This is a genomic window from Bifidobacterium sp. LH_424, from assembly GCF_056356895.1.
In genome coordinates this window covers 1-114,295 of the sequence record NZ_JBKEVC010000006.1, presented here as the reverse complement: position 1 = coordinate 114,295, position 114,295 = coordinate 1, and the positions used below count along the sequence as shown (strand labels likewise).

Genomic DNA, 114,295 nt, shown 5'->3' with positions numbered 1-114,295 from the left:
TCCATCAGTTTCATGCGCGCCTCATGACTCGGCTCCTTGCTGACGACGATGCGGTACTGCTTGGCGCTCGGCATCCACGGCGCCTCGCGTCCGTCGCGCAGTCCGCGGACGCGATGGATGATGCCGACCTTGCCGAGTTCGCGCAGATGGTAGCTCATCACGCTGGGGCTGACGCCCACCGCGTCGGCGATCTGCGTGGCGGTCAGCGGCTCGTGGCTTTCGAATAGCTCCGACAGCGCCGCGTAGCGGATGGGATTCGTGATGACGCGCAGCACGCGGCGGTCGCTGACCTCGAACACCTCGGGCAGCTCGTCGTAGGCCATCGCCGTCATCTCCTCCCACTCGTCGGTCAAGTCATCCACCATTATCATCCTCCTCGTCCTCAGCCGCGTTTACCCCCTCAGTCGCGCTTCGCGCGACAGCTCCCCCTGAAGGGGGCGCAGGGAGATCGACATGCGTGCAACGCATGACCGTTCTCCGCGCCCCCTTCAGGGGGAGCTGGCCGGCCGCAGGCCGGACTGAGGGGGGTTACAACCCGAAAGCGATCAGACCGTGAACTGCTTGCTCGCGGTCGCACCCGTGGTCGTCAGATCCGAGCCCGCGGCCTTGAGCGACGCAGTCGCCTTCACCTCATGCGAACCCGTGGCGAGCCCGTCACCGAGACGCACCGACCACTTGCCGCCGTCCTTGACGACCGTCGTGTACGACTTGCCGTCCACCGACACCGCGACCTTCGCACCGGTCGCCGCATCGACCGTGCCGGACACGGACTGCGCGTCCGCGGCCGAAATCACCGGTTCGCCGACCTTGATGGTCAGGTTGAAGTTATCGCCGAACATCTTCTCGGCGTTGTGGTCTCCGGCGATGAACGCGAAGCCGCCGGCCACCGCGTCCGGATTGTCGCGGTCGGCGCAGCTGTCCATGTTGCCGTAGGAGTCCATGCCGATCGCGTAGTGGCCGGAGACGATCGCGCCGCCGGAATCACCGGACAGCATGCATGCGTCGAACTGGAAGCCGGAGACCGACTTCATCACGCCTTCCGCGTTGATGCTTTCGCTCACATTCACGCGCTTGATGGTGCCGCAGGTCCAGCCGCTGGTGGAACCGGACTTGCACGCGGGCATACCGACGATCACGTCGGAGCCGTCGTACACGTCGAGCGGCGTGCCGTCGTCCTGCGAGTACAGGCCCTCGCCCTTCGACTGGGAGGCGTCCTTGCCGTCGGCGCCCCAGGTGGAGACCTGCGGCAACGACTGGTAGGTGTTCTCGGACAGGTTGATGACGCCGGCGTCGTTCTCGTCGCCGACGTGGCCCTGCGCGGCGCGGCCGACCACGTTGCGCGCGTCGTCGAGACCCCACTGGCGGTCGAGGTAGATGGTCGGGACCGGGAAGGTCATCGCCTTGATCTGCACGCCGGTGTCGATGCCTTCGACGCAGTGGCCGGCGGTGAGGTTCACGTTCTGGCCGAAGCCGTCGGTGCCGGCGAATCCGGCGGAGCAACGCGCGTTGCCGCCCGACGTGGTCGTCACCATGTAGCCGGTGCCGCCGATGAAGTCGCCCGCGGCGAGACCGCCCGAGGTGAGTTTGAGGGACTTCTTCGCGTAGGACTTCACCGTGCCGTCCGTGTAGTCGGCGTAGTAGGTGCGGGAGGCGTCGGACGCCTGTTTCGCGGCGGCCTCACGTCCCAGCGGATCGGAGGTCGTCGCGTCGGCGCCGGCGGCGGACGCGCGTCGCGCCGTCGCCGCGTCGGACGCGATGACGTGCAGCGTGCCGTCGCCGTCGATCCATGACGCCTTCACGCCGCTCCCCAGCGACTTGACCGTCGCCGCCCCGGCGCGGCCGGCGTCGGCGAGCGCCAGATACTTCGCGCCGCTCATGTCGAGATCATGCGCGATGGCCGCGTTGAGACCGTCGCCGAGCGCGCCGGCCTGCGCCGTGTAGTCCGCGACGTTCGGCGCGCTGTATCGCACGACGCCGCTCATGTCCACCGCCGGGCCGTTCACGGCCATCATCACGCCGGCCGCGGTGGCGAACGCCAGTCCGGCGGCGAGCGCGGCGACGCCCAGTTTCTTCGAACGCGACATCGTCGCGCGCGTTGCGTTCATCTTGTTCTCCTTATCCGAGTGTTCCATCACGCACGCTCCTTACGCGCCTTGGCGAGCATCGCGGCGCCGGCGAGGGTCAGCAGCGCGCCGACCGCCAGCAGGCTCACGGATGCGCCGGTCGAGGCCAGCGGCGAGGTCGCGGCCGCGCCGGTGCCGGCGTTCGCGGCACCCGCGCCCGCGCCGGAACCGGGCTGCGGCGTCGGCTCGCTCTTGGCGACGAGCGCGTCGATCGCGGCGGCGAGGTCGCGGTAGGCGGCGTCGACTTCCGGCTGCGTGGCGTCGGTCTTGGCGAGGACGGCTTTGGCCGCGGCGAGCGGCGAGGCGAGACCGGCCCAGGATTCCGCCGTGTACTTGGAGGAGTCCAGCGTCTCGGCCTTGGCGACGAGATCCTGCAGCTTGGTCTTATCGGCCGTGCTGGGCTTGGCGGCGGCGACGAGCGCGTCGATCGCGGCGTTGAGGTCGCCCCACGCGGTGTTCACTTCGGCCTGGGTGGCGTTCTCCTTGGCGAGGACGGCCTTGGCTGCGGCGAGCGGGGCGGCGAGACCGGCCCAGGATTCCGCCGTGTAGTCGGATTCCTTGAGCGCGGCGGCCTTGTCGACGAGCCGCTTGAGCTCGGTCTTGTCGACGCCGGCCGGCTTGTTGTCGCCGGTGACGGCGAACGTGGCCTCGCCGTGGTGGTAGTCCTTGGTCTTCACCTGGACGGTCCATTCGCCGGACTGCGCGGTGTCGGTGGCGCGCTTGAGCGGGGCGGCGAGCTTGATGTCGCCGTCGGCGTCGGCCTGCAGCGTGGCGGCGATCACGGTGGTGCCGTCGGGCTCGGTGATGCGCACGTCGCCGTACTGGTAGGCGTCGAGGCCGGTGGCGCTCAGGTCGAGGCCGGTCTTGGCGAAGTCGGACTGGGTGAGCGTGTCGGCGGAGAGGGTCACGCCGATCGTGGCTTCGGGCGCGCGGTCGTCGGTCACGGTGAACGTGGCCTCCTGCTTCGGGTGGTCCGCGTCGTTGGTGTAGAAGGCGACCTTGTATTCGCCGGTCTGCGCGGTCTCCGGATCGTTGGCCTTGAACGTGCCCTCGTAGTTGCCGTTGGCGCCGAGCGTCATCGGGCTGGCGATGGCGGGCGTGCCGTTCGGCGTGGTGATGAGCAGGCTGCCGAGCTCGGAGGCGTTGAAGCCGCTGACGTCCAGCTTGAGGCCGTTCTTGTAGAGGTCGTAGGCGCTGATCGTGTTCGCGGAGACGGCGACCTTGCCGCGGGGCGCGGTCTTGGAGTCGTCGGTCACCTTGATGGCGATCTGGCTGTAGATGCGGCTCTTGGCGTAGTGGTCGGCCACGACGAGCGTGTACGTGCCGGGCACGAGCGCGTTGTTGTAGCCGCTGCGGCCGCCGAAGTTGTTCGGGGCCTTCCAGTAGCTGCCGTCGTCCACGTAGGTGCCGGCGTCGCCGGTCAGGCCGCTGACGCCGGGCATCTGGGAGCCGTTCGGGTTGATGATGTAGCTTTCCGTGTAGTCGCCGGGCACGTAGCCGGTGGCCTTGAACGTGATCGCGCCGTCGGCCAGCAGATCGGACTGGGTCATCGTGGCGACGCCGTCCTTGACGTGCTTGGCGAATTCGCCGGTCGGTACGATCTTCGGGTCGATCGTGATGCTGGTGTCGTCGTAGACCTCGTAGCTGCCGGTCACGTAGCCGGACTTGGTGCCGACGACCTTGACCGCGTAGGTGCCGGGCTTGGCGGCAAGCGACGTGTCGTACAGCGGCGAGGAATACTGGCCTTCGACCGGCTTCGGGTAGGTGGTGGGCAGCATCGTGTACGCCTGCTGGAATCCGGTGTCCGGATCGGTGAGGATGAACTCGACCTTCTCGTCCTTCTGCATGCCGTCGACGGTGAACTTCATGCCCTGCAGGCCGAGCGCGTACTGGGAGATGCGCTTCGGGTCGATGGTGAGCTTAACCGTGTCGGCGGCCTTCCTGTCCACCGCGTCGGCGAACGGGTCGTCGTTGGCGACGATGGTGAAGTCGGCCTTCGCGGACCCGGATTCGGTGCCGACCGCGATCAGCTGGAACACGCCGGTCAGGCCGACGGAGGTGCGGGTGACGATGGCGTCGGAGACGGTGCCGTCGGCGGAGGCCTTGTAGTCGTCGATGGCCTGCGCGTCACCGAGGGAGGTCACCACGTAGATCTTCACGTCCTCGCCGGCCTTGAAGCCGGAGGCGGTGAACTTCATGCCGGTGAAGCGCATGTCGTACTGGGTGACCGTGGCGGAGGCGGGCTCGATCTTCGCGGTGCCGGCGGCCAGCTCGGCCGGATCATCGGTGATCGTGTACTTGTCTTCGACGCTCGCGCCGCTCTTCATGCCGGTGAGCTTGACGGTGTAGTCGCCCTTGCGCGCGTAGTCGGCGTTCAGGTAGCTGATCGTGTTGATCCACTTGCCGTTCTTGTCGGCGTAGCCGGCGAAGTACTTGGTCATGTTGTACAGCGGGTCGCCGGGGCCGGCCACCTCGTACGCGATGGCCTCGCCCGCGGCGAAGCCGGACGCGTGGATGGCGATGGCGCGCCGGTCGGACAGCTCCTTGTGCGTGACCGTCTGCGGGAACAGGGTCATCTCGGCCTTGGCGGCGGTTGCGGAGGCCGGGGCCGGGGCACTGTCTGCGGCACCGGTGCCGGTGTCTGCCACGCCGTCCGCGGCGAACGCGTCGGCGTCGGAGGGCTTGGCGCCGGACGTGGACGCGGCCTCGTAGCGGAACATGTCGTTCAGCTTGACCGTGTCCGGCAAGGTCTTCGCGTTCTTCAGATCCGGTGCGCCCTGCTGCGGCGTGGTGGCGGCCTTGAGCGCGTCGTCGCCGTTCGAGGACTGCACGGGGGCGGCCTGTCCGTCCGCGCCGGTGAGCGTGTAGTCGTCCTTGGCGGACTTGGCGGCGGTGCCCGTCGCCGTGGTCTGCGACGTCGCGGCCTGCGTCTGGCCGGGTTGCGCGGTCTGGGCGATGGCCGTCATCGTCCCGGCGCCCAGACTCGTCAGCCCGAGCACGACCGCGCACAGCCCGCCCAGGGCCTTGCGCGTGGTGGTGATGTTCATGATGTTCTCGACTCCCTTCCGAGTGACGCTTCGATCCTTCCCCGCCCGTTGCCGCGACTCCCCTTTCCTTGACTGCCAAGGTGCGCACGTCCAGGTTTCCCGATCAAAGTGGCCCCATGTTATGAAAAATTCTCGAAACGGAAGAACATCATGTTGCGCCGAAGTAAAAACAATCAAAAGACGGGGCTGTGCGGACCGGATGATTCGGTCCTCACAGCCCCATCGTTCCAATGCCGCCAGCGCCGCGGGAATTATGAAAGAAAATTTTTACGATTGCCTCCACGGTATGAAACCGCCGGCCCCCTCAGTCGCGCTTCGCGCGACAGCTCCCCCACATCCGTGGGGGCGCAAGGGAAAAGATCATGCGCTTCGCGCATGTCGATTTTCTTGCGCCCCCTTCAGGGGGAGCTGGCCGGCCAAAGGCCGGACTGAGGGGGTTAGGGAGCTGGCGGCCGCAGGCCGACTGAGGGAGAGACAGCGGCCGCAGGCCACAGAGACACCGCATCAGCCGAAGGCCGATTCCGTTTCCTGCGGCCTACGGCCGCTTTGCTTCTCTCCCTCCGTCATCGCTTCGCGATGACACCTCCCTCGTCAGAGGGAGGCGACAGGGCTCGTGACGGAAAAACGAGAATCGTGTTACAGGCTTGTAAAAACAATGAAAGATTCCGGCTGACGACCGGCATCGAAATCATCGTGCATGCCATGCACGGCAACGGTTCCAAGCGTATGTGAATTATGCAGGATTCATGCAAGAAAATCTTCAGAAACATCCAGAAAAACGTCGTATCGCGGCGATTCGGCACAGCCCGGACAACGATGTGAAGGAAGCCTGAAAACGCTGAAACGGCAACGAAAACGATGCCGGCGGCGGGCCGCGGGCCACGGTATCGCCGCATGGCGGGCACCGTGTCACCAATCGGACGGACGGGCGACGGAAACAATCGCGTCCATACAATGCAGACGTTTATCGCGGGCGGTTCACGCACGCGCACGGGGGACTCGAAGCTGAATCACACGGGAGCGTCTCGACGCATCCGCGTTCCGCCATACCCCCGCGCACGTTCGACGCATCCGGTCGCAGAACACCTGAAAAGGAGAGGTATGAAGCAACCCACATGGATGCGCTGGGCCGCCGCGGCGGCCTGCGCGGCGATGGCCGCGGGGTCGTTCGTGGCCACCGCGTCGGCCGCACCGGCGACCGGCACCCCGCTGCAGTACGCCAACATCTCGTCGCGTCTCGCCGACGCGACCGGCACCAAGCTCGTGTTCATCCAGACCGTCGGCAAGAGCGGTCTGTCCGTCTACAGCAACAACGGCGGTTCGACCCGTGCACGCACGTCGATGAAGGCCGCCGCCAACGCGGCCGCCGAGCAGTCCGCCGCGACCGCCGACGACGTGTTCGCCCAGCTCAAGAAGCTCGACCCGAACGCCAAGCTCGTGTACACCACCTCGTACACCGTTCCGGGCGTCGCCGTCTACGCCGACGCCAACGCGCTGCGCACGCTCGCCGGGAACAATGGCGACGTCGTCAAGATCAGCCCGATCACGCTGAAGACCGCGACCACCGCCAGCACGGCGGACACCACCGCGGCCGGTACCAACGCGAACCCGGCCAACGCGAACAACGACGCGCTCGTGCGCGCCGTGAGCACGTGGACGCAGACCGGCAAGACCGGCAAGGGCGTCAACATCGCGATCATGGACACCGGTCTCGACTACACGCACGCCGACTTCGGCGGCCCCGGCACCACCGCGGCCTACGAGCAGGCGCTCGCTTCCACGACCGTGCCCGCCGGCCTCGCCGACACGAACAAGTTCCTCGGCGGCACCGATCTCGCCGGTTCCGACTACTACCCGAACGACAACGTGCACGTCACCCCGAACCCGGACGAGAACCCGATCGACGGCAAGGGCGGCCACCACGGCACCCACGTCGCCGGCACCGCCGCGGGCTACGGCGTGAAGGCCGACGGCACGAGCGCCAAGGACTCCGACTACACGAAGATCTCCGAAGCCGACGTGCGCGCGATGACCGTCGCCCCCGGCTCCGCGCCGCAGGCGGGCATTTACTCCGTCAAGGTGTTCGGCGACAACGGCGGCTCCACCGGTCTGGTTGGCGCCGGCCTCGACTGGGTCGCCAAGAACCTCGTCAACGCGCCCGAAGGCAAGAAGATCGACATCCTCTCCATGTCCCTCGGCGGCGGCTACGGCACCCCGGACGACCCGGACACCGCCAAGGTGAACGCACTCACCAAGCAGGGCGTGCTCTCCGTGGTCGCGGCCGGCAACGACGGCGACTTCACGGACATCATGGGCAGCCCGGCCACCGCGACCAGCTCCCTCGCCGTGGCCGCCAGCCAGTCCGGCGGCACGCTGCAGGACTCCATCACCGCGACCGCCCCGAGCGACATCGCCGGCACCGCGCTGCCCGGCCAGTACTCGCAGAACTACACGAAGCTCGAGGACTTCTCCGTGACCGGCAAGGTCGTGAAGGTCTCCGACCCGAACAACCTCAACGGCTGCGCCGCCTACTCCGACGCCGACGCGAAGGCCGTCAAGGGCAACATCGCGTGGGTCGAATGGGATGACGCGAACGTGGTCTGCGGCTCCGGCGCACGCTTCAACAACGCCGAGAAGGCCGGCGCGAAGGCCATCATCTTCGCTTCCCAGTCCAAGCTGCCGTCCGCCGGCATCGCCGGCAACGCCGGCATCCCCGGCTTCCAGGTCACCGCTCCGGGCGTGGAGAAGATCCAGTCCGCGCTCGACGCCGGCACGCTCGAGGTCAAGCTCTCCTCCGACCAGCGCATGAGCCTCAAGGTCGACTACTCCGCCGACTTCCAGGACACCGTGGCCGACTTCACCTCCCGCGGCATCCACGGCTCCGCCGACGGCACCGTCAAGCCCGACGTCTCCGCCCCCGGCGTGGGCATCGTCTCCGCGTCCGCCGGCACCGGCACCAAGCCGGAGGTCATGAGCGGCACCTCGATGGCCACCCCGCTCACCTCCGGCGTGGCCGCGCTGACCTTCCAGGCGCATCCGGGCTGGACCCCGGAGCAGGTCAAGGCCGCCGTGATGAACACCGCCGACCATGACGTGACGATCAGCAAGGGCGGCGCCGCGACGAGCCCGATCCGCTCCGGCACCGGCCGCATCGACGCCCTCGACGCGGTGAACAACCCTGTCACCGTCGCCGCCAGCGACGACCCGACAGCCGTCACCGGCCAGTTCGGCATCGTGCAGGTGCCCGCCGACGGCTACACCGCGACGAAGTCCTTCACCGTGACCAACTCCTCCGACAAGGCCGTGACCTACAACGTCGCCTACGTGCCGCGCACCGAGACCCCGGGCGTCACCTACACGGTCGACAAGTCCACGCTCGCCGTGCCCGCCAACGGCTCCGCCACGTTCAACGTGACGCTGAGCATCCCGGACCGCTCCGCGCTGCGCCACACGCGCGACACCACCCAGCCGGCGAAGAACCCGAGCCTCGCCACCCGTGACAGCAACTACGTGACCGATGCCAGCGGCATCGTGCGTCTCGCCCCGGCCGAGGGCTCCGACGCCGCGTTCTCCCCGCTGCGCGTGGCCGTCTCCTCCGCGCCGCGTCCGTCCGTCTCGACCAAGTCCTCGCTCGAATTCGCCAAGGATTCGAAGGAGGGCGCACTGAAGCTCTCCGGCGACGCCGGCTTCGCGCAGGGCGACGGCGAGGAGAACTACACCTCGCAGGTCGCTCCGATGCAGCTGCTCACCGAGGACCCGGCAGGGGACGAGGCCACGAGCGTCGACACCTCCCGTTCCGCGGCCGCCGGCGACATCCGCGCCGTCGGCTTCTCCTCCACCGCCCGCCAGCTGTCCGACCCGTCCGCCGGATACCTGACCATCGGCGTCCAGACCGACAAGACCTGGTCGCGTCTCGGCAACAACTTCATCCCTGAAGTGCTGCTGGATTCCAACGGCGACGGTCAGGTCGACGCCTTCGTCTCCATCAGCACCGCCGAGCCCATCTCCGGCAAGTCCACCGCGACCGACGCCGTGTGGGCCGAAACCTACGAGGTCTACAACAACGGTCAGGGCCTGGCCCTCGGCGATGTGATCGACTCCGAGCCGATTCCGGATTCCACCGTGGCCGACTCCAACATCGTGCTGCTGCCGGTGAAGCTCTCCAAGCTCGGCATCACGAAGGATTCGAAGACCGCATACATGCAGGGCTATGTGCAGATCGAATCCTCCGCCGCCGCCAACGTGTCCACCACCGGCTCCGCCGTGTCCGACAAGAGCGACGTCTTCGCCTTCGACGCGCTGAACCCGTACCTGTGGTTCGGCGACGCCGGCCAGTCCGACTCCGGCACCGCGGTCTTCGCCGACAAGGGCGACACGAGCATCGCCGCCCACATCGGCGCCGGCCCGGAGGCCCCGAAGTCCAAGGCCCTCGTACTGCACCTCAACGGTGTCGAGCCGGTCAAGTCCACCGACGAGACCGACAACATCGACATCGAGACGCCGTCCACTCCGGCCGCCAAGGTCGACAAGACCGAGCTGCAGAAGCTCGTCGACTCGGTGAAGGGCACCCAGAAGGGCGACTACACCGATGACTCCTGGAACGCGTTCCAGAAGGCCCTCAAGGCCGCCGAGGACGTGCTCGCCAAGACCGACGCCACCCAGGACGAGGTCAACGGTGCGCTCAACGATCTGAAGACCGCCTTCGACGGCCTGAAGCACATCGAGGCCACCGTGGACAAGACCAAGCTGCAGGCTCTGGTCGATCAGGTGAAGGACACCAAGCAGGGCGACTACACCGACGACTCCTGGAACGCGTTCCAGAAGGCCCTCAAGGCCGCGCAGGACGTGCTCGCGAACAAGGACGCCACCCAGCCCGAAGTCGAGACCGCCTACAGCGATCTGAAGACCGCCTTCGACGCCCTGACGGAGTCCGAGCAGCCCAAGCCCGAACCCAAGCCGGAGCCGTCCGCGCCCGCCGACAAGTCCGACAAGAAGGACCAGCAGGGCGGTAAGACGGCCGCCAAGGGTGGTCTGTCCTCGACCGGTTCCGCCGTCGCCGCGGTCATGACGCTCGCCGCCATCGCCGCCGCCGCCGGCATCGGCCTGACGGTCTGGCGCAAGCGCCAGGCCTAAGTTCCCCTAGGCCCCCTCTGACGAGGGGGCTCCCGGCGGAGCCGGGTGGGGGAGAGACAGGAGCGGCCGTAGACCGCGGGAGATAAGGCATCGGCCGAAGGCCGATTCGATTTCCCCGCGGCCTACGGCCGCTCTTTTTCTCTCCCTCCGTCATCGCTTCGCGATGACACCTCCCTCGTCAGAGGGAGGCCGGCCAGCGAGAGGCCAGTCAACGAGAGGGGGCCGACAACGGGACTACTTCGCACAAAATATGACAAAAATTAACACAACATCCATGTCGTGCTTCGAAACCGTGGCACAATAGGAACCATGGTAGCAAACAATGCGGGCAAGCCCGCCACCCCAGAAGATCTGATCAACGTCGATGAGGTCATCGGCAAGTACTATGACCTCGTCCCCGACCCGTCCGTTCCGGAACAGCGTGTCATCTTCGGCACCTCCGGCCACCGCGGATCGTCCCTGAAGACCTCGTTCAACGAGGCCCACATCGTCGCCATCTCCCAGGCCATCGCCGAATACCGCAAGAAGGCCGGCGTCACCGGCCCGCTGTACCTCGGCTCCGACACGCACGCGCTGTCCGGCCCGGCCAAGAAGACCGCGATCGAGGTGCTCGTCGCCAACGGCGTGCACGTGCGCATCGACTCCCGCGACGACTTCGTCCCCACCCCGGTCGTCTCCCAGGCGATCCTGACCCACAACCGCGCCGCCGACGGCACCCAGCGCTTCACCGGTGAAGGCCTGGCCGACGGCATCGTCGTCACCCCGTCCCACAACCCGCCGACCGACGGCGGCTTCAAGTACGATCCCGTCACCGGCGGCCCCGCCCCGGCCGACGTGACCAACGCGATCGCCGCCCGCGCCAACGAGCTGCTCGGCGACTACAAGAACGTCAAGCGCGTGCCCTACGAGGAGGCCGTCAAGTCCGAGTACGTCGAGGGCTTCGACTTCCGCGAGCACTACGTGGCCGACCTCGGCAACGTCATCGACTTCGACGTGATCCGCAACTCCGGCGTGCGTCTCGGCATCGACCCGCTCGGCGGCGCGTCCGTCAACTACTGGCCGCTCATCAACGAGAAGTACGGCCTGAACATCGGTGTGGTCCGCCCGGAGGTCGACCCGACCTGGCGCTTCATGACCATCGACCACGACGGCAAGATCCGCATGGACCCGTCCTCGCCGTACGCGATGAAGGGCCTCGTCGACCAGCTCAACGCCGGCGCGTGGGACAAGTACGATCTCGTCGGCGGCACCGACCCGGACGCCGACCGCCACGGCATCGTCTGCCCGAACTGGGGCGTGATGAACCCGAACCACTACATCGCCGTGTGCGTCGAGTACCTGTTCGGCGGCAACCGTCCGGACTGGCCGAAGGGCGCCGCCGTCGGCAAGACGCTCGTCTCCTCCTCCCTGATCGACCGCGTCGCCGCGTCGATCGACGCGAAGGTCATCGAGGTCCCGGTCGGCTTCAAGTGGTTCGTCGACCCGCTGTTCTCCGGCGAGGTCGCGTTCGGCGGCGAGGAGAGCTCCGGCATGAGCTTCCTGCGCCGCGACGGCCGCGTGTGGACCACCGACAAGGATGGTCTCATCCCCGACCTGCTGGCCGCCGAGATCACCGCGAAGACCGGCAAGAACCCGGCCGAGCTCCACAAGGACCAGGTGGCCCGCTTCGGCGAGTCCTGGTACAAGCGCGTCGACACCCCGACCACGCTCGAGCAGAAGCAGAAGTTCGCCTCCCTGTCCGGCGACGACGTGACCGCCACGCAGCTCGCCGGCGAGGACATCACCGCCAAGCTGACCGAGGCGCCGGGCAATCACGCCAAGATCGGCGGCCTCAAGGTCACCACGAAGGACAACTGGTTCGCCGCCCGTCCTTCCGGCACCGAGAACATCTACAAGGTGTACGCCGAGTCCTTCGAGAGCCCCGAAGCCCTCGACAAGGTGCTCGCGGAGGCCTCCGAGGTCGTCGACAAGGCCCTCGGCGAGTGACGTCCTCATTCTCGGCTCCCTCTGATGAGGGAGCTGACGCGGCGTAGCCGCGACTGAGGGAGAGTATGTGGAGCGGCCGTAGGCCGCGGGAGATGCGGTATCGACCGAAGGTCGATTCGATTTCCCCGCGGCCTACGGCCGCTCTTCTTCTCTCCCCCACCCGGCTTCGCCGGGAGCCCGTCCGCAATCAGGGACGGCCTGCGGCCGACCTCATATCAGCTCGCTGTCGCTCGCCTTCGCCGACGGAGAGCCCACCGGGCTCTCCGCTTCACGGCTCAGCCCGTCAGAGGGGGCCACAGTTGTCCTACAGCCCTAATCGCCGGTCCAATTCGGCGGCGGCGTCGAGGCCGAGACGGCGGCGGATGAGCCAGCCGAGCGCCAGCGGCAGGCCGGAGGCGACGGCCACCGAGCCGGAGCCGACGGCGATGGTGCGCGCGTTGTCGGCGACGAGCAGCACGCCCGCGTCACCGGAGTCACCCGAATCCGCGGAATCCGCCGCATCATCACCGGCGACGCCGCCGTCCGCATCGTCGCCCGCGGCAGCCGTATCATCACCGGCATCACCGGAAACCGCACCCGCCGTTCCCGTGCCGTTCGTGCGCGCACCGGAACCAGTCGCACCGGACGCGGCCTTCCCCGTCACACCACTCACGCCGGAACCGCCGGAACCCGAACCACCCGAACCGCGCGCGCTCCCCGACGCCGCTCCCCCGGCGGCGCTCCCGGCGTCCGGACTCCCCTCCCCCGCGTCCACCTGATACGACGCGTCGTACTGCACGCTCACCGGCAGCGCGGGTTTCGCGAAATCGCGCGCGCTGTCGGACGTGTACCAGTACGCGGACTGGCCGGTTTTGAGCTGGAAGTCGACGAACGACTGCGGGAACGAGCCCCAGTAGGCGGCGTTCGCGTCGCTTTTCGCGGCCTGCGAACCGTGGTCGCCGCTCGCGTTCACCGCGATGCCGAGATAGTCGGGCGTCGCCGTGAACCCGTGGTCGTCGAGCGCCTTCGCGACGTCCACCGCGTTGCCGCCGGTGAAGTCGGCGAGGTGAATCTCCTGCGGTTCGAGCGTGAGCCACTTGCTCGCGTCGTTCATGTCGGCGCCGTAGCCGGAGGCGGTGGCGGTGAGCGCGCCGGTGCCGTCCGCGGCGAGCGTGAGCGTCGGATCGGTGACGGACCAGTAGGTCATGCCGCCGTAGTAGGCGACCGTCCACGAGCCTTTCCAGCTGATGGTCGTCGTGCCATCGGCCTTCACCATGCCGGTGCCGCCGCCGAGCACGACCTGCGTTTCGGTGTTGATCGACCGGCCGTCGGCGCGTTTGCCCATCGTCACGTTGTTGCCGTCACGGGTGAGGCATTTCGACGCCCAGGTCGCCTCGGTCCAGGTGCCGTTCGCGTCGGGTTTCTGGATGCTCACCTTCCCGTCGCTCGCCCGGTAGAGGCTTTCATCCCAGGTCTTCGAGCCGCCCGTATTCGCGGCGACTCCCGCGGAGAGGAAGTTGCAGCCGCCGTAGAACGCGGCCGAGTTGGTCTCGTCGTTCACGCCCCAGCGCAGCGTCACGTCGGCGAGTGTCGTGGCGTTCCCGGAGTCGCCGGAATCATCGCCATCACCGGAATCCCCGTTATCACCGGAACCGTCCGCACCGTCCACATTGTCAGCACCGCCCGCACTATCCGCACTGTCGGCGCCCACGGCGAACGCGGGCGCGACGACGGCTACCGAACCAGCGCACACGGTCAGCGCCACGGCGAATGCGCACAGCATCCTCAGCATCATGCGCCACACTCCCATCACGCGCCCTCCTGTGCCGTCACCGCGCCGGCCGCCACCTGACGGGTGAAGAACCCGCGGATGTCGGCCGCGCGACGTGCGACGGCACCCGACGTACCCGCGACCGCAGGCATCACCGTGGTCTCCCCCGTCGGCATCGCAAGCACCTGCGTCTCATCGCCGACGGCACCGATGCCGCCCGGCATCGTGGCGCGCGACGCCGCCATGCCCACGGCGCCACCCGCATCCACGCCCGTGCCCGCATCGGCCAGCAGGCCCTGCGCGGGACCGGCTTTCGCCTGTTCGCGCGCCAGCCGTTCGGCCTGCTTGCGGCGACGGCGCGCCGACTTGAGCTCCTCACGCGCGCGCACGGCCTCGGCGCGACGCTCACGCCGCGCCATCTCCTTCTCCAACGCGGCCGGCGAGACGCCGAGCAGCAGCGACTTCGCGGCGAGATATCCGCCCATGCCCGCCGCGAGCACGATCACGGCGACGCCGAGGATGACGCCCGCAGCAACGATCAGCGTTCCCGCGACGCCGAGCGTCGACGTGGCGATGGTTCCCATATCCGTTCCCTCCACTGCGGCGTCGGCGGCAATCGCGCCCGTGCCCGCATCCGTCTTCGATGTCGTCTTCTTCGATTGTGATCGCGGCGTGGCGGTCGTCGCGGCGGACTGTCCGCCCGAGGCGAAGGCATCGCCTCCCGCGGCACCCGCATCCGCCGACGAATCGGACGCCCCCGTCGCGCCCGCATCCTGCGCGGGCGAGGCGGACGCGCCGAACGTCAACGGCGTGAACGTCTCGTTGTTCGCGTTCGCGACGCCGTGCGCGCCGATCGTGATGATGCCGCACTGGACGGTCGTGCAGTCCACGTCGGACGGGTCGCCGTTGCGGTCGTAGCTCGTGAACCGCGCGCCCGGCACGGTGATCGTCGCGCTCCACGTGCCGTCGGACGAGATCGTGCCGCCATTCGCCGCGCTCGCCGTCGAACTGCCGGGGAACGCGACGAACACGTCGTAGCCGGCCGGATCGTTCTCGTCGTCCGGCACGTACTTGTAGCTTTCGCCGGTGACGCCGCCCTGCGACGGCTTCCACGTACCGCCGGACGGATCGTTCACCCATCCGAACAGCACGTAGATGCCGCCGAATCCGTTCTTCACGGACTGGAATCCGCTGCCAGACAACGCGACCGCCGTGTTCCCGTCCGAATTGAGCGTGCCGCCGTCCACGCTGACGGCGACGCTCGCGCCGGCGGCGTGCGCGGCAGGCACGCCGCCGAGCGTGACCGCCGTCGCGGCCGCGGCGAGCGCGAGCGCGGCGGACAGCGCGCATGCGGCCAGACGCGTCATCGTCCTCTTCACCATCATCGCGTCTCCTCCCCATGACCGGACATCTGACCGGACACATGATCGAACTGCGGCAGGTTCGCGCGTCCCTCGAGCGGGAACGCGCGGCGGCCGTACACGTGACGACTCACGGCCGGACGCTCCGGCAGGATCACGAGGCTCCCGTCGCCGCGGTGCAGCACCTCGATCGGACACTGGTACACGGCGGACAGTCGCGCGGACGTGAACACCTCATCGGGCGCGCCGAGCGCGGCGATCCGGCCGCGCTCCAGCAGCGCCACGCGATCCGACCATGCGGCCGCCGCGTCGAGCGCATGCACGATGACGACCACCGCGCAACCGGCTTCGGCGTAGTCGCGGCCCAGGCGCATCAGCATCTCCTGATGCTTCACGTCCATCGCGGCGGTCGGCTCGTCGAGCAGCAGGATCGGCGCGGCCTGCGCGAGCACGCGAGAGAACGCGGCGCGCCCGCGCTCGCCGCCGGACAGGGACGTGTAGACGCGTTCCGCGAGCGGCGTGGATTCGGTCATCGCCATCGCCGACGCGACGACCATGTCGTCATCCAGCTCGTCGGGCGTGCCCTCCCACGGCGAACGGCCCATGCGCACGATGTCGTCGACGGTGAACGGGAACGTGACGTCCACGTTCTGCGTGAGCACGGCCCGGCGCATCGCGAGCTCGGTCGCGTCCCACGCGGCGATCGGCTCGCCGAACAGGCTGATCGAGCCGGACGTGACCGGCACGTCGCCGGTGATTGCGCCCAGCATCGTGGATTTGCCGGCACCGTTGGGCCCGGCGATGGCGAGCAGTTCGCCGGCGCGGATGTCGAGGTCGATGCCGTCGAGGATTCGCCGGCCGTCGATCTCGACATCGACGCCGTCCAGTTCCAGCACGGTGTCGCCCGGCTGCGGCGGGACCGGCGGGCGATGCGTGCGGTTCGGGCTCAGGACGTTCATGGCCGTTAGTTTCATGCCCAACCTCCCGACTTGGAGCGGCTGCGGCGCAGCAGCCAGAAGAAGAACGGTCCGCCGACGAGCGAGGTGAGCATGCCGATCGGCAGGTCCGCGAACTGGATCGTGGTGCGCGCGGCGAAATCCGCGATGGTGAGCAGCAGCGCGCCGCCCAGCGCGGAGGCGGGCAGCAGCGCGCGATGCCCAGGACCGATGATGATGCGCAGCAGATGCGGCACGACGAGACCGACGAACGCGATGATGCCGCAGAACGCGACGGCCGACGAGACGAGCAGCGCGACGACGAGCATCGAGCAGAAGCGCAGACGCTCCACGTCGACGCCGAGATGGCGGGCCGGCTTCTCGCCGAGCGCGAGCAGGTCGAGACGATGCGCCATGAACTGCACGGCGATGACGCCGACCACGCACATCGGCGCGACGAGCGCGACCTGGTTCCAACGCGAACCGTTGAACGAACCCATCTGCCAAAACACAATCTGGTCACGGGCGGAGGTGGGCGCGGCGAACGTGCAGAACGAGATCAGCGCGCCGGCCACCGCGTTGACGGCCACGCCGGTGAGAATCAGCGTGACGACCTCGGTGCGGCCGTCACGGCGGGCGAGCAGGTAGACGGACAGGGTGGTGAACAGGCCGCACGCGAAGGCGAGCGCGGGCGTGGTGAGCGCGCCGAGGAAATCCCATCCCATGAGGATCGAGCAGCTCGCACCGACGGCCGCGCCGGAGGAGACGCCCACCGTGCCCGGCTCGGCGAGCGGGTTGCCGAACACGCCCTGCATGAGCGCGCCGGCCACGCCGAGCGCCGCGCCGACGACGATCGCCATGACGATGCGCGGGAAGCGCACGTTCCACAACGCTTCCTCGCCGAACGCGCGAGACGGGCCGTCGAGCCAGTGGAGGCCGACTTTGTTGAGCACGGAGCCGAGCACCTGGTCGAAGGGGATGATGAGCTGGCCGAGCGACGCGGAGACGACGGTCATGACGACGAGGCCCGCGGCGAGCACGATGAAGGTGAGGGCGGTCCTGCCGACGCGCGGGGTGCGGGCGGCGAGGCCGAGGTCGGCCGCGTTGGCGCGGATGCGCGAGTCACGTTCGGTCATGACTTGTTCTCCTCCTGCATCTCGTCGAGTCGTTTCTGGATGACTTCCGGCTCGTCGTCCGGCTGGTAGCTGTGTTCGGGCGCGTAGACGGCGGTGGCGAGCGCGGCCAGCACCTGCGCGGTCTGCGGACCGAAGCTCATGATCTCGTAGTCGCTCATGTCGACGATGCGCCGGTGCTGCCCAGCGGGCGTCTCCGCAATGCCGGGCAGGGCGAGCATGCCGTCGACGCCTCCCGCGGATTCGACGCCGAGGGTCATCGCGAGAATCACGTCCGGTTTCGCCTTGATGAGCGCCTCCGAGTTGGTGGGGGCCATGCCGTTGAAACCGACCTCCTCGGCCACGTCGACCGCGCCGATCGACTGGATGAGCGAATCCGCGCCGGAGCCTTCGCCGAACCAGTAGTAGATCGATTTGCCGCGCACGTAGAGGAACACGATGCGGGGGCGCCGCTTCTCGTCCGTGGGGACGAGGTTCTTGCCGATGTTCTGGATGGTCCGGCCGATCTCGCTGTTCGTGCGCTTGACGAGCTGTCTGCCGAGGCCGGACACGCCGAGCGCGTCGGCGACGGCCTGGATCTGCGCGCCCACGCCGGCGACGCCCTTCTCGCTTTCCAACGGCACGAACACGACCGGAATCCCGGATTGGCGCAACTGCAGCTGCACGTCGTACGGGCCAATCGACGTGTCGGTGATGATGACGGTCGGTTCCAGCGCGAGAATCGCCTCCGCGTTCAGGTCCATGCCGTTGACGGTCACCTTGGGCAGCTTGTCCATGCCGGACGAGCCGGTGGCCGTGTCGCGGCCGACCAGGTTGCAGCCGAAGCCGAGCGCGTACACGGCCGCGGCGAGACCGCCGTTCTGGTTGAGCGCGAGGATGCGCGTCGTGTCGGTCACGGTCTGTTCCGGCCCGTCCGCGCTTTCCACGGTGACGGGAAGATGCTGCTCCTCGAACGGCACGTTCGTGATCGGGATGATCTGGTCCGATCGCGTGTACGCGGTCGTAGGGCCGGTGATTTCGCGCGGATCGGTGAGCTGCGCCTGCGTGACGTCGGGCAGTTGCGGCGGATTCGGCTCGGTGGAGGCGGTCGGCACGTCGCAGCTGTCGAGGCTCGCCTCGGAAATCGTGCCGATGTTCGCGCATCCGCCGAACGCCAGCAGGCACACGGCCACGAAGGCCGCAGTCGCGATCGCATGTCCGCTGGGCATCGGTATTCCTTCCGGGAGTGACGGGGAGATGGGTGGTGGAGATGAGGGTGAGGGGCGGGATGCCCCCTCAGTCGGCTTCGCCGCCAGCTCCCCCACATGCGTGGGGGGAGCAAGGATTTATTGGAGGCGGGTATCTCGCGCGTGCCAAGCTCCCCCACATGCGTGGGGGAGCAAAAACGGAATGCGCCTTCGGCACATGCCATCACTCTGCTCCCCCTGTCAGGGGGAGCTGTCGAGATCGACGGTCTTTTCGGGCCGGCCCTTTGCGCCCCCTTTAGGGGGAGCTGGCCGGCCGGAGGTCGGACTGAGGGGGTACTCGCGCCACCTATCAGGCGTTGCGGCGGCGCAGGATGGTCGCAGTGGCCGCGCAGGCGGCGAGGGCGATCATCACGGCGGTGAGCGCGGCGACGGAGGCACCGGTCGAGCTCAGCGTGGCGGAGCCGGCGGCGTTCGTCGTGCCGTTCGTCGTGGTGTTCGAGGTGCCGGTCGTGGTCGAACCGGTCGTGCCGGACTGCGTGGTACCGGTCGTGCCGGAGCCGGTGCCATCGGTGGAGTCGTTGCCGCCGTTGCCGCCGGTCGTGCCGTTACCGTCGGTGGTGCCGTTACCGCCGTTGCCGCCGGTCGTACCGTCGCCATCGGTGGAACCGGAACCGTTACCATCACCATCACCGGAACCATCACCATCACCGTCATCATCAATCGTGACCGGCGCGGAGGCCGGGGACGCGGCGGACGCGCCGATCGCGTTCTTCGCGACGACGGACGCCGTGTAGGCGACGCCCTTGGCGAGGCCGTCAAACGTGACGGACGTGGCGTCGGCGGCGACGTCCTGGGTCTTGACGTCGCCCGTGCCGCTGGCCGGGGTGAGCGTCACCGTGTAGCCGGTGATCGCGGAACCGTTGTCGGCCGGGGCGGTCCAGGTGACGGTGGCGCTGGTGCCGTTCGCGGCGAGCGTGGGCTGGGCCGGGGCCTCGGGAGCCTTCGGCTGGGCCTTGAGCGTGATCGCGGTGGCGGTGTCGAGGCGACGGTCGGTCAGGGACAGGCCGTGCGTGGCGGTCGTGCCGACCACGTAGGTCTTGCCGTATTCGAGCGAGCCGGCGGGCACGGTGACGGTGGCGGTGAACGCGCCGTCCTTGATGTCGGCGGCCTTGACCCACGCGGCCTTGACGAAGTCGTTCGGCGAGGCTGGGTTCTGGCCGGCGTTCCACTTGCTCGTGTCGGCGACGACGGCGTACGCGCCGTAGAAGGCGGCGCCACCGGTGAAACCGGTGCCCTTGACGGTGAACGTGTTCTCCACGGCCGGGTCGATGCCGTCGGTCGGTTCGACGGTGACGGCCGGCGTGGCGGTCGGATCGGCGTTCGGGGTGACCGCGTCGGAGGCCGGGGACGCGACGGACGCGCCTTCCGCGTTCTTCGCGACGACGGACGCCGTGTAGGAGACGTTCTGGGCGGTGAGCTTGCCGAACGTCGCGGTGGTGGCGCTCGCGTCAACGTCCTGGTTGACCGGGTCGCCGGTGGACGGGGTGAGGGTCACCGTGTAGCCGGTGATCGCGGAACCGCCATCGCTCGCCGGGGCAGTCCAATCGACCTTCACGCGGTACGGGTCGGCCATGGTGCCGGCGACGGTCACGGTCGGCTTGGCCGGCGCGTCCGGCACGGTGGCCTGCGGTTCCGGGGTCTTCGCCGTGTAGGCGACCTGGATCTCGGCGGGTGCCTTGCGCTGGTCGGCGGCACCGCCGGAGGCGTACCAGTACGGGCCGGAGCCGGTCTTGGTCACGAAGTCGAGGAACGGCTTCGGCCAGCTCTTGAACATCGTGCCCTGGCCGTCCACGTCGGTCTCGTTGAAGTCGGGGGTGACGACGGTGCCGTCGTCCTTCACGTCGACGTTCGAAAGCGTGGCGATCTCCACGTCCTGCTCCTCGTCGAGCACGGCAAACTTGCTCGTGTCGTTCATGTCGGTGCCCCAGCCGCCGAGCGTGGCGGTGAGCTTGCCGGAACCGTTCGTCACGGTGAGCTTGAGGTCCTTCGCGTACCACTGGTTGAGGCCGGAGTAGTAGACGACGGTGAACGCGCCGTCCCACGAGATCTCGGCGTCGTCGTTCGCGGCATCAATCGTGCCGACGCCCTTGGTGAGCTTGACGCGGTTACCGCTGCCCTCGCCGGTCGCGGAATAGGCGGCGGGCAGGTCCTTGCCGTCCGGCGTGGTCTTGAGACCGGCCCAGGTGGCGGCCTTGTACGTGCCGTCCGCCTGCTTCTTCTCGATGGACACGTTGCCGTCCGTCTGCTTCCACTCGTTCTCCTCGACGGAGTCGTCGGCCGAGGTCTTGTCGACGATGCCGGCGGACAGGAAGTTGAACGTGCCCGGCGCGTAGGCGCGCCAGTTCGATTCCTTGTTGAGGCTCCACGTGAGCGTGGCGTCGCTGGTGGTCTTCTGCGTGCCCTGTGCGGCGTCGGCGGCGTATGCGGCCGGCGCGACGAGTCCGGAGCCGAGCGCGGCGACGGCCGCGAACGCGGCGATTACGGCACGTGCGGCATTCGCGGCGATTGCGCGGTGGGATGATGCGGTCATCCTGGGTTCCTTTCGTTCCTTCGTTCCCTTGCGGAGGTTCGCTTGCGGAGGTTCGCGGATTCCGCCCCTGATTCCCTGGAGTCGCTGGCAGGCGGCCGCGAAAGCATTTCGCAATCTACGAAGGATTCTTTGGGAAGAACAGTCTTGTGTCCACGGGATTCCGCCGCTATTCGCACGCGCGCGATGGCAGATTCCCGCCCCGAAATCAATAGGTGTGATAAACCTCACATTCGCCGGTTCGCCTCGGACTTCCCGCCGGCGGGGAGTCCCGCGAAGCGGGTGGGACGGTCGTTCCCCGTCACGCCCGCGGGTGCCGTTAGGGTGGAGGCATGACTGACACGATTGTGGTATCGACGGATGGCTCCGCGCTCGGCAATCCGAACGGACCGATGGGCTGGGCGTGGGCCGACCACGCGAAGGACGCGGGCGACGGCGGCGAACCGGGGCATGAGCACGACTCACGCGGCTACGATGCGGGCGGCGCCACGAACGGCACCAACCAGATCGGCGAGCTGTGCGCCGTGTTGGAGGCGCTGCGCACGCATCCGGGACCGCAGAAGCTCATCATCGAATCGGATTCGCAATACGCGATCAACTGCTCGACGAAATGGGTCAAAGGCTGGAAACGCAACGGCTGGAAGAACTCGCAGAAGAAGCCGGTCAAGAACCGCGAACTCATTCAGGCGATCGACGAGGCGATCTCGCAACGCCCCGGTCCCGTCGAATTCAAATGGGTGAAGGGGCACGCGGGCAACGCGGGCAACGAACTCGTCGACGAACTCGCGCGCACGTACGCCGGCGACTGCCGGTCGGGCGCGCGCGACGGCTATCTACCGATCGAGGGGTGGCGCTCGCTACTGAACTCGGAATACTCGCGCGGAACCGACGTGCCGCCGGACGTCCAGCTCGTGCTGGACGGCAAGGCGGACGCGGCGAGCCTGCGCAAGCACGCGGCCGGCGACGCGACGGCGACGGGGCGTGGCGGGGCCGGCACGGCCGCCGCGCCGTCGCGCGCACGTCGCGACGCGACGGCCGGCTCTCGGGCGACGACGCGGGCGGAATCACGGAAGAGTCTCGCGGATCTGCTCGCCGAACCGGAAGGCGTGCCGGACGATCTCGGCGGCGCGGGCGGCGACGCGTCTGACGTAGCGCCGGACGCCCCCCGTACGACGCGCGACGCTACGCCGGACGCGACGGAAACGCGCGGCGCGACAGCGGAACGCACCACCGCGCATGCCACCGCGCAACCCGCACAGTCCGCGCAACCCGCACAGTCCGCGCAACCCGCACAGTCCGCGCAACCCGCACAGTCCGCACAGTCCGCACAGTCCGCGCCGCGACTCGCGCCGAGCGGGCTGAAGGTGTCGGGGGCGGTGCGCTTCTCGCCCGCACCGAAGACGAGCCCGTTCTACGACGGCACGGCGATGCACGTGCACGGGTACATCGCAGTGGACGGATTCGTGGACGGCGACGGCAATCTCACGATTGCGAACGCGGATTTCCTGCGCAACTGAACACTTCGCGAACACGAGCGCACACAGCCGCGCACAATCTTCCACCCGCGTTAGGATGGAAACGACTTTTCACATGGAAGGAAAGGATTCACATCATGGATAAGGCACAGCAGGACGCCCTCAAGAAGGCCGCCGGCATCGAGGCCGCCAAGCTCATCGAGAACGGCATGATCGCGGGCCTGGGCACCGGCTCCACCGTCAAGTTCCTCGTCGACGAGCTCGGCCGCCGCGTGCAGGAGGAAGGCCTCCAGTTCACCGGCGTGACCACCTCCCGCCGCACGCAGGCGCAGGCCGAGAGCTACGGCATCAAGATCGTCGACATCGACGACGTGGACCACATCGACGTGACCATCGACGGCGCGGACGAGGTCGACAAGAACTTCAACGGCATCAAGGGCGGCGGCGCGGCCCTCCTGTGGGAGAAGATCGTGGCCACCAACTCCGACAAGATCGTGTGGATCGTCGACGAATCCAAGGTCGTCGACACGATCGGCAAGTTCCCGCTGCCGGTCGAGGTGATCCCGTTCGGTGCCGGCCACGTGATCAAGAAGTTCGAGGCCAAGGGCTACAAGCCGGTCCTGCGTCTCGACGCCGAAGGCAAGGAGGTCCGCACCGACGAGAACAACTACGTCGTGGACCTGCACCTGGAGAAGATCGAGCACCCGTTCGAGCTGGCCGAGGACCTCATCAACACGGTGGGCGTCGTCGAGCACGGCCTGTTCCTCAACATGGTCGACAAGGTGATCGTCGGCGATCCGAACGGCCCGCGCGTCCTCACCAACGGCAACAAGTGAGATAGTTCGACCGACGTCGGACCGAGTCGGCCTCACTTTTCTCGGCTCCCCTTGACAGGGGAGCTGTCGGCGAAGCCGACTGAGGGGTAGACCACAGTTCGCCCTGGCCCGTCACGCTCCCCTCCCGATTCGTCACGGTTCACTCCGGAGCTGTCCACGTTTTCCCGTGGAAAATCCCGGAGTGAACCGTGATATCACCGGAACGACCATTACGTCCTCCCCTCCGACCCCGCAAAACAAACGAAGACCCCCGCGAACCTTCCGGTCCGCGGGGGTCTTCTCATGCCTTGATGCAGGTAAGACTACTTGCGCTGGTGGCGGGTCTTACGCAGCAGTTTGCGGTGCTTCTTCTTGCTCATCCGCTTGCGGCGCTTCTTGATGACGGAACCCATCTGAAGCCTCCAATCCGATTAATCGTAAAAGTTGCAACTCGCACGAGTATACACGTTCTCGCGGACTACGCCACCCGTGCGTCGCAGCGTCGCAACATCACAGCGGGAACTTCTCGTAGAACCGCTGGATCGAAGCCTTCGTGCCGGTGGCCTGGAACACGACCGTGTCGTTGCGCCACAGGGCGGTGGCCTTCTTCGCATCGTCCTTGTCGGTCTTCACCACGTAGTCGCCGGTGGTGTCGCCCTGCACCTTCACCGAGCCCGAGGCGATCGACTTGCCGTCCAGCGCCTTGGCGAGCGCGTCGTACTGGGTCTTCGCCGGGTCGGACGTGCTCCATTGGGCGACGATGAGCGTCACGTCGGCGGCCTTCTTGCCGGTCGAATAGGTGAGCGTGTACTCTTCGAGCGGCGTGGCGGAGTTCCACGTGGTCGAGGCGTCCGCCTTGGTGCGCGCGAAGTTGAGCACGCTGTCCGGCATGGCCTTGAGCAGTTCGGTCGCATTGTCCGGCAGGGCCGTGGCCTTGATGCTCGGCGTGGTCGGTTCCGCGGTCTGCTGCGTGCCGTTCTGTTCGCCGGCGGCGTTCTTGTTGAGAGCCCAGCCGGGCCAGACGAAGGCGGACAGCAGTGCGAGGATGACGACGAGCGCCGCGGCGATGATGACGGCGATCAGTTTGCCGTGGCCGTGTTGCGAGGAACTACGAGTATTCGACATGATTCCGATTGTGGCACAGCCTTGTGACGCTGCGGAAGGCGCGGAACGCCGGGGATGGGAGACGGGATGCCGGCGCGACACACCGGGAGCGGAAGGAAAACGGTACGTATGCACCGATTCGCGGATCGCGTGCGTATCGTCGAGGCATGGCGAAGACGAATGTGCAGTACCTGTGCTCGGAATGTGGCTGGACGGGCACGAAATGGTATGGGAAATGCCCCGAATGTGGCCAGTGGGGCACGGTGGACGAGTTCCACGAGGCCCGGCCGGCGGCCGCGCGGCGCAGCGGCGGCTCGGGTGCGGCCGGCGGTGCCGGCGTGGGTCGCGGCGCGGCGGGCGGCGGGCGCGTCGGGCATACGCAGGCCTCGGTGGTGGCGGAATCGGCGGCGGTGCCGATCACCGAGGTCGGCACGGACGACGTCACGCGCATCCCGACGGGATTCTCCGAGTTCGACCGGGTGCTGGGCGGCGGCATCGTGCCGGGGTCGGTGGTGCTGATCGCCGGCGAGCCGGGCATCGGCAAGTCGACGCTGCTGTTGGAGACGGCGGGTAACATCGCGCGCGCCCATGCGGCGGCGGGCGGCAAGGTGCTGTACATGTCGGGCGAGGAGTCGCAGGGGCAGGTGCGTCTACGCGCGACGCGTATCGACGCGGTGGAGCCGAACCTGCTGCTCGCCGCCACCACCGATCTGGGCACGGTACTGGGTCTGATCGAGCGTGAGCGGCCGACGTTGGCGATCGTCGATTCGGCGCAGACGATCGTCTCGCAGGACGTGGATGGCATTTCGGGCGGTTCCACGCAGGTGCGCGAGGTGGCGAGCGCGCTGATCGACGTGGCGAAGACGCTGGACGTGCCGGTGCTGCTGGTCGGCCATGTCACGAAGGACGGTTCGATCGCTGGTCCGCGCACGTTGGAGCATCTGGTGGATGTGGTGTGCCAGTTCGAGGGCGACAGCGAGACGGCGCTGCGCATGCTGCGCGCGGTGAAGAACCGTTTCGGCCCGACGGACGAGGTGGGCTGCTTCGACATGAGCGGCGAAGGCATCGAGGAGGTGACCGATCCGGCCGGGTTGTTCCTGTCGGGCGGCGGCGATTCGGGCGACGGTACTGACGGAGATGGCGGCGCAGGCGATGACGCCCCTTCCCCAGTGGAGGGCACGTGCGTGACGTTCACGTTGGATGGCCACCGGTCGTTGCCGATCGAGATCCAGTCGCTGGTCACGAATTCGGTGCTGCCGACGCCGCGCCGCGCGGTGAACGGCGTGGATTCGAACCGCATCGCGATGCTCGTGGCCGTGCTGTACCGGCATGGTCACGTGAACCTGCTGCAGAACGACCTGTATATCTCGACGATCGCGGGCGGACTCGCGAAGGAACCGGCGTGCGATTTGGCGATCGTGGCCGCGTTGGCGAGCGCGGCGAAGCATGCGCCAATCCCCCGCACCACGTGTGCGATCGGCGAGATCTCCCTAACCGGTCAGGTGCGTCCGGCGCCGCGATTGGAATACCGCCTGCGCGAGGCGGCTCGTCTGGGCTTCACGACGGCCGTGGTGCCGCGCATGCGCAAACGCGTCGAGATCCCCGGCCTCACCATAGTCCAGGTCGCCACCCTCAAATCCGCCTTGGGGGTCCTGCTATGACCGTCATCAATGCCGAAACCCTCGTCGAGGAGTATGGAGAATGGCTGGCACGTGAATCCTCCTTCCGCATGCTCGGCGATTGGCAGGAAATCACGCTGCCGTTCCTCGACCGTTCTAACGACGACCTGTGTTTCTACGCCAAGACCGATGGCCCTTCCATCAGTTTCACCGATGACGGCTATACGCTCGAGGCGTTCCATCAGAACGGCATCACACTCACCGAAACACGACGAGGGCGTGTGGAACGCATCGCCCGCAAATACGGTGCCCGCATCGAATCGAACGGCAGCGTCACTCTGTCCTCAGACGAGGGGCGCGCCGACGCGTTGAACCGGTATGTTCAGGCCTTGAACGGCATCGGTGCCGTCATGGAGGCGTCCCAGCGTCGTGTCTCCGAGTATTTCGCCGAGGATGTCGCCACTGAACTCACCGATTGCGGGGTGTACTACACGGAGAACGTGCAGGTGCGTGGCATATCCGGTTACGATGTGAATTTCGATTTTCTGTTCCAGCGTAGTGCCAATCACCCCACACGGTTCTGTCAGGCTCCCAACCGATTGGATAAGACCACCATGCAGAGCATCATGTTCGGTTGGAACGACACCGTAGGAGACCCGCAACGGCAGGATTCCAAACTCATCGTCATCGGTGACGACCGGAACGGCGATTTACGGGATGGGGCCGTACAGGCGTTCCGTAACTACGGGGTGAGTGTCATCGCCTATTCGGAGCTACGGAAACGAGCCCCCATCGAGCTGGCGGCATAGGCGTATGCCCTATGCCGCCTGCGCGAACCTGCGAGCGTGTCAGGCGGTGAGGCGCTTGGTCTCTTCGACGTTGCGGGCGAGTTCGGCCTTCAGGGCGTCGACGCCGTCGAACTTGACCTGCGGGCGCAGGAAGCCGGCGAATTCGACGCGCACCTTGTGGCCGTAGAGTTCCAGCCAGTCGTCGGTGATCGCGTACGCTTCGACCACACGCTCGTTGAGGCCGGTCTTCTCGCTGAACGTGGGCTTCGTGCCGATGGAGATGGCGGCGGGCCAGCGCTTGTCGCCATCCACGAGCCAGCCGGCGTACACGCCGTCGACCGGCAGGTAGCCGATCACGTCGTCGCCGAGGTTCGCGGTCGGGAAGCCGATGGTGCGGCCGCGCTCCTCGCCGTGCACGACCTCGCCGACCACGCTGTGCAGGCGGCCGAGGATCGCGTTCGCATCCTTGATGCGGCCGTGGCCGAGCAGGTAGCGCACGTTCGTGGAGCTCCACGCGCGCGCCAGCTTCGCCTGATGCTTCTTGCTCCACGCGCGGCGTTCCGCCTTGGTCGCGTTCGCGAACGGGTCGGCCGGCTCGCCCCATTCGGCGGGCATTTCCGGCTTCCAGTCGCGCGGGATGCGCACGTCGCCGGGGCCGCGGTCGTCGACCACATCGAGTTCGAACACGCCGGCGCCGGCGGCCAGGTTCGAGATGGCCTTCACGTCGCCCTTGCGGCCCGCGCCCATCGCCGCGTCGGAGCCGAGCACGAGCGTACGCATACCGATTTTGCCGACCAGTCGGCCGAGGAAGAAGATGTACGATTTCGCGGCGAACGCGAGCGTGTAGCGCACGACAAGCACGTGTTCGACGCCCGCCTGCTCCAGATAGGCGAGACGGTCGTCCACGCCGCTCAGCGCGTTCGCGTCGATGACGTCCGCACCCGGCTCCTCGCCGTCGTGCGCGGCGGCCCAGCCGTGCACGAACGCGGGACGCGGGTCGAACAGGATGACGATGGAGAACGCGTCATGCTTGCGCGCGAGTTCGACCACGCGGTCGACCACGGCCTGATGCCCCCGGTGCATGCCGTCGAACGCGCCGACCGTGACGACCGATCGCTTGTCGTTGTCGAAGGACGGCCACTCGACGTCGCCGGTCTCGTCAGGGGTCAGATAGGTGATGTCCATTGCGCTCCTCATACTCGTCGCCGCGGTGATGACCGCCGTGATGCCCACGGCGCCGCCCGCGGCGCTATCCGCGACCGATCGCGGCCCGATTTCGCCGCGACCACTCTAGCAAACGCCGACGAAGTGGCCTCACGGCAGGCTCCGCGGCGCCACATGGCGCAGTCGTTCATCCTCCAAACGACTTCGCCCAACCCGCCCTAGATTTGTCCCCCCCCCCGCACGTTTCGATATCATCGGAAACGAAACGAAGCTGCGCGCTTTCGTGTTCGAAGTCAATGACGACGCCGGTGCGGGTCATCATCGGGAGACAATCGCTAAGGGGAATCGATGGACTGGATCGTAAAATCGTCGGCATTGATCATGACGATGCTGTTGCTCTGCACGGGGTGCGGGCAGAGCGGCGCAGCCGGCGACGGGCTGACTGCAGAAGACATTTACGGTCAGAACGGCGGATCGTCGTCACAGTCGCAGTCCGGAGGCAAATCCAGCAGCGAATCCGACGGCGCGAACGACGATGCCAACGACACCGGTACCGGCCAGACCGCCGACCTCAAAACCGGATCGCCGTTCGACCAGTACTTCCTGCAGGGCGACAAGAAGGACACGGTGAATCAGGCCCTTGTGATGATGAACACCGCATGCATGGCGGAACGCGGCTATCGTTACGAAGACACGGGTGGCATGGAGGCCGCGACCGACGATCCCGAGGCGATGTACGCGCCGCAGTGGGGCCCGCTGACCGCCGCATGGGCGCGCAAGTACGGCTACGCCCCGCAATACGACAAGCTCTACAAGTCCACCAAGAACACACAGAAGAACACACAGAAGAACACACAGAAGAACACGAACACGCAACAGTCCCCGAACGGCACCTCCCTCAAAGGCCCTTCCTCCTCCGGCTATGTCAAGGCGCTGGCGAATCCGGACGGCACCGGCTGCGACAATCAGAACACCACCGCCCTGGGATACAACGACGAATGGTTCGCCCAAATCGGCACCTACGACACGGCCCGGCGCAACGCCGATGAGAACGCCCTGCAGGATTCCCGCGTGACCAAGGCGATCGGCGACTGGAAGACGTGCATGGACGGCAAAGGCTACGAATACAACGACCCGCGCGACATCGTCAAGCACTACACGAACGGCGCATCCGGAAACGGTTCGGCAGGCGGCGGCACGCACACCGTCACCGACGAGGAACGGAACATCGCCGTCGCCGATGCCGGCTGCAAGGCATCCAGCGGTCTGATGCGCACTGTGACCGACGTGACCTATGAGTACGAGTCGCAGGCCGTGCGTGACAACCAGGCGACGATGGACACCATCAAGCGCCTGTCGGATGCCATGTTCCTCAAGGCACAGGAGGAACTCGCCAAAGGTGACGGACAGTGAGCGTCACTCCCAAGAGCGGCAAACGCCGCATCGTCGAGCGTCTGCGCCGCCACTGGCTGGTATTGGTCGCCGCGATCTCCGTGGTCGCGGCGATCGTCGGCTTCGTGGCGGGCATGGCCATCAAATCGCCGCAGGATATCGCCGCGCATTCCGCCGCACCCACGCCATCGATCATTTCCGCGAAGGTGGAGCGGAAAGTGGTCAGCGACGTCATCGCCGTCCAAGGCACCGTCGAAGCCGAAAACACGGTTTCCGTCACCGGTTCCGGGCAGGGAGCGGCGACGAACGGAACCGGCGCCGTCGCATCGGGCACCGGCGCAGGCGCGCCCGACACCAATACGAACTCATCCGGCGATACCTCCTCCACCCAGCAGACCCCAAGCGCACCCGCCGCCACCGGTTCCCCGATCGTCACCGCACTGCCGCTCGCCAAAGGCGCGGCGGTCAACGACGGCACGATCGTGGCGGAGGTCTCCGGCCGACCGGTGTTCGCGTTCCGTGGTGCGCTGCCGGCCTGGCGCGATATGAAACCCGGTATGAAAGGCCCCGACGTCATACAGTTGCAGACCGGACTGACCGCGCTGGGACTGTTGGACGGCAGCGGCATCACTGGCTATTACGGTCCACTCACCAAGGCGGCGGTCGCACGGCTGTACGCCGATAACGGCTATGACGCGACGCAGGCCGACGGCGGCACCGGCGCCGACGACGAGTCGCTTCGGCAGGCGCGCGCCGCCGTGCGCGCAGCCGAAGCGGCGGCGTCCGGCGGCGACGCCACGTCACAGCAGGATCTCGCCGATGCCGAGGCCTCGCTGGAGGCGGTAGAGGCGCGTTCCGGCACGACGATGCCGCGCGCCGAAATCGTGTTCGTCCCGAACATGCCGGCGACGGTCGCCGACGTCACGTCACAAGTCGGCGGCGACGCGTCCGGCACGGTGCTGACGCTCGCCTCGTCCGCGCTGGTGGTGCACGCCACGTTGGATTCCGCGCAGACGGACGGACTCGTGCCGGGTACGAGCGCCATCGTGGAGACCGGGACGGGCGATGGATTGCCGTGCAAGGTCGGCGGCATCGTCCACACGGACGCGACGATCGTCACCGTGAACTGCGACCAGCCGCTTGACGCCGCGCTGTCGGGACGACAGGTGACGGTGCGTCTGACACGCGCCACCACGGGTGACGCCGTGCTCGCCGTGCCGATCGGCGCGCTCACCACCGCGACGGATGGCGGCGACGCGGTCATCAAGGTCACGGGCGGCGGGAGCGGCGAGGAGGATAAGCTCGCGCGCGTGCCGGTGAAGGTCGGTGTGCAGGCGAACGGGTACGTGCAGGTCACGCCGACGCATGCGAAGGACCTGCGCGCAGGCGACCGCGTGGCGGTAGGCGGACGATGACGGGAGCAGTGACGCCGATGGATGATACGAGAGTCCTGCCGGAACCGGTCATCGAACTCGAACACGTCGACCGGGAGTATGGCGGCGCGGTGCCCGTCCACGCGCTACGCGACGTGACCCTGACAATCCACGAGGGCGAGTTCGCGGCGATTGTCGGCGAATCGGGATCCGGCAAATCGACGCTGTTGAACATCATCGGCCTGTTGGACGCGCCCACGCGGGGCGTCTACCGGTTCGAGGGGCGTGACGTGAGTGCGATGGACGCCGCGGAATCGGCGTATCTGCGCGCCTCACGCATCGGATTCATCTTCCAGGCGTTCCATCTCATCGCCGCTCGCAGCGTGCTGGACAATGTCGCGATGGCGGGACTGTACGGCGGCGTGCCGCGCGACGTGCGACGCAGTCGCGCGTTGGAATCGTTGGAACGTGTGGGATTGGGGAGCAAGGCGCAGTCGTTGCCCCGCGATCTGTCCGGCGGCGAGCAGCAGCGCGTCGCGATCGCGCGCGCGATCTGCGGCAGACCGCGGCTGATTCTATGCGACGAGCCGACCGGCAATCTCGATTCCAAACGCGCCGAGTCGATCATGCGTCTGTTCGCGCAGCTGCATGACGACGGCATGACGGTGGTGATGGTGACGCACAACGAGCGGCAGACGCGGTTCGCCGACCGTGTGTTCCGTACGGAGGACGGCGTGGTTCGGGAAGAGCGGTGCGCATCATGAGGCCATGGTTCAAGTCGAGTTCCGCGTCGCGGGCGAAATCACGCGCGACATCGCGTATCACGATGTCCGATTTCATCTACGAAGTGGTGTCATCACTGTCCGGACGCCCGTCGCGCACACTGATGACGCTGGTCGGTACCGTGCTGGGTATCGCGGCGTTCATCGGCATCATCGGGCTGACGCAAAGCGCGAATGGCCAGATCAGTGAAGGCTTCGACGAGCTGGAGGCGACCACCGTGCACATCACGGACAAGCCGGGTGCCGGAGACGGTGATAACGCAGCCGGGGATAGCGAGACCGGCGACACAGCCGGCTTGGTGCCGGGCTTGGGATTTCCGCTGGATTCCGGCAAACGCATGGAACGGCTCAATGGCGTCGAATCGGCGACGCTGTTCTGGCGCGTATCGACCGGTTCGGGGGATGACGGCAGTCCGGCGGCGATACGCACATCACCGGCGTCGGCCATGGCGGCGGATGGTTCCAGTGGGCGGTCCTCGTTCCCCGTGTACGCCGCGGATACGGGGATCTTCGGCATCGGGGCCGGCATGAAGTCCGGCGTACCGTTCGACGCGGCGCATGTCCGGCATCGTTCACATGTGATCGTGCTGGGCACGAAGGCCGCACAGGCGCTTGGTATGGACGGCGATCCGACGACGCCGCGGTCCGTCTATATCGGCGACGAACCGTACACGGTGATCGGTGTCATGCGCGCGGTACCGGAGATTCCGCAACTGTCGACCGCAGGCGTCATTCCCGTCAGCACGGCGATCGGCATGTACGGCGCTCCCTCCGCGGATTCTCCGGCGGAGATGATGGTGCACACGCAACTGGGCGCGGCGCAACTCATCTCACGTCAGGCACCGTATGCGTTGCGGCCGGACGCCCCCGACCGATTCGTCGTGGATGCGCCACCGGACTGGTCGAAAGCGACCGGCGGCGTGAAATCATCGATGTCCGGCCTGTTGCTGGGATTGGCGGCGATGGCGCTGCTCATCGGATGCGTGGGCATCGCGAACGCGACGTTGACATCGATCTACGAGCGTATCCCGGAGATCGGATTGCGCCGGGCGTTGGGCGCACGTCCCGCCCATATCGCCGCCCAGGTGCTGGGCGAGACCGCGGTGCTCGGCGGCATCGGCGGTCTGCTCGGCATGAATCTCGGTTTGGCGGCGGTACTCGTCGTATGCGTGGCGCAATCATGGACGGCCGTCATCGACCCGCTGCTGCTCGCATTGGGTCCCGCGCTCGGCATACTGACAGGCGTGCTCGCGGGTCTCTATCCCGCGTGGAAGGCGTCGCGCATCAGCCCGGTCGCCGCGTTGCAGCATCTGTGACGGACGACGTGGCGGACGGCATTCGGCCGCCACGCTGTCCGTCGTCTCCCGCCGCTCACGCCGCCGGGAAGACGACGGCGGGCTTGGCCTGGGTGCGGTTGGCGCGTTCGATGATGGCGGCCACGTCGGCGGGGGCGATGGCACCGGCCGCGTCATCGCGCGTTTCTGCCACGATGGCGGCGTAGTGGACGCCTTTCTCCAGTTCGCGGTCGATGCGGCGGCCGAATCGCAGTTCACGCGCCTCGTCGGCGGTGATGGCGACGACCGGCATCGCGCCGCGCGCCGCGTCGGCCATGCCGACGGCACGCGCGCGCAGCCAGTCGCCGCGCGCGTCGCCGGACAGTCCGGCGGGCGTATCGAGCACGCAACGGTTGCGCGTGACGGTCTCGCCGTCGCGGTTCGTGAACGTCTTCGGCTCGGCGTGCGCGGCGATCACCTGCATCGCAGCGGGCGCGGTTTCGCCGGTTCCGGTCGTATCATCGCCGATTCCGGCGTCCGTGACGGCCGGGAGGACGGTCACCTGCGCGAGACCGGAATGGTCGTCGGACAGCGCGAACCGGCCGACGCGCGTGCGGCGCAGGCGGGTGAGGTACCCGCCGACGCCGAGCGCCTCACCGAGGTCGCGGGCGAGCGCGCGAATGTACGTGCCGGACGAGCAGCTCACACGCACGTCCACGTCGATGACGGGGACGACGGCTTCCGTCTGTTCGACTTCGGAGCCGCCCTCGGGACCACCCTCAGTCGGCTGCGCCGACAGCTCCCGCCAGCGGGAGCGGGACGTGGAGTCAGTTTGCAGCGGGGAAGTGGGGTCGCTTGTGCTTGCGACGCCTTCGCGTGTGGCGAGCACGGCGAACTCGGCGATGTGGACGGGACGCGCCTTCAGGGCGACGTCCTTGCCGGCGCGCGCGAGATCGTAGGCGCGTTGACCGTCGATCTTGATCGCGGAGAACGTGTTCGGAATCTGTTCGATGTCGCCGGTGAACCGTTCGGCGATCGTCGATGCGATGACGGCGCGGAGACGGGCGGCGTTCGTGGCGTCGTCATCCGACGCGTCCGGACGACCACCCTCAGTCGGCTGCGCCGACAGCTCCCGCCAGCGGGAGCGCAGGGAGGCGGTGTCGGGCGGGATGATGTCGCCTTCGGCGTCGTCGGTGGTGGTGGCGAGGCCGAGGCGGATCGTCGCCTCATACGTCTTGTCGTGTTCGACGATGTACTGCAGGAGGCGCGTGGCGCGGCCGAACCCGATGACCAGCATGCCGGTGGCCATCGGGTCGAGCGTGCCGGCGTGCCCGACCTTCTTCGTGTGCAGCGCGGCGCGCACGGCCGCGACCGCGTCGAAGCTGGTCACGCCCTTCGGCTTGTCGACGATCAGCAGGCCGTCGGCGCATGTGGTGGTGGTCATCGGCATTCTGGGCACCTCCGCAGGTCTCGTTCCCTCAAAGAGAGGCGATCGTCGTCATTCGGCGTCGTTCGCGGTGACGTCGAAATCGTCCATGTCGTCGAAATCGTCGTCGGAATCCGCATCGTCGTCGAAGCCATCCGCCTCGGTGTCGGCGTCTTCCGGCTCGTCGTGCTTGTACGGGTCGGCGTCGCCCGCGTACTGGGCGGTGGCGCGCGCCTTGGCGAGCTCCTCGTCGCGCTTGCGCGCGATGGCGAGGATGTCCTCGATCTCGTGGGCCTCGCCCGGCACCTCGTCGAACACGAACTGGAGCTGCGGGGTGAGGCGCAGGCCGGCCTTGTGGCCGACGAGCTTGCGCAGATGGCCCTTCGCCTGGTCGAGGGCCTGCTGGGCGCGCTTGCGTTCGCCCGCCTCCTTGCCCTCGTGGCCGTACTGCGTCCAGTAGACCTTGGCGATCTGCAGATCGTTGGTCACGCGCACGTCGGTGATGGTGATGTTCGTCAGTCGCTTGTCATGCAGCTCGCGTTCGATGGAGGACGCGATGACGCGCTGGATCAGGGCCGCGATGCGCGCGGCGCGGGGATTCGTTCCTGCCATGAAAGTCCTTTCGATGATTCGCTCCCGCATCCGGGGAAGGGGAGCCCCATACAGTTTGCTCCCCCTGTCAGGGGGAGCTGTCGTCGTAGACGACTGAGGGGGTCACGCGGCCTCATCCGGTCGCGCCCTGCAACCCCCTCAGCCTCACTTCGTTCGGCAGCTCCCCCTGACAGGGGGAGCATGAAAACCGCCGCCTCCGCTTCCCGCGGAGGCGACCATTGTGCGCTACTTGCGCTCGACCTCGCGCATCTCGAAGGTCTCGATGATGTCGCCGAGCTCGATGTCGTTGAAGGTGCCAAGGTTGATGCCCGCCTCGTAGCCTTCCTTGACGGACTGCACGTCGTCCTTGAAACGACGCAGCGAGGAGATCTCCAGGTCGTTGACCGTGGCGACGCCGTTGCGCAGGATACGGCACTTCGTACCGCGCTTGACCTCGCCGTCCTGCACCATGACGCCGGCGATGTTGCCGAACTTGGAGGAGCGGAAGATTTCGCGGATCTCGGAGTGGGAGGTGACGACCTCCTCGTATTCCGGCTTGAGCATGCCCTTGAGGGCCGCCTCGATGTCCTCGATGGCGCGGTAGATGACCGAGTAGTACTTGATCTCCACGCCCTCGCGGTCGGCGAGGTCCTGCACCTGACGGTTCGGACGCACGTTGAAGCCGATGATGACGGCCTTGTCGACCGTGGCGAGGTTGACGTCGTTCTGGGTGATCGCGCCGACGCCGCGGTGGATGACCTGGATGCCGACCTCGTCGGACACCTCGATCTTCATCAGGGAGTCCTCGAGCGCCTCGACGGAGCCGGAGGAGTCGCCCTTGATGACGATGTTGAGCATGTCCACCTCGGACTTGGCGAACTGCTCCTTCAGGGACTCGAGGGAGACGATCTTGCGACGCTTCGCGAGCTGCGCGGCACGCTCGGTGGCCTGGCGCTTCTCGGCGATCTGACGCGCGGTGCGGTCGTCCGGGGCGACGAGGAACAGGTCGCCTGCGGTCGGCACGGAGGTCAGGCCCAGCACCTGGACCGGCGTGGACGGGGTGGCCTCCTTCATGTGCTTGCCGTTCTCGTCGAGCATGGCGCGCACGCGGCCGTACGAAGTGCCGGCCACGATCGCGTCGCCGATGTGCAGGGTGCCCTGCTGGACGAGCACGGTCGCCACGGCGCCGCGGCCCTTGTCGAGTCGCGCCTCGATGGTGGCGCCGCGGGCGTCCATATCCGGGTTGGCCCTGAGGTCGAGGTCCGCGTCGGCGGTGAGCAGCACCGCTTCGAGGAGCTTGTCGACGTTGATGTTCTGCTTGGCGGAGATGTCGACGAACATGGTGTCGCCGCCGTACTCCTCCGGCACGAGGCCGAACTCGGTGAGCTGGCCGCGCACCTTGTCCGGGTTCGCGCCCGGCTTGTCGATCTTGTTGACGGCCACGACGATCGGCACGTGGGCGGCCTTCGCGTGGTTGATGGCCTCGACGGTCTGCGGCATGACGCCGTCATCCGCGGCCACGACGATGATCGCCACGTCGGTGATCTCCGCACCGCGGGCACGCATGGCGGTGAACGCCTCGTGGCCCGGGGTGTCGAGGAACGTGATCTTGCGCTTCTCGCCGTCCAGCTCGACCGTCACCTGGTAGGCGCCGATGCGCTGGGTGATGCCGCCGGCCTCGCCCTCGATGACGTTGGTCTTGCGGATCGTGTCGAGCAGTCGGGTCTTACCGTGGTCGACATGGCCCATGACGGTGACGACCGGCGGACGCGGCTTCAGATCCTCGTCCTCCTGCAGCTCCTCCTCGTCCAGGTTGATGTCGAACTGCTGGAGCAGCTCCTTGTCCTCCTCCTCGGCGGAGACGATCTGGATGTTCCAGCCGATCTCCTCGCCCAGAATCTGGAACGTGGACTCGTCGAGCGACTGCGTGGCCGTGGCCATCTCGCCGAGATGGAACATCACGGTGACGAGGGCCGCCGGATTGACGTTGATCTTCTCCGCGAGGTCCGCGAGGGAAGCGCCCTGGCGCAGGCGGATGGTCTGACCGTTGCCGCGCGGGATGCGCACGCCGCCGATGGTCGGCGCTTTGATCTCCTCGTACTCCCTGCGCTTCTGCAGACGGTTCTTACGCGCCTTGGAGCTCTTGCCGCCCTGACGGCCGAACGCGCCGGCCGCGCCGCCGCGACCGCGACCGCCGCCGCGCGCGGGACCGTTGCTCGGACCGCCGTTGTTCTGGAAGCCGCCGGTGCCGGTGCCGGAGCGGAAGCCGCCGCGGGCGCCACCGCCCTGCGCACCGCCCTGACCCGGACGGTTGTGGCCCCACTGGCCCGGACGCGGAGCGCCGCCCTGCCCCGGACGACCGTTGCGGAAGCCGCCGCGGGCGCCGCCGCGACCACGACCGCCGCCGTTGCGGCTGTCGTTCACGGTCGGACGCGCCATCGGGTGCGGACGCGGGATGTCACCGGGCGTGGGCGTGTGCATGCCCTGCTTGCGGCTGAACGGATTGTTGCCCGGACGCGGGCCCGGGGTGTGCGGACGCTGGCCGGCCTGACCCTGCTGGCCGCCGTGCTCCTGGCCGGGACGCGGAGCGCCCTGCTGGCCGCCGCGCGGCTGGTTGTTGCGCGGGCCCGGAGTCGGGGCGCCGGTCGGACGGCCCTGGCCGCCGCGACGCTCGCCGCCCGGACGCGGGGCGCCGGAACGGTTCTGGCCGGGGCGCTCACCGCGGCGCTCGCCACGATGTTCGCCGCGCTCGCCGCGATGCTGACCGCGATCGCCGCGCTCGCCGCGGGAGCCGGCGCCGGCCTGCGCGCCGCCCTGGCCGGGACGATGCTGGCCCGGGTGCGGGGCGGACGGACGCGCGCCCGGAACCGGACGCTGCTCGTGCTCGGCCGCGGCCGAAGCCGGGGTCGGAGCCGCCGGACGCGGGCCCGGAGTCGGCGCGGAGGACGTGTGGGAGGTGTGGGACGCCGCCGGGCCCGGAGTCGGGGCCGGAGACGGATGATGCTGGCCGGGACGCGGCGCGGACGGGGCCGCCGGACGCGCGCCCTTCGCGCCGTGCGAGCCGGCGCCGTTCTGACGGTTGCCGCCCTGGCCACCGTTGCCGCCCTGCTTCGCGAAGGCGGACTTGAGCTTGCGAGCCACCGGGGGCTCGACCGTGGAGGAGGCGGACTTGACGAACTCCCCCATATCCTTCAGCTTCTCCAGCGCGGTCTTGCTGTCGATGCCGAGTTCCTTGGCAATTTCATAAACGCGTGGTTTCGCCACTACTTGTTCTCCTATCCGTGACCACGCGCCTGCGCGGTCAAAACTTGAAGACGACGAGCCTGTTCATCGTGCGACCATGATCGTGTAATCCTCGTTCTTTGGCCGGGCATGCTTACGCCCGGCATACCGCATCAAGCATACTCAAAGCGCTGGATGTGGGCACGCCGGGCGCAAGCCTTCCGGTTACTTCGCTTCCGGGGCCGATTCCGGGGCGGAGGCGGCGTCGCCGGACGCCGCACCGGCAGCCTCGGCGGCCTCAGCGGCCTTCTCCGCGGCGACCTTCTTCGCGTGGGCCTCGGACGACTCGATGCCGATCTTCCAACCGGTGAGCTTGGCGGCCAGACGCGCGTTCTGGCCCTCCTTGCCGATGGCGAGCGACAGCTGGTCGTCGTGGATGAACGCGATCGCGGTCTTGTTCTTCTCGCTGATCACCTGCACGCCGGTCGCGACGGCCGGGGACAGCGCGGAGGCCACGAACTTCGCCGGATCGTCGGAGTAGTCGACGATGTCGATCTTCTCCGGTCCGAGGTTCTCCATGACGGCGCGCACGCGGGCGCCGCCGGGGCCGATCAGCGCACCCTTCGGGTTCACGCCGTCCGTGTTCGCCTTGACGGCAATCTTCGTACGGGCGCCGGCCTCACGCGCGATCGCCATGATCGACACGGCGCCGGAGACGAGCTCCGGGACCTCGCGCTCGAACAGCTTGCGCACGAGCTCCGGGTGGGAACGAGAGACGATGATCTCCGGGCCCTTCACGCCGCGGCCCACGTTCACCACGTACACGCGCAGACGCTGGCCGTGACGGTAGCGCTCGCCCGGCACCTGCTCGCGGCGGGGCAGGATCGCCTCGACATCGCCGACGGCGATGTGCACGTTGGACGGGTCCTTCACGTCCTGCTGGACGATGCCGGTGATGAGCTTGCCCTTCTGACCGGAGAACGCGCCGAACACGCGCTCGTCCTCGGCGCGGCGGAACAGCTGGGTGATGACCTGGCGCGCGGTGGCGGCGGCGAGACGGCCGAAGTCGCGCGGGGTGTCGTCGTATTCCTCGCCGAGCGTCGGCGCCGGGTGCGGATCCTCCTCGGTGGGGGTGCCCGGAATCTCGTCGGCGGCCCACACGGTGAACGTGCCGGCGCGCTCGTCGAGTTCGACGCGCGCGTGCTTGGCCGGGTGCGAGGTCTTCATGTAGGCGAGGCGCAGCGCCTCGGCGAGGGCCGCGTCGAGCGCGGCCGGGTCGATTCCTTGCTCGGATGCGAGCTTGTGCATGCCTTGCAGGTCCAGTTCCATGTCGCAAGACCTCCCTTGAGTTCAGTTATATCGGCTCTTGGCCCATTTGGTCACAGTCGATGTTTACTCTACTGTTTTATGCAGACACTTCGGGATTCAGCCGTGGGCGCGCGGGGCACGGGCCCCGGCGCCGTCATCGCCCGTCTCGCCTCGCGCCGCAGGTCGCGCCCCCTATCGCATCCCACGTCATCGCGTCTCGTCTCGCGTCTCGCCGCATCCGTCGCCGTATGCGCGTTCGTCGCGCCGCTGGCGGGATGCGCCACGCCGCATCTCGAAGCGCGCAACACGGACGCGACGAAACTCGGCGCCTGCGAAAGCGCCTACCTGACCGCGCAGGCCGGCACCGGCGGCGACGCCGGCACGGCCGACGCGCAGCCGACGATGATGCGTTACCTCAACGGCCTCGCGGCGACGGACGCGTGGCTCACCGTCGCCTCCGTCTGCACGTCGCGGTTCGCCGAGGGCGCGTTGCGCTCGGCGCAGGTCGCCTACCGCACCGAGACGCTCGGCGCGGCGCTCGGCGTCGCCTCGCCCACGCCGCCGACCGTCGACTACGGCGACGTCGTGCGGCTCGACGCGGGAGCCGACGCGTTGGCGGCGATGTCGCTGGCGGAGGACCGCGCCGGTTTCGCGCTCGAGGTGCTGGCGGCGCGCGGCGTCGACGACGCCACGCTCGCCGCCTCCGACAACCACAAGACCGCCGCCCAGCGCCTGTTCACGCTGTCCGGTGCGAGCCGGGACCCACGTCAGAAGGTGTACGCCGTCGACGAGCTTCTCGCGCATCCCGACACGATCGAGGATTCCGCGGCCGGCGTGACAGCGCCGACGGTGGCCGTCGTCGAGATGGACTGCGCCCGCGCCTACCTCGACGCGATCGGCGGCGTCGACGATGCGGATTCGTCCGATATCGCCGCCGAATCCGATACGTCCAACAGCACCGCCACCTACGATTCGACGACTGGTTCCACGACGGATGATTCCGGATCGGCCGCCGGCTCCGGCTCCGCGGAATCCGGCTCGGGCACCGCCGATTCGAGCGGCACCGGTTCGTCCGACGCCTCGGGCACGGCCTCGTCCCCGTCGCGCAAGACGCTCGCCTGGCTGGCCCGCATGGCCGCCGCCCGCGCCTGGCGCGCGATGGAACTCGGCTACCCCTCCGCCGACTCCGCCCTCTTCCGCTGAGCAACGGCTCCTCGGCCCCCTCTACGGAACATCGCCTCCCTCTGACGAGGGAGGTGTCATCGCGAAGCGATGACGGAGGGAGAGAAGATGAGCGGCCGTAGGCCGCGGGAACATCGAATCGGCCTGCGGCCGATGCCGTATCTTCCGCGGCCTGCGGCCGCTGTCTCTCCCCCAGTCAGCCTTCGGCTGACAGCCCCCCTCGTCAGAGGGGGCCAGAGAACGGCCGCATACGAAAAGGGCTTCGGGAATCCCGAAGCCCTTGATATCGCGGATAAGGCGAGATTCGAACTCGCGGAGGGGTTCGCCCTCACACGCTTTCGAGGCGTGCTCCTTAGACCGCTCGGACACTTATCCAGTCGTCACGTAAAACGCAACCTGTTCATTATAAGCCTGTTCGTCCGACACGCAAATCACCGCGCGTCGCGACCCGCCGCTACAGCTCCTGCTCGTGGACGGAGGCGTTGACCCACTGGCTCTGCTGGACGTTGTACCCGGAGAAGATGCCGATGTCGAGCATGCAGTCGCGGTAGTCGCGGCCGTGGGCGATCGTGATGTAGTTGTCGTCGACCATGCGGTTGTGGGTCGGGTCGAGGCCGATCCACCGGCCGTTGTGGTAAATCTCCACCCACGCGTGCGTCGCGCCCTCGCCGCCCAGCAGGCCCGCGATGTAGCGCGCGATCAGCCCGCAATGGCGCGCCACCGAGAGCATCACGTGCGCGTAGTCCTGGCACACGCCCTTGCGCTGCTCCAGCGCCTGCTCGGCGGTCGTGCGGATCGTCGTGGATCCGGGCGTGTAGACGAATGCGCGGAACACCTCGTCCATGATCTCGCGCGCCTTGTCGATCGGCGAGGCGCTGTCCGGCAGGGCGGCGAGACGGTTGCGGCAGATCGCCGTCAGCGCCTCGACCGCCGGGCCGGGGATCGTCAGCGCTGAATCGAACCTGTAGAGCGGCTTGTAGATCTCCGGCTTGATGTGCTCGTTGTCGACGAACGCGATGCCGGTCACCTTGTAGTTGAACACGTCGTGCGGCTCGGGGATGTACCCGGTCTTCACGACCGAATCGAACGAGTCGATGGTGGTCTCCAACTCCACATCCGGTTCGATGTCGATCTCCACGTCCACGACCTGCTGGCGCGGGCCGGTGGCGGGGATGCACCGCAACTGGAACCGGTGGTCGGTGACGGGTGAGCTGAAGCTGAGCTTCATCTCATAATCAAACACCAGTTTTTTCATGCTTCAGGCTCCGGGAAAGTGGACGGCATAGGAACGACATACTGTCTTCCAACTTTACCAGTGTGACCCAGGTCACGGCCTGCGCGCGTCCATGTTCATCGAGCTCAGCGAGCTGCCGTCCTTGATGTCGCCGTGGATGGACCGACGGCCGAAGTCGCTGAGGAACTCCTGCAGACGGCCGTTGAGCTCCGGGTAGCCGCGCTGCGGCAGCTGGCCGAGCAGCCAGCTCACGCCCTCGGCGAAGCACTGCGGCAGCGGCATGCCGTCAAGCGCGTGCGCGTAGGTCTCCAGCTTGCGCAGCGGCGCCTCCATCTCCGCCATCGGCATGCCGAAGCGCGTGTACAGGTCGATGCGTTCGATGTACTTGCCGATGAAGATGAACGCCTTGAGCGTCATGTCCGCCGCCGAGTTCTCGATGCCGCCCCAGAAGGCGAGCATGTCGTCGGCCACGTCGCGCTGCGTGTAGATGTCCTCCGCGCTGGCGGAGCGTTCGGCCGCGTCGGTGATGTTCGTCATCGCGAGCTCCACGTACTGCAGCAGGCGCGAGCTCAATTCCGGGCGCAGGATGACCGCGTTGTTGAACGCGGCGACGATGGCGGAGCGCACCGAATCCGGGTTCGTGCCGTCGTAGAGGAACGAGTGGATGAACGTGTCGAAGTCCTCGAAGTCCTCCGGCAGGTCGAGCGCGCGGGCGAACGGGCGGAACGCGTCTGGGTTCTCATCCATCACGCGGTCGTAGAACGGGAAGAACTGGACGAGCGTGGTGAACGCGCGTTCGGTGTAGCGGCCCAGCCAGTACAGGTTGTCGGCCTTCGAGGCGGTGACAAGCTGGAGCGAATGCTTGCGCGCATGAGGCATGAGGCTCACCGATTCGATCTCGGCGCCGCGCGCGAAGTCCTTGCTGCCGTCGGACGGGGCGAGCACCCACGTGTCCTTGAAGCCGCCGCCCTGCGAGGAGTTGACGATCATCTGGCCAGGCACGGACGAGTAGCGGGTCAGGCCGGAATACCACACGTGCGTGTTCTGGCCGGTCACGACGAACGCGCGCAGGTCGCACTTGCGCGGGCTCCGCTCCCCCGTCGCCGGGTCGACCACGTCGATGTCGCGGAACTGGATAATCTCCTGCGCGATGAACCGGCGCGGGTCGGTCTTGATCTTGTCGGCCAGCTCCTCGCGCTTCGCCTTGTCAAGGTCGCGGCCGAAGACCACGCCGTAGCCTCCCGCCTCGGCCACGTCCTTGATGACGAGCTCGCCCATGCGGTCGAGGACCTCCTTGCGGTCCTTCTCGAACATCGGCATGTAGGTGGGCGCGTTGTGCAGGATCGGCTCCTCGTTGAGGTAGTACTTGATCATGCGCGGCACGAAGTAGTAGATGGCCTTGTCGTCGGCGGCACCGTTGCCCGGCGCGTTGACGATCGCCACGTTGCCGGCGCGGTAGGCGGACAGGAGTCCCGGCACGCCGATCACCGAATCCGGGTTGAACGCGAACGGGTCGAGGAAGTCGTCGGCGAGTCGGCGGTAGACGACGCCGACGCGATGGCGGTTGCCCGCGTAGTCGAGGAAGAACAGTTTGTTCTCGACGACTTCGAGGTCCTCGGGGAAGGCGAGCGTCGCGCCGGTCTTCTCCGCCAGATACGCGTGCTCGAAGAACGCGGAGTTGTAGCGTCCCGGCGTAAGCACCACGGCGATGCCCTCGGTGGAGACGAAGTCCATCGACTTGCGCAGCAGGCGCGGGTAGTCGCGGTTGTCGCGCACGTGAATCTCGCGGAACAGTCGCGGATTCGTGCGTCGTTCGATGTCGCGGGCGAACAGCGGGTAGCTGGCGCCGGACGGGATGCGCAGATTGTCCTCGAGCACCCACCAGCGGCCGTCCTCGCCCTGCACGAGATCCTCGCCGGCGATGTGCGCGAACACGCCGCCGGGAGGCGTCACGCCGTTGACCTGCGGGTAGTAGCCGGCGGACGTGTACACGAACTCCTCGGGCACGACGCCGTCGTGGATGATCCGCTTCTCCGAATAGATGTCCCTGAGGTAGGCGTTCAGCGCGTTGACGCGCTGCTTCAGGCCCGCCTCCAGCTCGTCGAACTCGTCGGATTCGATGACGCGCGGAATCGGGTCGTAGGGGAACAGACGGTCCTTGTACACGCCGTCCTTGTACACGCCGAACCGCACGCCGTTGCGGCTCAGTTCGCGGTTGATCTCCTCACGTCGCGCCACCAGTTCCGCCGCAAGCCTGCTCGCCGCCGATTCAATCATCGTGCCACTTTCCTTGTGATGGGTCTTGTCTTTCGTACCCGACTCACCGTAGGAAGACCCGGTTTCGGCAAACGCGCGCCAATGTTACGAACACGTCACCGCCGCATCGTCGCAATCATCACAATCGTCGCATCATCGCGTCACTGCATCGCCGCACCATCACCGCCGCATCGGCGCTGAACCGTATACTCGTTGGCTATGACACGACTGCGCATCGACCTGGCATACGACGGCGGCGGCTTCTACGGATGGGCCACGCAACCGGACATCCGCACCGTGCAGGGCACCATCGAGGCGGCGCTGCACAAGCTGCTGCGCGTGCCCGAACACGACCCGGACGAGCCGCTACGTCTCGTCGTCGCCGGACGCACCGACACGGGCGTCCACGCGAGTCATCAGGTCTGCCATCTCGACATCACGGAATCGACGCTGGAACGCGCCGTCGGGCACATGAAGGTGCCGGCGGTCACCGCGCTCGAGCATCGTCTGCAACGTCTCCTGCCGACGGACATCGCGATTCATCGCGTGTCCGTCGCGCCGGACGGCTTCGACGCGCGGTTCTCGGCGCTGGAACGCACGTACGTGTACCGGATCGCCGACCGCGAGAGCGAGGTGGACCCGCGTCTGCGCGGCTGCGTGCTGCACGTCGACGACACGCTCGATCTGGACACGATGAACCGGGCGGCGGCGATGACGCTCGGATTGCATGATTTCGGTTCGTTCGCGACGCCGAATCCGGGAGGCACGACGATTCGCGAGGTGAAGCGCGCCACGTGGACGCGCGTCCCGTCGCGCCCGCTGGTACCGGCGCGCGACGACGTCGCGACGCACGGTACCGGCGACGCGGCGGACGGCGGCACGGCGGACGGCGGCACGGCGAGTGACGGATACGGCGACGACGCGACGATCGGGTACGTGACGCCGACGCTGGAGTCGGGACTGGTGTGCTTCACGATCGTCGCGGACGCGTTCGCGCGCAACATGGTGCGATCGCTCGTCAACGCATGCGTCGCGGTGGGCATCGGCAAACGCGATCTGGACTGGTTCGCCGGCAAAATGGCCGTGCCGAAGCGCGAGGGATCGACGGGACCGATCGCGCCGCAGGGACTCACGCTGGAACACGTCGCCTACCCGCCCGACGACGAACTCGCCTCCCGCGCCGAAGCGATCCGCGCCGTCCGCACGTTGCCGTAACGCTTCCCCGCGACTCACTTCCCCACTTCCCCACAACCCACCTTTTCACAACCCACCATCCCATCACTCACCTCCCCATAGCGCCATCTCTCCCATGGTGCGGCAACACACTTTCTCCACAACGGCGGAATTCCGCCATTTTCGTCTACCGCACCATGGGTGTTTTACCGCACCATGGGAGGTTGAGTGGGTGATGAGTGGGGTGGATAGGTGGGATAGGTGGGATGGAAGAGGAGGAAGGGGAATTGGGTGGGTATGCGAAAGGGGTCGGGAACCCTGGTGGATTCCCGACCCCTTGTATCGCGAGTCAGCTGACGCTAACGGCTCACTCGGCCTGCTCGGCCGGAGCCTCAACCGGAGCCTCGGCAGCCGGAGCCTCGGTCTCGGCGGACTTGGCGGCGGCTTCGGCTTCCTTCACGACGGCCTGCTTCTTGCTCACCGGCTCGGTGACGAGCTCGATGATGGCGGCGGGCGCGTTGTCGCCCTTGCGCGGGGCGATCTTCACGATGCGGGTGTAGCCACCCTCACGCTGCTCCATCTGCTCGGCGATCTGGGTGAACAGCACGTGCACGACGGACTTGTTGCGGATGACGCGCATCACGCGACGGCGGGAGTGCAGATCACCGCGCTTGGCGAAGGTGATCAGGCGCTCGGCCAGCGGACGAAGGCGCTTGGCCTTCGGCAGCGTGGTGACGATGCGGCCGTTCTGGAACAGGCTGGTGGCCATGTTCGCGAGCATCAGGCGCTCGTGCGCCGGGCTGGAGGCCAGACGCGGGCCCTTCTTGGGTGTGGGCATAGTAACTCCTTATGTCAGGCCGGTTCAGGTGGGCAGTGGCCCGAACATCCGAACCGGTCGGACGGTTGGTCGAATGCGGCTAACGGGTTCTCACTCGTCTTCAGGCGAGAAGAAGGTGCCGCCTTCGAGATTGTTGGCATCGAAGCCACCCAGCGGGGAGGCCTTGAGGGACATGCCCAGAGACTGGAGCTTCTCCTTGACCTCGTCGATGGACTTCATGCCGAAATTGCGGATATCGAGCAGATCCTGCTCAGTGTGGGAGACCAGCTCGCCGATGGTGTGGATACCCTCGCGCTTCAGGCAGTTGTAGCTGCGCTGGGTGAGGTTGAGATCCTCGATCGGCACGGCGAGTTCGGGGTTGGACTCCTCCGCCACCGGGGCGGGGCCGACCTCGACGCCTTCGGCCTGGGTGTTGAGCTCACGGCACAGGCCGAACAGCTCCACCAGGGTGGAACCGGCGGAAGCCACCGCGTCGCGCGGGGAGATGGCCGGCTTGGTCTCCACGTCCAGGATGAGCTTATCGAAGTCCGTGCGCTGTTCCACACGGGTCGCCTCGACCTTGTAGCTCACCTTGAGCACCGGGGAGTAGATGGAATCGACCGGGATGCGACCGATTTCGTCATTGTCCTGCTTGTTCATCGCAGCCGGCACGTAGCCACGGCCACGCTCGACGGTGAACTCGATCTCGAGCTCGCCGTCCTCCGCGAGGGTGGCGATGTGCATGGTCGGGTTCGCGATGGTCACGCCCGCTGGCGGGGTGATGTCACCGGCGGTGACCTCGCCCTTGCCGCTCTTGCGCAGGTACATCACGACGGGCTCGTCATACTCGCTGGTGAGCACGATGCCCTTGATGTTGAGCAGGATCTCAGTCACGTCCTCCTGGACGCCCGGCAGCGTGGTGAACTCATGCAGGGCACCGGAGATACGCACCGAAGTCACAGCGGCTCCCGGAATCGAGCTCAGCAGGGTGCGGCGCAGCGAGTTGCCAAGCGTGTAGCCGAAGCCCGGTTCGAGCGGCTCGATGGTGAAGCGGGAGCGCTGGGGGTTCAGCGATTCCTCGGTAAGAGTCGGACGCTGTGCAATAAGCACTGTGGTATCCTTTCAGCTTTTGGCCGGTGGTGCACTCACCGGGCCAACAGCGGGTTGGATGAATATTGTCTAGTAGTGCTCAGACGCGACGACGCTTCGGAGGACGAACGCCGTTGTGCGCTTGCGGGGTGACGTCGGTGATGGAACCGACCTCGAGACCAGCGGACTGCAGGGAACGGATGGCGGTCTCACGACCGGAACCCGGGCCCTTCACGAACACATCGACCTTCTTGACGCCGTGCTCCATCGCCTTGCGGGCGGCGGACTCGGCGGCCATGCCGGCAGCGTACGGCGTGGACTTACGGGAGCCCTTGAAGCCGACGTCGCCACCGGACGCCCAGGACACAACCGCGCCGGACGGATCGGTGATCGAGATGATCGTGTTGTTGAAAGTGGACTTGATGTGAGCCTGGCCCACCGGGATCGACTTGCGATCGCGGCGACGAGCGGGCTTACGAGCGGCTTGCTTAGGCGCTGCCATTGACCCTCGTTTCCTAGTAACGAACTTGTTTGCTTGGGGTTGCGGCTCGGGCGATGGGTGTCACCCCGTGGCCCGTGCCAATGCCACCTATTACTTGGTGGCCTTCTTCTTTCCGGCGACCGTGCGCTTCGGGCCCTTGCGGGTGCGGGCGTTGGTCTTGGTGCGCTGGCCGCGCACAGGAAGTCCCCTGCGGTGACGCTGGCCCTGGTAGCAGTTGATCTGAATCTTGCGACGGATGTCCGCGTCGATTTCACGGCGCAGATCGCCCTCGATCTTGTAGTTGGCCTCGAGGTAGTCACGCAGCGTGATCAGCTGCTCGTCGGTGAGATCCTTGACGCGGATGTCCGGGTTGATACCGGTCGCGGCAAGCGTTTCCTTCGCACGAGTGCGGCCCACACCGAAGATGTAGGTGAGGGCGATCTCGATGCGCTTCTCATTGGGGATGTCGACTCCGGCAAGACGTGCCATTGCGATTCCTTCTGGTTGACGTAGGTCTTGCACCCACTCGTCCGGCTGTCCGGCACGGGCCTACGTACCCGTGGTTCAGTGTCGTTCCCTTGCGGGAAGCACTGTGAGTGAGCGCCTGATTTTCAATTGTGCCGCTGGAGAATCTGCTCTCAGCCCTGACGCTGCTTGTGGCGGGGGTTGGTGCAGATCACCATGACGCGGCCGTGACGACGGATCACGCGGCAGTTCTCGCAGATCCTCTTCACACTAGGGCTGACCTTCATGGTTATCCTTTGCTTGTACCTTACTTGTAACGGTACGTAATGCGACCGCGGTTGAGATCGTACGGGCTCATCTCGAGCACGACGCGGTCCTGCGGGAGGATGCGGATGTAGTTCTTCCGCATCTTGCCGGAGATGGTGGCCAGCACGATGTGCTTGTTTTCGAGTTCAACGCGGAACATCGCGTTGGGCAGCGCTTCGACCACCCGACCTTCGACTTCAATCACACCGTCTTTTGCCATGAGCTCCCGGCTTCCGTTTCGTTGGTTGCATTACATTGACGTATCCGAAGACACACCAATCTACTAGGATAGCGAAGAGCCGGACGAAATCGACACTCGGCGTGTCATTTCGTCCGGCTCTTCGGTCGTGTGGTATACGTGCGCTATGCCGCTACGCTCAGCGGGCGTCGAGCGCGGCGACGATGTTCTTCTGGATCTCGTCGATCTCGCCGACGCCGTCGATGGCGACCAGCTGGCCACGGGACTTGTAGGTGTCCAGCAGCGGGGCGGTCTCCTTCGCGTAGGTGGCGAGGCGCTTGGCGATGGCCTCCGGGTTGTCGTCAGTGCGGCCCTGCTCCTCGGCGCGCTTGGCGATGCGCTGCATCAGCACGTCGTGGTCGGCGTCGAGCGCGACCACCGCGTCGAGCGGAGTGCCGAGCTCGGCGAGGATGGCGTCGAGCGCCTCGACCTGGGAGGCGTTGCGCGGGTAGCCGTCGAGGATCCAGCCGTTCTTGGCGTCGTCCTGGGCGAGGCGGTCCTTGACGATCGAGTTGGTCAGCTCGTCCGGCACGAGTTCGCCCTTGTCGGTGTACTCGATGACCTTGAGGCCCAGCTCGGTCTTGCCCTTGATGTTGGCGCGGAAGATGTCGCCGGTGGAGATGGCGGGGATGCCGTAGTGCTCGGCGAGCAGCGCGGCCTGGGTGCCCTTGCCGACGCCCTGCGGGCCCATGATGAGAAGACGCATGTCGTTGCTCCTTGTCTTGTTGGCTCAGTTTTCCTTGTGGTCGATGTCCTCGAGCAGGAATCCGGCGTACTGGAACTGCTCGGTCTGGGCCTTGGCCTGGCGCAGGGTGTCGAGGCCGACGCCCGCGATGATCAGGATCGTCGTGCCGCCGAACGGCAGCTGCGTGTTGAGGCCGAGGGCCATGATGAGGACGGTCGGGATGAGCGCGACGAACAGCAGATAGACGGCACCCACCGTGTTGAGTCGGTTCATCACGTAGCTCAGGTAGCGGCTGGTCGCGTTGCCGGCGCGGATGCCGGGGATGAAGCCGCCGTACTGCTTCATGTTGTCGGCGGTCTCGTCCGGGTTGAACGTGATCTCCGTGTAGAAGAAGCAGAAGAACACAATCATCAGCGCGTACAGCGCGATGTACCACACGCTGGTGGTGTTCGCCAGGTTGGCGTTGATCCACTTGACCCAGCTCTGGTCGGTCTTGCCGAACTGCGCGATGAGCGTCGGGATGGCGAGGATCGAGGAGGCGAAGATCGGCGGGATGACGCCGGACATGTTGATCTTGAGCGGCAGGTAGGTGGAGGAGCCGCCGTACATCTTGCGGCCGATCATGCGGCGCGTGTACTGCACGGGGATGCGGCGCTGGCACAGCTCGACGAAGTCGACGAAGATGAGGATGACGACGAGGACGGACACGACGATGCCGAACTTGGTCCAGTCGCCGTCGGTGCCGTTGGTGCCCCAGCCGATCTCCCACAGCTGCGGCAGGAAGCCGGAGCAGATGGACATGAAGATGAGGACAGACATGCCCTGGCCGATGCCCTTGTCGGTGATGAGCTCGGCCATCCACATGATCAGGCCGGTGCCGCCGGTCATGATGAGGACCATCACCACGAGGTTCCACACCGAACCGTCGGGGATGACCTGGGAGCAGGCGTAGTTGAACAGCGCGCCGGAGCGGGCGGTGACGAGGATCGTGGTGGACTGCAGCACGGCCAGACCGATGGTGAGGTATCGGGTGTACTGCGTCAGCTTCGCCTCGCCGGACTGGCCCTCCTTGTGCAGGGCCTCGAAGCGCGGGATGACGACGCGCAGCAGCTGCACGACGATGGACGCGGTGATGTACGGCATGACGCCCAGCGCGAAGATCGACAGCTGCAGCATGGCGCCGCCGGAGAACAGGTTCACCAGTCCGATGAAGTTCTCCTGGCTGCCCTGCAGGGGCGCCACGCACTTCTGCACGACGGTGTAGTCCACGCCCGGGGTCGGGATGAACGAACCGATGCGGTAGATGATGATGATGAACAGGACGAAGAGGATCTTCTTCCTCAGCTCCTTCGTCTTCAGGGCCTGAATTAACGTCCTCACCTGAAATCCTCCCATGCGCCCAAGGCGCTACAGCTATGCTCATGTGTTCGTGTTTTGAACGCTAACGCACGAGCATATCGTATCGTGCCTACTTAGCGCTAACAATGCGTCGGAATCGCGGGGAAAAACACGGGGAAAATCACGGGCCCCGACGCGGGTAGAAGTCGTCGGAAACGACATGACCCCCTCGCTCACGAGGGGCGAGAGGGTCATGTTCGTGAAGTTATCTCACCGAAGTGAGTGATCCGCGAAGGCGAATCAGGCTTCGATGCTGCCGCCGGCGGCCTCGATCTTGGCCTTGGCGGAGGCGGAGGCCTTCACGCCCTTGAGCGTGAACGCGACGGAGACGTCACCGTCGCCCAGGACCTTCACCGGAGCGTTGCCGCGAACGGCGCCCTTGGCGACCAGGTTCTCGACGGACACCTCGCCGCCCTCCGGGAAGAGCTCGACGAGACGCGCGATGTTGACGACCTGGTACTCGACCTTGAACGGGTTCTTGAAGCCACGGAGCTTCGGCAGGCGCATGTACAGCGGGAGCTGGCCACCTTCGAAGCCAGGACGCACGTTGGTGCGCTTGGTCTGGCCCTTGGCGCCACGGCCCGCGGTCTTGCCCTTGGAGCCCTCACCGCGGCCGACGCGGGTCTTCGCCTTGTTGGCGCCCGGAGCCGGCTTCAGGTCGTGCATCTGCAGGATTTCGTTGTCTGCCATAATCAGTCGACCTCCTCGACGGTGACCAGGTGGCGAACGACGTTCACCAGACCGCGGTTGGCCGGGATGTCCGGACGGACAACGGTCTTGCCGATCTTGTTCAGACCCAGGGTCTTCGCGGCGGCGCGCTGCTTCGGCGTGCGGTTCACGAGACCGTGGTGGAGCGTGATCTTCAGGTTAGCCATCTATCACTCACCATCCTTCGCTTCGGCGGCCTTGGCGGCCTGAGCCTCTTCACGGGCCTTGCGGGCCTCGGCGATGCCGGCGGCGCGGGCGCGCAGCAGGGCATCGGGGGCGACCTCGTTCAGGGCGAGACCACGACGGGCGGCGATCTCCTCCGGCTCCTCAAGCTGCTTGAGGGCGGCGACGGTCGCGCGGACCATGTTGATCGCGGTCGGGGAGCCCATGGACTTGGTCAGCACGTCGGTGATGCCGGCGCACTCCATGACGGCGCGCACCGGGCCACCGGCGATAACGCCGGTACCGGGGGCGGCCGGACGCAGCAGGACGGTGCCCGCGGCGTCGTGACCGATCACCGGGTGGGTGACGGTGCCGCGGACGCGCGGCACGGTGAACATGTGCTTCTTGGCGTCCAGCTGGCCCTTGGCGATGGCCGCCGGGACCTCACGGGACTTGCCGTAGCCGACACCCACGGTGCCGTTGCCGTCGCCGACCACCACGAGGGCGGCGAAGCTGAACGTACGGCCACCCTTGTGGGTCTTGGACACGCGGTTGATGGTCACGACGCGATCGAGGAGCTCATCGCCCTTGTTCTCTTCGCGACGGTTGCGACGCTCACCGCGACGGCCTTCGCCGCGACGACCGCCACGGCGGCCGCCACGACGCTCGTCGTTGGCGTTGGCGTTGTTCTCGTCAGCCGGGGCAGCCTGAGTGTTCTGAGTTTCTTCAGCCACTTGGGTTTCCTTCATTTCTTCGCTCACAGTGCCAGACCTCCCTCACGGGCGCCATCGGCGACGGCGGCGACACGGCCGGTGTACTTGTGACCACCACGGTCGAAGACGACGGACTCGATGCCGGCGGCCTTGGCCTTCTCGGCGATGAGCTCGCCGACCTTCTTGGCGGCCTCGACCTTGGTGCCTTCGAAGCCGGCGAAGTCAGCGGTCAGGGTGGAGGCGGAGACCAGGGTGATGCCCTTGGTATCGTCCACGACCTGGGCGACCATGTGGCGGTTGGAACGGGTGACCACCAGGCGCGGACGCTCGGCGGTGCCGGAGATACGCTTGCGGATGCGGGCGTGACGACGCTTGAGCGCGGCCTTCTTGCCCTTGCCGAAAATAGTGACGCTCATATCACTTACCAGCCTTTCCAGCCTTGCGCAGAATATGCTCGCCGGCATACTTGATGCCCTTGCCCTTGTAGGGTTCCGGAGCGCGCAGCTTGCGGATGTTGGCGGCCACCTGACCGACCATCTGCTTGTCGGTGCCCTCGACGACGACGTGCGTCGCGTCGGTCACCTTGAGCGTGATGCCTTCCGGCGGGTTGACGGTGATCGTGTGGGAGTAGCCGAGGAAGAACTCGATGCCCTTGCCCTTGGCGACGGCGCGGTAACCGGTGCCGACGATCTCCAGGGTCTTGGAGTAGCCGTCGTGCACGCCCTTGACCATGCCGGCCATGATGGAGCGGGCCAGACCGTGCTTGGCACGGGTCGGACGCAGGTCGTCGGCCGGGGTGACGATGATCTCGTTGCCCTCGACGGCCGCGGTGATGCCTTCCGGCAGGACGTAGGAGTCGGTGCCCTTCGCGCCCTTGGCCTCGAAGTTCTGACCGTCGATCTTGACCTCAACGCCAGCGGGAATGGCGATGGGGAGCTTACCAATATGCGATGCCATGTGTCAGCTCTCCTTTCTCACCACACGTAGGCGACGATCTCGCCACCGATGCCTCGATCGAGGCATTCCTTCTGGGTCAGCAGTCCCGACGAAGTCGAGATGATCGCGATGCCGAGGCCACCGAGCGGCATCGGCAGGGAGTCGGACTTCGCGTAGCGACGCAGGCCCGGCTTGGAGATGCGCTTGATGCCCTGGATGGAACGCTCGCCGTTCGGACCGTACTTGAGGGTGACCTCAAGGGTCTGACCGACCTTGGCTTCCTTGGCGGTGTAGTCCTTGATGAAGCCTTCGCGCTTCAGGATCTCCGCGATGTTCTTCTTGAACTTGGAGTACGGCATATCCACGGTCTCGTGCTTCGCCGCGCTCGCGTTACGCAGACGCGTGAGCATGTCTGCGATCGGATCTGTCATTGTCATGTGGGCTTATGCCCTTTCTCGCCGTGGTTTCCGCCGCCGGCTCCCCTGGGGCTCCAGGAGAGCTAGGGCCGCGGACCTTCAGCGTCGATGTTTACCAACTGGACTTCGTAACGCCGGGCAGCTCGCCGCGGTGGGCCTTCTCGCGAAGGCAGATGCGGCACAGGCCGAACTTGCGGTACACGGAATGGGGACGACCGCAGACCTGGCAACGCGTGTAGGCGCGCACCTTGAACTTCGGCTTGCCGGCCGCCTTGTTCTTAAGAGCGGTTTTTGCCATATCAGTTCTCCTTGAAGGGGAAGCCGAGGTGCTTGAGCAGCGCGTAGGCTTCCTTGTCGTCCTTGGTGCTGGTCACCACGGTGATGTCCATGCCACGCTGGTGGTCGATGGAATCCGGATCGATCTCGTGGAACATGGACTGCTCGGTGAGACCGAAGTTGTAGTTGCCCTGGCCGTCGAACTGGTGGCCGTTGATGCCACGGAAGTCGCGGATGCGCGGCAGAGCCATCGTCAGCAGACGATCGAGGAACTCCCACATGCGGTCGCCACGCAGGGTGACGTACGCGCCGATGGCCTGGCCCTCACGCAGGTGGAACTGCGCGACGGACTTCTTGGCCTTGGTGATCTTCGGCTTCTGGCCGGTGATCAGGGTGAGGTCCTTGACGGCGCCCTCGATGAGCTTGGAGTCGCGAGCGGCGGCACCGACACCCATGGAGACGACGACCTTCTGGATGCGAGCGACCTGCATCGGGTTGGAGTACTTGAACTCCTTCTCGAGCTCCGGGATGATCTGCTCGTTGTACTGCACCTTCAAGCGCGGGGTGGCCGGCGCTTCGACGGTAGTGGTGTCGGTCATGCCAGCTCCTTTCCGGACTTCTTGGCGACGCGCACGCGCACGGTCTTCACCTTGCCGTCACGCGCCTCTTCCTTCACGATGACGCCCACGCGGGTCGGCTTGCCGGTCTCCGGGTCGATGACCATCACGTTGGAGCGATGGATCGGCGCCTCGACGGAGACGATGCCGGCCTGCTGGCCCTGCTGGGTGGCGCGGACGTGCTTCTTGACGATCTGAACGCCCTCGACGATCAGACGGTCGTTCGGCAGCACGCGAAGGACCTTGCCCTCCTTGCCGCGATCCTTGCCGCGGATGACCTTCACCTGGTCGCCGCTCTTGATCTTGGCTACCATGTCAGATCACCTCCGGGGCGAGGGACACGATGCGCATGAACTTCTTGTCGCGAAGCTCACGGGCGATCGGTCCGAAGATACGAGTGCCCTTCGGTTCACGGCCGGAGCCGAGAATCACCGCGGCGTTCTCGTCGAACTTGATGTAGGAGCCGTCGACACGACGGTGCTCCTTGACGGTACGGACGACGACGGCCTTGACCACGTCACCCTTCTTGACCGATCCGCCAGGGATCGCGTCCTTGACCGAGGCGACGATGACGTCGCCCAGGCCGGCATAGCGTCGCTTCGAGCCACCGAGCACGCGGATGGCAAGGATTTCCTTGGCACCCGTGTTGTCGGCGACATGAAGCCGCGTTTCCTGCTGAATCATTGATTCTCCTTAGCCGAGCTGGTTCTCCCCGCACACCGGGCGCGGCGGATAGACGCACAGAACATCTATCTAACCGCGCCCGGTGGACGGCGAGCCTTGCCGAACTTATTTTTTTACTTGGCGCGCTCGATGATCGACTCGAGACGCCAACGCTTGGTCTTGCTCAGAGGACGAGTCTCCATGATACTCACGAGGTCGCCAATGTGCGCCTCGTTGTGTTCGTCATGGGCCTTGACCTTCTTGGTGGTGCGGACGACCTTGCCGTACAGCGGGTGGGTCTTGCGGTTCTCGAGCTCCACGGTGATCGTCTTGTCCATCTTATCGGACACGACGTAACCGCGGCGAACCTTGCGGAAGTTGCGCTCCTGCTGCTCTTCAGCCATGATCACTGCTCCTTAGCTTCGTCGGCCGGCTCGGAGGTGATGCCAAGCTCGCGTTCGCGCAGCACGGTGTACATGCGGGCGATGTCGTGCTTGACGGCCTTGAGGCGGGCCGTGTTCTCGAGCTGACCGGTGGCGGACTGGAAGCGCAGGTTGAACAGCTCTTCCTTGGACTTCTTCAGGAAGCCCTCGATCTCCGCGTTGGTCTTCTCGTTGAGATTCTTGATGGAGTATTCTTCGGTTCCGACTGCCATATCAGATGTCACCGCCTTCACGAGCAATCACACGGCACTTCATGGGGAGCTTGTCGATGGCACGACGCAGGGCTTCCTTGGCGACGTCCTCGGAGACACCACCGATCTCGAACATCACGCGACCAGGGTGGATGTTGGCGATCCAGAACTCCGGAGTACCCTTACCGGAACCCATTCGGGCGCCGAGCGGGTGCTTGGTCAGCGGACGATCCGGGAAGATCGTGATCCACACGCGGCCACCACGCTTGATGTAGCGGGTCATGGCGATACGCGCGGCCTCGATCTGGCGGTTGGTCACGTAAGCCGGGGCCAGCGCCTGGATGCCGTAATCACCGAAGTTGATCTCGTTGCCGCCCTTGGACATGCCGGAGCGGACGGGACGGTGCTGCTTGCGGTACTTGGTCCTCTTTGGGATAAGCATTCTTGCTCACTCCTTCGTTTCCGTGGCAGCGGGGGCCGCGGCGGCCTCGGCCTTGGGGGCCTCGGCGTTGCGAGCGGCACCGGCGTTGCGGTTGCCACGGCGCGGACGGCGATCGCCGCGACGGCCGGGACGGTTGTTCTGCTGGGCCTGCTGCTCTTCGAACTCACGTTCGGTCATGTCGCCCTTGTAGATCCAGACCTTGACGCCGATGCGGCCGTAGGTCGTCTTGGCCTCGAAGAAGCCGTAGTCGATCAGGGCGCGGAGGGTCTGCAGCGGGACGCGACCCTCGCGGTAGAACTCGGAACGGCTCATTTCGGCACCGCCGAGACGGCCGGAGAGCTTGATGCGGATACCCTTGGCACCGGCGCGCATGGCGTCCTGCTGGGCCTTGCGCATCGCGCGGCGGAAGGTGACGCGGTTGGTCAGCTGCTCCGCGATGCCCTGAGCGACGAGCTGGGCGTCCAGCGCGGCGTTCTTGACCTCGAAGATGTTGAGCTGGACCTGCTTGCCGGTCAGCTTCTCGAGCTTGGCGCGGACCTTCTCGGCCTCGGCGCCGCGGCGGCCGATCACGATGCCCGGACGGGCGGTGTGGATGTCGACGCGGACGCGGTCACGGGTGCGCTCGATGACGATCTTGCTCACGCCGGCGCGCTCGAGGTCCTTGTTCATCTCCTTGCGGATCTTGTCATCCTCAAGGACGAAGTCGCTGTAGCGCTCGCCGGCCTTGTTGGAATCGGAGAACCACTTGGAGCGGTGGTTTTCAGTGACGCCCAGGCGGTAGCCAAAGGGATTGATCTTCTGACCCATCTTTAGCGGTTTCCTTCCTTGTTGGCGACGACGACCGTGATGTGGGAGGTGCGCTTGTTGATACGAGCGGCACGGCCCTGGGCACGAGCGCGGAAACGCTTGAGCGTCACGCCCTCGTCCACGTAGGTCGCCTTGACGACCAGGTCGTTCTCACGGAACGGCTCGCCGGCCTTGTCGGCCTTGACGCGCGCGTTGGCGATGGCGCTCTCGAGGACCTTGCGAACCGGGATGGACGCGTCCTGCGGAGCGAACTTGAGGATGGTGAGGGCTTCGGTCGCCTGCTTGCCTCGGATGAGGTCGACCATGCGGCGAGCCTTGCGCGGCGTCACGCGGACGTGACGGGCGATTGCTTTAGCTTCCATAAGTCATTCTCTCCTTTAGCGGCGGGCCTTCTTGTCGTCCTTCACGTGACCCTTGAAGGTCTTCGTGGGGGCGAACTCACCCAGCTTGTGGCCGACCATGGCCTCGGTGACGAACACCGGGACGTGCTTGCGACCATCGTGGACAGCGAACGTGTGTCCGATGAAATCGGGGGTGATCATCGAACGGCGGGACCACGTCTTGATGACGTTCTTGGTGCCCTTCTCGTTCTGCTCGTCGACCTTCTTCTGCAAGTGGGCGTCGACGAAGGGGCCCTTCTTGATGCTACGAGTCATCGCTTCGAATCTTCCTTACTTGCGGTTCTTGCCGGACGGACGGCGACGGACAATCATCTTGTTCGAAGCCTTCTTCGGACGACGGGTACGAACCTCGCCCTTGCCCCACGGGGAGACCGGCGGCTTGCCGCCGCGGGTACGACCGCCGTGCGGGTGGTCGACCGGGTTCATGGACTCACCACGGGTGATCGGGCGCTTGCCCATCCAACGGGCGCGGCCGGCCTTGCCGAGCTGGACGTTCGCGTGGTCCTCGTTGCCGACCTCGCCGACGGTCGCACGGCAGCGGGCGTCGACGTTGCGGATCTCGCCGGACGGCATACGCAGCTGGGCGTAGGCACCGTCCTTCGCCACGAGCTGGACCGAGGTGCCGGCGGAACGGGCGATCTTGGCGCCGCCGAGCGGCTTGAGCTCGATGGCGTGGATGACCGTACCGGTCGGGATGTTCTTCAGCGGCAGGTTGTTGCCCGGCTTGATGTCGGCCTGGGCGCCGGTCTCGATGACGTCACCCTGCTTGATGCCCTTCGGCGCGATGATGTAGCGCTTCTCGCCGTCGGCGTAGTGCAGGAGGGCGATGCGGGCGGAGCGGTTCGGGTCGTACTCGATGTGAGCGACCTTGGCCGGCACGCCGTCCTTGTCCCAGCGACGGAAGTCGATGAGACGGTACTGGCGCTTGTGGCCGCCGCCACGGTGGCGGGACGTGATACGGCCGTAGGAGTTACGACCGCCGGTCTTGGAGAGCGGACGAACGAGCGACTTCTCAGGCGTGGAACGCGTGATCTCGGAGAAGTCCGAGACGGAGGCGTTGCGGCGGCCGGCGCTCGTCGGCTTGTAAACGCGGATAGCCATAATGTAGTTCTTCCTTTAACTTTTCTCGGCTAACCTTCAGTTACCGAAGATGTCGATGGTCTGGCCCTCGGCGACGGACACGATCGCGCGCTTCTGGGAAACGCGGCGACCGAAGCCGGTGCGGGTGCGAGTGCGCTTGCCCTCACGGTTGAGGGTGTTGACCTTCGTCACCTTGACATTGAAGATCTGTTCGATAGCCTGCTTGATCTGCACCTTGTTCGCGTTCGGGGCCACCACGAAGGTGTACTGGCCACGATCGGAGGCGGCGTAGCTCTTCTCGGACACGACGGGCTTGATGATGATGTCGTGAGCCGGCTTGTGAATAGCGACCATGGAAATCAGGCCTCCTTCTTGGTCTTCGCCGCCACGAAGGCCTCGAGGGCCTCCTTGGTGAAGACGACGTACTGCGCGGTCACCACGTCGTACGTGTTGAGCTGATCGACGAAGATCGGGTGGACATACGGAAGGTTGCGCACGGAGAGCCACTCGTTGACCTGGTCACGGGTCAGCGCGATGGTGGCGAACTTCTCACCGATGACCGGGTTCAGGGCGGCGATGGCGGCCTTGGTGGACGGCTTCTCGGAGACGCCGAAGTCGACGACGGCCACGCGACCGGCGTTGGCGCGGTCGGAGAGCACGTACTTGAGGGCGGCGGCCTTCATCTTCTTGGGGGTGCGCTGGGAGTAGTCACGCGGCTGCGGGCCGAACACGACGCCGCCGTGGTACCACTGCGGGGCGCGGATGGAGCCCTGGCGGGCACGACCGGTGCCCTTCTGCTTCCACGGCTTCTTACCGCCGCCGGAGACGTTGGCGCGGGTCTTGGTCGCGTGGGTGCCGGCACGACGGGCGGCGAGCTGCGCGATGACGACCTGGTGGATCAGCGGGATGCGGGACTGGACCTCTTCGGCGGAGAAGCCGAAGAGCTCGGCCGGGGCCTCGACGGTGCCGGCGGCCTGGCCCTGCGGGTCGGTGACGTTCAGAGTAACGTTAGCCATGGCTTATCAGGCTCCCTTCACGGCGGAGCGAACGAGAACGATGCCGCCCTTCGGGCCCGGGATGGCGCCCTTGATGGCGAGGATGCCGTTCTCGACATCCGCGGAGACGACGGTCAGGTTCTGCACGGTGGAGGTCACATGACCCATGCGGCCAGCCATGCGCTTGCCCTTGAGAATGCGGCTCGGAGTCGCGCACGCGCCGACGGAACCGGGGCGACGCTCGTTCTTGTGGGAGCCGTGGGTACGGCGGTAGGACTTGAAGCCCCAACGCTTGATGGTGCCGGCGAAGCCCTTGCCCTTGGTGGTGCCGGTCACGTCGACCTCAGCGCCCTCGGCGAAGACGTCGGCGTTGAGCTCCTGGCCCACCTCGTACTCGGTGGCGTTGTCCTCGCGCACCTCGACGAGGTGACGGCGCGGGGTCACACCGGCCTTGGCGAAGTGGCCGGCGAGCGGCTTGGTGACCTTCGTCGGGTCGATCTGGCCGTAGCCGAGCTGGACGGCGGTGTAGCCGTCGGTCTCCGGGGTCTTGATGGCGGTGACGACGTTGGTGGAGACGTCCACCAGCGTGACGGGCACGAAGAAGCCGTTCTCGTCCCACACCTGCGACATGCCGAGCTTCTTGCCCAGCAGCGCCTTGCGATCCTTATGTTGCGACATAGCGGTTCCCTCCTCCCTTACAGCTTGATCTCGATGTTGACGTCCGCAGGCAGATCGATGTGCATCAGGGAATCCACGGCCTTCGGGGTCGGGTCCACGATGTCGATGAGGCGCTTGTGCGTGCGCATCTCGAAGTGCTCGCGAGAATCCTTGTACTTATGAGGAGAACGGATAACACAGAAAACGTTCTTCTCGGTCGGCAGCGGAACGGGGCCAACAACAGTTGCGCCCGCGTTCGTCACCGTTTCGACGATCTTCTTCGCCGATTGGTCGATGACCTCGTGGTCATAGGACTTAAGCCTGATGCGGATTTTCTGTCCCGCCATTGCCGTCCGCCCTTTCTAGCGATTCGTGTACTGGTTTCCAGCCTGCTTCTTCAGGGCACCGGCGCGCATGGCCTCCCTTGGACATACGTCCTCTGGCGGTCATCCGACATCAGTGCACGGCACCACGAATCGCACTGCGATCCGCCGGCCCGTGCTCGCTTTGTTATTTCCAATGTGCGAGCCCAAATCAGGCAACTTGAGTATCTAATCACCGGCCTTGGACGAGCGCGCCCCCGCGACACGCCGTCACCGTATAAGGCAGGCTCATGCCGTCGTCACCGCCAGCACGGCGACGAAGATCAGCAGGGTGGAGACCATCTCGACCATGCCGGCGACGACCGGCTTCACCCGTCGGCGCGAACCGATCCATGGCAGCGCGACCGCGCGCGCCAGCAGCCAGACCGCGGCGAGCTGCGCCCACAGAAACCGCGCGTGCATCCACGCGCCGGGTCCGAGTCCTGCCGCCGCGGACCACACCCACCAGGTCACGCCCGCGAACAGTGCCGCATGCCATGCGATCGATGCGACGAGGTACGCGCGGCTCCCCCGCTCGCGGATCATCGTCTTGACGAACAGCACCGAGCCGAACTGCGTCACCGCGAACACGGCCGACATCATCACCGCCGTGGACGGCATCATCGCGTGCAACGGATCATGCGCCCCATACGAGGCGACGACCGTGGCCATCAGCGACGAGGCGAGCACAGCCACCGCGTTGCCCCACAGGCTGCGTTCGCGTCGTAGCCATGCGGCAAGGAACGAGAGCGCGGCCAGCACCATATATAAGGGAGCCCAGCGCAGTATGCCCGGGTTGACGATGATGAATGGAATCCCGAACACGGCCAGCGCCGCCCCATACCCCGCCACGGGCATCCGGTACCGCCGCGCGAACCGGGATTTGAGCCACCGCGCCGCGACGAACTGCACGCAGTAGCACAGCGCCCACAGCACCACCAGCCACACGGAATCCCGGGTCGGACCGCCTGCGACAAGCCCGGCCGCCGCGGGCGCGAGCACCATCACCCACGCTCCCGGCTGGTCGGGAATCCAATCCCGCACGCCCGTGGCGCGGGACTTTGCGGGAGAGCCGACGGGAGATTTCACAGGAGCCTTCACCGGCTTGGGCGCATCACTCATATACCCAGATTAAAGGAACAAACCACAACCTCGGAAGACACGTCACCCTCCACTGGTCTCCTCCTCGCCCTAATCCCCAGCTCAAACCCCCGATTCCATAGATTTACAGCGCCAAATACCCGGAATACACCCCCTGTTTCGGGTGTTTGACGCTGTAAATCCGCGATAACGGGTATATCGGCCCTGTTCTCACGGCGGGGTTCGGTTTGCGGTGCTAACAGCGCTAACAGTGCTAACGGTGCAGGCGGTTCAGGGCGCGGCGGGCCACGTCGTGCGAGGAGCCCGCGCCGTTGCCGCGCACGCCGAAGGCGACGAGCAGCACCATGACGAAGCACAGCGAGGCGGAGATGCGCAGCGCCCACTGGATGCCGGCGATGTTCGCGAGCGTCGCGGACATGCCGCCCGCATGGTACATGGCGGTGAACGTCTCCATCAGGATCACGAGGATCGGCGCGCCCATCGCGCCCGCCACCTGACGGGCCGTGTTCGTCACGGCCGAGCCGGCGGAGATACCGGAGGGCTCGAGGCAGTTGAGCGACCACGTGGTGATCGGCATCAGCAGCGACCCCATGCCGATCTGACGCACGAACTGGCAGATCGACACCCACCAGATCCACGTGTCGGACGAGATGAGGCTCATGCCGATCGTGCCGACGGTGAGCATGATCGCGCCGAACAGGGCGACGGGCCGCGCGCCGAAGCGGTCGAGCGCCTTGCCGCCGAACAGCTGGGAGATGCACTGGCCGATCGCGCCGGGCAGCATGATGAGGCCGCTCATCGTCGCGGAGTAGCCACGGTCGTTCTGGATGTAGAGCGGCATGATCACCAGAATCGAACTGAACGCGAAGAACGCGAGCGACGCGGTGATCGTGCCCACGGTGAACGAACGGTTCCTCAGCACGCCCAGATCAAGCAGCGCCGGCTCGGGCCTCTCCCCGCGCGCGACGCCCTCGCGGTAACGGCGAGAACGGCGCACCTGACGCGCGACGAACCAGATGATGCCGACCACGCCGACGAGCATCGACGCCCACACCATCGGATGCGTGAACGGATAGTTCTCGATGTTCGTGAATCCGAACATCAGTCCGCCGAACCCGAACACGGACAGGGCGACGGAGAAGAAGTCGGCGCGCGCGGTCGCGTCGTTCTCGCCGAAATCATGCAGCCACAGCACGGCGGCGACGAGCGAGAGCGCACCGATCACCGTGAGCGTGAGGAAGATGGAACGCCATCCGTTCGCGTCGGTCTGGAGGCCGCCGAGCGTCGGACCGATGGCGGGGGCGACGCTCATCGCGATGCCCACGGTGCCCATCGCGGCGCCGCGGCGCGACAGCGGGAAGATCGAGAACACGGTGATCTGCAGGACCGGCCACATCACGCCGGTGCCGACGGCCTGCAGCACGCGGCCGGCGAGCAGGACGAGGAACGTGGGCGCGAGCCACGCGCACACGGAACCGAGCGTGAACACGATCATCGACGTGATGACGATCTGGCGCGTGGAGAAGCGGCGCGTGAGGAACGCGGTAAGCGGCACCATCACGCCCATCACGAGCTGGAACACGGACGTGAGCCACTGTCCGGTGGTCACGTTGATGCGGAATTCGTCGACGATCGACGGCAACGCGGCGGACAGCTGGAGCTGCGTGAAGTTGCCGACGAACGTGATGAACGTGAGGATGGCGAGCGAGACGAACGCCGTGTGCGTCAGATGCCCGTCAACGTATGATTCCTCGCGCGTGAGCGTGCGCTTCGATCCCAGCTTCGTCACCATATGCCGCATACTTCTTCCCGTGCGATTCCCGAGGGGATTCGGCCGCCCTCGACCACGATGCGGCTCCCCCAAAGCACGCGAATACGCTATACCCAGCCGTGCCCAATCCACACGCAATCATGCTGTGAGCGAGGTCACGGCGGCGGATGCGGGAATCCGCGACATCTTCCTTGCCTCTCCGGAAGCGGTCATTTATATTACGGAATCGTGAGCGAACTGAAGGGCAAATCGATCGAACCGATCCACGATCACCGCGCGAACGTGCTCTACCAGCACGGCACGCTCGCATTGCTCGTGCCAGGTCTGCTGGAAGGCACCACGACGATGGGCGAACTGCTCACCCACGGCGACACGGGCATCGGCACCGGCGAAGGGCTCGACGGCGAGATCATCGTGCTTGACGGGCGCGCGTGGAAGGTGGGCCGCACCGGCGAGGTGGAGGCCGTGCCCGACGATCTGACGCTGCCGTTCGCGAACATGCACCGGGCCGCGTTCCAATACCAGTGCGAACGCAGCGACATCGGCCTGGAGGAGCTCAACCGGCGCATCGTCGAGGCGAACGGACGCGCGAACACGTTCTTCGCCGTCATCGTGCGCGGCACGTTCAGCTTCATCAAGACGCGCGCCGTCATCAAACAGCAGGCGCCATACCCGACGCTCGAAGAGGTCGCGGACCGGCAGGCGATCTTCCTCGGCCACGACGTGCGCGGCACGATGCTCGGCTACTTCTCCCCCGTCATGTTCCACGGCGCGGCCGTCGCCGGATTCCACGAGCATTTCCTCGCCGACGACCACTCAATCGGCGGCCATGTGCTCGACGCGGTGCTCGAGCGCGGCGAAATCCTCAGTCAGGTGTTCGACACGATGGTCACGCACCTGCCCGTCGACAATCCCGACTACCGCAATCACGACTTCACCCGCGACAACATCGCCGAGGCGATCACCAACGCGGAAGGCGACGTGAAGGCGGACTGAACCGGACCGGCCGGCGCGTGCGCGTCCGCGGCGTCGCGGCACGCGCGCCGGCGGAACGTCGCGCCGGAACCGGCGTCCCGCTCGTGACCGGCCTAGCGTATACTGTCTGCGATTCGACCGCAACCGCGAGACAGAGGACGAGAGAGATGAGCGACAACGAAGCCGGAACGACGGCGGAAGCGCGCGCCGACGCCATGACGGCGACGGCGACCGACGCACCGGCCACCACCCCGCCGGACGACCCGACCACCGGCACCGAGCAACACACGAGGCACGCGCTGCACACGAACCTCAAGCGCGGCATGGAGGCGCGGCATCTGCAGATGATCTCGCTGGGCGGCGTGATCGGCACTGGTCTGTTCCTGAGCTCCGGCTACACGATCCAGCAGGCGGGACCGATCGGCACGATTCTCGCCTACGCGATCGGCGCGGTCATCGTGTACCTGGTGATGCTCACGCTCGGCGAACTGTCCGTGGCGATGCCGGTGACCGGCTCGTTCCACGTGTACGCGGAGAAGTTCATCGGACCGGGCACCGGCTTCGTGATCGCCATCCAGTACTGGCTCACGTGGACGGTGGCGCTCGGCTCCGAGTTCACGGCGGCCGGCCTGCTCATGCAGCGGTGGTTCCCGCACACGCCCACATGGATATGGTCGGCGGCGTGCATCGCACTGATCTTCACGCTGAACGCCCTATCCGTGCGGTTCTTCGCCGAGGCGGAGTTCTGGTTCGCCTCGATCAAGGTGTTCGCGATCTGCGCGTTCATCCTGATCGGCACGCTCACGATCTTCGGCATCATCCCGATGAAGGGGTACACACACGCGCCGATGTTCGACAACCTGTTCAAGGACGGCGTCTTCCCGAACGGCTTCATGCCCGTGTTCGCGACGATCCTCACCGTGAACTTCGCGTTCTCCGGCACCGAGCTGATCGGCGTGACCGCCGGCGAGACGCGCGACCCGGAGAAGGCGGTGCCGAAGGCGATCCACACGACGCTGTGGCGCCTGGTCCTGTTCTTCATCGGCTCGATCGTCGTGATGAGCGCGCTCATCCCGTGGCGTCAGGCGGGCGTGGGCGAAAGCCCGTTCGTGCTCGTGCTCAACTCGGTGGGCATCCCGTATGCGGCGGACATCATGAACTTCGTCGTGCTCACGGCCGTGCTCTCCGCCTCGAACTCCGGCCTGTACGCCTCGACGCGCATGGTGTGGTCGATGGGCCATGAGGGCATGATCCCGCGCTGGTTCGCGAAGACGAACCGCCGCGGCGTGCCGATGCTCGCCCTGTGCGCGGCGATGGCCGGCGGCCTGCTCGCGCTGCTCTCCTCGGTGGTGGCGGCCTCCACCGTGTACCTCGTGCTCGTGGCCCTGTCCGGCCTGTCGGCCGTGGTGGTGTGGATCGCGATCGCGTACTGCCAGATCGTGTTCCGCCGCCGCTGGGTCGCCTCCGGGCATACGGCCGCCGAGCTCAAGTACGCGACGCCCGGCTACCCGTGGACCTCGTGGGGTGCGTTCATCCTGTGCACCGCCTCGTTCCTGCTCGTGTTCTTCGACAAGGAGCAGCGGTTCGCGCTCGTGGCCGAGCTGCTGTTCATCGTCGTGTGCTATGCCGCGTACTTCGTGCAGAAGTGGTGGCGCGACAAGCATCCGGCGGCCGAGGTGCAGCTGCCGTAAAGCCGTGGATAACCGCGGATAGCCGTGGATAACGGGCCGCGGCCCTGGAAGCCGTCGCGATTGCGACGGCTTCTGCGTTGGAAGGGGTACATTCCGGTTCCGCGGGACGCGTATCTGGCTTGTGAGGGGTACCTTTCCACGGATATTCCGGGTATGGGCCGCGCCATTGCATGCCGGCAACCGGGAATATCGCGTTGCAGGCACCCCTCGCAACGCAGATAAGTGTCGGCTCGGGAGAGGCGGTACCCTCCAAAGCGATATGACCCTCCGTTTGCCGTACAGGGGCCGTATAGTGAAAGCGTGAACGGCTCTGCGAAGGTTCCAGGTGCTCCGGCGACCGCGACGGCGGCCGCCCCGGTGAAAAGCGGGCGGATCGCCGCCTGCGCGTTCGGCGTGGCCATGCTGCGCGTGTTCTGGTGGACGACGCTGGTCGCCGGCATCGCGTTGGCGGCGTCTCTTGTGACGATGTTGACGGCCTCATGGCCGGTCCCTTGGGTTCCCGACTGCTGGACGACGTGGCTCGCCGCGTTGGGTGGCGTCGTGGTGGTCGAATCGGTGGTCTTCTGGATCGGCATCGTCACCGTGTATCTCACGTCGGTGCAACTGGGGTTGAGGATTCGTGTGATCGGCATCCTGTGCGGCTGGATTCCGATCGCGAATCTCGTCGCGTTGCACCATATCATCCGCACCGTGGCGGAGGAGGTGCGCTTCGAATCGGCGAAGGAGCGGCTGGACCGGGCGCGCGCCGGCGCACGCGTGTGCGCGACGCGCTACCCGGTCCTGTTCGTGCACGGCGTCTTCTTCCGTGACACGAAGGCGCTCAACTATTGGGGTCGTGTGCCGGCGGAGCTGGAGCGCAACGGCGCGGTCGTCTATTACGGCGAGCATCAGTCGGCGGCGTCCGTGGCGGACAGCGCGCGCGAACTGACCGAACGCATCCGGCGGATCGTCGAAACGACCGGATGCGGGAAGGTGAACGTGATCGCCCATTCGAAGGGCGGATTGGACATGCGCTACGCGATTGCGCGATGCGGTGCCGGGCGGTGGGTGGCGTCGCTGACGACGATCAACACGCCGCATCGCGGCTGCGGGTTCGCGGACTACCTGCTGACGAACATCCCGATGGCGGTGCAGCGGCGCGTCGAGGCGGCGTACAACGCGGCCGCCTCGCATCTGGGCGACAAGAAGCCCGACTTCATGGCCGCGGTGCACGACCTCACGCAGGCGGGCTGCGCGCGACTCAACGCGGAGATCGGCGATGCGGTGCTGCTGGAGGAGGGAGCGCGTGCGGCGGCGGGCGGCATGGCCGGCACGACCGGCACGGTGACGGTACCGGGCGGCGGAGCGGCGGAGCGCACGGCGGGTGCGGCGGGGCTCGGACCGTTCGCTGGTATCCTGTGCCGCAGTGTCGGGTCACGGCTCGCGCATGCGACGACCGGCAAGTTCCCGCTGAACTTCACGTACCCGCTGGTGAAGTGGTTCGACGGGCCGAACGATGGACTGGTCGCGCGGCCGTCGTTCCCGTGGGGCGAGAGCTTCACCTGGCTGGAACCGAACGGCGTGCGCGGTATCTCCCACGCGGACATGATCGACCTGAACCGCGAGAACATCCCCGGCTTCGACGTGCGCGAGTTCTACGTGGGACTGGTCGCCGATCTGAAGCGCCGCGGGCTATGAGAGGCGAGCGAATACGCAAAAGGCCACCGCTTGTGGCGGTGGCCTTGGTGGTGGGCGATGTAGGAATCGAACCTACGACCCCTTCGGTGTGAACGAAGTGCGCTAGCCGCTGCGCCAATCGCCCATATCGCGCGTCGATGCCGCTCGTCCGAGCGAAACCGGCGTTTCGACGAAAAAACCGGCGGACGCCGGTTCCTTCTTCGAGTGGAGCTAAGGGGATTCGAACCCCTGACCCTCTCCATGCCATGGAGATGCGCTACCAGCTGCGCCATAGCCCCGTGTTCTGTTATGCACGCGTCTGCCGAAGCAGTCACGTTCGTGGGCGATACAAGATTCGAACTTGTGACCCCTTCCGTGTCAGGGAAGTGCGCTACCTCTGCGCCAACCGCCCGGGTCGTCTTCAGACCGAATCGCTCCGGCCTTCCGAGAGCGGACAACGGGACTCGAACCCGCGGTCTCAACCTTGGCAAGGTTGCGCTTTACCAACTAAGCTATGTCCGCAGTTGTTTGCTGCTCCGTGAAGCAACGAGTGAATAACATACGCGAGTTTCCACCATCATGCAAATCGAGACGCCCCATCGGCGTGTCGCGCGCGATTCCTGGAGCTTCGCAGCACGTCTCCGTCATCGCGAAAACCGCACGAAATCGCCGATAATGACGCATGGGCGCCGCCTGAAGCGCGACTAGACTGAGTGACTGAACGCGATGGAACGCAACCGGACGCAACCGGGCGCAACCGGAGACCGCCGAACGACCGAACGACCGGGCGGGCGCGGGCGGCGGCATCACGGCATCGCACGACATCGCACGGGAATCGTGCCACACACGCACGGAAGGAGACGCCCATGGGCAACGTGTTCGACTATGTGACCGGCGAACGACGCCCGCTCACCGATCCGGACGCGCCGTTCAACGAGGTCGACGCGCTCGTGTTCGCCTCGCTCTCCTACGAGGACGTGGCGCGGCTCTCCCCCACGCTCGCGCTCGACGAGACCAAGGGCGGCGCCCGCGGCGGCTCGTTCGCGGCCCGGCTGCGCGCGTTCGAGCCGCGCCACCCGTGGCTGTGGGTCAAGGGGTTGGTGCGCGAGCCGTTCGAATCGGTCACGCTCGCCGAGGCGGAACAGGCGCTGCATCGCGAGCTCACGGGTGCGGCCGACGGCGGCGGCGACATTGGCAACAGCAGCGACAGTGCCAAAGACGGCGACGATACGGACGCTACAGACGGCGATACCGGTCATACCGGCGATACGGACGGTACGGCCGGCGCGGCCGACACAGGCAAGCCGGACGCGCAGATGGTCGGTCTGACCGACCCGAACGAGACGCACGACTTCTTCGCCGCCGTGGCCGCCTCGCCGCGGTTCGCGGCGACGCGGCTCGGCGCGGTGGCCGAACACGTGAATCCGGGCGAGCAGACGCAGTTCGCGGCGATGACGTTCATGCTGCCGGACGGCCGGGATTGGCGCGGCCGGCCGCGCGTCAAGAATCCGACGCGCGGCGGCACGCTGGTCATCGCCTTCCGCGGCACCGACGATTCGCTCATCGGGTGGAAGGAGGACTTCAACATGGCCTTCCAATACCCGGTGCCGGCGCAGCGGGCGGCGAGCGCCTACCTCGACATGGTGGCGCGGCTGTGGCGCGGACCGATCGTGCTCACCGGACATTCGAAGGGCGGCAATCTGGCGGTGTACGCGGCGATGAACGCGGATGAGGAGGTGCGTCGGCGCATCCGTCACGTGTATTCGTTGGATGGTCCGGGATTCCCGCCGAACGTGGTCACGTCGCGGCAGTATCTGGATATCCAGCCGAAGGTGACGAAGATCGTACCGAGTTCGTCGATCGTGGGGCAGATCTTTGAGACGCCGGAGCCATGCCGCGTGGTCACGTCGGATTCGGACGGAATCATGCAGCATTTCTCGTTCTCCTGGCAGGTGGAGGGCGACCGGTTCGTGACGGAGCCGGATCTTGCATCGAGTTCGCAGCTGTTCAACCAGTCGTTGAACGCGTGGATGGCCGGGTTGACGGTGGAGCAGCGCGAGCGCGCGGTGGATGCGCTGTTCGCGGTGCTGCATGCGAACGGCGCGACGACGTTCTCCGAGGTGATGGCCGGGTTCCCGGGGTCGATTCCGGCGATGATCGCGTCGATGCTGGGCCTGCCGGCGCAGGACCGGCGTCATCTGCTGGAGGCGGTGGCGATCCTGGTGCGCGCGACGATGGCGCGGCAGTCCGGCGGACAGTCCGCGCGGCAGTCCGGGAACCAGCCCAAGGAACAGCCCACGGAACAGCCCGCATAGCGCAGCGCTCGCCCCATGTCCTCTTATTGGTTATACTGTCTAGACAGATTGTCTAGATTGTTGACGGGAGGGACCATGTCACGACCACGCAGGGACTCGAACATCCCACCGGCCAAGGAGCGCATGGAGAACGCGTTCTGGGGGCTGCTCGCCGACCGCGAGTACCGCCGCATCACCGTCACCGACATCGTGCACCGCGCGCAGGTGAACCGCAATTCGTTCTACTATCATTTCTCCGGACTGTCGGAACTCGCCGACGCGGCGATCCTCGCCGAAGTGCAGACCTCGCCGCTCATCCAGGAGGCGCCCGATCCGGACGCCGACCCGCAGGAGCAGTGGCGCAAACGCGTCACGCATTTCATGCATTCGCCGCGCGAACAGCAGCGTCTCGACCGTCTCGCCCTGCTCGCCGGGCCGCACAGCTCCCCCGAACTCGTCGAATCGCTGCATGATTTCGCGCGATTGTCACTGATGCAGACGCTCGACCTCGACGCGGACCATCTGGACCTCAAGACCGACCTGCTGCTCGACTTCACGGCCGGCGGCCTGCTGTCGATTCTCAAACGCTGGCCGGAGCTGCGCCAAAGCGTCTCGATGGACGACCTGCTCAACGAGGACGTGGCCGTGCTCGCGATGGGCATCTACCTGTCCATGTCCAAGGAGAACATGCTCGCCTACTGGAACCGCATCTACAACAAGTAGGAGGGCGACGGCACCCCCTCAGACGGGCTTCGCCCGCCAGCTCCCTCTGAAGGGGGCGCAAGAGGTTGGACATGCGCCAGCCGGTTCCGCGCCCCCTGAAGGGGGAGCTGGACGCCGTAGGCGGACTGAGGGGGTGTGCGGTTTCTCACAGAGGGGAATCATCGCGTCATCATGGCGTTTCCCGCGTCGAGGCGACATCATGGAGACATGACGAACGAGACGAACGCAATGAACGCGACTGGCGACGGCACGATGCGGACGGACGGCGCGGCGGCGCCGGCGCCGGTCCGCATCGAACACGACTGCATCGGCGAACTGGCCGTACCGGCGAACGTGTATTGGGGCATCCACACACAACGCGCGATCGGCAACTTCCCGGTCTCCGGCATCACCGATTCGGCGCACCCGGAGCTCATCCGCGCCTACGCGACGGTCAAGCGGGCCTGTGCGGGCGCGAACGAGGAGCTGGGGCTCATCGACGCGGACAAGGCGCGGTTCATCCGCGAGGCGTGCGTCGAGATCGAGGGCGGCAAGCTCGCCGACCAGTTCCCGGTGGACGTGATGCAGGGCGGCGCGGGCACGTCGTCGAACATGAACATGAACGAGGTGATCGCCAACCGCGCGTTGGAGCTCGCCGGGCACAGGCGCGGCGACTACGCGTACATCCACCCGAACGACGACGTGAACGAGTCGCAGTCGACGAACGACACGTATCCGGCGGCGTGCAAACTGGCGCTGATCGACGCGATCCATCCGCTCGCCGAGGCGACGAAGCGTCTCGCGAAGGCGTTCCACGATCTGGCGGACAAGCACATCAACGACGTGACGCTCGGCCGCACGCAGCTGCAGGACGCCGTGCCGATGACCTACGGGCAGGAGTTCCACGCGTTCGCGACGCTGCTCAAATCCGATCTCGCCGGTTTCGAACGGCTCGTGCCGCAGCTCGCGCAGCTGAACCTCGGCGCGACGGCCATCGGCACCGGCATCTGCGCGGATCTGCGGTTCCGGCGCGCGGCGACCGAGCATCTGGCGCGCATCACCGGCCTGCCGATCACGGCGGCGCCGGACCCGGTGGCGGCGATGACCGACATGGGCGCGTACGTGTCGACCTCGGCGGCGTTGAAGAACCTCGCCGTGCACCTGAAGAAGGCGGCCGACGACCTGCGTCTGCTCAACTCGGGCCCGCGCGCCGGATTCAACGATCTGGACGTGCCGGCGCGTCAGGCGGGTTCGAGCATCATGCCGGCGAAAGTGAACCCGGTGATTCCGGAATGCGTGAACCAGTGCTGCTTCATGGTGTTCGGCATGGACGTGACGGTGAACTGGGCGGTGGCCGAGGGCCAGCTGCAGCTCAACGCGTTCGACCCGGTGATGGTGCACGAGCTGCTGACCGGCATGTCGCTGCTCACGAACGCGATGGACGTGTTCCGCGTCAACTGCATCGAGGGCATCGTCGTGCACACCGAGGTGGGGCGCGCACACGCCGAATCGACGCCGTCGATCGCGGCCGCGCTCAACCACTACATCGGCTACGAGCGGGGTTCGGCGATCGCCGCCGAAGCGGTGCGTTCGGGCCGCACGGTACGCGAGGTGGCCGGCGAGATGACCGATCTGCCGGCGGAGAAGCTTGACGAGATCCTCGATCCGATACGTCTGGCGCGTGGATTGGGTCAGACCTGCCGCGAGCACCGGGAGTAGGGAGATTCGGGAGTAGGGACCGGAACGACACCCCCTCAGTCCGGCAGGCACCCCCTCAGTCCGGCCTACGGCCGGCCAGCTCCCCCTGAAGGGGGCGCAGACTGAATTCGCGCCCCCTTCAGGGGGAGCTGGCGCGCGGAACGCGACTGAGGGGGTGCCCGCCGCGCGCGACACGCCGACGTGCGGTTTTGCGGATATTCTCCGGTGGATATGCACCGGCTTCCAGCCCCCGCGTTTATCGTGGTGCGCATGGAAAACTTCGATGACATGATTGCGGCCTGGTTCCGTGCGAACGCGGGCAAACTGCTGTGGCTGTTCGTGGTGGTCGCCGCCGCGTGGGTGGCGGACCGCGTGCTGCGACGGCTGCTACGCAAGGTGCTGGATAATTCGCAAATCCCCAGCGCCTCCATCTTCATCAACCTGATGCGCGTGGTGGTCTGGTGCGCGGCCGCCACGATGGTGCTGCAACCGGTGTTCGGCATCAATCCGACGACGTTGGTCACCGCCCTCGGCGTCGGCGGCGTCGCGTTGTCCCTCGGTCTGAAGGACACGATCGCGAACGTGATCGGCGGGTTCGGGCTGATGCTCGGCCGCGTGATCCAGCCAGGCGATCTGGTGTCGATCCAGGGCGTGACCGGCACGGTGAAGGACATCACGTGGCGTCATTCGATGATCGAGACGCGCTCCGGCGACCAGATGGTCATCCCGAACTCGATCCTCAACACCGCCTCGCTGACGAAGCTCACGACGGTCACCGAAGGCATGGCCACGGTGCCGTTCACGGTGAAGGGCAGCGCCGACCCGGACGAGGTGAGCCGCGACATGCTGCGGCGCGTGGAGGCGGGTGCGAGCGCGGTGCTGCGGCCGGAGAACCCGCCGCTGGTGAAGTTCACCGGGTTCTCCCCGTACGGCGCGGAGGGCGAAATCCTGCTGTTCGTGCGCGACGGCGTGCTGCTGTCCACCGCGAAGGACCGCGCGGCGCGCGCCATCGCCACCGCCGACTACCTGGTCAAGGACGGCGGCGCCTCCGAATGATCACCGGGAGACGGCATCGCGCAGCGATGACGGAGGGAGAGACCGCGGTCAGAAGAGCGTGATCAGTCCCATCTGCCACAGTCCGAGCACGACGGTGAGCAGGATGTAGACCGCCATGCCGGGATTAAGGAACGCGAGGCGCGCGCCGTACCACTTCGGCAGCTGTTCGGGCGGGTCGTAGAATTCGATGCGCTTCACGTTCACGCAGATCAGCGCCACTCCGGCGATGACGAGCAGGACCATGAGCACCCCGTACAGGCCGAGCAGCATGACGCCCATCATGGCGACCGAATCGTGCTCGGCCACGCGCATCATCTCGGCCTCGCCCGCCGAACCGCTCATCATCTTGGCGACGTCGCCGCCACCGGCGCTGATGAGCTTCAGGATGCCGGGCGCCACGAGCGAACCGGAGGCGTTGATCACCATGTGCATGATCACCGGATAGCGGAGGCGGCTGGTGCGCATGTACGCGTAGCCGAACACGAGACCGAGTCCGAACGCGTAGAAGAACTGGTACAGGTTCATGTGGAACAGCGCGAACGCGAACGCGGACAGCACAATGGCAGTGCGTTCGCCGTAGCGACGCGTACGGTCGATGATCTGCTTGCGGAACAGCCATTCCTCGAAGAACGGCGCGAGCAACACGACGAACAGCGCGTCCACCCACGGGTCCACGTGCAGGATCATCTCGGAAACGCGGTTCGTGGCCGTGCCTCCCGAGATCACGCCGGACAGCCACGTGCCGATGATGTTGCCCGCCATCATGATCGGGAAGCACGCGATCATCAACGTCCAGAACCGTTTCGCGCCGAGCGTGAACTCGCGGGCCTTCAACGCCGGCACGCGGGAGAACACGCTGAGGCCCAGCGGCATCGCGACCGCATACAGCGGCCCCGACGAGATGAGCATGGAGAGCCACATGGGAGCGCCGCCCGGGCCGGGGAACAGCGGCCGCAGCAATCCGGACAAGACGATGTTCAACCCCACCCAGAACGCGATCATCACGCACAGGCCGACGCCGATCAGCGTGAACCGCCGGTGCGCCTCCATGAAGAACGGCCGGTACGGGTCTCCCGACTGAGACGTCTGGGACGGTGTCATCTGCGACGGTGTCATCTGCGGCTGTTCATCACTCATACGTCCCAGCTTACGGCACTCGTCACCGACGTAAAACTATGGGCGTGACTAGTATAGTCACGCCCATAGTAAAGGCCCCCATCGAATCAGAACACGACCGGAGCAACAGACCCCGCTGGGCTCCATCACAACTTTCCCCGTACGTTGTTGTCAAAAGTGTGCTGTTCCGACACTTTTAACATGTTAAAAGTGTGTTGACTGCACACTTTTGACAACAACCGCCGTGGGAGGCCGTGCGGGACGGCGCAAGGCGACGCGGAACGGCGCATGCCACCGGCACACCGCCGGCACGCCACACAAGGCGATTCAGCAGGCGAGCGCTGCGACGGGGCGCGGCGTGACGATCACCTCGTCACCGACGGCGAGACCGGCGGGCAGCTCGTTCGCGGGCAGCTGCACGGTGACCTTGAGCTGTTCGCCCTTGTTCCAATGCCGGTATTCGCCGCTGGAGATCCCGCAGTCGACGCGGGCCACGGCGCCGAGGAAGTGAATCACCTCGACGCGGGCGTGCTCGCCGGCCGCGGACGTGGCCTCGCCGGCGCGCACGAGCGCGATGTTCTCCGGGCGCACGAGCACGGCCACCGGATCGCCTTTCCTGGAGCCGGGCAGCAGCGGCACGCGCTGGCCGAACACGACCGCCTCCTCGCCGTCGGAGGCGCCGGGCAGACGGTTCGTCAGACCGATGAACGTGGCCACGTATTCGGTGGCGGGACGCTGGTAGAGGTCCTGCGGCGCGGCGATCTGCTCGATGCGGCCGTGGTTCATCACACCGATGCGGTCGGCGACGGCGAGCGCCTCCTCCTGATCGTGCGTGACGAACACGGTGGTGGTGCCGGTGTCGAGCTGGATGCGGCGGATCTCGTCGCGCAGCTGGACACGCACCTTCGCGTCGAGCGCGGAGAGAGGCTCGTCGAGCAGGAGCACGCGCGGCTTGATGGCGAGCGCGCGGGCGAGCGCCACGCGCTGCTGCTGGCCGCCGGACATCTGCTGGGTGAACTTGTTCGCCTGATCGGCGAGGCCGACGAGTTCGAGATGCTCCATGGCGACGCGTCGACGTTCCTCGCGCCCGACGCCGCGCACTTCGAGACCGAATTCGACGTTCTCGACGGCGGTCATGTGCGGGAACAGCGAGTACGCCTGGAACACCATCGACATGCCGCGCTTGTTGACGGGCACGCCGGTGACGTCCTGTCCGCCGACGAGGATGCGGCCGCCCTGGATGTCCTCGAGGCCGGCGAGGGAGCGCAGAGCGGTGGATTTGCCACAGCCGGAGCCGCCGAGCAGCACGACCATCTCGCCGGGCTTGATGTCGAGGTTGAAGTCGTCGAGCGCGTGCACGGTGGAGCCGGGGTAGATCTTGACGACGTCCTGCATCCGGATGCCGCCGCCGCGGGTGGCGGAATCCTTGAGCAGGGCCTTGGCGGCCTTGGTCACGTCCTTGCCGCGCACGCCTTCGAGCGTGGCGGTCGGGTCGTTCTTGAACTCGTGTTCGGCCTGCTTGTGTTCGGCCTGCTTGTGTTCGGCCTGCTTAGCGCCGCCGGCCGTGACGTTGTTCTGTTGCGCGAGAGACATAATCGGTTACTTGCTTTCCTTGGTTTCGCCCGTGCGCGTCCTGCCGATGTGTTCGGAGATGAGGTCGAGCGCGATGAGCAACACCACGCCGAACAGCAACGCGAGCAGCGACATGGCGGTGGAGATCTGGGAGTTGGATTGGCCGAGCTGGTAGAGCGCGACCTGCAGGTTCATGCGGCCGAGCAGCGAGGCGACGGTGTATTCGCCCAGCACCACGGCGATGGAGATGAAGCTGGCGGACAGGATCGACTGCCACAGGTTCGGGATGATGACGCGGAAGAAGACCTTCGGCCAGGAGGCACCGAGCGAGCGGGACGCTTCGACGAGGGTCTTCACGTCGATGGAGTTGAGTCCGACGGCGATGGCGCGGAAGGCGAACGGCATGACGAGCACGACGTAGGCGAAGCACAGCCAGATCGGGTTGGTGTCGAGCACGGCGGAGCTCAGCCAGCGGTAGATGGGGCCGAGTCCGACGACGAGCACGATGGCGGGGATGGTCAGCGGCAGCGTGGCAACCCATTCGATGGCGCGTTCGAGCGCCTTGGAGCGGATGTGCACAATCACCATGGTGGGGATCATGAGCAGCAGCATGAGCACGACGGTCACGACGCACAGGCCGAGCGAGGCGCCGAGCCCCTGCCACAGGACGGTCAGGTCGGCGCCGAGCGATTCGCCGTTGCCGGTGAAGATCGCGATCCACGGGGCCGCGGACCAGCGTCCGGACAGCGGGTGGCGCAGCGTGAAGACGAGCATGGAGATGAGCGGCACGAACAGGAACGCCAAGGTGACGAACAGGATGACGAACTTGATGACGCTCTGCCTGCGCACGCGGGCGGCGCGCAGTTGCGGCGGGCGGTTCGACGCCGCGACGGTTTCGGTGGTGGTGTTCACTGCCAACGTCCGGCCCTCTTTTCCACGGCGTGGCTCAGCAGCATGACGATGGCCACGACGATAATCATTGCGAATGCCAGCACTTGGGCGAATCCCTGCTGGTTGGGGTCCATCTCGTTGCGCATCGCGCCCTGGATCATCAGCGGCACGAGGATCGAACGCTGCGAGAACAGGGCCGCGGCGGTCGCGTACGCGGAGAACGCGGAGGCGAACAGCAGCAGGAACGCGGAGATGAAACGGGGGGTGAGGATCGGCAGGGCGATGCGCGTCCAGTACTGGAACGTGTTGCCGCCGAGCGACTCGCACGCCTCGCGCCACTGCGGTCGGATCGAATCGACGGCGGGCAGGAAGATGATGATCATCAGCGGAATCTGGAAGTAGCAGTACACGGTCACGAGGCCCGGCAGGGAGCTCAGCCAGTTCGGGTTGACGGTCAGTCCGGTCACCTGTTTGATGAGCATCGTGCCGATGCCGTTGATGCCGATCGTCGCGATGAACGCGAAGGCGAGCATCACGCCGCCGAACTGGGCGAGCACGGAGGAGATCGCGGAGACCAGGCGCCGCAGCAGGCCGTTCGGCTTCGAGCCGATGACGAGCGCGTAGGAGGCGAGGCCGCCGACCACCGCGCCAATCACGGAGGACGCGACGGACACGAGGATGGAGGTGACGAACGCGGAGACGGTGTTCGGTTCGAACAGTTTGCTGAAGTTGTCGAGCGTGAAGCCGCCGTCACGGGTCTGGAACGCGCCGACGACCACGATGACGGTCGGGGCGAGCAGGAAGCACGCGGTGTACGCGAAGAACGGAATCGTCACCGCGAAGGTGCCGAGCTCCTTGCGATGCCTCGCGAGCGCGGAGGAGGATGTAGCGGACGGGCCCGCGGCCTTGCCGGCGACGGACCCGTTCTGTGCGATTGACGCAGTCATGGGATCGGTTCCCTTGGTCTGACGTTCGAACCGGCTCAGTTGCCGATCGTCTTGTCCCAGTTGTTCTGGAGCCACTCGGTGATGCGGGTGGCGTCGTCGTTGGTGTAGCTGACCGGCTTGCCTTCGATGGTGATGGCGTCCTTGAGGGTCGCCTGGTCGACGGTGCCGTCCTGCTTCATCGAGTCGAGCAGCACCGGGTTGGCGCCGCCCTTGAACCACAGGTTCTGGGCTTCGGCGGTGTACAGGTACTCCTCCCACAGGCGGGCGGCGGCCGGGTGCGGCGCGTCCTTGTTGATGGCCTGGTTGTAGTAGCTGACGACCTGCGCCTTCGGGAAGGTCTTGTACTCCCAGTTGACGCCCTTGCTCTTCAGCTCCTTCTTGTAGGAGGCCTGGTTGTAGGTCCAGTCCATGACGACGCCGGTCTGGCCGGAGTCGATGGTGCCGTTGGTCACGTCGACGGTGGTGAGGTTGCCGGCGTCCTTGAGCTTCTTGAAGAAGTCGAGGCCGGGCTGGACGTTCTTGATGTCGCCGCCGGCCAGCTGGTTGACCATCAGGTAGCCGTTGAAGGCGGCGCCGGCCTCGGCGGGCTTGCCGTTGAGGGCGACGGTGCCGGCGAACTTCGGGTCGAGCAGGTCGTTGAGGGACTTGATCTCGCCGTACTTGTCCTTGTTCCAGCCGATGGACATGATGCCGGTGTAGTCGGCGTAGTAGGCGCCGTTCGCGTCCTTGTCCTCGTCGGGGATCTTGTCCCAGGCCTGCACCTTGTACGGGGCGAAGGAGTCGGTGGAGGTGGCGGCGATCTGCTGGCCGAGGTCGAAGACGTCCGGCGCGGCGTCGGTGCCCTTGTTGGTCTTGGCGGCGTCGAGCTCCTCCTTGGAGGAGGCGTTCGGGTTGAGCTCGGTGATCTTGATCTTCGGGTACTTCTTCTTGAAGGCGGAGATGACCTCGCCGTAGTTGGACCAGTCGTGCGGCAGGGCGATGACGTTCAGCGCGCCCTCCTTCTCGGCGGCCTTGACGAGGTCGTCCATCGTGCCGAAATCGGCGAGGGAGGTGGCCTTGGCGGACTTCTGGTCGACGGTGACGGACTTGCCGGTGGAGCCGGAGCCGTTGCTGGAGGAGGCGTTCGACGAACCGCAGGCGGCCATCGAGAACGCGAGCACGGTGGCGATGGCGCCAGCCGCGATCTTACGCAGGTTCTTCATGGGTGTTCCTTACTCAACTTGCCTCTAGGGAGTTGCCTCTAGGGAATCGGGGGGCCTTCATCCGCGCCGTGGGCGCGCGGCCCGTAATCCAATTGAGAAAGGTACGTCCGTTATCCGTCCCGACACCGACGCCCCGGTGAACGCCGCGCGACCTTGCGCGACGGATTGATGAACACTCGGAATCCGTAGATGAACTGCGACGATTACGTTGTCCGCATCGACATTCGGACGGCGGAAACACGCGGGGAGGGTCCCGACATAGCGACGGAACCCTCCCCGACACAATCAACCAATCGACCAATCGACCGGCACCCCCACCGGCCCTCACCGGCACGCAGGCGCCTAGCGCAGCACGCCGTCGATCAGGCGGGTGATGAGCGCGGTGTAGCTCACGCCGGTGGCGTCCCACGCCTTCGGGTACATGGAGATCGGCGTGAAGCCGGGCATCGTGTTGATCTCGTTGACCATCACGGTGCCGTCCGCCGTGACGAACGTGTCCACGCGGCTCAGGCCGGCGCCGTCGACCGCGACGAACGCGCGGCGGGCCACGTCGCGCACGTCCTCGAGCACGCTGACCGGCAGGTCGGCGGGCACCTCGACATGGCTGGCGGACGCGTCCATGTACTTGGAGTCGAAATCGTAGAACTGGTCGTCGTCCTGATGGTCGAGCACGATTTCGCCCGGCCAGCTGGCCTCCGGCTCGTCGCCGGGGGCGGCGGCGAGCACCGCGCACTCGATCTCGCGGCCGTCGATGCCCTGTTCGATGAGCACCTTCCAATCATGCTTGCCGGCCTCGGCGATGGCCGCGCCGAGCTGGGAGGCCTGCGCCTCGGGCGAATCGGATTCCTCGACCTTCGTCACGCCGAAGCTGGAGCCGGCGCGCGACGGCTTGACGAACAGCGGGTACGTGAGGCCCGCCTCGGCGACGCGCTGAAGCGCCTCCTCGGGGCGGACGGAACGCGCGTCGACCATCACGCCGGGCGCGGTGGGGATGCCAGCCGCGTTGAGCACGACCTTCGTGTAGTGCTTGTCCATGCACGCGGCGGACGCGAACACGCCGCAGCCGACGTACGGCACGTCCATCATCTCGAGCAGACCCTGCACGGTGCCGTCCTCGCCGTACGGGCCGTGCAGCACGGGGAACACGGCGTCGACGTGGCCGAACGGTTCGAGCGTGCCGTCCGCGTTGCGCGCGAAGAAGCCGTCCTGGCCGAGCGCCACGTCGAGCACGACGTCGCGCGCGCCGGCGGTGCGTTCGACGGTCGGCAGCGCGCCGCCGTCGAGGTTCCAGCCGCGCGGGTCCTCGCCGTCGACGATCCACTTGCCGTCCTTGGTGATGCCGACCGGCACCGCCTCGAAGCGGTCGGTGTCGAGCGCGTTGAGCACGCCGGCGGTCGAAATGCAGGAGATCGAGTGCTCGTCGGCCCTGCCGCCGTACAACACCACGATGCGCTTCTTGGTCATAGTCGTTTTCTCGTCCGTTTCTTTATCGTTCTTTGCCGAATTACCGAATCGTTCCGGGTACCGTATCCTACTCCGCGGCGGCTCCGCGTCCACCGCGGCGGTTCCGCGACTATTCCGCGGTGATCTCGCGGCCGAACAGCAGGGACAGCATCTCGGCGCAGGAGATGCCCTCGTCGAGCACGCGGCTCATCGCGTAGGCGAGCGGCGTCGGCACGCCGAGCTCGTCGCCGAGCGCGACGACGGCGTCGGTGGTGGGCACGCCTTCGGCGACGCCGTTGCTCACCTTCGTCGCCTCCTCCTTGCTCAGGCCCTTGCCGAGGTTCGCGCCGAACGTGTAGTTGCGGCTCAGCGGGGAGCCGCACGTGGCGATCAGGTCGCCCACGCCGGCGAGTCCGGCGAACGTCTTCGGGTCGGCGCCGGCGGCCTTGCCTAGCGCGGTGAGTTCGGCGAGTCCGCGCGTCTCGATCATCGCGGCCGTGTTTTCGCCGTAGCCGGCGCCGCGCGCCATGCCGACGGCGAGCGCGACGACGTTCTTCAGCGAGCCGCACATCTCCAGTCCGATGACGTCGGTGGTGACGAACGCCTTGAAGTAGTCGGTGGTGCACGCCTTGGCGACCTTGGTCGCGTTGTCGAGGTCCTCGCAGCCGACGACGGTCGCGGCGGGCTGGCGCAGCGCGATCTCCTTGCTCAGGTTCGGGCCGGAGATGGCGGCGAAGCGCTCGGCCGGCAGGTCGAGGGATTCGCGCACGACCTCGTCCATGCGCTTGTTCGTGTTGCGTTCGATGCCCTTCATGAGGCTCACGACGATCGCGTCGTCGGGGATGAGACCCTTGAATTCGGCGAGCGCGACGCGCGCGAACTGCGCGGCGATCGCGACGACGACGATCTCGGCGTTCCTGACCGATTCGGCGCGGTCGCCGGTGGCGGTCATGTTGTCCGGCAGATGCTCGATGAACGGGAGCCTCACGTGATTGCGGTGGTTGTCGCGGATGCCTTCGACGATTTCGGGCTCCATCGCCCACATCGTCACGTCGTTGCCCGCGTCGGCCAGCACCTGGCCGAACGCGGTGCCCCATGCGCCGGCGCCGAGAACAGTGATCTTCATGCTATGTGATTCCTTACTTTCGGTTCGTGACTGTTTCGTGACCTTCGTGCCATGCTACTCGCCGCTCACGCCGAGGCGATCGGGGTGCGGCTCATCGTGCGGTAGTCCCAGTAGCCTTCCTTCGGGAACTTCTCGCCGCGGATCTCCTCGAGCAGTTCGTTGAGGCGGATGAACATGCGCCATTTGAGCGCTTCGACGGCTTCGGCCGGCGGCTCGTCGCCCCAGTCCTCCATACCTTCGAGCAGGTCCGAGTAGTCGAGCTGGTGGTCGTAGCACATGACGACGTTCTTGCGCGGCCACGGCCACCAGTGGTTGATGGAGGCGGCACCCCAGGTGGCGGCGCAGAACAGCGGCACCTGCTTGCCGAGTCGGCGGGAGGCTTCGAGCGCGATGTAGGCGGCGCCCTCCTTGATGCTCATCACCCATTTCTGCGGGTCGCGGGTGACGGTGCCTTCGGGCCAGACGGTGAGCGGGCGGCCGGAGATGAGGATGTCGATGGACGTCTCCTCGATCTCCTTGGCCTTGCCGGAGTGACGTTGCACCGGCTGCATGCCGACGATCTGGAACCATTTGCCGATGATCGGCCACTTCGCCATCTCGGCCTTGGCCATGTAGCGCGGGCGGCGGCCCATGTGGAACAGGCTGGCCATCGGCACGAACACGTCGAACATGGTCACGTGCGATGCGGCAGTGATGAACGGGCCGCTTTCGGGGATGTTGTCGAGTCCCCACGCGTAGGTCCGGCAGCTCGCGTTGAAGACGACGTCGACGCCTTTGAGCAGACGCCTCGTGCCTTTCGGGTTCTGCGCGTCGATCTCGTGCTGGTTGACGCTGCGGTCGGCGCCGGTGGGCAGGTCGCGCATCGGGTCGACGAGATGATGCTTCTTCGCGAGTTCGGCGACGCGCTCGTCCGAGAGGGGCTTGACCGCGGAGCGCGGCGACGGTTTTCCTTTGGATGCCATGCGCCTTATTGTACGTTCGCCCCCTACCGCGGTCCGTCTCCGTCGACCCGCGCGGATGCTCCGGCTACGGCTCCCCCTCAGTCCGGCCTCATGGCCGGCCAGCTCCCCCTGAAGGGGGCGCAGAGCAGCCCCACGTACAGGCCCCCTCTGACGAGGGGGCTGTCCGCGTAAGCGGACTGGGGGAGAGATACCGGGAACCGTTACGTTCCAGCTATCTCTCCCCCAGTCTCACTCCGTTCGACAGCCCCCCCCTCGTCAGAGGGGGCCTGGATGCGTTGTCCGTCAGTCGATGTCGGCGCCGAGCTGGTGGAGCTTGCCGCGGAAGTCGGCGTAGCCGCGGTCGATCAGGCTGATGCCCTGCACGTTGGACGGGCCCTTCGCGGCGAGCGCCGCGATCAGGTGGCTGAAGCCGCCGCGCAGATCCGGCACGTCGATGTCGCGGCCGGTCAGCGGGGTCGGTCCGAAGATCACCGCGGAATGCTTGTAGTTGCGCTGCTGGAAGCGGCACGGCAGGGACCCGAGGCACTCGCGGTACAGCTGAATCGTCGCGCCCATCTGCACCAGGGGCTTGGTGAAGCCGAAACGGTTCTCGTACACGGTCTCGTGCACGATCGACAGGCCGTTCGCCTGCGTCAGGGCCACGACCAGCGGCTGCTGCCAGTCGGTCATGAAGCCGGGGTGCACGTCCGTCTCGATCGCGACCGGCTTGAGGTCGCCGCCCGGATGCCAGAATCGGATGCCCTTGTCGGTCACGTCGAACTCGCCGCCGACCTTGCGGAACACGTTGAGGAACGTCATCATCTCCGGCTGGGTCGCGCCCTTGACGAAGATGTCGCCGCGGGTGGCCAGCGCCGCCGACGCCCAGCTCGCCGCCTCGATGCGGTCGGTGAGCGAGGTGTGCGTGTAGCCCTTGAGCTCCTTGACGCCTTCGATGCGGAACGTGCGGTCCACGTCCACGGAGATGATCGCGCCCATCTTCTGCAGCACGGCCACCAGATCCATGATCTCCGGCTCGATCGCGGCGCCGGACAGCTCGGTCTTGCCCTCGGCGAGCACGGCGGCGAGCAGCGTCTGCTCGGTCGCGCCCACGGACGGGTACGGCAGGTGGATCTTCGCGCCGTGCAGTCCGTTCGGCGCGGTGATGTGGATGCCGTCCTTATGCTCCTTGTCGACGTTCGCACCCAGCTTGCGCAGGGTCTCCAGGTGGAAGTCGATCGGACGGCCGCCGATGTTGCAGCCGCCCAGCGCGGGGATGAACGCCTCGCCCAGACGGTGCACCAGTGGACCGGAGAACAGGATCGGGATGCGCGACGAACCGGACAGCGTGTCCACGTCCGCCACGTCGGCGAGCTGGACGTGCGTCGCGTCGATCGTGACGACGCCGTGATCGCCGTCCACGTCGACGTCCACGCCGTGCAGGCGCAGCAGATCAGACACGACGTGCACGTCGCGGATCTCCGGAACGTTCTTCAGCACCGACTTGCCCGGCGCGAGTAGCGCGGCGACCATCGCCTTGCTGACGAAGTTCTTCGCGCCACGCACCTTGATCGTGCCGTTCAGCGGCTTGCCGCCCTCGACGTGCAGCACGTCGTTCTCGTTTTCGCCCACGATTACCTCTTTCGATTCAACAGGACCGCGAAACACTATCAAACAGTGTGCCATAAGGCATGTGCGAACACCGTGAAACCCGTGGCGATGCGGCTGGCGGCGTAATCCCCGCGCCGCCGGCCGCACGCCGCCGCGACCGCCACGCCGAATGTGACGCGCGTCACAATCGTCGGCGATCGCCGCGCGCCCGACGGATCCGCCGTCGTCGCTTTGCTATGGTGGGCAACAGAGGTGAACGTTCACGGATGGCAGGCGATCGAAGACTGCCGGAACGCACCACCCGCACCACTACGCAAAGGAGCATAATCCATGACCACCGTCGCCATCGTCGGATGCACGCACGCCGGCACCTTCGCCGCCACGTCGATCCTCGCCGAGCACCCCGATTGGACCGTCCACGTGTTCGAACGCAACGGCACGCTGTCGTTCCTCTCGTGCGGCATCGCGCTGTGGGTCGGCGACCACGTGTCCGACCCGAAGAAGATGTTCTACTCGTCGCCCGAGGCGCTGGCCGAGGCGGGCGCGACCATGCACATGCGCACCGACGTGACGTCCATCGACGTCGCCGCCAAGACGCTCACCTACCGTCCGGTCGACGCGATCGGCGTGGGCGTGGGCGACGCGGCCGGCGAGGAGCAGACGCTCCACTTCGACAAGCTCGTCGTCACCACCGGCTCGCGCCCGGTCGTGCCGCCGATTCCCGGCATCGACAGCCCGCACGTGCTGCTGTGCAAGAACTGGGACCACGCCATCGCCATCAAGGAGAAGGCGAAGGAGGCGAAGTCGGCGGTCGTGATCGGCTCCGGCTACATCGGCGCGGAGATCGCCGAGCAGTTCTCGCTCACCGGCGTGAAGACCACGCTCGTCGACGGACTCGACCGCCCGCTCGCCAACAACTTCGACAAGAAGATCACCGACCAGGTGGCCGCCGCGTTCGAGGAGCACGGCGTCACGCTCGCGCTCGGCCAGAAGGTGACCGCCTTCCGCGACAACGACGACGACACCGTCACCGTCGTCACCGAGAAGGGCGAGTACACGGCCGAGATGGCGATCCTCGCGGTCGGCTTCCTGCCGAACACGGATCTCCTCAAGGGACAGGTCGACATGCTGCCGAACGGCGCGATCATCGTCGACGACTACATGCGCGCCTCCGTGCCCGACGTGTACGCGTGCGGCGACTCGGCGACCGTCTTCTATAACCCGACCGGCAAGCACGACTACATCCCGCTCGCCACGAACGCGGTGCGCCAGGGCCTGCTCGTCGGCCGCAACATCGCGGAGCCGACCGTCAAGTACCTCGGCACGCAGGCGACGAGCGCCGTGCAGCTGTACGACCTGTCGCTCGCCGCGTCCGGCCTGACCGCAGCCGGCGCGGAACGCCGCGGGCTCACCGTGCGCGAAACCGAACTGACCGAGGACTACCGCCCCGACTTCATGCTCACCACCACGCCCGTCACGTCGATCCTCACGTGGGATCCGGAGACGCGCGAGGTCAAGGGCGGCCAGTTCTGCTCGAAGGCGGACATCTCCGGTGCCGCGAACGTGATCTCGATGGCGATCCAGGCGAAGTTCACCATCGACCAGCTCGCGAACGTGGACTTCCTGTTCCAGCCGAACTTCGACAAGCCCGTCTACTACGTCGGCGCCGTCGCCATGAAGGCCGCCGCCGAAGCCTGACGGACGCAACCCATCGTCTCCCTCCGACGAAGGAGGCCGCGTCACCGAAGCCTGACGGACTCCCCATTGCCTCCCTCTGACGAGGGAGGTGGCCACCGAAGGCGGTCGGAGGGAGAGATAGCCGGAACGTCGCGTTTTGCGGTATCTCTCCCCCACCCGGCTCCGCCGGGAGCCCCCTCGTCAGAGGGGGCCGATCCTCTCAAGCCGACCTACAGACTCGCCTTGATCTTGTGGGCGAGATCGGCGTCCCACATCGCGCCGGTGGCGGACATCACGCTGTCCGCGCCGGCGCGCTTGTACGCGGCGAAATCATCCGACGTCACGACGCCGCCGACGCCGTTGATCGCGAAATCAAGACCGCTCTTCTCACGGATCGCGGCGAGGCGCGAGACCATGTCGAGGCCCGCGCCGCGGATCGCGTGGCCGCACACGCCGGAACGGTCGCGGCCCTTGCCCGGCAGGGCCTGACGCCCCTCCGCGTCGACGAGACGCGCGGAGATTGTGTTGATCGTGCTGAATCCCTGCACGGTGCCGCGGCCCACGGTCGATCGCACCATGAGCTCGAGCGCCGCGTCGTCGGGGATGTAGGCGAGCTTCACCATGAGCGGCGTGTCGCCGATCTCGTTCTTCACCGCCTCGGCGATGCGGCCGACGAGCAGCGGATTATGGCACAGGAGCACGTTGTGGTCCTCGTTCGGGCAGCTCGTGTTCATCACCATGACCTTCGCGCCGGTCTCCTTGACGAGGCGGGCGGTGGTCGCATGGTCGGCGATGTACTCCTCCTCGGTCATGCCCTCCACGCGGGAGCCCTGGAATCCGGGGACGAGCAGCTGGCCGGGGCCGGCCGCCGCGATCGCGCGGAACATGTCCGGCTGCCACAGGTCCGGGTCCTGCGAGGGCACGCCGAAGCTGTTGGAGATGGAGATCGGGCGCTCATAGTTCGTGTCGGCGAGCACGCCCTCGTCGAGTTCCGGGCTGCCGGGGGTGAGGCTGCCGTCCGCCGACTTCGGGTGCACGGCGAGCACGTTCGGGAACGGGTTGCAGCCCCACGCGCGCGAACGCACGGTCTTGTAGGTGGCCAGGTCGAAGCCCATGCGGAACGCGGCCGTCGTGAAGCGGCTGTTGAGCAGCGGGCCGGCGGGGATGCCGAACGCGAGGTTCACCGGCACCCCAAGGAACGAGTCGGCAGGGGCGGAGCCGGCCTCAGTGACGGCCGTCTCCCCCTCAGTCGGCTTCGCCGACAGCTCCCCCACATGCGTGGGGGCGCAGACACCATTGACTTGCTCCCCCTCCAAGGGGGAGCTGGCCGCGGAGCGGTCTGAGGGGGTCTCGCCGGCCTCGGTATCACGCTTCAGCGCCTCGGCGAACGCGCCGAACGGGCCCTGTTCGTAGTTGTCCTCATAGGTGCGGTTCACGTCGTAGAACGGTTCGGACTGCTGGAGGCCCTGGCTCATGGTGTTCTCGATTCTCCTCGACTATGTGCGGATGCTGTGCGCAGATGACGATGTGCGCATATGCGCGACGTTGAGCGGAAATCGCCGAAAACCGGCGGATGTGCTCGCCTATCTGTCCGTTATCCAGCATAAGCATCGTCATACACAAACGACGCGCCTTCAAGGGCGCGTCGCTCGTCGTGCAATCCCCATCGGTCACGGATCGATCCCCGCTTATCACGGATCACGCCACGATCGTCACGGATCGTTCCACGGTTCTCCACGGAAAACCGACGCGAATCACGGAGCGAACCGGACCACCCACGGAACGGACCGCACGCGACGGGGCGGAACGTAAGCCGCGCGCCGGCGCGGCGCCGTTCCGCTCAACCGACCATCGCCGAGACGAACGAGACGATGGCGAACAGCGCGTTCAGCGACACGAACACGATGAACGCCCACGACGTCCACCCGGCATACGTGTCCTGGCCGCTGCGATTGGCGCGCACGAACCAGCCGAGCCGCCGACCGTACAACGCGAACACGATGATCGCGCCGATCACGCCGCCCAACGACAACGCGAGCGAGAAGATCCCATACCCCATGTCGCCGAGGAAATGGCTGGCGAGACCGTCGATCACGCCGGACAGGATCGCGTTGTTGAAGATGTGCAACGCGATCGCCCAGACCAGCGAATACTCCATCGCGACATAGCCGAGCACCAGACCGAACAGGAACGCGAAGAAGCCCTGCACCACGTCGTCATGGAACAGGCCGAACGCGAGCGCCGACGTGAGGATCGCGAAGTTCCGGCCGAGCGGCTTCAGCTCCTTCATCAGCACGCCGCGGAACATCATCTCCTCGCAGATCGGGCCGACCAGGCCGATGTACAGCCACATGCTCACGGTGACGGCCGATTCGTTGATACTGTCCGACGTGGGCGACGCCAGATCGGTGCCGAACATCGAGAACGCGAGTTGGATGAGGACGATCACGCCCTGCACGCCCAATGCGACCACGATGATCGCGAGGCAGGCGAGCGGGGTCATGCGGCGGCCGCCGTACTGGCTGACCGTGCCGAGCTGGTTCGTCTCGCCGTAGGTCTCGCGATGCGGGCCGCCGAGCCAGAATTCGCGGGTGAAGATGTCGCGGCGGCGCATGAACATCAGGAATCCGACCGCGGCGAACACGGCGATGAGGCTCAGGACGCCGGTCCAGCGGTTGAGCGCGCTGTCGTAGGCCGACGAGCTCCCGCTTCGGTTCGTCGCGGCGAAGATAGCGCCGAAGACGATGCCGGCGACGATGCTCACGCCCGTCATCACGCCCTGATAGGCCAAGGTCAGACCCATCGCGCGGTTGACGACCTTGCGTCGCCAGGTGCGCCACCATGCGCGCGGGTCGATGGCCGCGAACGTCGGCACGGCCATCGGCACCGGTTGCGCGTAGTAGGTGGGCCACATCGGCTGGGGTTGGAACTGGGGTTGCGGGTAGGACTGGGGTTGAGGTTGAGGCGGGTACGGAGCCGATTGCGGCGGGTACTGTGCAGACTGCGACGCGTAGTGATCGTGGCGCGGTGCATATTGGTATTGGGCGGCCTGCGATGGATATTGGGCGACAGGCGCCGCCTGCTGGGAATATGGCACGGACTGGGCTGGCTGAGCATACGGAACAGTCTGCGGGGCCGACGCGGCCTGAGGAGCAGCCACGGGCTGTGAAACCGCCGCAGGCTGGGGAGTCGGAGTGGCGTATTGCGGATACTGCGCGTACTGTGGCATGGGCTGTGCCTGAGACTGGGCCGGCTGCCACACCGGCGGCTGCGGGTAGGCCGAAGCCTGGGGAACGGCCTGCGGATAGGCTCCAACCTGCATGGTTTCGGCACCAACCTGCATGGTTCCCGGCGCAATGTGCGGAGTTTCGCCGGCAACGTGCAGGCTTCCCATCGCAACCTGTGCAGTCCCCTGCTGAAGACCGGCGCTCCGCGTCATCACCGGGTTTTCGGGAACCGCGGTATTCCGCGGATTCCCCGAGCTGGCAAACGGCTCGGCGGGAGCTTCTACTCGGCCACCCCGTACAGGTTGGCCCGCAGCACCTACACGTTCGGCCCCCAAACCTACAGGTTGGCCCTCGGACCCTACACGTCCGTCCGAAAACCCTACAGGTTCGGTCCCAGACCATGCAGGTTCGCCCGGAGCCCCTACGAATTCGCCCCTGTCACCCGCTGATGCCGACGGCCGCACCGGCTCACCCGATGACACCGGCCCACCCGATGGCACCGGCCCGCCCGGCCACCCCGAATTCCCCGGCCGTACCGGCTCACCCGCCTGCGCCTGGCTCCCATACTGCGACTGCTGCGTCGCGTCCCATTGTTCCCGTTGCTCTTGCTCGGATTGCCGCATCTGCGGATTCGCATCCCCCTGCGGATGTTCTTCATTCGTATTCATGCCGCCCAACCTATGCCCCGTTCCTGAACGTAACATGACCACGTCCACAGATGTCCACAGAAGTCCGCCGTATCGATTCCGCGCAACGCCTGACCGCGTTATGATGACGGCCATGGAATCTCAGGGGATGCCGCAGGTACTGGTCGCGGCGGTGGACAACGACCGCATGGCATTGCTCGCGCTGCGGGGCATCCTGCCGCAGCTGCTGCCTGGATCGCAATGGCTGTGGGGCGTCGGTTCCGCCGACGAAGCGGTGCGCCTCGCGCTCGACCCCGAGACCCGCCCCCGGTTGCTGCTCGTGGACATGTCGCTGGGCGATGCGACCGGCATCAGCGTATGCCGCAGAATCCGCCAACGGGATGCCCGCGTGGCGCTGCTGGGCATCACCGCCTTCTCGACCGCCGACTATGCCGCACGTGCGGCCGAGGCCGGCGCGCAGGGCATCGTCTCCAAGGCGGATGTCCCGCAATTGGCCCGCGCGTTGCGCGTCGTCGCATCGGGCGGTACGTTCACCCCATCTGACCGCGGGCCCCGGGCCGGCGGGACCGCGCCGGACGCCCCCGTGTTCCGCACCGTCGACGAGGCCCATCGGTTGCTGACCGGCACGGCAACCAGCACGGCAACCAGCACGCCATCGTGCACACCCACCGGCTCCCCGAACGGCACGCCCCCGAACAGCACACACCCGGATTCCCCGTCACCCGACGCCCCGAGACGCGGCCCCAAGGAAGCCGAGACGCTGCGCCTGCTGTCACGCGGTCTGAGCTACGACCAAATCGCCACACGATGGGGCGTCGCCGCGTCAACGGTGCGCACGCACGCCCACCGTGCGGTCGACAAGCTGCACGCCAATTCATTGGCGCACGCCATCGCCCTGTTTCTCGCGCGCTGATCCGGTTTCCGCGGGAACCGGCCGCAACGGAATCTCCGCGCCGATCGTCCACGCGCCGTCCTGGGCGCTCGCGGCGAGCGTGCCGCCCAGCGCCTCTACCGCCGCGCGGTGCATCGCCAGTCCGCCACCGTGCCTGCGTCCGTGCATCAGCGTCAGCGCGTCGCCGGCGAGCGCGTTGACCTCGCTGATGCGGATGCCGGAATCGTCGATGCCGATGAACAGGCTGTACGCGGGCGTCGTCGCGTCATCCGGTATCGCGCAATGCCGCACGATGTTCGCGTAGATCTCCTCGACGAGTTCCATCACGACACGCTGCACCGGTTTCGGCACGCGCGCGCCGCCGCCTGCGTCTCCTGCCGCGGCGTCCCCGCCGCCCGTCACATCGATCCGACTGGTTCCGACGAATCCCAGCATCGTCATCGTGCGGTCCTGGTCTTCGAGGTATTTCTCCAGTTCGACGTCGAACGGCGGTGTACCGCCCGTCGCCCCGCCGCCCGCCGCGCTCTCGGCCGCGACTTCCGATTCGAGGCCGGCGAGGTCGCGTTTGCCGTTGAGCACGTCGATGACGTCGTGCACGCGGGCGAGCGCGTGGTGCGAACGTGTATAGATCGCGTCGAGCATGGCCGTATCGTCGTCCGTCGCTTTGGCGCGCCACGCGAGCATCGCGATGGTGGACATGTCGTTGGCGACGGCGTCGTGGATCATGTGCGCGAGCGCCTGTTCGCGCGTGACGCGGCCGAGCAGCCGTTCGGCGCGCGCCGCCCGCTCGCCGGCGGCGGACGCGCGACGGAACGCGGCACCGAACATGATGAGGAATCCGAAGCCCATGATGTCGAACACGCCGGTCGCGACGCCCGCGATCACCGCATAGCCGGGCATCGACGCGGACGGGTCGGCGGGGATCATCGCACCGAAGCCGACGTCGCCGAACCCGGCGATCATGCCTGCGACCACGCCGCTGCCCATCGACCGCGTGCCGAACAGCGCGAAGCAGACGGCGTCCACCGCCGCGTAGCCGACCAGCACGGCGAGCATCATCCGGTTGGTCAGCGCGTAGCCGATGGCAAGGAACAGGGTGATGACGGCGAATCCGCCGCTCGTCCACCAGCCATCGGGTAGGAACCCCATCGCCAACAGCAGTACGGGCGCGACCAGGCACACTTCGCGCGGCCGGAACGGCAGCAGGACGATGACGGCCATCCAGCCCAGCGTCAGCAGCATTCGCCCGGGCGATGATGGAGGCGCGACGATCAGTCCGACCACCATCACGGCGAGGCCGATTCCCGCGTCCTTCTCCAGGAAATGCGGTTCACGCCACCAGCCGCGTACCCGTTCCAACGTGGCGCGGGTCTCGGAGAGACCGAATCGACCGTCGTTCATCGTGCGGTCCCCGCGCGAACCGCACGGACCATACCGGCCGCAGCCATGCCATCCGGTTTGTCGAACCGCATGCCGCGCGGATCGCTCGGCAGCACCATGAGAATCACCCATGCCAGCGATCCCATCGTGTAGCAGGCGAAGGCAAGCAACATTCCCACAATGGTCGCCGGTGCCGCGGCACTGTTCCCCATGCCGTCGTAGCCGTACACGACGGCGAGCACGAAGACCGGCAGCAGCGAGCCGAGCTGCAGCAGGATCGGCAGAAGCAGCCACCGACCGCTCCGGTTCGCGTCGTGCAGTCGTCGGACGGACAGTGTGATGATTGGGATGAACAGCAGCAGCTGGACGACGGTCGCCGCGTTGTCCGCGACGGCGTCCAGCGGTGATTCACCGTCGGTTCCGCCCGCCACGTCGCTGACGCCGGCCGCGGTGCCGATCCCCATCGCCGCGACGACCACGATGGCGGCCACAATCGTGCAGAACAGCACGGCCCACCAGTATTCGCTGCGCGAGGCTCGGCCGTCGAGTACCTTCATCTTGCGGAAGAACCGCCCGACCGCACGCCTGAATCCGATGCCGTACCACGGCACCCACAGCGGAGGCTCCACCCCCAGCGGAGGCTCCTCCCGCAGCGGCGGCTCCGGCACCGGCCTGTCCTCATCCACGCTCATCATGGTCTCCTTTCATTCACTGCCCTCCACTCAACCGCATTCCGCGCCGGCCGTCCACCCGCGCAGGGCGACGGTCAACATGCGTCCACAGGAGATCGGCCCATAATCGGCATACATGCCTCGATTCGATACAGTGGGATGCATGAACGAACTTGGGGAAGGTGACGACGGCAACACGGGAAACGGCAACAACGGCAACGGCAACGCCACCGATACCGCATGGCGGCCGCTGCCGGAGCGGGTGCGGACGGTGTGGCTCATCAACGAGGCGATCCAATGCGCGGTCTGGCTGGCGGCGTGCGGCGTGTTCACGGCGGTCTGCATATCCCACGATTGGTGGGGGTTCTGGACGCAGCTGGTCGCCGCACTCGCCGCGATCTACGCGGTCGGCGACCTCGCGACCCAGCCGTTGCAGACGAGGTACCGGTACGCGTTCACCCGATTCCGCATCGGCGAGCGCGACCTCGCCACACGCACCGGCTGGCTGTGGCGCAGATCCACGACCACCCCGTACAACCGCGTGCAGCATGTGGATACGAAGCAGAATCCGGTGCAGCGCCGGTTCGGACTGACCACGGTGGTCGTGCATACGGCGGCTGACACGACCGAAATCGCCGCGTTGGACACCGCGGAGGCCGAGCGCATGGTCGCGACGATCGCGGCCCGCGTGGCCGATGCACGGGAGGACCTGTGATGCGGCCCGTGACGTGGCCCGTGACGTGGCGTCGTCTCCACCCGGCGGCGCTGATCGTGCGCGTGGCGTCGAATGCGAAGGGCACGGTCTCGTTGCTGCTCTCGTTCGTCGTGATCATCCGTATCTCGCTGATGCGCCACGAATGGTGGCTGTGGCTGGCGGCCGCGGCGATCGTCGCCTACGTGGCGGTCGGCCCGGTCTGCGCGTGGCTGTCGACCCGCTACCGTCTGTCCGCCACGATGCTCGAATACCGTTCCGGCGTGCTGTTCCGCAAACGCCGCGCCATCGCCTATGGCTCAATCCATGCGATCAACAGCGCGAGCCCGTGGTATCTGCGCCCGTTCGGCGTGATCCGTCTGACGGTCTCCCCGATCGGCGACGACGCCGACATCGACCTGAGCGCGGTTCCGTCGGCGTTGCAGGGCGAGTTGGAGCGTCGACGCGCCGAAGCGGCCGGCGCGGCACGATCCGGCACCTCGACACCGCAGGCCGCCTCCGATTCCTCGTCCGGAGTCACCACGGATGGGGGCGCCACAACCGCCGCCGATGCTGCAACCGGCACCGCCACCGACCTTACCGCCCCGCGCGCCGGCATCGTCACCTCCTGCCCCTCCCCCATCCCCGTATTCCGTGCGTCGACGCGCGACATCCTCCTGTTCGCCGTCACCGATCCGCGCATCGTCGCGGCCGCGTTCGTCGTATTCGGGTTCATCCAAAACGTGCAGGATGTGCTGCCCCACACGCTCACGCGCACTGCGGAACGGTCGATCGGCGACTACGCCTCGCAGGGTGCCGCGGCGATCACGCTGCTCATCCTGGCGTGCGTCATTCTGCTGATGCTCGTCAGTATCGCGATCTCCCTGCTGCATTTCCACGGGTTCGAGGTGTGGCGGCGCGGGGACGATCTGATCGTCGAACGTGGCCTGTTCACACGCCGTGCGACGACGATTCCGACGGCCCGCGTGCAGACGATCGTCGTATCGCAGTCGTTGCCGCGCCGCATGTTCGGTCTGTGTTCGGCGCGGCTCGGCCTGTCCGCGGCGGCGGGCGGCGACGACGTCGCGTCAGCCGCGGTCGTGCTGCCGGTCATCGGCGCCCGCCGCGTGGCCGCGACGTTGCGCGCGATGCTGCCCGAATGGGATGTTCCAGGCATGTTCGCCGCGACGGCGCCGACCCATCGCACGGGCCGCGGCCTCGCACGGTATTACGTGACGATGCCGCTCGCCGCGACCGCCGCCGCCACGCTGCTCGTCGGCATGGGCGGCCCGGCGACCCACTCGTGGCCATGGTGGGTGGTGGCCGTGCCGTTTGCGGCGGGATTGTGGTGGACGGCCTGCCGATGGCTGCAGGCGAGGGCTGAAGGGTATGCGATGCTTCCGGATGGCCCGGAGCCACCGGCATGGGATCGCCCGAGCCGTTCGCCGGATACCGCCGTACCGGATGGCCCCAGCGCCAAGGCCCCGGCTCCCTTGCCGCACCGGATTCTGGTGACGGGAGCGACGCGGTGGGGGTTGTTCGCGATGATGACGCGACGGGCGCGCGTGCAGTCGGTGACGCGCACAACCACGCCGTGGCGCGACGCACGCGGCGTGGAGAGTCTGCGCATGCGCCTGTTCGTGATGAACGGCATGTCCGAAATCCGGTTCCGTTTCCTGCGGCGTGCTGACGCGGACGCGCTCGAAGCATGGTTCACGGGGCGGTGATGCGCCGCGGGATTCCTTATGGGAGGGGTTTCTCGGCTGCGAGGGGTACATGTCTGAGATAGCGGTCACCCATCTTCGTTACGAGGGGTACCACAGGATCGTTGTACGGCCGTCTGCCGCCGTTTTACGGCGCTCATGGGGGCGATTATCGCCGGTCAGGCACCCCTCGTAAGCCGGTTACACCGTCGGACCGGCCATGAAGTACCCCTTGTAACCAAGAAACATCAATTCGCTTCGGTGAAACGCATAGTGGCCTCCTTCCCGGGAAGGGAAGGAGGCCACTATGGGGCCGATTCGTCGGCGGCATCAACCGCCGATCGCCGTCAGCCGTGGTCGCGGAATCGAATCGTTCTCACGATTCCCCGCGGGAACCTGTCACTTCTTGCGCTTGGTGAGGAAGAACAGGGCGACGGCGGCGATGACCAGCAGCACGATCACGATCACGATGATCGCGATGTTGGAGCCGGTGGTCGTCAGCGTGTTGGCGTCCGTGTTCGCGTTCTGGCTCGCGGACGGCTTCAGCGTGCCGGGAATGACGGTCACGGTGGCGGTCACCTCGTAATCGGTGCCGTTCACCGTGGCGACGCCCTTCACCTGGAACGTGCCGGTCTTCGCGTACTTGGCGGCGGGCACGGTGTCCCAGACCACGGCGGCATCGGTCGTGGAGCCGTCGGACCAGTGGGCCTTCACCGTCTTCGGCAGGGCGGGCGCCGTGCCTTCGGTGGTGGAGACCTTCACGTCACGCTCGACGGAGGTGACGGTGTTCTCCGTCACGGTGACGGTCGCCTTGATCGTGTAGTCCTTGCCGCCAGCGGTGACGGTGCCTTCGATCTCGAACGAGCCGGCCTGGTCGAGCTTGTCCGCGGGAATCTCCGGCCACGTGATGGCGACGGTTTCGACGTCCCCGTTCGTCCAGGTGACGGTGGTGGTCTTCGGCAGGTCGGGCTGCACGCCGACCTTGGTGCCGACGGTCACGGCCGTGGTGTCGACGGACTTCACGGTGGCCGGGTTCACCTTCACGGTGACGGTCACGTCAAGCCCGGCGGCCTTGCCCTTGACGACGAAGGTGTTGCCTTCACGCTTCGAGTAGTCGGCCTTCGTGTAGGACTTGGTGTTCCACGTGATCACGGCGTCTTCCGTCGCGCCGTCCGTGTAGGTGACCTCGACGGTCTTCGGCAGCTTGTCGGACGGGTCGGTGCCGGAGTCGACAGTCACGCCGGCGAGCTTGGCGGCGGATTCGGCCTTGGCGGTGACCTTGACGGTGACCCTCACGTCGGCGGTCGCACCGGTCACGGCGTCGGTCGCCTTGCCGTTCACGATGAACTCGCCGCGCTTCGCGTACTGGGACGCGTCGATGGCGTCCCACGTGATCGGCGTGTCGACGCCGGTCTCGCCGTTGCTCCAGTCGGTCTTGACGCTGGTCTGCAGCTGCGGCGCGACCTTCGCCTCGGTGGTCACGGCGGGGATGTCGGCGACCTTGGTGATAGTGGCCGGCGTGACCTTGACCGTGACGGCGACGGGCAGCGTGGCGGCTTCCACGGCCTTCGCGACGATGACCTTGGAGGAGTCGGCCGCGGCGGCGGATTCGACGGTCGGGTCGACGGTGCCGTTCACGGTGAACGTGTTGCCTTCACGCTTCGAGTAGTCGGCCTTCGCGTAGGTCTTGTGCCACGTGATCGGGTTTGTGGTCGTGTCGCCGTTGGACCAGGTGACGGTCGCGGTCTTCGGCAGCTTGCTGGTCGGGTCGGTGCCGGACGGCACGGTAATCGTGGTGGTGCCGTCAGTCGGCTCGGCCTTCTGCGCGGTGGCCGGGTTGACCTTGTAGGTGACCTTCACCTTGTAGTCCGTGCCGGCGATGGTGACGGTGCCGTTGACGGTGAACGTGCCGCCCTTACGGTTGGTGTAGTCGGCCTTGTCCGGTTCGTCCCACGTCACCGGTTCCTGCGTCGTGGTGCCGTTCGACCACGCGACGGTGGCCTGCGCGTTCGAGAGGTCGGGCTTGGTGCCGGAGTCGACGGTCACGAACGGGTTGGCGGACGGGCCGGTGACGGATTCGACGGTGGCGGCGACCACGGTCACGTTGACGGTGAACTCATAGGTCTTGCCGTTGACAATCACGGTGCCCTTGACCGGCACGGTGGCGCCTTCCGTCTTGAACTGGTCGGCGGTGGTCTTCTCCCACGTGATGTCCTTGGTCTCGGTATCGCCGTTGGAGTAGGTGACAGTCGCCTTGATGCCGCTCAGGTCGGGCGTTTCGCCGACGACGGTCTGCGCGGTCGCGGCGGAGGCCACGACGGACTTCACGGTGGCAGGGTTGACGGTCACCTTGAAGGAGACGCCATCGGCGTATCCGTCGACAGTGCCCTTCACAGTGAACTCGCCGCCGGCGCGCTTGCCGTACTGATCCTTGGTGAGCTTCGTCCACGTGACGTTCGCGGTGCCGGTTTCGCCGTCGTTGTACGTGACGGCGACGGTGTCCGGGTATGTGGGTTCGGTGCCGGATTCGACGGTCTGGTCGTCCGGCGCGGTGACGGAGGTGATGGTGCGCGCGGTGACGATCACCTTCACGGTGACGGTGAAGGTCTTGTCACCCACGGTGACCGTGCCGTTCACGTCGAAGCCGTCGGCGTTCTCGGTGGCGTACTTGCTCTGGTCGATGGAATCCCACATGACGTCGGCCTGCTGTGTGGTGCCGTCAGAATAGGTGACGGTCGCCTTGACCTGGCTCAGATCGGGCGCGTGCGTGGCGATCGTGGAGACGGAAGCCTGCGCGGCGACGGCACCAGTCGGCACGGCGTTGGTCACGTTCACCGTGACCTTGGCCTTGATGGTGGTGCCGCTGACGGTGCCATTCACGATGAAGCTCTTGCCCGCCGTGGCGTACTTACTCGGAGCGATGGACTCCCACGTGACATTGACTTGCTGCTCGGAACCGTCGCTGTAGTGGGCGGTCACCTGCTCAGGCAGGGTCGGGGCCACACCCGCGGGCGTGGAGACGACTTCGGCGTCATCGAGTGAAGTGATGGTGATCGCATTCCACTTCGCATACAGGGTGATGTTGCCGGTGACGGGCGTGGAGAAGTTGTACGGCTTCGTGAACTGCGCGTCAGTGTACCAACCGCCGAACGTGTACCCGGCCTTGGTCGGTGCGGTCGGCGCGGTCGCAACGCTACCGGAGTCCACGGTCTGCGTGGCGACAGTGGAACCGCCGTTCGTGTTGAACGTGACGGTGTACTTCTTGCCCAGCTCGTTCACCTTGGCGACGTAGGCGTTGAAATCGTTGGCGTAGGAATCAACATCCTCGACATAGCCTTTGTATCCCCAGCTGGATGCCACATAATCCTGTACGACCGTCTTGTTGCCGTAGGACTTATACGGAGCAGGAGACGTCGAATTGACGCCCAAACCAGTGATGTCGTATTCGAGATATGACATCGGGCTGTTGTTGTACGAATACTTATTCGTCAGATTGATGTAGTGGCCTGTATTGGAGGAATAAACCGGATTGTTGTCGTAATTGGCCTTTTCGCCATACCACATCTGAGCAGCGGAGGAACTCCCATTCTCGAACAAAGCAGTCGGCCACGCGGCGTTCTCCGCCTCGGCGAACCGATAGTTGCTGTGGTAATTCTGTCCGTTGTTGGCAGCATGATCAGCCTTCGTGGAAGAAAAATTCGCGTTCGATTGGCCCACTGCCATGAGGATGTCCGAGACCTTGTACGGGGTCAGCTTCCTGCTCGCGTCATCACAGACACGTCCCTTGCCGGAAGCCAAATCCGTGCGGCAGGGCTCATTGACCAACGTCAGACGATATGCGTTGATGCTCTTAATCTGGTCGAGAGCATTCTGCATGTTTTCAAGGCTGGTCGCATCGCCATTGCCACCGATGTTCTTCGTGGTCGGCAACGCGGAGTTCCTCAGGATGTTAGCCGCATCCGCAGCGGTGGCCTTCTCATTGGCATCCGTTGCGTTCTCGGACTTCCAGACGAAGTAGCCGTAGGACGACTTCTTCTCCGTGGTGGACAGCGCACTCCAGCCGGTGGCCGCCTGGGCGGGCAGGACGCAGAAGAGCATCGCCGCACTGGCAAGTACGCCGACGACTCCCATCCCCACTCGCGTCATGATGTTCTTCGACATCTTCCTTCTCCATACCTTCATTCGCGAAGTGCCCGACCAAACGACGTCATGAGCACCCCTTCGTATACGGGGCCAAGTATAGGACGCCGTCCCGATAGGCGGAACAGATGCTCCGGTGAGGGGCCGCGAGTGTGCGATCGGAATTTTGGGGGTGCCGCAACGAACCCCCTCAGTCCGGCCTCCGGCCGGCCAGCTCCCCCTAAAGGGGGCGCATACTGCCACCCCTTTGGCCCCCTCTGACGAGGGGGCTGTCGGCCGTAGGCCGACTGGGGGAGAGATAGTCGAAAATCAAAGCAGGCTGGAAAGCAACCGCCGCACCAGCCTTTCCTTGCGCCCCCTTTCAGGGGGAGCTGGCGCGCGAAGCGCGACTGAGGGGGTAAAGACAAGCGGCCGCAGGCTGCGGAAAGGAACACACATCGACTGGAAGCCGATTCCGTTCCTCCCGCGGCCTGCGGCCGCTGTGGTCTCTCCCTCCGACCGCCTCCGGCGGCCACCTCCCTCATCAGAGGGAGGCAAAAGGGAATATCAGATGATGCCGCGATCAGCGAGCGGACCATCCCATTGATATTCGAGCTCGCGGGCGGGCTTGATCTCCTCTTCGGGGAGGTGCTTGGCGGGAATCGTCTTCGGCTTGAACGGGAACTTCTCGGCGCGCATCTTCTCGTAGGCGGCGATGTCGTCCTCGTGCTGGAGCGTCAGGTCGATGTCGTCGTAGCCGTTCATCAGACGCCAACGCGTGTAGTCGTTCACCTCGAACGGCAGGGTCACGTCGCCGCAGGTCACGGTGCGGTCCTCGAGCGAGACGGTCATCGCACGGCCCGGCTCCTCTTCGAGGAGCTTCCACAGCAGTTCGACGCTCTCCTGCGGCATGATCGCCGCGAGCACGCCGTTCTTCGCCGTGTTGCCGTAGAAGATGTCGGCGAAGCTCGGCGCGATGACGACGCGGAAGCCGTAGTCGTGCAGCGCCCACACCGCATGCTCGCGGGAGGAGCCGATGCCGAACTCGGGGCCGGCGACGAGAATCTGGCCCTTCGCGTATTCGGGCTTGTTGAGCACGAACTCGGGGTCGCGGCGCCACGCGTAGAAGAGCGCGTCATCGAAGCCGGTCTTGGTGACGCGCTTCAGGAACACGGCGGGGATGATCTGGTCGGTATCGACGTTGGAGCGGCGCAGCGGCACGCCCACGCCGGTCAACGTGGTGAGTTTTTCCATGATTGTCCTTTCGGGGTCTCTCCCCCACCCGGCTGCGCCGGGAGCCCCCTCGTCAGAGGGGGCCGAGATAAACGGATTACAAATCGGCGGGGCTGGAGATCGTGCCGCGGATCGCGGTGGCGGCGGCGACGGCGGGCGACGCGAGGTGCGTGCGCGACCCCTTGCCCTGACGGCCTTCGAAGTTGCGGTTCGACGTGGAAATCGAGCGTTCGCCCGGCACCATCTTGTCCGGGTTCATGCCGAGGCACATCGAGCAGCCGGCGTTGCGCCATTCCGCGCCGAAGTCCTCGAACACCTTGTCGAGTCCTTCCTTCTCCGCCTGCAGGCGCACGCGCGAGGAGGCGGGCACGACGAGCACGCGGTGGATGTTCTTCGCCTTGTGATGGCCCTTCATGATCGCGGCGGCCTGACGCAGGTCGTCGATGCGGCCGTTCGTGCAGGAGCCGATGAACACGGTGTCGACGGCGATGTCCTTGATCGGCATGCCCGGCTTCAGGCCCATGTACGCGATGGCGCGCTCGGCGGCGGAACGCTTGGTCGCGTCGGCGATGTCCGCCGGGACCGGCACGTTCGCAGTGATCGGCAGGCCCTGGCCCGGGTTGGTGCCCCACGTCACGTAGGGTCCGAGCGTGGACGCGTCGATGTCCACCTCCTTGTCGAAGACGGCGTCGTCATCGGTCTTCAGCGTCTTCCAGTACGCGACGGCCTTGTCCCACATCTCACCTTCCGGCGCGTGCGGACGGCCCTTCAGGTATTCGAACGTGGTCTCGTCCGGCGCGATCATGCCGGCGCGCGCGCCCGCCTCGATGGACATGTTGCACACGGTCATGCGCTCGTCCATCGTGAGGTTGCGGATCGCCTCGCCGCGGTATTCGATGACGTGGCCCTGGCCGCCGCCGGTGCCGATCTTCGCGATGATCGCGAGGATGATGTCCTTCGCGGTGGCGTCCGCCGGCAGCTTGCCATTCACGTTGACCGCCATTGTCTTGAACGGCTTCAGGGACAGGGTCTGCGTGGCCATCACGTGTTCGACCTCGGAGGTGCCGATGCCGAACGCGAGCGCGCCGAACGCGCCGTGCGTGGAGGTGTGCGAGTCGCCGCACACGATGGTCATGCCCGGCTGGGTGAGGCCGAGGATCGGGGCGAACGCGTGCACGATGCCCTGGTCGGCGTCGCCGAGCGCATGCAGGCGCACGCCGAACTCCTTGCAGTTCTTCTCCAACGTGCTCAGCTGGAGGGCGCTCGTCTTGTCCGGGTTCGGACGGTCGATGTCCACCGTGGGCGTGTTGTGGTCCTCGGTGGCGATGAGCTGATCGACGTGGCGGGGCTTGCGGCCGGCCAGTCGCAGGCCCTCGAACGCCTGGGGGCTCGTGACTTCATGCATGAGCATCAGGTCGATGTACAGCAGGTCGGGCGCTCCGTCGCTGCCCTTCCGTACCAGATGATCGGCCCAGACCTTCTCGGCCAGTGTCGTTCCCATGGGGATTCCTCCTAAATTTCTCGGCGCTAGGTCTTGTGTTTGCGCCGTGTTCGTGGTAATAGAGTATGCGGTCAACATGGGGGCGACCATATCCCGGCCGGATTATGAGATGTGCCATCGGAAGCCCGGTTTTCCGCCGGATTATGGCTGGAATTCCGCCGAAATCGTCACCTTTCCCCCGACTTTCCGAGCGCATCGCGATGACGTCGGTTGACCTCGCATGCCGCCCTTGGACGATGTGAGCGCACACAGATTCCATTACTCGGTCATTCGCCGACATGCGGCGTTCGTCACGTGGTACACTGCCCCGATTTGGCATTTCACTATGTGAGATGGTATAAACGGAAACCATGACTTCCATGCACTCAGATACCGCTGTGGCCGAAGAGCCGGTCGCCGAGCAGGACACCACCGACGACAAGACCCCCGCCACCGCGCAGGCCGCCGAGCAGAACGACGGCGAGGTGCATTCCGGCGTCGGCGTGCTCGACAAGACCGTGAAGATTCTCGACGCCCTTGAGACCGGCCCCTCCACGCTCGGCCAGCTCGTGGCCGCCACCGGTCTGGCCCGACCGACCGCCCATCGACTCGCGATCGCGCTCGAACGCCATCGCTTCGTGCTGCGCGACCAGCACGGCCGTTTCGTGCTCGGCTCCCGTTTCGCCGAGCTCGCCGCCGCCGCCGGCGAGGACCGACTCCTCACCGCCGCCGGCCCGATCCTCCAGACGCTGCTCGACCGTACCGGCGAATCCGCGCAGATCTACCGCCGCCAGGGCGACCAGCGCGTGTGCATCGCCGCCGTGGAGCGCGCCTCCGGTCTGCGTGATTCGATTCCCGTGGGCGCGATGCTCTCGATGGAAGCCGGCTCCGCCGCGCAGATCCTGCTCGCTTGGGAGGATTCCGAGCGCATGCATCAGGGCCTGCGCCACGCGAAGTTCAACGCGACCAAGCTGGCCGCCGTCCGCAAGCGCGGTTGGTCCGAGTCGGTGAACGAGCGCGAGGAGGGCGTGTGCTCGATCTCCGCGCCGATCCGCAACGCCTCCGGCCAGGTGATCGCCGCGATCTCCATCTCCGGCCCGTCCGGCCGTATGGGCAACGCCCCCGGCCGCCGCTACGCGCCGCTGGTGATGGCCGCCGGCAAATACCTGACCGAAGCCCTCATCAAGGCCTCCTCCGGCCGCTGAGCCGGCAACAGACCCTACTCGGCCCCCTCTGGCGAGGGGGCCAATGCATACTCACGCGAACAGGCCCTTGAGCTGCTCCCATATCGTGGGCTTGCGCAGCAGGTCGTCGCCCTCTCCGTCCTGCGGGGGCTTCGCGTTCAACGCGTACGTGTACGCCTTCTTCGAACTGGGCTTGCCGACGAGCTCGCCGAACTCCAACAGCTGCGTGCGCGGCTCATACGGATGCCGGATGTCGAATTCGATGAGCCTGGTCGCACGCTTCGCCGGCGCGGGCCCATACGAGCCGAATCCGCAGGTCGGCGTCGCCGCCATCATCACGCCGTCCAGTTCGCCGACGAACCAATTGCGATGGTCATGACCGGTCGCCACCCCTATATAAGGAAACACCTCGGCACGGGAATCATCCGAACCGGCTTCCCCGATCACACCGGAATCATCCGCATCCGCATCATCCATCACCGCACGCATCGTCGCGTCATCGCCGCGCAATACCGCGAACTCACGCGACGTATCCGGGCAACTGATGCCCTCACCCAGATAGCCGCCGGGACGCACCTTCCCCTCGTCCAGAACGTAATACCGCGCGGCGTGCTCGCGGTACCCCTGCATCGCGTACGGCGTGGTCGCGGTGACGGGCGTGAGCAGGTCATAGTATTCCGGCAACGGCATGTGCTGGAACAGGACGGACCGCGCGCCGATCGCCGACGGCACGCGCGCGAGGAACGAGAGCGCGTCGTCCGTCGGCGCGGCGAACCCGCCGCCGTGCGCATAGTCGCCCGAATCGAGGACGACGAGGCCCAGCACCGTGCGTTTGTGCGCCTCGTCGGCGACGGGCAGCGCGAACGTACCGGCCGCATGCGGGTAGACGACCTGATCGGGCAGCAACGTGTGCGCCGACAGCACGTCGGCCTCGACGCCGGGCGTCGGGTTCACGCAGCCGGGGAACTCGCGGTAGATGGCGTCGAGTTCAGCGTTCGACAGGCCGCACTGGAAATCATGATTGCCGTACGTGACGGCGAACGGCACCTTGCGCTCGATCAGTGGCGCGAGGAACTGGGCGATCGCGCCACGCACCAGTTCGCGCGTACGCTCGTGCGCCTCGGCGGCGGCGTTGGCGGCTTCGGCGTCGGACGTGTCGATATCGGCGTCGATATCGCTGCCGACGGTGACGCTCCAGCGGCGTTTGCGGAACGTCTCGGCGAACGCGGGATCATAGCCGGCGACTTGGTTGCCGGTGAAGACGACCAGATCGGGGCGGACCGCGTCGAGACTCGCCTCGATGAGCCGGATCGTGTCCTTCGCGATCTTCGGGCCGTCCTGGATGTCAGCGACCTGCAGCACACGGAACTTGCCGGAATGGTGGAACTGAAGCCGCCCCAGGCGGGCGGACACGGACAGGGGACGGGTGTCCCCCGCCTCCGCCGGCTTGATCCTCGGCCTTGAAGACATGCCCTCGGGCGCACGTGTGTTTTCCGTCATGACTCCTACTGTAATGCGCCGATGCGCAGCTCATATGGACGCCACGCGACGCCACGGCGCGGTCGTTCCCATGGTGCGGTAACACATATCCTTCACAACCGCGGAATACCGCCGTTTCTTGACACCGCACCATGAGTGGTTTACCGCACCATGGGATGAATGGGAAGGAAAAACAAGAAAACCCTCGCTTGCGCGAGGGTTTTCATTGGCTGGGGTGCCTGGACTCGAACCAAGAATGGCTGAACCAGAATCAGCTGTGTTGCCAATTACACCACACCCCAATTTGGCTGGCGTGTAACTCCGAAGAGTTCCGCGTCGTACCCCCAACCGGATTTGAACCGGTGTTGGCGCCGTGAGAGGGCGTAGTCCTAGACCGCTAGACGATGGGGGCTTATTCTGTTATCCGACATTTCTGCCGTGTTGTTTGGTTCTTTGTGAACCGCGCAACGAGTGATTAATATACGCGCATGCCGGTACGTGCGCAACTTACGGCGTGTCGCCAGTATTTCCAACGGTTTTGCACATCGCGCACAGCGTCCGATACCGCCCGCCGCCTTGCGATTGCGGCGTCTTTTTCATGAAAGAAGGCGGATTGGGCCCCCGGACTGTGGCACCTAGGAGAGGATGACGGACGACATGTCGGCCTCCATGCACTCCCCCGCCTTTCCGGACGCGGCCATCGCACATTCACGATGGAAGGAACGAACGAAACGGACAGGACGAACCAGACGGCATCGTTGCGAACATACCGAGAAGAGAATGGGGATACAGGCAAGCATCACGAACGGCCGCCAGACGGTTCGATGAACAGCAGCCCGAGAGATGCGGGTGCATACGCGAAGGACCCCGACTCGATGAGCCGGGGTCCTTCCTGTCCGTACCCCCAACCGGATTTGAACCGGTGTTGGCGCCGTGAGAGGGCGTAGTCCTAGACCGCTAGACGATGGGGGCGTATTCATTTTTCGGTGTTTTCACCCGCTGCGGCGAACCGCAACGAGTGATTAATATACGTGAGCCGTCCGACTTCGTCAACATCGGCGTGTCACATTGTGACTCCTTGGTTGACAACTCTTTTGTAACCGCTTTCTACCATCCGCCTTGGCGGCATCCTCAGGCGAACACCTCAGGCGAACGACGAATCGCCCCGCTCTTCATCGAAGAGCGGGGCGATTTCGATTCCCACGAGCCGTGGCGTCACGACCTCACACCGTCACCGAACCTATATACAAGGCCCACACGGAACGCGTCACAGACGCATCACAGATGCGCGCGCAGGCCCTTGAGACGGGCAAGCGTCAGGTCGCGGCCGACGATCTCCATGGACTCGAAGAGCGGCGGGGAGACGCGGCGGCCGGACATGGCGACGCGCACCGGGCCGAAGGCGAGGCGCGGCTTGTAGCCGCCCTCCTCGACGAGCGCCTTGTTCAGCGTCTCGTGCAGGTTGTCGGTCTTCCAATCGCCCTCGGAGACGCCTTCCAACGCGGCGATCGCCAGGTCGAGCACGGCCGGCGCGGAATCCTTGAGCTGCTTCTTGGCGCCGTCGTCCGGCTCGATGTACTCGTCGGTCGACAGCAGGGAGCCGACCATGCCGGCGACTTCGCCGAGCAGACGCACGCGCGTCTGGACGAGCGGCGCTGCGGCGGTCAGGATCTCCTGCTCGCGGGCGGTCAGCGCATCCCACGAATCCGCGGAGACCACGCCGTCGCGCTTGAGGTACGGCACGGAGCGACGCAGGAAGTCCTCGGGCTCGAGCATGCGCACGTGCTCGGCGTTGATGGAGATGGCCTTGTCGAGGTCGAAGCGAGCCGGGTTGGCCTTCACGTCGCGCACGTCGAACTTGGCAATCATCTCGTCCATCGAGAACACGTCGCGGTCGGGCGCGATGGACCAGCCGAGCAGCGCGAGGTAGTTGAGCAGGCCCTCGCGGATGAAGCCGGCGTCGCGGTGGTTGAACAGGTTGGATTCCGGATCGCGCTTGGAGAGCTTCTTGTTGCCCTGGCCCATCACGTACGGCATGTGGCCGAACAGCGGGGTCTGCTTGGCGATGCCCAGCTCGATCAGGTAGCGGTAGAGCACGATCTGGCGCGGGGTGGAGCTCAGCAGGTCCTCGCCACGCAGCACGACGTTGATGTCCATCATCGCGTCGTCGACCGGGTTGGTGAGCGTGTACAGCGGATCGCCGTTCGGGCGGACGATCACGTAGTCCGGCACGGAGCCGGCCTTGAATTCGATGGTGCCGCGGATGAGGTCGTCAAAGGCGATGTCCTCGTCGGGCATGCGGATGCGCAGCGCGGGCTTGCGGCCTTCGGCGCGGAAGGCGGCCTTCTGCTCCTCGGTCAGGTCACGGTCGTAGCCGTCGTAGCCGAAGGCCTTCGGGCGGCCGGCGGCCACGTTGCGGGCCTCGATCTCCTCGGGCGTGGAGAAGGATTCATAGGCGTAGCCCGCGGCCAGCAGCTTGGCGGCGACGTCCTTGTAGATGTCGGTGCGCTCGGACTGGCGGTACGGGCCGTGGGGGCCGCCCACGTCGATGCCCTCGTCCCAGTCGATGCCCAGCCAGCGCAGGGATTCGAGAATCTGGTTGTAGCTTTCCTCGCTGTCGCGCTGGGCGTCGGTGTCTTCGATGCGGAAGACGAGCTTGCCGCCGGTGGCGCGCGCCTCGGCCCAGTTGAACAGGGCGGTGCGGATCATGCCGACGTGTGGGGTGCCGGTCGGGGACGGGCAGAATCGGACGCGCACGTCCTTCGGCAGTTCGGGCTTGTGGTTTTTCGCGGATTCGTTCGCGTGTTCGGCTTCAGTCATAGTCCCCTATTGTGCCGCGCGTGCCGGACGCGTGGGATGCGCCGACCTCCCGCTCCGCACCAAGCCGTCCCCCACTCCGTAATCGTCAACCGTGCCATCCACACTTCCCCACCGCATCCTCACCATCGTGGACTTTCCCCGCCGGCGGACCTACCATCGGCAGCCACCCGCAATGCCCGTCACCGCCCGACGGGCACAACCCGAACAAACGCGCGCCAAAACATACGAGCCGATGCAGGAGACGATGACGATGACGCATGATGACCGACATGACGGCCGCGACAGCGCCGGTCGAGTGTATGACAATCGTCATACACTCGATTACAATGAACAACAACCACCGCGAATCGAGATTCATCCGCATGCGTTGCATGCACACCACATCGATCGAAGCCAGATCGAATCCGCCTTCATCACACGAATCGGTCCGGCGCGCATCCGCAGCCGGGACCGGGACGCCGACCCACCCCGATGGGCGGCCATAGGATTCGACCAGCAGCAGCGTCTCATCGAACTGGTGTACGTGAAGACGGCCGACCCGGAACCACTGATCATCCATGCGAACTATCTCACCAAGGGGTTCTTCAAGGAATGGAGCAGAGCATGACGCAATACATCGCCGAAGACGGAACACCCATCACCGACGACATGGTCGAACGGTGGGCGCAGGAGGCCGAAAAGGGCTTTGCGGATGCCTCGCTCGACCGGGAAGCCGATCCGTTTCCACCCAGCAAGTCCGACATGAGGGCGCATACCATTCGTATCCCCGATGCGCTATGGCGTCTGGTGGAAACCGCCGCGCAGGCCCGACAGGTGACGCCGAGCGAGTACACGCGGCAAGCGCTCAGCGACAGCCTCGCACAATCCGGACTCACCCGCGAGGAGAAGATCCTCATCTACGCCCAAGCGCATCATCTCACCCGGGAAGAGGCCATCGACGAGCTGCTCGACAAGGCTCTGGCCTGACCCGGGCGCGTGACCGTCGGTCCCACGCGTCCGGCGTCACGCGTCCGATGCCGCGTGATATCACGCGACGTCACGTGGCATCGCGTGATATCACGCCGCCTCACGCCTCGGCTTGCGCGGTGCGCGCGAAGCCGAGGGAAGTGAGGAAGTCCGCCGCGTCGCCGCTTGCGGCGAAGACGGCGGTCCCGGCGAGGATGCGACGGCACGTCGCGCCGAGTTCGTCGCGCGCCGCCTCGACCGTTCCGGCCGCGGCACCGGCGACGCCCGCGACGCCTGCCGCGCCAGCCGCGTCGCCGAGCACGCCCAGTTCGTCGGCGAGACGTCCGGGCACCACGAACAGTCCCTGCATGCCGGCCAGTCCGATCTCATCCGTTCCGATGATCGCCTGCGCCGACTCCCCCGCCGCCACGTCGCCGTCCGTTCCGGACGCGGCGTCGCGCAGGATGAGGTTCATCTCGTAGCCGCGATCGGTCGCGATGAGGCTCGCCGACACCGACGCCCCGTCACGGACGACTCCCTCACCGGCACCGGCACCAGCACCAGCGGAAACGCCCTCGCCCTCGACCCACGCGGCGCGGATGCGCTCGGACGCGGAGACGGCCGTACCGGCCGACTGCGCGACGACGCGCACCGCGGTGCCCGGCCAGTCGAGGAGCTCCACGACCGCGTCGGACGAACCGGGCACGGCGAACGTGGCCGCCGCCTCGGCGCGATGCAGCGGCAGGAGCTCGGCGCCGCCCTCGTAGTGCTCGTGCACGGCGGCCGTGCCGCCACGGAGCGCCGACGCGGCGTCGCAGCCGATGAAGTGGCCGGGGAACCGGTCGACGAAATCGATGAGGCGCGCGAACATGTCGGCGTCGGCGATCAGCGGCGTATGCTCCATGCTCGCGCACACGCCATGCTGGCGGACGATGCCGTAGCGCTTGAACCGCCAGAACCAATCGTCGCCGCCGAGCGTGAGCGGCACGGTCCTGAGCGTGCGACGGCCGCGCGGCGCGTAGCCTTCGTTCTCGTGGCACGCCCCGCACGCGGGGTAGCGTCCGGACACGTCGCCGGAGGCGGGGTCCTCCTGCGCGAACTCGGGCTTGGCGAGGTCGATGACGAAGGCAAGCCCGTGCGCGTCGAATCGGGGGTTCGCGTCGAGCTCGCTCTTCTTCACGGAGTCGTTGCCCACGCAGTAGTCGTACAGCCAGCGCATCGCGTCCTCGCCGCCGCCGTTGCGCTCCTCGTCGAGGAAGCGGCGGGCCACGGTCGAGGGGTTCGCGGAGAGCAGGCCCATCACGCCGTCCGACGCGATCGGTGCCTCGTCGCGCGTGCAGATGCCGGCGACGACGATGGCGTCGCGGAACCGGTCGAGCAGACGGTCCGGGGTCAGCGGTTCACGGGAGGTCGCGCCGGTGACGCGGTACGTGGCGAGGCCGAGCATCGCGAGCACCTGGTTGCGTTTCCAGTCCACGTCGAGCGGGTCGAGTTCGAGCCGTCGCGTCGCGTAGTCGATGAGCGCGTCGATGCTGCCGTACACGTTGGCGAGCGCGTCGGCCTGCGCCGCCGCCTCGCCGTCGATCTCGATGGGGTCTCGATCGGTGAATGCCATGGATGTTCCTCCGCCGTTTGCCGAATGATGCGGGCGTTCCGGGCCGACTTCGTCGCCGGCTACGTCGCGCCATGATGACCCCATCGTAGTCGTCGCGCGGCGTTCCGACAACCGTCGCCGCGACGATACACCGTCGTGATGCACCGTCGCGGCGGCACGGCGGACGCGACCACGTACCCGCAATACGTACCCGCGATCACGCGGTCACAGTTCCACGGTCTCCTTGTTGTCGTTCTTGACGTGCGCGAATTTGGCGGCGAGCGCGGCCTTGTTGCGCTTCTCGTCCTCCTCCTTCGCCTTCTTCTTCGCCTCGGCGGGGTCCCACAGCACGTCCTCGCGATGCTTCGTCCATTCGGCGGCGGCGAGCGGCGCGACGAACGCTGCGGTCGCGTCGAGCAGGGCGGCGTCCCCCACGCCCGTCGTCGCGCCTTCCGCGGCCGCCGTCGCGGCGTCGGCGAGCGCGGCGGCGCGGGCGGCGAGCAGGTCGCGGATCTGCACGTCGGTCAGGCAGATGCGCGGCACGGAGATCTGTTCGCGCAGCTCGTTGACGACGAGCAGCAGCGGCAGCACGGCGCGCACGGCGGCATCGTCGACCGGTGTATCGGCGGTGACCAGCGCGGCTGGCCCGGTGGCGGAGTCGTCCTCGACGGCGGCGAGCAGCGCGTCGCACACGGTGAGCGCGGCCGCGAACCGGTGCGCCATCGCGTCGACGAGCGCGGGCGACGGCTCATACGCGTCGTCGTCGACCGGCACGGCGGCACCGGCGGTGTCCGCGGCTTCGGCCGCGCCGCCGGTCTCGCCGCCATCGCCGGTACCGTCGCCGGCGACCGCGTACTCCCCCGCGTCGAACGTACCGTCGTTCACGGCGGCTTCGACGGCGTCCAGCGTCGCGTGCACGCGCACGGACGCGGCGTCGTCCCACGTGATGCCGAGGTCGGCGGCGACGTCGTCGACGAGCGTCGCGTCGCCGGTGTCGGAGAAGTCGGCGAGCGCGTCGTAGGCGTCGTTGGCGGCGAGCAGCGCGTCGACGATCGTCTGCGGACGTCCGGGAATCGCGTCCGCGCCCTCGTACACGAATTCGGCATCCGGCACGGTCACGTCCTCGCCGGTGAGGATGCGGGCGAAGGCGCGCGTCACGCGCACCTGCAGGTTCTCGCCGTATTTCGCGTCGTTGTCCATGCGCATCGCGTCGGTGAGCGGCCACAGCGCGATCAGGCGCGCCGCCTCGCGCGCCGCCTCGCGCACGGCGGGCGCGGCGGCCACGCGCGCGATTCCGGCGGTGTTCAGTTCAGTCATCATGCTCCTTTGCGTTTCGTTTCGGACGGCGTGCGATGCCTTCCGTCGTGCGCGACGCACGGCACCCCACCCGTCCGGCTTCGCCGGCCACCCTCCCCTCTCGCGGGGAGGGAAGCGACCACACGTATCGGCTTTGATTCTAGTGTGCGTCTATTGGATTCCGGCGGCGGGGTCGACATACGTGATGGACATCACACGGCCGGTCTCGCAGTCGAACGTGATGGACGTGATCGAGGCGAGCGCGGTGTGGCGCAGGAACATCCAGTGTTCGGCGTGACCGGTTTCGAGCAGATGACGGAACGACCAGATCGGCGATTCGTGGCTGACGACGATGATCTGCTCGCCGGGGTGCCGGCGGACCTTCTCGCGCGCGAAGTCGCCGACGCGTGCGGCGATGTGCGCGTACGACTCGCCCCAGCTGGGTTTCCACAGGTTCGCGACGAGCCTCCAGTTGCCGTTCCTCCACAGCGCGCCCTCGCCGTGGCCGATGCGCTTGCCCCGGAACTCGTTGCCCGCTTCGATGACGCGCTCGTCGGTCGTGAGCGTGAGCGGTTCCTGCCCGCGCGCCTCGCGCACCGGGTTCAACGCGTCGAGGATCGCGCCGGCGGTCTCGCGCGTGCGGTCGAGCGGCGACGAGTAGACGGCGGAGACGGTGTTCATCTGCGGGCTGGCGGCGATGTACGCGCCGGTCGCCTCGGCCATGCGGCGGCCCACGTCGGACAGGTGGAAGTCGGGCAGGCGCTCGTAGAGCAGATGATCGGGGTTGTACACCTTGCCGTGACGGACGAAATGGATGGTGGTGGCGGTCATCGCCGGCCTCCTTCGGGAATCGGTGAACGGTTCGCGATACGGTTCGCACTATGTATTCCAATCTACCGCGGCACGGCCGCGTGTCGCGGCGCACGCGCGCGTAGAGTGGCCGCGACCGAAGAGGGCCGACGTTATCCGATCGGGAGCGGAAAGGAGCGGGTGCGGTATGTCCAATACAGTGATCACCGGAATCAGGGATGTCGCCGGCAAGGTGTTCGGCGGGTATGCGGAGCTGCTGCGCATCCCGCATACGGCACGGTATTCGATTGGCGGCGTCATCGCGTGCATGCCGTTCCCGATGATCGGCATGACGATCACGATCTCCGTGCAGCATTACTACGGCAACTATTCGCTCGCCGGCCTGCTGACCGCGCTCCAGGCGATCGCGCTGGCCGTCGCGACGCCGCTGCTCGGCAAGCTCACCGATAAGTTCGGCCAGCGTCAGGTGTCGATCCCGACGATCATCGTGTGGATCGTCGCGGCGATCGCGCTGACCACGTCGATCACGAACCGTGCGCCGGAATGGGTGCTGTACTGTCTGACGCCGTTCCTCGCCGCGATCCCGCCGTGGGGCGCGATGAGCCGCGCGCGCTGGACGCGACTGCTCAAAGGCGACCGCGAGCGCACCGACCGCGCACTGTCGCTGTGCGGCGTGCTCGACGAGTGCATGTGGGTGGTCGGCAACCCGCTCGCCTCGACTTTGGCTGTGATTTCGGGCCTGCTCGCGTTCTCGTTCACCGGCGTGTGCGTGATTGTCGGCGCATTGATGTTCCTCACGGAACTCACGACCGAACCGCCGTCGCAATCGGACCTCGCGAGGGCGGAAGGCATCTCGCGCAAGGAGTACCGCGCGCGCGAGGCGGCGAAGGCGGAGGCGCTGCGCGCCGAGACCGCCGCCGAGGAGACGCGACGCCGGCTGCGCGCGCAGGGCGTGACCGACGAGTCAATCGTTTCACGTGAAACAATGCGCGCGCTCGAGGAGGCGAAGCAAGGGCGGAAGGCGTCGATCTGGGGGCCGGGCCTCATCGCCGTGTGCGTGACGTGGTTCGGCCTGGGCGCGTTCCAGTCGGCCGCCGGCATCTCGATCATCGCGTTCGCGACCGAGTCGGACATGAAGCAGTACACCGGATTCGTCTTCGCCTGCTTCTCGATCAGCTCGCTGTGCGGCGCGCTCGTGTACGGCGCGAAGAACTGGACGATCCCACTGTGGAAGCGGTTCTACTTCTGCCTCGCGGTGGTGAACCTCGGCATCGGGTCGTTCATGTTCGCGAAGCACCTGTGGGTCATCATGATCATCTACCTGCTGATCGGCGTATGCCAGGCGCCCACGTGGATCAACGGCAACCAGCTGATGCTGCACCTCGTGCCGCCGTCGCGGCTCACCGAAGGCATGGCGTGGATGGGCGCGATGAACTCGATCGGATCCTCCGCCGGATCGGCGATCGCCGGCCAGTTCATCGACCGCATGGGCTCGCACGGCGGCTTCATGGTCGTCACCGCCCTGGCGATCGGCTCCCTCGCGATCGCCCTCGTGGGGTTGAAGCAGATCAAAACCTCCACCGAGCAGCCGACCCTCACCGAAGTGTCGGTGTGAGCACACACTTTGGCCCCCTCTGACGAGGGGGCTGTCGAACGCAGTGAGACTGGGGGAGAGATAGCTGGAACGCAACGTTCATGGTCTCTCCCCCAGTCCGCTTACGCGGACAGCCCCCTCGTCATGAACTGCGCCCCGATTGCTGGACGTGGTTTATTAAGGGTACCTGATCAGGCTGTGGGGGACATGTTCCGGAATTCCTCCGGGGTGTGTCCCCCGAGTCGTTTCTGGCGTCGTTTGGTGTTCCAGTGGACGATGTACGCGTCCAGCCCGG

97 protein-coding genes, 8 tRNA genes and 1 pseudogene (1 of these 106 cut by a window edge) are annotated in these 114,295 nt (G+C 66.4%); 27 read left to right on the top strand and 79 right to left on the bottom strand.

Features of this window, described 5'->3' with window-relative positions:
- From AC1AYP_RS06700 to AC1AYP_RS06690, 3 genes are all read right to left on the bottom strand, one after another.
- Positions 1–365, bottom strand: the 5' portion of a protein-coding gene (locus tag AC1AYP_RS06700) for a helix-turn-helix domain-containing protein (RefSeq protein ID WP_476544643.1). The gene continues 406 nt to the left of window position 1, outside the view; only the first 365 of its 771 coding nucleotides appear in the window; it begins with the start codon at positions 363–365; its stop codon lies beyond the left edge, outside the window.
- A gap of 180 nt (positions 366–545) precedes the next feature.
- Complete coding sequence (locus AC1AYP_RS06695) at positions 546–2,132, bottom strand: hypothetical protein (RefSeq protein WP_476502876.1); 1,587 nt, start codon at positions 2,130–2,132, stop codon at positions 546–548.
- Positions 2,132–5,170 carry a hypothetical protein gene (locus AC1AYP_RS06690; RefSeq protein ID WP_476547200.1) on the bottom strand — a complete coding sequence of 1,013 codons (3,039 nt, stop codon included), beginning with the start codon at positions 5,168–5,170 and terminating at the stop codon, positions 2,132–2,134. Before AC1AYP_RS06690 ends, AC1AYP_RS06695 begins: the two co-directional genes overlap by 1 nt.
- Before the next feature lie 1,101 nt (positions 5,171–6,271).
- Here AC1AYP_RS06690 and AC1AYP_RS06685 point away from each other — a divergent pair.
- A complete protein-coding gene (locus tag AC1AYP_RS06685) occupies positions 6,272–10,303 on the top strand; it encodes a S8 family serine peptidase (RefSeq protein WP_476502878.1) in 4,032 nt (1,343 codons plus the stop codon).
- 309 nt (positions 10,304–10,612) lie between these two features.
- On the top strand, positions 10,613–12,289 hold the full coding sequence (gene pgm, locus AC1AYP_RS06680) for a phosphoglucomutase (alpha-D-glucose-1,6-bisphosphate-dependent) (protein ID WP_476502879.1): 1,677 nt from the start codon (positions 10,613–10,615) through the stop codon (positions 12,287–12,289).
- A 304-nt stretch (positions 12,290–12,593) separates the two neighbouring features.
- Here the strand turns inward: pgm and AC1AYP_RS06675 are convergent, their stop codons facing one another.
- From AC1AYP_RS06675 to AC1AYP_RS06650, 6 genes are all read right to left on the bottom strand, one after another.
- Complete coding sequence (locus AC1AYP_RS06675; protein ID WP_476544641.1) at positions 12,594–14,078, bottom strand: hypothetical protein; 1,485 nt, start codon at positions 14,076–14,078, stop codon at positions 12,594–12,596.
- A complete protein-coding gene (locus AC1AYP_RS06670) occupies positions 14,078–15,424 on the bottom strand; it encodes a hypothetical protein (protein WP_476502881.1) in 1,347 nt (448 codons plus the stop codon). The genes AC1AYP_RS06675 and AC1AYP_RS06670 overlap by 1 nt, the downstream gene beginning before the upstream one ends.
- Positions 15,421–16,359, bottom strand: coding sequence for a heme ABC transporter ATP-binding protein (locus AC1AYP_RS06665; protein ID WP_476502882.1), 939 nt, complete (start codon positions 16,357–16,359; stop codon positions 15,421–15,423). Before AC1AYP_RS06665 ends, AC1AYP_RS06670 begins: the two co-directional genes overlap by 4 nt.
- Before the next feature lie 11 nt (positions 16,360–16,370).
- Positions 16,371–17,471: a FecCD family ABC transporter permease gene (locus AC1AYP_RS06660; protein WP_476502883.1), complete on the bottom strand. Its 1,101-nt coding sequence runs from the start codon at positions 17,469–17,471 to the stop codon at positions 16,371–16,373.
- Entirely contained in the window at positions 17,468–18,676 is a 1,209-nt protein-coding gene (locus AC1AYP_RS06655; protein WP_476502884.1) for a heme/hemin ABC transporter substrate-binding protein, read from the bottom strand. Before AC1AYP_RS06655 ends, AC1AYP_RS06660 begins: the two co-directional genes overlap by 4 nt.
- 328 nt (positions 18,677–19,004) lie before the next feature.
- Positions 19,005–21,245, bottom strand: coding sequence for a fibronectin type III domain-containing protein (locus AC1AYP_RS06650; RefSeq protein WP_476547199.1), 2,241 nt, complete (start codon positions 21,243–21,245; stop codon positions 19,005–19,007).
- A gap of 389 nt (positions 21,246–21,634) precedes the next feature.
- On the opposite strand from AC1AYP_RS06650, the gene AC1AYP_RS06645 reads away from it, so the two are divergent.
- Both AC1AYP_RS06645 and rpiA read left to right on the top strand, forming a co-directional pair.
- Positions 21,635–22,759 carry a ribonuclease H family protein gene (locus AC1AYP_RS06645; protein ID WP_476502941.1) on the top strand — a complete coding sequence of 375 codons (1,125 nt, stop codon included), beginning with the start codon at positions 21,635–21,637 and terminating at the stop codon, positions 22,757–22,759.
- 95 nt (positions 22,760–22,854) lie between these two features.
- Positions 22,855–23,553 carry a ribose-5-phosphate isomerase RpiA gene (rpiA, locus tag AC1AYP_RS06640; protein WP_034527071.1) on the top strand — a complete coding sequence of 233 codons (699 nt, stop codon included), beginning with the start codon at positions 22,855–22,857 and terminating at the stop codon, positions 23,551–23,553.
- A 302-nt stretch (positions 23,554–23,855) separates the two neighbouring features.
- On the opposite strand, the gene AC1AYP_RS06635 is transcribed toward rpiA, so the two are convergent.
- Positions 23,856–23,945 (bottom strand): 30S ribosomal protein bS22, encoded by a 90-nt coding sequence (locus AC1AYP_RS06635; RefSeq protein WP_004268639.1) that lies wholly within the window; start codon positions 23,943–23,945, stop codon positions 23,856–23,858.
- A gap of 97 nt (positions 23,946–24,042) precedes the next feature.
- Entirely contained in the window at positions 24,043–24,657 is a 615-nt protein-coding gene (locus AC1AYP_RS06630) for a hypothetical protein (protein ID WP_476502886.1), read from the bottom strand.
- A gap of 146 nt (positions 24,658–24,803) precedes the next feature.
- Between AC1AYP_RS06630 and radA the strand changes: the two genes are divergently transcribed.
- Together radA and AC1AYP_RS06620 are read left to right on the top strand one after the other, a co-directional pair.
- Positions 24,804–26,297, top strand: coding sequence for a DNA repair protein RadA (gene radA, locus AC1AYP_RS06625; RefSeq protein ID WP_476502887.1), 1,494 nt, complete (start codon positions 24,804–24,806; stop codon positions 26,295–26,297).
- Complete coding sequence (locus AC1AYP_RS06620) at positions 26,294–27,064, top strand: DUF1829 domain-containing protein (protein WP_476502888.1); 771 nt, start codon at positions 26,294–26,296, stop codon at positions 27,062–27,064. The genes radA and AC1AYP_RS06620 overlap by 4 nt, the downstream gene beginning before the upstream one ends.
- A 39-nt stretch (positions 27,065–27,103) precedes the next feature.
- Here AC1AYP_RS06620 and ribF read toward each other — a convergent pair whose 3' ends face one another.
- Positions 27,104–28,228 (bottom strand): bifunctional riboflavin kinase/FMN adenylyltransferase, encoded by a 1,125-nt coding sequence (gene ribF / locus AC1AYP_RS06615; RefSeq protein WP_476502889.1) that lies wholly within the window; start codon positions 28,226–28,228, stop codon positions 27,104–27,106.
- 327 nt (positions 28,229–28,555) lie between these two features.
- Here ribF and AC1AYP_RS06610 point away from each other — a divergent pair, with 327 nt between their 5' ends.
- The 4 genes from AC1AYP_RS06610 to AC1AYP_RS06595 all read left to right on the top strand — a co-directional run bounded on the left by AC1AYP_RS06610 (position 28,556) and on the right by AC1AYP_RS06595 (position 33,070).
- Positions 28,556–29,620: a hypothetical protein gene (locus AC1AYP_RS06610; RefSeq protein WP_476502890.1), complete on the top strand. Its 1,065-nt coding sequence runs from the start codon at positions 28,556–28,558 to the stop codon at positions 29,618–29,620.
- Positions 29,617–31,014 (top strand): peptidoglycan-binding protein, encoded by a 1,398-nt coding sequence (locus tag AC1AYP_RS06605; protein WP_476502891.1) that lies wholly within the window; start codon positions 29,617–29,619, stop codon positions 31,012–31,014. Before AC1AYP_RS06610 ends, AC1AYP_RS06605 begins: the two co-directional genes overlap by 4 nt.
- Complete coding sequence (locus AC1AYP_RS06600; protein WP_476502892.1) at positions 31,011–31,736, top strand: ABC transporter ATP-binding protein; 726 nt, start codon at positions 31,011–31,013, stop codon at positions 31,734–31,736. Before AC1AYP_RS06605 ends, AC1AYP_RS06600 begins: the two co-directional genes overlap by 4 nt.
- Positions 31,737–31,798: 62 nt before the next feature.
- The gene (locus tag AC1AYP_RS06595) at positions 31,799–33,070 is read left to right on the top strand and encodes an ABC transporter permease (protein ID WP_476502893.1); all 1,272 of its coding nucleotides are present in this window, start codon (positions 31,799–31,801) and stop codon (positions 33,068–33,070) included.
- Positions 33,071–33,125: 55 nt separating this feature from the next.
- Here AC1AYP_RS06595 and AC1AYP_RS06590 read toward each other — a convergent pair whose 3' ends face one another.
- From AC1AYP_RS06590 to nusA, 4 genes are all read right to left on the bottom strand, one after another.
- Positions 33,126–34,472 (bottom strand): tRNA pseudouridine synthase B, encoded by a 1,347-nt coding sequence (locus AC1AYP_RS06590; protein WP_476502894.1) that lies wholly within the window; start codon positions 34,470–34,472, stop codon positions 33,126–33,128.
- Positions 34,473–34,526: 54 nt separating this feature from the next.
- Positions 34,527–35,066 (bottom strand): 30S ribosome-binding factor RbfA, encoded by a 540-nt coding sequence (gene rbfA / locus AC1AYP_RS06585; protein ID WP_476502895.1) that lies wholly within the window; start codon positions 35,064–35,066, stop codon positions 34,527–34,529.
- A 225-nt stretch (positions 35,067–35,291) separates the two neighbouring features.
- Positions 35,292–38,309 (bottom strand): translation initiation factor IF-2, encoded by a 3,018-nt coding sequence (gene infB, locus AC1AYP_RS06580; RefSeq protein ID WP_476502896.1) that lies wholly within the window; start codon positions 38,307–38,309, stop codon positions 35,292–35,294.
- Between the two features lie 183 nt (positions 38,310–38,492).
- Positions 38,493–39,596 (bottom strand): transcription termination factor NusA, encoded by a 1,104-nt coding sequence (gene nusA / locus AC1AYP_RS06575; RefSeq protein ID WP_476547197.1) that lies wholly within the window; start codon positions 39,594–39,596, stop codon positions 38,493–38,495.
- A 78-nt stretch (positions 39,597–39,674) separates the two neighbouring features.
- Here nusA and AC1AYP_RS06570 point away from each other — a divergent pair, with 78 nt between their 5' ends.
- A complete protein-coding gene (locus AC1AYP_RS06570) occupies positions 39,675–40,778 on the top strand; it encodes a hypothetical protein (RefSeq protein WP_476502898.1) in 1,104 nt (367 codons plus the stop codon).
- A gap of 268 nt (positions 40,779–41,046) precedes the next feature.
- Here AC1AYP_RS06570 and AC1AYP_RS06565 read toward each other — a convergent pair.
- The 3 genes from AC1AYP_RS06565 to AC1AYP_RS06555 all read right to left on the bottom strand — a co-directional run bounded on the left by AC1AYP_RS06565 (position 41,047) and on the right by AC1AYP_RS06555 (position 44,268).
- A tRNA-Ser gene (locus tag AC1AYP_RS06565) sits at positions 41,047–41,132 on the bottom strand.
- Between the two features lie 79 nt (positions 41,133–41,211).
- Entirely contained in the window at positions 41,212–42,012 is an 801-nt protein-coding gene (locus tag AC1AYP_RS06560; protein WP_476547195.1) for a transglutaminase family protein, read from the bottom strand.
- Between the two features lie 72 nt (positions 42,013–42,084).
- Positions 42,085–44,268 (bottom strand): circularly permuted type 2 ATP-grasp protein, encoded by a 2,184-nt coding sequence (locus AC1AYP_RS06555; protein ID WP_476502900.1) that lies wholly within the window; start codon positions 44,266–44,268, stop codon positions 42,085–42,087.
- A 198-nt stretch (positions 44,269–44,466) separates the two neighbouring features.
- Here AC1AYP_RS06555 and AC1AYP_RS06550 point away from each other — a divergent pair, with 198 nt between their 5' ends.
- On the top strand, positions 44,467–45,462 hold the full coding sequence (locus AC1AYP_RS06550) for a tRNA pseudouridine synthase A (RefSeq protein ID WP_476547210.1): 996 nt from the start codon (positions 44,467–44,469) through the stop codon (positions 45,460–45,462).
- Between the two features lie 325 nt (positions 45,463–45,787).
- Here AC1AYP_RS06550 and rplQ read toward each other — a convergent pair whose 3' ends face one another.
- The 31 genes from rplQ to AC1AYP_RS06395 all read right to left on the bottom strand — a co-directional run bounded on the left by rplQ (position 45,788) and on the right by AC1AYP_RS06395 (position 63,670).
- Positions 45,788–46,258, bottom strand: a complete 471-nt coding sequence (rplQ, locus tag AC1AYP_RS06545) for a 50S ribosomal protein L17 (RefSeq protein ID WP_476547193.1) — start codon at positions 46,256–46,258, stop codon at positions 45,788–45,790.
- Positions 46,259–46,348: 90 nt separating this feature from the next.
- Positions 46,349–47,347, bottom strand: a complete 999-nt coding sequence (locus AC1AYP_RS06540) for a DNA-directed RNA polymerase subunit alpha (protein ID WP_476502901.1) — start codon at positions 47,345–47,347, stop codon at positions 46,349–46,351.
- 79 nt (positions 47,348–47,426) lie between these two features.
- The gene (gene rpsK / locus AC1AYP_RS06535) at positions 47,427–47,828 is read right to left on the bottom strand and encodes a 30S ribosomal protein S11 (protein WP_034527262.1); all 402 of its coding nucleotides are present in this window, start codon (positions 47,826–47,828) and stop codon (positions 47,427–47,429) included.
- Between the two features lie 90 nt (positions 47,829–47,918).
- Complete coding sequence (gene rpsM, locus AC1AYP_RS06530) at positions 47,919–48,296, bottom strand: 30S ribosomal protein S13 (protein ID WP_034527264.1); 378 nt, start codon at positions 48,294–48,296, stop codon at positions 47,919–47,921.
- Between the two features lie 149 nt (positions 48,297–48,445).
- Complete coding sequence (gene rpmJ, locus AC1AYP_RS06525; RefSeq protein ID WP_003814578.1) at positions 48,446–48,559, bottom strand: 50S ribosomal protein L36; 114 nt, start codon at positions 48,557–48,559, stop codon at positions 48,446–48,448.
- A gap of 20 nt (positions 48,560–48,579) precedes the next feature.
- A complete protein-coding gene (gene infA / locus AC1AYP_RS06520; protein ID WP_004268611.1) occupies positions 48,580–48,798 on the bottom strand; it encodes a translation initiation factor IF-1 in 219 nt (72 codons plus the stop codon).
- Positions 48,799–48,955: 157 nt separating this feature from the next.
- Positions 48,956–49,522: an adenylate kinase gene (locus AC1AYP_RS06515; protein WP_034527267.1), complete on the bottom strand. Its 567-nt coding sequence runs from the start codon at positions 49,520–49,522 to the stop codon at positions 48,956–48,958.
- Between the two features lie 24 nt (positions 49,523–49,546).
- The gene (secY, locus tag AC1AYP_RS06510; RefSeq protein ID WP_476502903.1) at positions 49,547–50,881 is read right to left on the bottom strand and encodes a preprotein translocase subunit SecY; all 1,335 of its coding nucleotides are present in this window, start codon (positions 50,879–50,881) and stop codon (positions 49,547–49,549) included.
- 258 nt (positions 50,882–51,139) lie between these two features.
- Positions 51,140–51,589 (bottom strand): 50S ribosomal protein L15, encoded by a 450-nt coding sequence (gene rplO, locus AC1AYP_RS06505; RefSeq protein WP_476547192.1) that lies wholly within the window; start codon positions 51,587–51,589, stop codon positions 51,140–51,142.
- 2 nt (positions 51,590–51,591) lie between these two features.
- The gene (gene rpmD / locus AC1AYP_RS06500; RefSeq protein WP_034527270.1) at positions 51,592–51,774 is read right to left on the bottom strand and encodes a 50S ribosomal protein L30; all 183 of its coding nucleotides are present in this window, start codon (positions 51,772–51,774) and stop codon (positions 51,592–51,594) included.
- Between the two features lie 3 nt (positions 51,775–51,777).
- The gene (rpsE, locus tag AC1AYP_RS06495) at positions 51,778–52,530 is read right to left on the bottom strand and encodes a 30S ribosomal protein S5 (RefSeq protein ID WP_084686093.1); all 753 of its coding nucleotides are present in this window, start codon (positions 52,528–52,530) and stop codon (positions 51,778–51,780) included.
- On the bottom strand, positions 52,527–52,898 hold the full coding sequence (gene rplR, locus AC1AYP_RS06490; RefSeq protein ID WP_034527275.1) for a 50S ribosomal protein L18: 372 nt from the start codon (positions 52,896–52,898) through the stop codon (positions 52,527–52,529). The genes rpsE and rplR overlap by 4 nt, the downstream gene beginning before the upstream one ends.
- A gap of 1 nt (position 52,899) precedes the next feature.
- Complete coding sequence (rplF, locus tag AC1AYP_RS06485) at positions 52,900–53,439, bottom strand: 50S ribosomal protein L6 (RefSeq protein WP_034527278.1); 540 nt, start codon at positions 53,437–53,439, stop codon at positions 52,900–52,902.
- Between the two features lie 17 nt (positions 53,440–53,456).
- Entirely contained in the window at positions 53,457–53,855 is a 399-nt protein-coding gene (gene rpsH, locus AC1AYP_RS06480) for a 30S ribosomal protein S8 (protein ID WP_034527281.1), read from the bottom strand.
- 91 nt (positions 53,856–53,946) lie between these two features.
- Entirely contained in the window at positions 53,947–54,132 is a 186-nt protein-coding gene (locus AC1AYP_RS06475; RefSeq protein WP_003814530.1) for a type Z 30S ribosomal protein S14, read from the bottom strand.
- A 1-nt stretch (position 54,133) separates the two neighbouring features.
- Positions 54,134–54,709: a 50S ribosomal protein L5 gene (rplE, locus tag AC1AYP_RS06470; protein ID WP_034527283.1), complete on the bottom strand. Its 576-nt coding sequence runs from the start codon at positions 54,707–54,709 to the stop codon at positions 54,134–54,136.
- Entirely contained in the window at positions 54,706–55,041 is a 336-nt protein-coding gene (gene rplX / locus AC1AYP_RS06465; protein WP_034527286.1) for a 50S ribosomal protein L24, read from the bottom strand. Before rplX ends, rplE begins: the two co-directional genes overlap by 4 nt.
- 1 nt (position 55,042) lies before the next feature.
- Positions 55,043–55,411 (bottom strand): 50S ribosomal protein L14, encoded by a 369-nt coding sequence (gene rplN, locus AC1AYP_RS06460; RefSeq protein ID WP_034527288.1) that lies wholly within the window; start codon positions 55,409–55,411, stop codon positions 55,043–55,045.
- 113 nt (positions 55,412–55,524) lie between these two features.
- On the bottom strand, positions 55,525–55,794 hold the full coding sequence (gene rpsQ, locus AC1AYP_RS06455) for a 30S ribosomal protein S17 (protein ID WP_034527291.1): 270 nt from the start codon (positions 55,792–55,794) through the stop codon (positions 55,525–55,527).
- A gap of 2 nt (positions 55,795–55,796) precedes the next feature.
- The gene (rpmC, locus tag AC1AYP_RS06450) at positions 55,797–56,045 is read right to left on the bottom strand and encodes a 50S ribosomal protein L29 (RefSeq protein ID WP_034527294.1); all 249 of its coding nucleotides are present in this window, start codon (positions 56,043–56,045) and stop codon (positions 55,797–55,799) included.
- A 1-nt stretch (position 56,046) separates the two neighbouring features.
- Entirely contained in the window at positions 56,047–56,466 is a 420-nt protein-coding gene (gene rplP / locus AC1AYP_RS06445; protein WP_055428030.1) for a 50S ribosomal protein L16, read from the bottom strand.
- 6 nt (positions 56,467–56,472) lie between these two features.
- Positions 56,473–57,273: a 30S ribosomal protein S3 gene (gene rpsC, locus AC1AYP_RS06440; RefSeq protein ID WP_034527300.1), complete on the bottom strand. Its 801-nt coding sequence runs from the start codon at positions 57,271–57,273 to the stop codon at positions 56,473–56,475.
- Positions 57,274–57,275: 2 nt separating this feature from the next.
- The gene (gene rplV, locus AC1AYP_RS06435; RefSeq protein ID WP_101622003.1) at positions 57,276–57,635 is read right to left on the bottom strand and encodes a 50S ribosomal protein L22; all 360 of its coding nucleotides are present in this window, start codon (positions 57,633–57,635) and stop codon (positions 57,276–57,278) included.
- A 15-nt stretch (positions 57,636–57,650) separates the two neighbouring features.
- Positions 57,651–57,929 carry a 30S ribosomal protein S19 gene (gene rpsS / locus AC1AYP_RS06430; protein ID WP_003814508.1) on the bottom strand — a complete coding sequence of 93 codons (279 nt, stop codon included), beginning with the start codon at positions 57,927–57,929 and terminating at the stop codon, positions 57,651–57,653.
- A 15-nt stretch (positions 57,930–57,944) separates the two neighbouring features.
- Positions 57,945–58,775: a 50S ribosomal protein L2 gene (gene rplB, locus AC1AYP_RS06425; RefSeq protein WP_034527305.1), complete on the bottom strand. Its 831-nt coding sequence runs from the start codon at positions 58,773–58,775 to the stop codon at positions 57,945–57,947.
- Positions 58,776–58,811: 36 nt separating this feature from the next.
- Entirely contained in the window at positions 58,812–59,108 is a 297-nt protein-coding gene (rplW, locus tag AC1AYP_RS06420; protein ID WP_476532349.1) for a 50S ribosomal protein L23, read from the bottom strand.
- Positions 59,109–59,113: 5 nt separating this feature from the next.
- On the bottom strand, positions 59,114–59,770 hold the full coding sequence (gene rplD / locus AC1AYP_RS06415) for a 50S ribosomal protein L4 (RefSeq protein WP_101622002.1): 657 nt from the start codon (positions 59,768–59,770) through the stop codon (positions 59,114–59,116).
- Positions 59,771–59,776: 6 nt separating this feature from the next.
- On the bottom strand, positions 59,777–60,427 hold the full coding sequence (gene rplC / locus AC1AYP_RS06410; RefSeq protein WP_034527320.1) for a 50S ribosomal protein L3: 651 nt from the start codon (positions 60,425–60,427) through the stop codon (positions 59,777–59,779).
- Positions 60,428–60,444: 17 nt separating this feature from the next.
- Positions 60,445–60,753, bottom strand: a complete 309-nt coding sequence (gene rpsJ / locus AC1AYP_RS06405; RefSeq protein ID WP_003827292.1) for a 30S ribosomal protein S10 — start codon at positions 60,751–60,753, stop codon at positions 60,445–60,447.
- A gap of 264 nt (positions 60,754–61,017) precedes the next feature.
- Positions 61,018–61,857: a YwiC-like family protein gene (locus AC1AYP_RS06400; RefSeq protein WP_476547189.1), complete on the bottom strand. Its 840-nt coding sequence runs from the start codon at positions 61,855–61,857 to the stop codon at positions 61,018–61,020.
- A gap of 265 nt (positions 61,858–62,122) precedes the next feature.
- A complete protein-coding gene (locus AC1AYP_RS06395; RefSeq protein ID WP_476547188.1) occupies positions 62,123–63,670 on the bottom strand; it encodes an MDR family MFS transporter in 1,548 nt (515 codons plus the stop codon).
- Positions 63,671–63,868: 198 nt separating this feature from the next.
- Between AC1AYP_RS06395 and budA the strand changes: the two genes are divergently transcribed.
- The 3 genes from budA (at position 63,869) to AC1AYP_RS06380 (ending at position 67,983) form a co-directional block, all read left to right on the top strand.
- Positions 63,869–64,636: an acetolactate decarboxylase gene (gene budA / locus AC1AYP_RS06390; RefSeq protein WP_476502912.1), complete on the top strand. Its 768-nt coding sequence runs from the start codon at positions 63,869–63,871 to the stop codon at positions 64,634–64,636.
- Positions 64,637–64,830: 194 nt separating this feature from the next.
- On the top strand, positions 64,831–66,306 hold the full coding sequence (locus AC1AYP_RS06385) for an amino acid permease (protein ID WP_476547209.1): 1,476 nt from the start codon (positions 64,831–64,833) through the stop codon (positions 66,304–66,306).
- Positions 66,307–66,606: 300 nt separating this feature from the next.
- Positions 66,607–67,983, top strand: a complete 1,377-nt coding sequence (locus AC1AYP_RS06380; RefSeq protein WP_476545131.1) for an esterase/lipase family protein — start codon at positions 66,607–66,609, stop codon at positions 67,981–67,983.
- Positions 67,984–68,031: 48 nt separating this feature from the next.
- Here the strand turns inward: AC1AYP_RS06380 and AC1AYP_RS06375 are convergent.
- From AC1AYP_RS06375 to AC1AYP_RS06360, 4 genes are all read right to left on the bottom strand, one after another.
- Positions 68,032–68,107 (bottom strand) — tRNA-Val (locus tag AC1AYP_RS06375).
- Between the two features lie 81 nt (positions 68,108–68,188).
- Positions 68,189–68,261, bottom strand: a tRNA-Ala gene (locus AC1AYP_RS06370).
- Positions 68,262–68,302: 41 nt separating this feature from the next.
- A tRNA-Val gene (locus AC1AYP_RS06365) sits at positions 68,303–68,374 on the bottom strand.
- A 37-nt stretch (positions 68,375–68,411) separates the two neighbouring features.
- A tRNA-Gly gene (locus AC1AYP_RS06360) sits at positions 68,412–68,484 on the bottom strand.
- A 344-nt stretch (positions 68,485–68,828) separates the two neighbouring features.
- Here AC1AYP_RS06360 and AC1AYP_RS06355 point away from each other — a divergent pair.
- From AC1AYP_RS06355 to AC1AYP_RS06340, 4 genes and pseudogenes are all read left to right on the top strand, one after another.
- Positions 68,829–70,320: pseudogene (locus tag AC1AYP_RS06355) on the top strand (DUF2974 domain-containing protein).
- Positions 70,321–70,352: 32 nt separating this feature from the next.
- Positions 70,353–70,979 carry a TetR/AcrR family transcriptional regulator gene (locus AC1AYP_RS06350; RefSeq protein WP_476545133.1) on the top strand — a complete coding sequence of 209 codons (627 nt, stop codon included), beginning with the start codon at positions 70,353–70,355 and terminating at the stop codon, positions 70,977–70,979.
- A 252-nt stretch (positions 70,980–71,231) separates the two neighbouring features.
- Positions 71,232–72,677, top strand: a complete 1,446-nt coding sequence (locus AC1AYP_RS06345; RefSeq protein ID WP_476545164.1) for an aspartate ammonia-lyase — start codon at positions 71,232–71,234, stop codon at positions 72,675–72,677.
- Between the two features lie 249 nt (positions 72,678–72,926).
- On the top strand, positions 72,927–73,712 hold the full coding sequence (locus tag AC1AYP_RS06340; RefSeq protein ID WP_476532355.1) for a mechanosensitive ion channel family protein: 786 nt from the start codon (positions 72,927–72,929) through the stop codon (positions 73,710–73,712).
- A gap of 48 nt (positions 73,713–73,760) precedes the next feature.
- Here the strand turns inward: AC1AYP_RS06340 and AC1AYP_RS06335 are convergent, their stop codons facing one another.
- From AC1AYP_RS06335 to murA, 9 genes are all read right to left on the bottom strand, one after another.
- Positions 73,761–74,849 (bottom strand): lysostaphin resistance A-like protein, encoded by a 1,089-nt coding sequence (locus tag AC1AYP_RS06335; RefSeq protein ID WP_476545134.1) that lies wholly within the window; start codon positions 74,847–74,849, stop codon positions 73,761–73,763.
- A gap of 306 nt (positions 74,850–75,155) precedes the next feature.
- Entirely contained in the window at positions 75,156–76,421 is a 1,266-nt protein-coding gene (locus tag AC1AYP_RS06330) for an ABC transporter ATP-binding protein (protein ID WP_476545135.1), read from the bottom strand.
- A gap of 6 nt (positions 76,422–76,427) precedes the next feature.
- Positions 76,428–77,318: an ABC transporter permease gene (locus AC1AYP_RS06325; protein WP_476545137.1), complete on the bottom strand. Its 891-nt coding sequence runs from the start codon at positions 77,316–77,318 to the stop codon at positions 76,428–76,430.
- Positions 77,309–78,238 (bottom strand): ABC transporter permease, encoded by a 930-nt coding sequence (locus AC1AYP_RS06320; RefSeq protein ID WP_476502921.1) that lies wholly within the window; start codon positions 78,236–78,238, stop codon positions 77,309–77,311. Before AC1AYP_RS06320 ends, AC1AYP_RS06325 begins: the two co-directional genes overlap by 10 nt.
- 35 nt (positions 78,239–78,273) lie before the next feature.
- Positions 78,274–79,440, bottom strand: a complete 1,167-nt coding sequence (locus AC1AYP_RS06315; RefSeq protein WP_476502922.1) for an ABC transporter substrate-binding protein — start codon at positions 79,438–79,440, stop codon at positions 78,274–78,276.
- A 342-nt stretch (positions 79,441–79,782) separates the two neighbouring features.
- Positions 79,783–80,904 (bottom strand): D-alanine--D-alanine ligase family protein, encoded by a 1,122-nt coding sequence (locus tag AC1AYP_RS06310; RefSeq protein ID WP_476502923.1) that lies wholly within the window; start codon positions 80,902–80,904, stop codon positions 79,783–79,785.
- Positions 80,905–81,013: 109 nt separating this feature from the next.
- Positions 81,014–82,009 carry an NAD(P)H-dependent glycerol-3-phosphate dehydrogenase gene (locus AC1AYP_RS06305; RefSeq protein WP_476545138.1) on the bottom strand — a complete coding sequence of 332 codons (996 nt, stop codon included), beginning with the start codon at positions 82,007–82,009 and terminating at the stop codon, positions 81,014–81,016.
- Between the two features lie 65 nt (positions 82,010–82,074).
- Positions 82,075–82,971, bottom strand: coding sequence for a lysophospholipid acyltransferase family protein (locus AC1AYP_RS06300; RefSeq protein ID WP_476545139.1), 897 nt, complete (start codon positions 82,969–82,971; stop codon positions 82,075–82,077).
- Between the two features lie 282 nt (positions 82,972–83,253).
- Positions 83,254–84,579, bottom strand: a complete 1,326-nt coding sequence (gene murA, locus AC1AYP_RS06295) for a UDP-N-acetylglucosamine 1-carboxyvinyltransferase (RefSeq protein WP_476502926.1) — start codon at positions 84,577–84,579, stop codon at positions 83,254–83,256.
- 309 nt (positions 84,580–84,888) lie between these two features.
- On the opposite strand from murA, the gene AC1AYP_RS06290 reads away from it, so the two are divergent.
- A complete protein-coding gene (locus AC1AYP_RS06290) occupies positions 84,889–86,256 on the top strand; it encodes an NAD(P)/FAD-dependent oxidoreductase (protein WP_476547186.1) in 1,368 nt (455 codons plus the stop codon).
- A gap of 209 nt (positions 86,257–86,465) precedes the next feature.
- On the opposite strand, the gene AC1AYP_RS06285 is transcribed toward AC1AYP_RS06290, so the two are convergent.
- Both AC1AYP_RS06285 and AC1AYP_RS06280 read right to left on the bottom strand, forming a co-directional pair.
- Positions 86,466–87,710, bottom strand: coding sequence for a diguanylate cyclase (locus tag AC1AYP_RS06285; protein ID WP_476547184.1), 1,245 nt, complete (start codon positions 87,708–87,710; stop codon positions 86,466–86,468).
- Positions 87,711–88,075: 365 nt separating this feature from the next.
- Positions 88,076–89,149, bottom strand: a complete 1,074-nt coding sequence (locus AC1AYP_RS06280) for a CPBP family glutamic-type intramembrane protease (RefSeq protein WP_476532363.1) — start codon at positions 89,147–89,149, stop codon at positions 88,076–88,078.
- 1,108 nt (positions 89,150–90,257) lie between these two features.
- Here AC1AYP_RS06280 and AC1AYP_RS06275 point away from each other — a divergent pair.
- Positions 90,258–91,022, top strand: coding sequence for a response regulator transcription factor (locus AC1AYP_RS06275; RefSeq protein ID WP_476547183.1), 765 nt, complete (start codon positions 90,258–90,260; stop codon positions 91,020–91,022).
- On the opposite strand, the gene AC1AYP_RS06270 is transcribed toward AC1AYP_RS06275, so the two are convergent.
- Together AC1AYP_RS06270 and AC1AYP_RS06265 are read right to left on the bottom strand one after the other, a co-directional pair.
- Positions 90,984–92,402: a sensor histidine kinase gene (locus AC1AYP_RS06270; protein WP_476547181.1), complete on the bottom strand. Its 1,419-nt coding sequence runs from the start codon at positions 92,400–92,402 to the stop codon at positions 90,984–90,986. The two genes, AC1AYP_RS06275 and AC1AYP_RS06270, sit on opposite strands and share 39 nt — an antisense overlap.
- Entirely contained in the window at positions 92,399–93,076 is a 678-nt protein-coding gene (locus AC1AYP_RS06265) for a DUF805 domain-containing protein (RefSeq protein WP_476547180.1), read from the bottom strand. Before AC1AYP_RS06265 ends, AC1AYP_RS06270 begins: the two co-directional genes overlap by 4 nt.
- 139 nt (positions 93,077–93,215) lie before the next feature.
- Between AC1AYP_RS06265 and AC1AYP_RS06260 the strand changes: the two genes are divergently transcribed.
- The gene (locus AC1AYP_RS06260) at positions 93,216–93,767 is read left to right on the top strand and encodes a PH domain-containing protein (protein WP_476545146.1); all 552 of its coding nucleotides are present in this window, start codon (positions 93,216–93,218) and stop codon (positions 93,765–93,767) included.
- On the top strand, positions 93,767–95,470 hold the full coding sequence (locus AC1AYP_RS06255) for a PH domain-containing protein (RefSeq protein WP_476547178.1): 1,704 nt from the start codon (positions 93,767–93,769) through the stop codon (positions 95,468–95,470). The genes AC1AYP_RS06260 and AC1AYP_RS06255 overlap by 1 nt, the downstream gene beginning before the upstream one ends.
- 375 nt (positions 95,471–95,845) lie before the next feature.
- On the opposite strand, the gene AC1AYP_RS06250 is transcribed toward AC1AYP_RS06255, so the two are convergent.
- The 3 genes from AC1AYP_RS06250 to leuC form a co-directional block, all read right to left on the bottom strand.
- Positions 95,846–99,607 (bottom strand): Ig-like domain-containing protein, encoded by a 3,762-nt coding sequence (locus AC1AYP_RS06250; protein WP_476545150.1) that lies wholly within the window; start codon positions 99,605–99,607, stop codon positions 95,846–95,848.
- Between the two features lie 525 nt (positions 99,608–100,132).
- On the bottom strand, positions 100,133–100,819 hold the full coding sequence (leuD, locus tag AC1AYP_RS06245; RefSeq protein WP_476545152.1) for a 3-isopropylmalate dehydratase small subunit: 687 nt from the start codon (positions 100,817–100,819) through the stop codon (positions 100,133–100,135).
- A gap of 76 nt (positions 100,820–100,895) precedes the next feature.
- Complete coding sequence (leuC, locus tag AC1AYP_RS06240) at positions 100,896–102,299, bottom strand: 3-isopropylmalate dehydratase large subunit (RefSeq protein WP_476532370.1); 1,404 nt, start codon at positions 102,297–102,299, stop codon at positions 100,896–100,898.
- Positions 102,300–102,649: 350 nt separating this feature from the next.
- Here leuC and AC1AYP_RS06235 point away from each other — a divergent pair, with 350 nt between their 5' ends.
- Positions 102,650–103,483: an IclR family transcriptional regulator gene (locus tag AC1AYP_RS06235; RefSeq protein WP_476545154.1), complete on the top strand. Its 834-nt coding sequence runs from the start codon at positions 102,650–102,652 to the stop codon at positions 103,481–103,483.
- 51 nt (positions 103,484–103,534) lie between these two features.
- On the opposite strand, the gene AC1AYP_RS06230 is transcribed toward AC1AYP_RS06235, so the two are convergent.
- The 5 genes from AC1AYP_RS06230 to gltX all read right to left on the bottom strand — a co-directional run bounded on the left by AC1AYP_RS06230 (position 103,535) and on the right by gltX (position 107,761).
- Entirely contained in the window at positions 103,535–104,962 is a 1,428-nt protein-coding gene (locus tag AC1AYP_RS06230; RefSeq protein WP_476547177.1) for a metallophosphoesterase, read from the bottom strand.
- 206 nt (positions 104,963–105,168) lie between these two features.
- A tRNA-Gln gene (locus AC1AYP_RS06225) sits at positions 105,169–105,243 on the bottom strand.
- Between the two features lie 37 nt (positions 105,244–105,280).
- Positions 105,281–105,353 (bottom strand) — tRNA-Glu (locus AC1AYP_RS06220).
- A gap of 487 nt (positions 105,354–105,840) precedes the next feature.
- Positions 105,841–105,913 (bottom strand) — tRNA-Glu (locus AC1AYP_RS06215).
- Positions 105,914–106,219: 306 nt separating this feature from the next.
- Positions 106,220–107,761, bottom strand: a complete 1,542-nt coding sequence (gltX, locus tag AC1AYP_RS06210; RefSeq protein WP_476502944.1) for a glutamate--tRNA ligase — start codon at positions 107,759–107,761, stop codon at positions 106,220–106,222.
- 232 nt (positions 107,762–107,993) lie between these two features.
- On the opposite strand from gltX, the gene AC1AYP_RS06205 reads away from it, so the two are divergent.
- Positions 107,994–108,368, top strand: coding sequence for a hypothetical protein (locus AC1AYP_RS06205; RefSeq protein ID WP_476502945.1), 375 nt, complete (start codon positions 107,994–107,996; stop codon positions 108,366–108,368).
- Positions 108,365–108,727, top strand: coding sequence for a hypothetical protein (locus tag AC1AYP_RS06200; RefSeq protein ID WP_476502946.1), 363 nt, complete (start codon positions 108,365–108,367; stop codon positions 108,725–108,727). Before AC1AYP_RS06205 ends, AC1AYP_RS06200 begins: the two co-directional genes overlap by 4 nt.
- A gap of 100 nt (positions 108,728–108,827) precedes the next feature.
- Here AC1AYP_RS06200 and AC1AYP_RS06195 read toward each other — a convergent pair whose 3' ends face one another.
- The 3 genes from AC1AYP_RS06195 to AC1AYP_RS06185 all read right to left on the bottom strand — a co-directional run bounded on the left by AC1AYP_RS06195 (position 108,828) and on the right by AC1AYP_RS06185 (position 112,427).
- Positions 108,828–110,321: a UDP-glucose--hexose-1-phosphate uridylyltransferase gene (locus tag AC1AYP_RS06195; protein ID WP_476545157.1), complete on the bottom strand. Its 1,494-nt coding sequence runs from the start codon at positions 110,319–110,321 to the stop codon at positions 108,828–108,830.
- A gap of 204 nt (positions 110,322–110,525) precedes the next feature.
- A complete protein-coding gene (locus tag AC1AYP_RS06190; RefSeq protein ID WP_476545159.1) occupies positions 110,526–111,620 on the bottom strand; it encodes a hypothetical protein in 1,095 nt (364 codons plus the stop codon).
- A 147-nt stretch (positions 111,621–111,767) separates the two neighbouring features.
- Entirely contained in the window at positions 111,768–112,427 is a 660-nt protein-coding gene (locus AC1AYP_RS06185; protein WP_476545161.1) for a histidine phosphatase family protein, read from the bottom strand.
- Between the two features lie 166 nt (positions 112,428–112,593).
- Here AC1AYP_RS06185 and AC1AYP_RS06180 point away from each other — a divergent pair, with 166 nt between their 5' ends.
- Positions 112,594–114,021 (top strand): MFS transporter, encoded by a 1,428-nt coding sequence (locus AC1AYP_RS06180; protein ID WP_476547175.1) that lies wholly within the window; start codon positions 112,594–112,596, stop codon positions 114,019–114,021.
- Between the two features lie 170 nt (positions 114,022–114,191).
- Here AC1AYP_RS06180 and AC1AYP_RS06175 read toward each other — a convergent pair.
- Positions 114,192–114,295: IS3 family transposase (locus AC1AYP_RS06175; RefSeq protein ID WP_476547207.1), on the bottom strand; the 104-nt coding region annotated here is incomplete at its 5' end.

What these genes read in the sequence shown, in the direction of transcription:
- AC1AYP_RS06695 (WP_476502876.1), bottom strand. Translation starts at nt 2,132, where the DNA reads ATGGAACACTCGGATAAGGAGAACAAGATGAACGCAACGCGCGCGACG.
- AC1AYP_RS06690 (WP_476547200.1), bottom strand. Translation starts at nt 5,170, where the DNA reads ATGAACATCACCACCACGCGCAAGGCCCTGGGCGGGCTGTGCGCGGTC.
- AC1AYP_RS06685 (WP_476502878.1), top strand. Translation starts at nt 6,272, where the DNA reads ATGAAGCAACCCACATGGATGCGCTGGGCCGCCGCGGCGGCCTGCGCG.
- pgm (WP_476502879.1), top strand. Translation starts at nt 10,613, where the DNA reads ATGGTAGCAAACAATGCGGGCAAGCCCGCCACCCCAGAAGATCTGATC.
- AC1AYP_RS06675 (WP_476544641.1), bottom strand. Translation starts at nt 14,078, where the DNA reads ATGGGAGTGTGGCGCATGATGCTGAGGATGCTGTGCGCATTCGCCGTG.
- AC1AYP_RS06670 (WP_476502881.1), bottom strand. Translation starts at nt 15,424, where the DNA reads ATGATGGTGAAGAGGACGATGACGCGTCTGGCCGCATGCGCGCTGTCC.
- AC1AYP_RS06665 (WP_476502882.1), bottom strand. Translation starts at nt 16,359, where the DNA reads ATGAACGTCCTGAGCCCGAACCGCACGCATCGCCCGCCGGTCCCGCCG.
- AC1AYP_RS06660 (WP_476502883.1), bottom strand. Translation starts at nt 17,471, where the DNA reads ATGACCGAACGTGACTCGCGCATCCGCGCCAACGCGGCCGACCTCGGC.
- AC1AYP_RS06655 (WP_476502884.1), bottom strand. Translation starts at nt 18,676, where the DNA reads ATGCCCAGCGGACATGCGATCGCGACTGCGGCCTTCGTGGCCGTGTGC.
- AC1AYP_RS06650 (WP_476547199.1), bottom strand. Translation starts at nt 21,245, where the DNA reads ATGACCGCATCATCCCACCGCGCAATCGCCGCGAATGCCGCACGTGCC.
- AC1AYP_RS06645 (WP_476502941.1), top strand. Translation starts at nt 21,635, where the DNA reads ATGGGCTGGGCGTGGGCCGACCACGCGAAGGACGCGGGCGACGGCGGC.
- rpiA (WP_034527071.1), top strand. Translation starts at nt 22,855, where the DNA reads ATGGATAAGGCACAGCAGGACGCCCTCAAGAAGGCCGCCGGCATCGAG.
- AC1AYP_RS06635 (WP_004268639.1), bottom strand. Translation starts at nt 23,945, where the DNA reads ATGGGTTCCGTCATCAAGAAGCGCCGCAAGCGGATGAGCAAGAAGAAG.
- AC1AYP_RS06630 (WP_476502886.1), bottom strand. Translation starts at nt 24,657, where the DNA reads ATGTCGAATACTCGTAGTTCCTCGCAACACGGCCACGGCAAACTGATC.
- radA (WP_476502887.1), top strand. Translation starts at nt 24,804, where the DNA reads ATGGCGAAGACGAATGTGCAGTACCTGTGCTCGGAATGTGGCTGGACG.
- AC1AYP_RS06620 (WP_476502888.1), top strand. Translation starts at nt 26,294, where the DNA reads ATGACCGTCATCAATGCCGAAACCCTCGTCGAGGAGTATGGAGAATGG.
- ribF (WP_476502889.1), bottom strand. Translation starts at nt 28,228, where the DNA reads ATGGACATCACCTATCTGACCCCTGACGAGACCGGCGACGTCGAGTGG.
- AC1AYP_RS06610 (WP_476502890.1), top strand. Translation starts at nt 28,556, where the DNA reads ATGGACTGGATCGTAAAATCGTCGGCATTGATCATGACGATGCTGTTG.
- AC1AYP_RS06600 (WP_476502892.1), top strand. Translation starts at nt 31,011, where the DNA reads ATGACGGGAGCAGTGACGCCGATGGATGATACGAGAGTCCTGCCGGAA.
- AC1AYP_RS06595 (WP_476502893.1), top strand. Translation starts at nt 31,799, where the DNA reads ATGTCCGATTTCATCTACGAAGTGGTGTCATCACTGTCCGGACGCCCG.
- AC1AYP_RS06590 (WP_476502894.1), bottom strand. Translation starts at nt 34,472, where the DNA reads ATGACCACCACCACATGCGCCGACGGCCTGCTGATCGTCGACAAGCCG.
- rbfA (WP_476502895.1), bottom strand. Translation starts at nt 35,066, where the DNA reads ATGGCAGGAACGAATCCCCGCGCCGCGCGCATCGCGGCCCTGATCCAG.
- nusA (WP_476547197.1), bottom strand. Translation starts at nt 39,596, where the DNA reads ATGGAACTGGACCTGCAAGGCATGCACAAGCTCGCATCCGAGCAAGGA.
- AC1AYP_RS06570 (WP_476502898.1), top strand. Translation starts at nt 39,675, where the DNA reads ATGCAGACACTTCGGGATTCAGCCGTGGGCGCGCGGGGCACGGGCCCC.
- AC1AYP_RS06560 (WP_476547195.1), bottom strand. Translation starts at nt 42,012, where the DNA reads ATGAAAAAACTGGTGTTTGATTATGAGATGAAGCTCAGCTTCAGCTCA.
- AC1AYP_RS06555 (WP_476502900.1), bottom strand. Translation starts at nt 44,268, where the DNA reads ATGATTGAATCGGCGGCGAGCAGGCTTGCGGCGGAACTGGTGGCGCGA.
- AC1AYP_RS06550 (WP_476547210.1), top strand. Translation starts at nt 44,467, where the DNA reads ATGACACGACTGCGCATCGACCTGGCATACGACGGCGGCGGCTTCTAC.
- rplQ (WP_476547193.1), bottom strand. Translation starts at nt 46,258, where the DNA reads ATGCCCACACCCAAGAAGGGCCCGCGTCTGGCCTCCAGCCCGGCGCAC.
- rpsK (WP_034527262.1), bottom strand. Translation starts at nt 47,828, where the DNA reads ATGGCAGCGCCTAAGCAAGCCGCTCGTAAGCCCGCTCGTCGCCGCGAT.
- rpsM (WP_034527264.1), bottom strand. Translation starts at nt 48,296, where the DNA reads ATGGCACGTCTTGCCGGAGTCGACATCCCCAATGAGAAGCGCATCGAG.
- rpmJ (WP_003814578.1), bottom strand. Translation starts at nt 48,559, where the DNA reads ATGAAGGTCAGCCCTAGTGTGAAGAGGATCTGCGAGAACTGCCGCGTG.
- infA (WP_004268611.1), bottom strand. Translation starts at nt 48,798, where the DNA reads ATGGCAAAAGACGGTGTGATTGAAGTCGAAGGTCGGGTGGTCGAAGCG.
- AC1AYP_RS06515 (WP_034527267.1), bottom strand. Translation starts at nt 49,522, where the DNA reads ATGCGTCTTCTCATCATGGGCCCGCAGGGCGTCGGCAAGGGCACCCAG.
- rplO (WP_476547192.1), bottom strand. Translation starts at nt 51,589, where the DNA reads ATGGCAGACAACGAAATCCTGCAGATGCACGACCTGAAGCCGGCTCCG.
- rpmD (WP_034527270.1), bottom strand. Translation starts at nt 51,774, where the DNA reads ATGGCTAACCTGAAGATCACGCTCCACCACGGTCTCGTGAACCGCACG.
- rplR (WP_034527275.1), bottom strand. Translation starts at nt 52,898, where the DNA reads ATGAGCGTCACTATTTTCGGCAAGGGCAAGAAGGCCGCGCTCAAGCGT.
- rplF (WP_034527278.1), bottom strand. Translation starts at nt 53,439, where the DNA reads ATGGCATCGCATATTGGTAAGCTCCCCATCGCCATTCCCGCTGGCGTT.
- rpsH (WP_034527281.1), bottom strand. Translation starts at nt 53,855, where the DNA reads ATGACAATGACAGATCCGATCGCAGACATGCTCACGCGTCTGCGTAAC.
- AC1AYP_RS06475 (WP_003814530.1), bottom strand. Translation starts at nt 54,132, where the DNA reads ATGGCAAAAACCGCTCTTAAGAACAAGGCGGCCGGCAAGCCGAAGTTC.
- rplE (WP_034527283.1), bottom strand. Translation starts at nt 54,709, where the DNA reads ATGACCGACACCACTACCGTCGAAGCGCCGGCCACCCCGCGCTTGAAG.
- rplX (WP_034527286.1), bottom strand. Translation starts at nt 55,041, where the DNA reads ATGGTAGCCAAGATCAAGAGCGGCGACCAGGTGAAGGTCATCCGCGGC.
- rplN (WP_034527288.1), bottom strand. Translation starts at nt 55,411, where the DNA reads ATGATTCAGCAGGAAACGCGGCTTCATGTCGCCGACAACACGGGTGCC.
- rpsQ (WP_034527291.1), bottom strand. Translation starts at nt 55,794, where the DNA reads ATGGCTGAAGAGCAGCAGGAGCGCAACTTCCGCAAGGTTCGCCGCGGT.
- rpmC (WP_034527294.1), bottom strand. Translation starts at nt 56,045, where the DNA reads ATGGCAGTCGGAACCGAAGAATACTCCATCAAGAATCTCAACGAGAAG.
- rplP (WP_055428030.1), bottom strand. Translation starts at nt 56,466, where the DNA reads ATGCTTATCCCAAAGAGGACCAAGTACCGCAAGCAGCACCGTCCCGTC.
- rpsC (WP_034527300.1), bottom strand. Translation starts at nt 57,273, where the DNA reads ATGGGTCAGAAGATCAATCCCTTTGGCTACCGCCTGGGCGTCACTGAA.
- rplV (WP_101622003.1), bottom strand. Translation starts at nt 57,635, where the DNA reads ATGGAAGCTAAAGCAATCGCCCGTCACGTCCGCGTGACGCCGCGCAAG.
- rpsS (WP_003814508.1), bottom strand. Translation starts at nt 57,929, where the DNA reads ATGACTCGTAGCATCAAGAAGGGCCCCTTCGTCGACGCCCACTTGCAG.
- rplB (WP_034527305.1), bottom strand. Translation starts at nt 58,775, where the DNA reads ATGGCTATCCGCGTTTACAAGCCGACGAGCGCCGGCCGCCGCAACGCC.
- rplW (WP_476532349.1), bottom strand. Translation starts at nt 59,108, where the DNA reads ATGGTCGCTATTCACAAGCCGGCTCACGACATCATCATCAAGCCCGTC.
- rplD (WP_101622002.1), bottom strand. Translation starts at nt 59,770, where the DNA reads ATGGCTAACGTTACTCTGAACGTCACCGACCCGCAGGGCCAGGCCGCC.
- rplC (WP_034527320.1), bottom strand. Translation starts at nt 60,427, where the DNA reads ATGTCGCAACATAAGGATCGCAAGGCGCTGCTGGGCAAGAAGCTCGGC.
- rpsJ (WP_003827292.1), bottom strand. Translation starts at nt 60,753, where the DNA reads ATGGCGGGACAGAAAATCCGCATCAGGCTTAAGTCCTATGACCACGAG.
- AC1AYP_RS06395 (WP_476547188.1), bottom strand. Translation starts at nt 63,670, where the DNA reads ATGCGGCATATGGTGACGAAGCTGGGATCGAAGCGCACGCTCACGCGC.
- AC1AYP_RS06385 (WP_476547209.1), top strand. Translation starts at nt 64,831, where the DNA reads ATGACGGCGACGGCGACCGACGCACCGGCCACCACCCCGCCGGACGAC.
- AC1AYP_RS06350 (WP_476545133.1), top strand. Translation starts at nt 70,353, where the DNA reads ATGTCACGACCACGCAGGGACTCGAACATCCCACCGGCCAAGGAGCGC.
- AC1AYP_RS06345 (WP_476545164.1), top strand. Translation starts at nt 71,232, where the DNA reads ATGCGGACGGACGGCGCGGCGGCGCCGGCGCCGGTCCGCATCGAACAC.
- AC1AYP_RS06340 (WP_476532355.1), top strand. Translation starts at nt 72,927, where the DNA reads ATGGAAAACTTCGATGACATGATTGCGGCCTGGTTCCGTGCGAACGCG.
- AC1AYP_RS06335 (WP_476545134.1), bottom strand. Translation starts at nt 74,849, where the DNA reads ATGAGTGATGAACAGCCGCAGATGACACCGTCGCAGATGACACCGTCC.
- AC1AYP_RS06330 (WP_476545135.1), bottom strand. Translation starts at nt 76,421, where the DNA reads ATGTCTCTCGCGCAACAGAACAACGTCACGGCCGGCGGCGCTAAGCAG.
- AC1AYP_RS06320 (WP_476502921.1), bottom strand. Translation starts at nt 78,238, where the DNA reads ATGACTGCGTCAATCGCACAGAACGGGTCCGTCGCCGGCAAGGCCGCG.
- AC1AYP_RS06315 (WP_476502922.1), bottom strand. Translation starts at nt 79,440, where the DNA reads ATGAAGAACCTGCGTAAGATCGCGGCTGGCGCCATCGCCACCGTGCTC.
- AC1AYP_RS06310 (WP_476502923.1), bottom strand. Translation starts at nt 80,904, where the DNA reads ATGACCAAGAAGCGCATCGTGGTGTTGTACGGCGGCAGGGCCGACGAG.
- AC1AYP_RS06305 (WP_476545138.1), bottom strand. Translation starts at nt 82,009, where the DNA reads ATGAAGATCACTGTTCTCGGCGCCGGCGCATGGGGCACCGCGTTCGGC.
- AC1AYP_RS06300 (WP_476545139.1), bottom strand. Translation starts at nt 82,971, where the DNA reads ATGGCATCCAAAGGAAAACCGTCGCCGCGCTCCGCGGTCAAGCCCCTC.
- AC1AYP_RS06290 (WP_476547186.1), top strand. Translation starts at nt 84,889, where the DNA reads ATGACCACCGTCGCCATCGTCGGATGCACGCACGCCGGCACCTTCGCC.
- AC1AYP_RS06285 (WP_476547184.1), bottom strand. Translation starts at nt 87,710, where the DNA reads ATGAGCCAGGGCCTCCAGCAGTCCGAACCGTTCTACGACGTGAACCGC.
- AC1AYP_RS06280 (WP_476532363.1), bottom strand. Translation starts at nt 89,149, where the DNA reads ATGTGGCCCACCTACTACGCGCAACCGGTGCCGATGGCCGTGCCGACG.
- AC1AYP_RS06275 (WP_476547183.1), top strand. Translation starts at nt 90,258, where the DNA reads ATGCCGCAGGTACTGGTCGCGGCGGTGGACAACGACCGCATGGCATTG.
- AC1AYP_RS06270 (WP_476547181.1), bottom strand. Translation starts at nt 92,402, where the DNA reads ATGAACGACGGTCGATTCGGTCTCTCCGAGACCCGCGCCACGTTGGAA.
- AC1AYP_RS06265 (WP_476547180.1), bottom strand. Translation starts at nt 93,076, where the DNA reads ATGATGAGCGTGGATGAGGACAGGCCGGTGCCGGAGCCGCCGCTGCGG.
- AC1AYP_RS06260 (WP_476545146.1), top strand. Translation starts at nt 93,216, where the DNA reads ATGAACGAACTTGGGGAAGGTGACGACGGCAACACGGGAAACGGCAAC.
- AC1AYP_RS06255 (WP_476547178.1), top strand. Translation starts at nt 93,767, where the DNA reads ATGCGGCCCGTGACGTGGCCCGTGACGTGGCGTCGTCTCCACCCGGCG.
- AC1AYP_RS06250 (WP_476545150.1), bottom strand. Translation starts at nt 99,607, where the DNA reads ATGTCGAAGAACATCATGACGCGAGTGGGGATGGGAGTCGTCGGCGTA.
- leuD (WP_476545152.1), bottom strand. Translation starts at nt 100,819, where the DNA reads ATGGAAAAACTCACCACGTTGACCGGCGTGGGCGTGCCGCTGCGCCGC.
- leuC (WP_476532370.1), bottom strand. Translation starts at nt 102,299, where the DNA reads ATGGGAACGACACTGGCCGAGAAGGTCTGGGCCGATCATCTGGTACGG.
- AC1AYP_RS06235 (WP_476545154.1), top strand. Translation starts at nt 102,650, where the DNA reads ATGACTTCCATGCACTCAGATACCGCTGTGGCCGAAGAGCCGGTCGCC.
- AC1AYP_RS06230 (WP_476547177.1), bottom strand. Translation starts at nt 104,962, where the DNA reads ATGACGGAAAACACACGTGCGCCCGAGGGCATGTCTTCAAGGCCGAGG.
- gltX (WP_476502944.1), bottom strand. Translation starts at nt 107,761, where the DNA reads ATGACTGAAGCCGAACACGCGAACGAATCCGCGAAAAACCACAAGCCC.
- AC1AYP_RS06205 (WP_476502945.1), top strand. Translation starts at nt 107,994, where the DNA reads ATGCAGGAGACGATGACGATGACGCATGATGACCGACATGACGGCCGC.
- AC1AYP_RS06200 (WP_476502946.1), top strand. Translation starts at nt 108,365, where the DNA reads ATGACGCAATACATCGCCGAAGACGGAACACCCATCACCGACGACATG.
- AC1AYP_RS06195 (WP_476545157.1), bottom strand. Translation starts at nt 110,321, where the DNA reads ATGGCATTCACCGATCGAGACCCCATCGAGATCGACGGCGAGGCGGCG.
- AC1AYP_RS06190 (WP_476545159.1), bottom strand. Translation starts at nt 111,620, where the DNA reads ATGATGACTGAACTGAACACCGCCGGAATCGCGCGCGTGGCCGCCGCG.
- AC1AYP_RS06185 (WP_476545161.1), bottom strand. Translation starts at nt 112,427, where the DNA reads ATGACCGCCACCACCATCCATTTCGTCCGTCACGGCAAGGTGTACAAC.
- AC1AYP_RS06180 (WP_476547175.1), top strand. Translation starts at nt 112,594, where the DNA reads ATGTCCAATACAGTGATCACCGGAATCAGGGATGTCGCCGGCAAGGTG.